Origin of the sequence: Mesorhizobium delmotii, from assembly GCF_900149755.1 — a bacterium.
GTDB lineage: Bacteria > Pseudomonadota > Alphaproteobacteria > Rhizobiales > Rhizobiaceae > Mesorhizobium > Mesorhizobium delmotii.
On record NZ_FUIG01000013.1, the window covers coordinates 33,836 to 140,119 of the forward strand.

Here is a 106,284-nt window from a genome sequence, read left to right on the forward strand (position 1 = left end):
GGGCCTTTCTCCCCGTCACTATACGGGGAGAAATGCCCGGCAGGGCAATGAGGGGCAGCGCCGACCCCAACAAGTTGGTCGTCTTCAACATCAGTGGAAGCCGAGGAGATTATCCTGGCCTCAGTTCCCCGGTCGCGGCCGTGGCAGTGGGATGCCGATCTCGGGCGTCGCCGCGAAGGCGTTGACCGAGGCCGGAAGCGCTGCCCCGCCGCTTGCGGATGCCCGCGCCGGCGCCGGCGCCGTCATGATAACGGGTGCAGCCGCGACCGCCACGCCGTCGCCATAATAGGTGACCGCCTCCGCCGAAGCCGGATCTGGCCCATCGAGCACGGCCTGGCATGCTGCGGGCAGGCTCGCCATGGTCATGACGTCGCGCGCTTTCGGCCTATCCGGGTTCTTGTTGGGACGCCACGGTTCCTCCGTGAACCACCATGCCAGCGATTGGTCGCAGCCGTCGCCGGGCGCCGTGTTTTCCTGCGCTTTGCAATTGGGCGAGCCGGGCTGGCAGCCGATGCGGATGTGGAAGTGATAGTCGTGGCCCCAGAACGGCCTGACCTTGCGCAGCCATGCGCGGTCGCCTTTCACCGTGTCGCAGAGCTTCTTCTTGATGCCGGGATTGACCAGGATGCGCTCGACTTCCGCGTAGCTTGCCGCGCGCTTCAGGAGCCGCATATGCGCCGGCACCCAGAGCGCATCTTTCACCAGGTGGGTTTTTTCGTTGACAAGCAAGGTGGCGCTCATGTTTTCGCGCTGCTCGAGCGAAAGCTTGCGGTCGGGCATCGGCGTCAGCCAGATGTCAGCGTCGAGGCCGATCTGGTGCGAGGCATGGCCGCTCAGCATCGGGCCGCCGCGCGGCTGCGAAATGTCGCCGACCAACAGGCCGGGCCAGCCGTCGGCCGCGGCGTCGCGCGACAGTTTCTCGATCAGCGCGATCATTGTCGGATGGCCCCAGCGGCGGTTGCGCGAAGGCCGCATCACCTCCCATTTCGGGCCGTCCAGGGGAATGGCGACGCCGCCGGCAAAGCAGCCCTTGGAATAAAAGCCGATCGATTGCGGCGCAGCCACGGCCGGCAGCTTTTTGGCGCCGAACAGGTTTTTCGCCAGCTCTTCGGCCGCTGCAGGTCGCGCTGCAAGCCCTGCTATGGCGAGAATGGCGAGCGCTGCTAATGCATGTCGCCCAAAAGTGCGCAGCGGTTTTGGGACAACGACATGCATAAACAGAGAGCTAAAGCGCGTTGCGACGCGCTTTAGCAGCAGCGTTCTACCGGGCAATGATCGCTTCAACGTTTTCATGAGGCAGAACCCCTCTGCGATTTAGTCGAATCATATCACGCCCGGCGCGCGGTTTCGATCACGACCGCTTCATCGGGCTGCGCGCCTCGCCGTCGCGCCAGTTGCCCTCAGCCCACATATGGTCGAAGGCCACCCGGTAGTCGGGAAAGCGGAAGCGATAGCCGGCAGCCTTGATCGCCGTGTTGGCGACACGCTTGTTCTCGCCATAGAAGGACCGCGCCATCGGCGAAAGCTGGGCGGTCTCGAACGGAATTTCGGGTGGCGGTGTGACGCCCATCAGCCCCGCGGCATAGGCGACGACGTCCTGCGGCGGCGCCGGCAGGTCGTCGGTGACGTTGAAGATGCCGCCGCGATTGTCCTTGAGCAGATGCCAGAGCGCCTCCGCAATGTCGTCGCAATGGATGCGGTTGAACACCTGGCCCGGCTTGACCAGCCGCCGCGCGGTGCCGTTTTCCAGACTGACCAGAGCATTGCGGCCCGGCCCGTAAATGCCGGAAAGCCGCAGGATCGCCACCGGCCGGCTGATGTCCCGACCCAGTTTCAGCCAGTCCTGCTCGGCGGCGACACGCAGCATCGAGCGCTTCGACAGCGGCCGGCATTCGGCGGTCTCGTTGACCCAGCCGCCGCCGTGGTCGCCATAGACGCCGACGGTGGAGAGATAGGCGATCCATTCGAGCGCCGGCATCTCCGCCGCGATTGTCCCGCGCGCCGCATTCAGCACTGGATCGCCGGCCTCATCCGGCGCCACCGAGACGACGAGATGGGTTGTTTTTTTGAGCGCGTCGCTGATTTCGGGCGTCAGCGCGCCGTCGAAAAGCAGTGGCTGGATTCCGGCCTGCCGCAGCGCTTCGAATTTCTCCGACGCGCGTGTCGTGCCAAGGATCGTGCCGGCATCCCTGTTGGCGCGGGCAAATGCCTTGCCCGAATAGCCGGCGCCGAAAATGAAGATCTGCTTCTGGCTCATGCATGCGCCTCGATTTGATTTGCCAGCGCCAGGCGCCATTCGCGTCGCACGGCCTCGTCGCCTTCTGCTTTCAGTGCAGAGCTCGCACATTTGGCAAATTCGGTCTCTGGCACAAGCCGCGACAGCGCCCATACCGCCGCGCCGCGCACCAGAGGCGAGGCATCGCTGAGCAGCGCGCACACGGCGTTGCCGAGCGAGGGTTCGCCGGAATTGCCGGCGGCGATCAGCACATTGCGGATAAACCGATCGCGACCGATGCGCTTGATCGGCGAACCAGTGAAGAACGACCGGAAAGCAGCGTCATCGAGCGCTAAGAGATCGGCGAGCGGCGGTTCGCGCAAGTCCGCGCGGGCGACGAGCTTTGCCTCGGATGCCGTCTGGGCAAACTTGTTCCACGGGCAGGCGGCGAGGCAGTCGTCGCAGCCATAGATGCGGTTGCCGATTTTTTCCCGGAACTCATGCGGGATCGGGCCCTTGTTCTCGATGGTGAGATAGGAGATGCAGCGTCGCGCATCGAGCCGGTAGGGAGCCGGAAAGGCGTCGGTCGGACAAACGTCGAGACAGGCGCGGCACGAGCCGCAATGGTCGTCCTCGGGCGTATCGGGCGAAAGCTCGGCCGTCGTGAAGATGGTGCCGAGGAACAGCCAGGAGCCATGCTCGCGGCTGACCAGATTGGTGTGCTTGCCTTGCCAGCCGAGGCCGGCGGCTTCTGCCAGCGGCTTTTCCATCACCGGGGCGGTATCGACGAACACTTTTACGTCGCCACCGGCGCGGGCTACGATCTTGCCGGCGATCTCTTTCAGCCGGCCTTTCATCACGTCGTGATAATCACGGTTCAGCGCATAGACGGAGATTGCGCCGCGCTCGCGCTTCACTAGGACCGCGCGCGGGTCGTGGTCGGGGCCATAGTTCATGGCGAGCACAATGATGGAGCGAACTTCGGGCCAAAGTGCCGTGGGCTCGCCGCGGCGCTCGAGCGTCTCGGCGATCCAGCCCATCGAACCGTGAAAGCCGTCGGCGACGAATTCGGCCAGCCTGGCCGGCGCCTGCGGGATGGCATGTGGCGTGGTGACGGCAACGGCATCGAAACCGGCGCGCCGAGCCTCGCGGTCGATCAGCGCGCGCAGGTTTTGCGCTCTAGAAATCGAGGTCCGCATAATGTGACACCGGCGAAAGGCCGCGCACCCGGTCGGACAATAGCGGCCGGAATGATGGCCGTGATTTCACCCGTGCATACCATTCGCGCGCGGCAGCATGTTCACGCCAGTCGATCTCGCCGAGATAGTCGAGCACGGACAGCGCAGCCGCAGCCGCGAGGTCGGCATAGGTGACCTTGTTGCCGGCCAGCCAATGGCGTGTGCCGGCCAGCCAGTTGGTGTATTTCATGTGCTGGCGGATATTGGCGCGCGCTGCACGGATCGCCGCCGAATCAGGCGAACCGCCGCCCGCCGTTTCCGGCATGACCGGCTTCAGCACGCGCTCGCGCACCAGATGCCGCGTCACCTCGCCATCAGCCTTGCTGAGATACCAGTCGGTCAGCCGGCGGATTTCGGCGCGCCCCATCGGGTCCTCGGCGAACAGCCGCTTGTCGCGCTTGAGCACGCCGCGCGTCTCGTCGAGATATTCGGCGATGACCATGGCGCCGACGATCGGCACGTCGCCCTCGGCAAGCAGGATCGGCAGCGTGCCGGCCGGGTTCAGCGCCAGGAACTCCTTGCGCCGCATCCACGGCTTTTCCTCGATCAGCGCCAGCTCCTCGCCATACTCGCCGAAAGCGAGGCGAACGAAGCGGCAGGTGGCGAACATTGGGTGGTGGAAAAGCGTCAGCATGGTCCCGCGATAATAGAGCGCACTGGCAAATCGCCGGCTGCGCCGGTAAGTCTTGGCCGCCCCGATTCAGAGGCTGCCCGGTTCAAAGGGCCGCCCCGATTCAGAGGACCGTCAGGGTGCTGCGACCTATAGGAGGAGTTCCGCGCCATGACAAGCAAGCCGTTCTTCAAAGCCCTCACTCGAACGCCGAGGTTGCCATGGAAAGCCAGACCATCGTCGAAGCGCTGCTGCTCGGGATGATAGAGGGCATGACCGAGTTCATTCCGGTCTCGTCGACTGGCCATATCCTGCTTGCCGGCCATTTTCTCGGCTTCCATTCGACCGGCAAGGCCTTCGAGATCCTGATCCAGCTTGGCGCCATACTGGCTATCCTCAGCGTCTATTTCCATCGTCTGTGGCAGATGCTGGTCGATCTGCCGCGTGATCGGGTGACGCGGCATTTCGTCCTCGGCATCCTCGTCGCCTTCCTGCCGGCCGCCGTCATCGGCGCACTGGGGCATGGCTTCATCAAGACGGTGCTGTTTGAATCGCCGAGGCTGATCTGCGTCATGCTGATCATCGGCGGCGTCGTCCTGCTGTGGGTGGATCGCTTCAAGCCGAAGCCGCTCTACCATGACGTCGAGCGGTTTCCGCTCCGGCTCTATCTGCAGATCGGACTGTTCCAGTGCCTTTCGCTGATCCCCGGCACATCGCGCTCCGGCTCGACGATCGTCGGTGCGCTACTTCTGGGCGTCGACAAACGGGCGGCTGCGGAATTCTCCTTCTTCCTCGCCATGCCGACGATGGTCGGCGCCTTCGCCTTCGACCTGTTCAAGAACCGCAATGTGCTGACCAGCGCTGATCTGCCCATAATCGCCGCCGGTTTCATCGCGGCCTTCGTCGCGGCGCTTATCGTCGTGCGATTCCTACTCAACTACGTCTCGCGCCACGGCTATTCGCTGTTCGGCTGGTGGCGGCTGGTCATCGGCACCGTCGGCCTGGCGGCGCTGTTCGTCTGGGGGTAAGGCGGCACAGTTAGTTTATCGCCATTCGGCCGTCGCTGATTGGGCTCCTTAAGCCACTTCCGCAACAAACTAGCCCCCGAGACGGGTCCGTCACGCCGAGATCGCCACCGACGTCTTCAAGCAGATCACGGAACCTGTCGAGAATGGCGATCATGGAGGGCGATAGCTTTCTCCGATCACTTGGAGCTGCAATTTCTATCGACGGCCGCGCTAGGGGCGGGCCTCCAGCACCATGTTGAACGGCGTCTCCGTGGCGCGACGGAATCGCTTGAAGCCGCCGCCGGTCACCACCTTGCGTAGCCTCGCCTCGCCGGCCTGGGCGCCAAGCCCGAGCCCGACTTCCTGCGACAGGGACGCGGGCGTGCACACGAACGTGGAAGCGGCATAGTAAACGCGTCCGACGGGATTGAGGTTCGCCGCTAGATGATCATGCGCGAACGGCTCGACGATCATCCACGTGCCATCCGGCTTGAGCGACCCGTGGACATGGCTGGCGGCGCCCGCCGGGTCGCCCATGTCGTGAAGGCAATCGAAAAAAGCGACGAGGTCATAGGTGCCGGGATAGGTCTTGGCGGCCGCCACCTCGAAGCGCGTGTTGGCGCCGACACCGGCTTCCTCGGCGGCCTTGCGGGCGCGCTCGATCGAAGGGGCGTGATAATCGAAGCCGACGAAGCGCGAATTTGGGAAAGCACGTGCCATGAGCACCGTCGATGCGCCATGACCGCATCCGACATCCGCGACCTCCACGCCGCGTTCGAGTTTCTCGACTACGCCCTCCAGGGCCGGCAGCCAGGAGTCGATCAGATTGGCATTATAGCCTGGACGGAAGAACCGCTCCGTACCGCGAAACAGACACGCGCTATGATCGTGCCATGCAACGCCCTTACCGGACTGGAATGCCTGCCTCACCTTTTCTTCGTCGAGCCACAGCGCGGATAGGACCTCGAATGCGCCAGCCATGAAGGCCGGGCTATCTTCATCGGCGAACACCAGCTCCTGCTCGGCGTTGAGATAGAACTCGTCCTTAGCTTCATCGTAGTCGACGTAGCCTGCCGCCGCCTGCCCGGAAAGCCATTCCCTTACAAGGCGTTCCTGGGTGCCGGTGCGTGTCGAAAGTTCGGTGGCCGTCATCTTGCCGCCTTCGCGCAATGCCTTGAACAGGCCGAGTCTGTCTCCCAGCAAGACCCCCGCGCCCGTAGCGATCGCACCGAGATCGCCGACCATTTTCCCCAAGAATGCGTCCAACTTTTCCTGACTCGCTTCAGACATCGGAATCTCCCTTTGGGCTCTCTCCAACCGCGTTCGGCGACGCCCGATCCTGGTTCAGATCGGCTCCGGCAGCGGCCAAGCTGCCATAAAGGCTGGTGAAGTTTACTTGAGCGTGAGGGCGGCGGATAATGCCGAATTATCATCGCGACGATGCAGACGAGACATCGGCGAGGGGGCGTTTCATGGAGATGCACGAAATCCGCTATTTTCTGGCGGCCAGCGAGACTCTCAACTTTCATCGCGCGGCGGACCTCGTTCACGTCGGCCAGCCTGCGCTGACGCGGGCCATACAGAAGCTGGAGGCGGAACTTGGCGGCCATCTTTTCCACCGCGAGAAAACCCGCGTCCGGCTCACCGATTTTGGCTGTCTGATGCGGACCCATCTGGACGAAGTTTTCCGGCGTTCGGAGACTGCGAAGAGCACGGCCAGGAGTTTTCTCTCTCTGGAAACCGCGTCGCTGACGCTCGGGGTGATGTGCACCATAGGCCCGCTGCGCTTCATCGGTTTCCTCAATGCCTTTCGAGAGCGCTATCCAGGCATAGAAGTGACAGTGATCGAGGGCCCGGCAAGCCATCTCACCGATCTTCTGATGGAGGGCAAGCTTGACGTCGCGCTGCTGGCCAGGCCCGAACCATTCGGCCATGGTCTGAAGGCGGATCCTGTTTACCGGGAGCGCTTCGGGCTCGCCTTCTCGACCGGCCATCCTTTTGAGATGCGCAATACGCTTCATCTTACCGACGTCCGCGGCGAAGCCTATCTTGAGCGCATCAATTGCGAATATGGCGATCACATAGACGGGCTATGCCGGAATATCGGCTTCGATATCCGCAGCGCCTTCCGCAGCGAGCGCGAGGATTGGATTCTGGCGATGATCGCTGCGGGCATGGGTGTCTGCTTCATCGCGGAGTACTCGGCCAGCCATCCCGGTGTCTGTCACAGGCCCGTCGTCGACCCTGAAATCATACGCGAGGTGTCACTCGTTTCAGTGGCCGACCGCTTGCCCTCACCTGTTGTCTCGGCTTTTGCCAAGGCGGTGAAGGAGCACGACTGGCAAACGGCCCAATAGGTGCCCCGGTCGGCACCGTCGGCCTGGCAGCGCTGTTCGTCTGGGGGGACGGCGCACTTAATTCCGCCCGTAAAAAACATTCTCGACATGTACCGGCCAGCGCCACGGCAGCACCGCGACCATGTCGAAGCGCACCGACAATCTGCCATAGTCGGATTGGCGCGACAGCCAGAGATCGGCGGCGCTTTCGATGCGGCGCTCCGATTCGTAAGCGATAGCCTCCATGGCTTCCATCAGTGTGCGGCGCGCCTTCACCTCGACGATCAGCACCAGGTCGCCGCGCCGCGCGATCAGGTCGATCTCGCCGAACCGCGTGCGGTGGCGGCGCGCCAGGATCCGGTAGCCCTTCACCATCAGCGCCGCAGCCGCCAGCCACTCGCTGCGGTGGCCGCGCCGATAGGCCCGCTGGCGGCTGGCGACCGGGCGTTCAGCCATCGCCGTGTTTCCCGGTGTCGCCCTCTTTCCCGGTGTCCCGGTTCTTCCCAGTATCCTTGAGTTCAAGCAGCCGCCGGTAAAGCGCCTGTTTCTGTCCGCCGGTCATCTTGGCGGCTTCCGCCGCCGCCTTGGAGGCCGGCATCTCAGCGGAAAGCGAAAGCAGCAGCCGGTCGATGTCGGCTGGTTCGTCGGCGGTTGCTTCCGACGGGCCGACGCAGATGACGATCTCGCCCTTCGGCGTGTCGGCGGCCGCGTAATGATCGGCGAGCGACTGCAAGGTGCCGGTCCGCATTTCCTCGAAGGTCTTGGTCAGCTCGCGGCCGATCGCGGCCTTGCGGGCTCCCCCCAGCGCCTCGACCATGGCACTGAGCGTCTCGGCCAGCCGTCGCGGCGATTCGAAGAATATCAGCGTCGCCGGCACCGCTTTCAGCGCTTCCAGCCGCGCCAGCCGCTGTCCAGTTTTCACCGGCAGGAAGCCGGCAAACAGAAAGGCGTCGGAGGGCAGGCCGGACGCCGTCAGCGCGGCCAGCGGCGCCGACGGGCCGGGGATCGGCACGACACGAATGCCCTGGTCAAGCGCCTCGCCGACCAATCGGTAGCCGGGATCGGAGATCAGCGGCGTGCCGGCGTCCGAGATCAGCGCCACGCTCTGCCCGGCCAGCAAGGCTGCGATCAGTTTTGGGCCGGCCTCGGCGGCATTGTGCTCGTGATAGGCAGTGGTGCGGCGGCGGATGCCGTAGCGGTCGAGCAGCACGCGGCTGACACGCGTGTCCTCGCAGGCAACGATATCGGCGGCGGCGAGCGTTTCAAGCGCGCGTAATGTGATATCGGCGAGATTGCCGATCGGCGTCGCCACCAGATAGAGCGCCGGCGCGAGCGGCCGGGCTGGTATTTCGGTCTGGCCGATCACATAGCTGCGTCTTGCCAACTCGCCGGTCACCGGTGTCCCCCGTCAGGCTCTGACACTTTGAATGCATTCGGCCCTGTTTGGCACGGCTCACGCTCGGTTGCAAAACCCGTGCCGAAGTGAAGCGCTCGCCATGCCTTCGCCACAGTACGGAACGAAACCATGCCCGGCGGATTTACCCCCTGATCTCGGGAGGAGCAGGATGGACAGTCTCAAGATACAGGACGTTTTCGAACCCTACTATGCAGGGCGCAAGCGCTTTGCCGCGCGAAAGGACAAGGGTCAGCCTGCCAAAACCGGCGCCGGTTTGGCCAAAAAGCCGCGAAAGCGTCGTCCTTCAAAGGCAACCGACCTGGAAATCAAGCCCTCGACCGGCACCGGCAGCACGATGGAGCACTGACCAGACGATGCCCAATCGCTTCGACATTTTCATCACCCGCCTTGAAACGAAAAGCTCCCGCAACGGAGCGCCGTCACATCCCAGCGATCAAAATCGTGCCCGCCGCGACAAGGGCGACGCCAAGCCGGCTCGCTCCGGTGAGGCGGACACCGAGAAAGACCACGCCAAGGGCCGCCACAAACACGACGCCTAATTCCTCGGCCCAGAGGGCGCGCTGTCCCCTTCCCCATCAAAGGGTCTGCACTCCTGCTCCGCCCCTTAATGACGAAGGCATGGTGCTCTACCGCGCCAAATCCGCCACCACCGCATCGAGCACGATCATGCCGGCCGGCGTGGCGCGCAGGCGGGCATTGCCGATCGGCGCCACCAAGCCCTCGCCCTGCAGCACCGACAGCCGCGCCGTCGACAGGCTGCGGCCGGAAAACGCCTCGTAGCGGGAGAGGTCTATGCCTTCGGCCAGCCTCAGGCCCATCAGCAGGAACTCGTCGGCCTCTTCCGAGCGCGTCAGGATCTCGCCGCCGGTGACGCCATGGCCCTTGGCCTCGACCAGATTGGCCCAGGTTTCCGGCATTCTTTCGGCGATCGTCACCACGCGGCGACCGTTTTCGATGAAGCGGCCATGCGCGCCGGGACCGACGCCGACATATTCGCCATAGCGCCAATAGGTGAGATTGTGCCGGCTTTCCGCACCTGATCTGGCGTGGTTGGAAATCTCGTAGGCCGGAAGTCCATGGGCGGCGGTGATCTGCTGCGTCAGCGCGTAGAGATCGGCGGCATGGTCATTGTCGGGAATGACGAATTTCCTGGCCGCATGCAGCGCGTGGAACGGCGTGCCTTCCTCGATGGTCAGCTGGTAGAGCGACAGATGGTCGGCGGCGTGGTCGATCGCCTGTTCCAGCTCCGCCTGCCACGCTTCCGGCGTCTGGCCGGGCCGTGCGTAGATCAGGTCGAAGGACAGCCGCGGAAAGATCTCACGCGCCAGGCCGATCGCATGTAGCGCTTCATCGACATTGTGCAAGCGGCCGAGGAAGCGCAGATCCTTGTCGTTCAGCGCCTGCACGCCAAGCGACACGCGGTTAACGCCCGCCGCCCGGTAGCCGCGAAAGCGCTCGGCCTCGACCGAGGAGGGATTGGCTTCCAGCGTCACCTCGATGCCGGCGGGCACCGTCCAGTTCTTCGCCACCGCGTCCAGCACCGTCGCCACGGTTTCCGGCTTCATCAGCGATGGCGTGCCGCCGCCGAGAAAAATGCTGGTCACCTCGCGCGGTCCGGTGCGGTTGCGCATTGTCGCAAGCTCGGTCTCGAAGGCGCGCGCAAAACGCTCCTGGTCGACCGGCTGGTGGCGGACATGGCTGTTGAAGTCGCAATAGGGGCACTTGGCCGCGCAGAACGGCCAGTGGACGTAGACGCCGAAGCCGGGGCTGCGGTCGAGCAGCATGGTCATTTCACGCCCGATCGTGCCAAATCCAGTCTGGCTTGCGCGAATTTCTGGAAGGCGCGGGCGCGGTGTGACAATGCCGTCGGCTGGCCGGGCTTCCAGCCATGTTTTTCCTCTGCGGTCATCTCGCCGAAGGTCTTTTCGAAACCGTCCGGCACGAACACCGGGTCGTAACCGAAGCCGAGTTCGCCGCGCGGCGGCCACACCAGCGCGCCATCGACCTCGCCTCGAAAATATTCGGCTGCACCGTCGGGAAAGGCCAGGCAGATGACGGCGACGAAGCGGCCCTTGCGCTGCGCAGGCGCGACCGCGCCGACTTCCTGCAACGCCACTTCCGCTCGCTGCATCGCCATGCCGAAGTCGCGGGACCCGTCCGGCGCCTCGGCCCAATTGGCCGTATAGACGCCGGGCGCTCCGCCCAGCGCATCGACACACAGGCCGGAATCGTCCGATAATGCCGGCAGGCCCGTCGCCTTGGCGGCGGCAAGAGCCTTGATATAGGCGTTCTCCTCGAAGGTGGTGCCAGTCTCGTCCGGCTCCGGCAGGCCGTATTCCTTGGCCGACTTCGCTTCTATGCCGAATGGCGCCATCAGATCGGCGAATTCGCGCAATTTGCCGGCATTATGGCTGGCAACGACAATTCTGTGCCCATCAAGCGAATGCATCAGAGGCCCCAGATTCTTGGTTCGGCGAATTCGATCGAATTGCCAGAAGGGTCGCGAATATAGATCGAGCGGCCGCCTTGCGGCCATTCGAACTCGCTTTCGATGGCAATCTTCTTTGCTTCCAGATGCGCTCTCCAGAGCGCGATCTCATCCGCGTTTGCCGCAAAGCAGAGATGGCCGTCGCCGACAGTGCCGTGCGGCGGCACCCTCAGCCTGGCATCGGGCGCCGGCGGCACCTTGGTCGCCTCGGCGTTGAAGATGAGCAGCACGCCGTCCCCGCAACGGAAGAAAAGATGCCTGCCGTCGACCTTGCCCAGCAGATCGAGCCCGAGCACATCGGTGTAGAAGGTTTCCGCAGCAGCGAGGTCTGTGACGTATAGTGCTGACTCAAGGATAGCGGAGGGTTGCATCAGGCACCCCCCTCTGGCCTTCCGGCCATCTCCCCCGCAAGGGGGGAGATTGGCAGCTTCTGCGTCGTCGCGCACCCTTCGAGGTTGGAGATTGGCGAAGGCCGAAATGACATCCCATCTCCCCCCTTGAGGGGGAGATGGCCGGCAGGCCAGAGGGGGGCGGACAAGCTCGGCATTTTCAGGACTACGCCACGGCCATCTGCTGCAGGCTGACCAGTCGCTGGATGCCCTTCTTGGCCAGTTCCATCAGCGCCGTGAACTGCTCTTCCGAGAAAGGCTCGCCCTCGGCCGTGCCTTGGATCTCGACGATGCCGCCCTTGCCGGTCATGACGAAGTTGGCGTCGGTGCCGGCCGAGGAGTCTTCGAGATAGTCGAGGTCGATGACCGGCTGGCCGTCATGGATGCCGCAGGAGATAGCCGCGACATGGTCCTTCAGCACCTTGGCGACGCTGGCCATCTGCCGGGTTTCCATCCAGCGCAGGCAGTCATGGAGTGCCACCCAGCCGCCAGTGATCGAGGCTGTGCGCGTGCCGCCATCGGCCTGGATCACGTCGCAGTCGACGGTGATCTGCTGCTCGCCGAGCGCCTGCAGGTCGACCACGGCGCGCAGCGAACGGCCGATCAGCCGCTGGATTTCGAGTGTGCGGCCGCCTTGCTTGCCGGCCGAAGCTTCGCGGCGCATGCGCTCGCCGGTCGAGCGCGGCAGCATTCCGTATTCCGCTGTCACCCAGCCCTTTCCAGAATTGCGCATCCAGCCCGGCACTTTTTCCTCGAGGCTGGCCGTGCACAGCACATGGGTGTCGCCGAACTTCACCAGGCACGAACCTTCCGCGTGCTTGGAGACGCCGCGCTCGAAGGAGATGGCGCGCATTTCGTCGAATTGGCGTTTAGAAGGGCGCATTCAGGCTTTTTTCCTATCTTTTTCGGAATCGTGGCCGGCTTGTAGCCGCATGGGGCGCAGGGCGCAAAGGAAAATGGCCGGTTGCGCGGGTGTGGCCGAAGTCTATATCTTTGGGCCGGAGGTATTTGGCTCGAATGACCAAGGCAGTCGATCCCGGTTCGCAGTCGGCGGCAGTGCTCCAGTCGCCCGCACTCCAGTCGCTCGACATGCGCTCGCGCGACATCTTTCGGCGCATTGTCGATTCTTATCTGAAGGACGGCGAGCCGGTCGGCTCACGCAGCCTGTCGCGTATCCTGCCGTCGTCGCTGTCGCCCGCCACCATCCGCAACGTGATGAGCGATCTCGAGCATCTTGGCCTGATTTATGCGCCGCATATCTCGGCCGGCCGATTGCCGACCCAGGCCGGCCTGCGCTTCTTCGTCGATGCTTTTATGGAGCTTGGCGACCTCTCCGACGAGGAGCGCCGCACCATCGAGGCGCAGGTACGCGCCTCCGGCTCGGGCGCGACGCTGGAGCATCTGCTCACCGAAGCCAGCCAGATGCTGTCCGGCATGTCGCGCGGCGCCGGCCTCGTGCTTGCCGCCAAGAACGAGGTGCCGCTAAAGCACATCGAGTTCATCCAGCTCGAGCCGAACAAGGCGCTGGCCGTGCTGGTGTCGCAGAACGGCGACGTCGAAAATCGTGTCGTCGACCTGCCCGCCGGCATCACCGTCTCGCAATTGCATGAAGCCTCGAACTTCCTCAATGCCCATATCCGTGGCCGCACGCTGGCCGAGGCGCGGATCGAGATCGCCCGCATCAAGGAAGAGACCAAGGCCGCCCTCGACACGCTGTCGCAGGATCTGGTCGAGAAGGGCCTTGCGGTCTGGGCAGGCGCCGAGAGCGGCCTGCCGGCGCGTCTCATCGTGCGCGGCCGAGCCAACCTGCTGGAAAATGTCACCGCGCAGGCCGACATCGAGCTGTTGCGGCATTTGTTCGAGGATCTGGAGACGCAGGACGGGCTGATCCAGCTTCTCGACCTTGCCGAGGAAGGCTCCGGTGTGCGCATCTTCATCGGCTCGGAAAACAAGCTGTTTTCGCTGTCCGGCTCGTCGCTGGTCGTGGCGCCCTATCGCGACAAGGACGCCCGCGTCATCGGCGCGCTCGGCGTCATCGGCCCGACCCGGCTGAACTATGCCCGCATCGTGCCGATGGTCGACTATACCGCGCAGCTTATTTCCCGCATGCTGCGATAATGTATGTCGCCCAAAAGCCTGCCCTCGGTTGAGCAGCGGTTTGGGATAACGACATGCATAAAAACAAGAAAGCAAAGCGCGTCGCAGGAACCCTTCCAACCGCGACGCGCTTTGGGTGGACCTCAAGGAGAAAAAAATGGCGCTGGAATCATTCAAAGCTCAGATCAGCCTGTTGCTCGAGCAGATGATCAACCAGCCTGAGGATCAGCATGAAGTGCAGGAGCAGCTGCGCGAAAAGCTGAGGGAAATGCGCGCCATGGGCCTGCCGCTGCCGGCCGATCTCGTCGCGCTGGAAAAGCGCCTCGACGACGATTTCTACGCGGCCGGAAATTGAGGCGACGACCAAAACGGTCGATTTGCTTCAACTCTCCGTGTGCTGAACCACTCAAAGCGGAACTTGATCGGCGGGTTCGTTCGGCCGGCGGCGCTGGTGCAATCGAATTCGTCCCTCAGGGAGTACACGCCTGCCCGCCTTTGTGCGACAAGGCTCAGTCTTAAAAGGTCGATTCCGATTTCGGGGTCATGCGCTAAGGCCGAAACCATGACCCTCACCGGATTCCTCGCTTATAGCGCGGCCCTCGGCATCGCCGCCGCCATTCCTGGCCCGGGGCTTACCGCGCTTATTGCGCGTGCGCTCGGGTCCGGCTTTCGCTCGGCGCTCGCAATGTCCTTCGGGCTGATGCTCGGCGATCTCACCTATCTCACCGCCGTGGTGCTCGGCCTCGCTCTCGTCGCGCAGACCTTCGGCATGGCCTTCCTGGCGATCAAATGGCTGGGCGTCGCCTATCTCGCTTTCCTTGGCTGGCGCTTCTGGACGAGCGGCATCACGCCCGAAACCGTGCAGGCGAAGAAAGGCAGGGGCGGGCTGGTGTCGAGCTTTATTGCCGGCCTCGCCGTTACGCTCGGCAATCCAAAGACAATGATCTTCTATCTCGCCATCACGCCGACCATCGTCGATCTGAAGACGATCACACTCGCCGACTACGGCATCCTCGTGGCGCTCACGCTCGTCGTGCTCCTGGTGGTGCTGGTGCCCTATCTGGCGCTGGCGGCCAAAGCGCGCGGGTTCCTGAAGTCGCCGCGCGCGCTGAGGGCGCTGAACCGCACCGCCGCCGGTTTCATGGCCGGCGCGGCGGCTGCGATCGCCGCCCGGCAATAGGCCACTTTTGGCCTCGGCTGAAATGCTTTTCCGGGCGACGGTGTTTTCAGCATGCGACCCACTCGGATATTTTCAAACGGCAGACTATCTTGCGCGGCCGAAGGCTTTATCCTGCCTGGTCGAGACTTAGCTGCCTGACTCTTGCCCGTCTGACTCTTGCCCGCCTAACTCTTGGGAGCGAAACCAATGAACAAGCCCGCCACCACCGCGCATGCGCCGGGCCGCGGCCGCATCTACAATTCGATCACCGAGACGATCGGCGACACGCCGCTGGTGCGGCTCGACAAGTTCGCCAATGAAAAAGGCGTCGTTGCCAATCTGCTGGCCAAGCTCGAATTCTTCAACCCGATCGGCTCGGTCAAGGATCGCATCGGCGTCTCGATGATCGAGGCGCTGGAGGCATCGGGCAGGATTGCACCCGGCAGGACCACGCTGATCGAGCCGACCTCGGGCAACACCGGCATCGCGCTCGCCTTCGCCGCCGCCGCCAAGGGCTACAAACTGATCCTGACCATGCCGGAAACCATGTCGGTCGAGCGCCGCAAGATGCTGGCGCTGCTCGGCGCCGAACTGGTGCTGACCGAGGGGCCGAAAGGCATGAAGGGCGCCATCGCCAAGGCCGACGAACTGGCTGCGACGCTTCCCGATGCCATCATTCCGCAGCAATTCGAAAACCCGGCCAATCCGGAAATCCACCGCCGCACCACGGCCGAGGAAATCTGGAACGACACCCAAGGCGAAGTCGACATCTTCGTCGCCGGCATCGGCACCGGCGGCACCATCACCGGCGTCGGCCAGGTGCTGAAGCAGCGCAAGCCCTCCGTGCATGTCGTCGCCGTCGAGCCGGAAGCCTCGCCGGTGCTGTCGGGCGGTCAACCCGGCCCGCACAAGATCCAGGGCATTGGCGCCGGCTTTGCGCCGAAGATCCTCGACACGACGATCTATGACGAGATCGTCAAGGTCTCTAACGAGGATTCGGTCGCCAATGCGCGGCTCGTCGCCCGCCTCGAAGGCGTGCCGGTCGGCATCTCCTCGGGCGCTGCGCTGCAGGCGGCGATCGTCGTCGGCTCGCGGCCGGAGAACAAGGGCAAGAACCTGGTGGTCGTCATCCCATCCTTCGCCGAGCGCTATCTGTCGACGATCCTGTTCGAAGGGCTGGGGGCTTAGGTACACTTCGTCATCCCAGGGTCTCCGCGACGTCGCTACGCTCCTGCTCCGCCCTCGAAGGTAGGTGGGCTTAAGCCAATCTCGAGGGTTTGCGCTAGTCCACCTAAGGGGCGGCATGCTCCACCCGTGCACCGAGGACCCAGATGGCAGCGCTGGACCGCTGAAAAAACACCTGTGGCGGCCGTCGCTCACTTGAGTGGAGCGGTGCTTCCGGCTCAAATCGCCGCTGACCTGCAGGCCGACGGAGAATTTGATGTACAGGCTTTATACGCGCCCCAACACCGGCGGCTTTGTGGTCGAGGCGGCGCTCGCTTTGGCGGGCGTGCCTTTCGACCAGATCGACGTTCCGAAGTCGGCCTCGCTCGATCAGGCCTTTCTCGACATCAGCCCCTTGAACCAGGTCCCGGTCCTGATCTTGCCGGACGGAAATTCGATGACTGAGTCGGCGGCGATCTGCATCCTGCTCGCCGAACGTCACCCGGAAGCAGCTCTGGCGCCGGCGGTGAGTTCGCCCGCCCGCGCCGACTTCCTGCGATGGATGACGTTCATGTCATCGGTCATCTATTCGGCTGACCTGCGGTTCTTCTACGCTCATCGCTACACGGCCGATCCCGGCGGCGTGGAAGCCGTCAAGCAGGCGGCGATCTCGGAAATGGATCGCGGCTTGGCCATTCTCGATGCTGCCCTCGAGGGCCGCGACTGGCTGGTCGGCGACCGGCTCTCGCTGGCCGACATCTATCTCGTCATGCTGGTGGCCTGGCATCCCGAGATTGAAAAGGTCCCCAGCGCCTGGGAGAATATCGAACGCCTGTGGGCCATGTTGCGCGAGCATCAGGTGATGAGGAAGCTGAACGCCTCCCACGCCATGTGGCCGGCCTGAACGGATCGCCAGTCTCAGGCTTTTTCCACGCGGCCGAGTCCCGCCCGCCGTTCCTGCAGGAACCGGCGCACGGCCGGATCGCGTTCGAGGCCGATCGCCCGGTTATAGGCCTCGGCCGCTTCCCGGGTTTTGCCGAGCCTGGCCAGGAGGCCCGCGCGGGCGGCCCAATAAGGCTGATAATCATGCAGCCGTTTGTCGTCGCCAAGCCCATCAAGTGCGCTCAATCCCGCCGCGGCGCCGTCGGCCTCGGCGATGGCCACCGCGCGGTTGATCGATACCACCGGCGAGCCGGCAATCACCGACAGCGCATCATAGAGCTGTTTGATCGCGGCCCAGTCGGTCCGGCCGGTCAGCCGCCTTGTCGTATGGGCGGATTGCACGGCTGCCTCGAGCTGATAGCGGCCGACGACGCCCTTGGCCGCGGCGTGCTTCAGCAATGTCTCCGCTTCGTCAATCAAGGCCCCGTCCCACAGCGCAAGCTCCTGCTCGGCCAAAGGCACATAGTCTCCGGCGGCGTTGCGCCGCGCCGCACGCCGTGCCTCGGCAAACAGCATCAGCGCCAGCAGGCCAAGCGCTTCCGGCTCATCCGGCATTAGCGAGGCTACCAGCCGGCCGAGCCAGATGCCTTCGGTCGCGAGATTGCGGCGGCGGGTTTCGGTGCCGGCCGGGTCGGACCAGCCTTCGGCAAACGCGGCGTAGATCGCTTCCAGCACCGCATCCAGCCGCTCGCCGAGCTCGGTTCTTTCGGGCACCCGGAACGGAATGCCGGTCTCGCGGATGCGGCTTTTGGCGCGCACCAGGCGCTGGCCCATCGTTGCCGGTGACACCAGGAAGGCCGAGGCGATCGTCGCTGCGTCGACGCCCAGAATGGCCTGCAGGATCAGCGGCGCGCGCACGCCGGCCTCGATCGCCGGATGGGCACAGGCAAACATCAGCCGCAGCCGCTCATCGGGCAGGTCTTCATCGATCATACGGGTCTCCTCGGCGATCAGCCTGAGATGGTCGCGGCTCGCCTCGCTGGTCAGTCGCCGCCGGATCGCGTCGACGCGGCGTCGGCGCGCCACCGCCAGCAGCCAGGCTTCCGGCTTCTGCGGCACGCCGGTTTGCGGCCAGCGCTCCAGCGCCGCCGCAAAGGCGTCAGCCAGCGCGTCCTCGGCGCCGGCCACGTCGCGCGTGCGGGCGGCGAGGAAGGCGATGAGCTTGCCGTAGCTTTGCCGGGCGGCCGCTTCCGCTGCCGCCCGGGCGACCTCCGGGTCATTCGTCATCACATGGTTTGTTCCCAGATCGGCCGCACCTCGACCGTGCCGGTGCTGGCAGCTGGGCATCGCGCCGCCCAGGCAATCGCCGCGTCGGCGTCCTCAGCCTCGATCATGTAGAAACCGGCGAGCTGCTCCTTGGTATCGGCATAGGGACCGTCGAGCACGTTGGTCTTGCCGTTGGCCATCCGCACCGAGGTCGCGGCCTGGGTCGGCTTCAGCCGGTCGCCGGCCAACCAGGAGCCGGACTTCTTCAACGCCTCGGTATAGGCGCCATAGGCTGCGCTGATCTCGTAGGTCTTCTCCGTCGGCGCGGCCGCCATCGCGGCTTCGTTCACGTAGATCAAAAGCATGTATCGCATGGTCTTCTCCATTTTCGAAGGCCGCATCGTTGCAAGCCGAACGTATGTCGCGCGGCCTCGCGCGATTTCGACAGGCTCTGCGAAAATCTTTCGGCTCCGATCGCACATCGCGCAAGCGGCCATGCGTTGCGGCAACACTCAGCCGTTCGTCTAATGGATATTATTGCGGGTTGGCATTTCCCACCCGCTGACTAAACTCGCCTCGGCTCGTGCTGGAGGGGGCGGTACTGCCGCTGATATTTCAGGGAGGAAATCATGATGCTCAATTTCAGAACGAAGTTTGTTGCTGCCGGCGCGCTGGCGCTGTCGCTAGGCCTTGGCGCGGTGCCGGCCAAGGCGCAGGAGTTCATCAACGTGCTGACCGGCGGGACCTCGGGTGTCTACTACCCGCTCGGCGTCGCGCTGTCGGAAATCTACGGCAAGGGCATCGAAGGCGCCCGCACCCAGGTGCAGGCGACGAAAGCTTCGGTCGAGAACCTCAACCTGCTGCAGCAGGGCAAGGGCGAGATCGCCTTCGCGCTCGGCGATGCCGTCAAACTGGCCGCCGAGGGCAACACCGAGGCCGGCTATCCGGGCAAGCTTGACAAGCTGCGCGGCATCGCCGCGATCTATCCCAACTACATCCAGATCGTTGCCAGCAAGGAGTCCGGCATCAAGACACTCGCCGACCTCAAGGGCAAGAGCCTGTCGGTCGGCGCGCCGGCCTCCGGCACCGAGCTCAATGCCCGCGCCATCTTCGCCGCCGCCGGGCTGAAATACGAAGACCTCGGACGGGTCGAGTATCTGCCCTTCGCCGAATCGGTCGAGCTGATCAAAAACCGCCAGCTCGACGCCACGCTGCAATCGGCCGGCCTCGGCGTCGCCTCGATCCGCGACCTCGCCACCTCGGTGCCGATCAACGTCGTTGCCGTACCGGCCCAGGACGTCGCCAAGATCGGCTCGCCCTATCTTTCGGTGACCATTCCCAAGGGCACCTACGAGGGCCAAACCGAGGATGTCGCGACCGCCGCCGTCGGCAATTTCCTCATCACCCATGCCGACGTCTCTGACGAGACTGCCTATCAGATGACCAAGCTGCTGTTCGAAAATCTCGACCAGCTCGCTGCTGCCCACGCCGCCGCCAAGGCGATCGACATGGCCAAGGCGCTCGACGGCATGCCGGTGCCGCTGCATCCCGGCGCCGAACGGTATTACAAGGAAAAGGGGCTGGTGAAGTAGGGCCGCTCCCTCCCCCCTTGAGGGGAGGGTGGACAGCCGCCGAAGGCGGATGGACGGGTGGGGTCGTTGCAGCAGTGCGCGGCCTGAACCGACCCCACCCGCCTCCCTTCGCTCGGCACCCTCCCCTCGAGGGGAGGGGCGCCCGCCAGGAACCCCGCCAATGACCGAAACCCCGACCGTTCTCTCCCCAACCGCCGAAGCCCCGGTCGAAGGCCTGCCGCCGGGTTTCGGCGAAGGCATCGCCGGCAAGGCCGCCTTTCTCATCGCCATCGCCTTCTCCGTCTTCCAGATCTACATCGCCGCCTATGGCAACTTGCCTAGCCAGGTGGTGCGCGCCATGCATGTCGGCTTCTTGCTGCTGCTCGGCTTTGGCCTGATCGCCAATCTGCGCGCCACAAGCACACCGGCGAAAGCAGCGTTCTGGACGCTCGGCGTGCTCGGCTTCGCCACCGGCCTCTACAATTGGGTGTTCTATGCCGATCTCATCCGGCGCTCCGGCTTCCCCACCACGCCTGACCTGATCGTCGGCACGGTGCTGGTCGTGCTGGTTTTCGAGGCTGCGCGGCGGCTGATGGGGCTGCCGCTTGCCCTGATCGCCTTGATCTTTCTCGCTTACGCTTTCTTCGGCAATCATCTGCCGCCGCCCTTCATCCATCGCGGCTATGATTTCGCCCAGCTCATCGACACCTTCGCCTTTGGCACCGAAGGCATATACGGCACGCCGGTCTACGTCTCGGCCGCCTATATCTTCATCTTCGTCGTCTTCGCCGCCTTTCTCGAACGCGCCGGTATGATCGCACTGTTCAACGATTTCGCCCTTGGCCTGGTCGGCACGTGGCGCGGCGGCCCGGCCCAGGTCTGCGTTCTGTCCTCGGCGCTGATGGGTACCATTTCCGGCTCCGGCGTCGCCAATGTGGTGGCCAGCGGCCAGTTCACCATCCCGCTGATGAAGCGCTTCGGTTTCCGTTCGGCTTTCGCCGGCGCCGTCGAGGCGACCTCTTCGATGGGCGGCCAGATCATGCCGCCGGTGATGGGCGCGGTCGCCTTCATCATGGCTGAGACACTGAACATTCCCTATGCCGAGGTGGTCAAGGCGGCGATAATCCCGGCGCTGCTCTATTTTGGCGCCTGCTTCTGGCAGGTCTACTTGGAGGCCGGCAAGGCCGGCCTGCAGGGCATGGCCAAGGCGGACCTGCCCAATCCGTGGGACGCGGTGAGAAGACATTGGCCGCTGGTGCTGCCGCTGGCCGCACTTATCTATCTGCTGTTTGCCGGCTATACGCCGATCTTCGCCGGCACCATGGGGCTGGCGCTGACCATCGTGCTCATCCTCGGCACGCCGCTGGCGGCGCTGATCGGGCCGCTTGCGTTCCGCATCGTCTTCTGGCTGGCGCTCGGGCTTGCCGCCGCCTCTTTCATGAGGTTCGGCGTCAATATCCTCAGCTTTGTGATCGCTGGGCTAATTGTCGCCTGCGTCACATTCAGGGGCGGACGCGAGACGCTGCAGATATGCATAGACTCGCTTGCCGAGGGAGCAAAGAACGCGCTGCCGGTCGGCATCGCCTGCGCCATCGTCGGCATCGTCATCGGCACTTTGACGCTCACCGGCATCGCCTCCACCTTCATCGGCTGGATCATCTCCATCGGCGAGAACAATCTGTTCCTGTCGCTGGTACTGACCATGCTGACCTGCCTGGTGCTCGGCATGGGCATCCCGACGATCCCCAATTACATCATCACCTCGTCGCTGGCCGGGCCGGCATTGCTGTCGCTTGGCGTGCCGCTGGTGGTCAGCCATATGTTCGTCTTCTATTTCGGCATCATGGCCGACCTCACACCGCCGGTGGCGCTGGCCGCTTTCGCCGCCGCGCCGATGGCCAAGGAGAGCGGCCTCAAGATCGGCATCCAGGCCACCAAGCTTGCCGTCGCCGGCTTCGTCGTGCCGTTCATGGCGGTCTACACCCCGGCGCTGATGTTGCAGGACCCCGGGCCGATCGCCGCCCAGTTCGGCTATCCGGTCGAGGTCGCCTATGTCGTCGCCAAGGCCTGTATGGGCATTGCCATGTGGGGCGCTGCCGCCGTCGGGTTCCTCGCCCGGCGCATGGCCTGGTGGGAACGTCTCGTCGCCTTCGCCGCCGGCGTGCTGCTGGTTGCGGCACTGCCGCTCACCGACGAAGCCGGCTGGGCGCTCTCTTTCATCTGGATCGGCTGGCACTGCTGGCGTGCGCGGCAGGCGTCGAGTACGGCATGAGCCTCTGTATCCTCGCCGCCGGCAAGACGGTGACGCTCACTGTGGCCGCCTTCACGCTCGCCTGGACGCATTCGGTGGAAAAGACGCATTGGCAGGAAGACTGGAAGGTGATGCCGTCCGGCTTGCTGATCGCCGAGGCACGGATCAAGGGCTCGGGCGCCGGCATGGAACCGCCGGAAGGCTCGGTGCTGCGGGACGGCTGGTGGATCTATAAACCCAAGATGGCGCCGCAGCGGCGCCTTGTGCTCGCGGCCTCTGGCACGACGGGTGAAGGCTGGACCCTGTGCACGGTTCAGGGCTGCCGCGAACTCGCCAAGGCGGCAGGCGATGCGACCGTGCTGGAGCCCTGCGAAGGTTCGAGCCAGCCGCGATAACGGACGATGATTCCAGTGAAGCGATGTGAAATCTCGACATGGAAGCGAAACCGGCCGTCTTCCACGGTTTCGTAGGATGTCGAGCGCGGGCACAGCCACGGCGGCAGCGGCAGACCCCAAATGCTCCAGTGACGCAGGGTGAGCGTCAGCCGTCCATCTTCTGCGACCAGCGCCATCGCGAAGGTCAACGGGCCGAAGCGTTCGCACAGCAGCCGCTGCGACCGGTCCCGGCCAGCGCACTGTCGGCTTGAAAAACCGTGCGTGCCGAATGTCCGGGTCCAGGTTTCGCCATCCTCGCCGGTTTCAAACCGGACACGGATGGGAATATCGGCGCACGGCTTCGGAAACCCGACAAGCCAGGCGGTTAGCCGGCCAAGGATATTACCTCCGCGCTCGACGCGCGCCCGTCCTTCCGCTGTCGTCGTGCCATCATGCATGGCGCGGATCTCGTCCGGCAGGCTTAGCCAGGCGTCGCCGAGCAAGGCGGCATAAAGCGGTGTGTCCAAATCAACGGGTTCGTTTCTGAAACCTGTGTAGATCGTCTTGCTGGCAAACAGCGCTTCATAATCCTCAAGCTCCAAATCGTGCACGGCAGCCCGCGCGCCGGGCGGCGCCTCATGTCCATGCAGCGCCTTGCCGACAAGCGCCTCGACCGCCATCGACGGGATCAGCGGCCCGTCATTGCCCTCCGCCAGCAGGTGCCACGATCGTGTGACCGCCACGCCCGTCTGGTCCGATCCCGCCACCTCGACGAATATGCCGCCGCGGTGCTCGCCCCAGCGCAGCCGGTTCGTGGCCAACTGCATGAGCGGGGCCAGCGGCGAAAGCGAGCGGACTGTTCGCGCGCGCACCAGCCAGGCAAGCCCGATCAAGGCGCGGTGAAGCACTTCGGGGCGCGGCCCGGCTCCCATCCAGATGGTTTTCGCTTCCGGCCAAAGCTCTGACAGCGCGCGCAGGCCTGGAACGTCGACCAGCGAGAACAGCGTATTTCTCAGTGGCAGGCGGCCCGGCGGTGCGATCGTGTAGCGCGTCTGTTCGGTGAACGGATGGCCTAGCGCTGAACGACCGTTCCGCACGAGCTTGACTGGCTGGCCGGCATAGCCGGATATGGCGCGGATCACATTTTCACCGACACCGGCAAAGGGCGACGGCGCGATGCCGCCGCGGATGCTGTCGACTCGCGCCATGTCCAGAGACAGCCGACGCACCGCCGCCGCCGTCAGCACCGGAAAACTGGACACCCCGGACAGCACGAAAAGACCAGCCGTTCGCGCCGCCTCGTTGAACGCAGACACGCCGGCAACGAAATCCGAGCCGTCGGCAAGATCGAGATAATTCACCCCCTGGTCGATGCAGGCCTCGATCAGGCGATATCGGCTCTCCCCATAGGCCTGGAACGGGCCGCTGGCATCGATCAGTATATCGGGCCGCAGCGGTGAAAGTTGCTCGACGATATCGCCGTCGCGATCGAACAGCGCCGGAACAATCCCGGCGACGGCACGATCGCGGTTCTTGCAGTAGGCATCGGCCCTGGCCAGCGAGCGCCCGGCGACGATCAGGGTCAGGCGCGGCTCGTTCTCAAGCAATTCGACGATCCGGCCGCCAAAGCTGCCATAGCCGCCGACGATGAGGATCTTCATCGCGGCTCCCCCAAAAAGCTAAGGGTCCCGCTATATCGGGCAAAGCGAAAACCTGCTGGAGCTCGGCGCCTAGCCAATCAGCCGCCCCTCCAACTCGGCGGAAGGGATCTCGCAACTCGCTTTCCTGCCGAACAGCGCGTAACGGTTCTCGGCAATGCGATCGTAGAGCCAGTTGCGGAGCGGGCGCGGCAGCAGGAGCAACGACTTCGCCGCCCGCCACCGCCAGCCCCGTTCGGCCATGGCGGCAACGAACCTGTCCAGGCGGGTGAAGGCGGCGCCGTCGATGAGGGCCAGATTGGTCTCGTAGCTGTCCGTCCGCAGTCCGTATTTCGAAACAGTGCGTCACCGAGCGGTGACTGCGCCGTGGCGAAGCGGAAGCGGCTTATGCGGTCGAGCCCCACCACCATGCGCACAAAGCCCGAGCACAGCACGCAAACGCCGTCGAACACGATCAACGGCTGGCTTGCATCGAAGGCGGGTTTTTCAGGAGGATTGTCTGGCTGGGCGGTCACGCGAGTCCCGGCTGCTTGGTGTCAAACGACACTAAGCTTGCCGGCTGCGAGATCAAAGTCCCTAGAATCTCAGAACCTTGGTGTTGTCGCACGCCGCCTGTCGGCGAGCGCACGACGTTCCACGCGATAGGTCGTCGCACGGTGATCGGCGGCCGGCCTGCAGATCCGGCTGTCGTGACGGCTTTCCATGGTCGTCATCAGTGTGCGCTGATGCCGAGCGTATGGCTGCGGCGTGCGCAAGCGGGGCCAGGGCCGCGCATGTAATAGCGCTCCGGCCGGTAGGTCGGCGCGACAAATTCGCGGATGGCGGCAGCGTAGCCGATGAGGTGCGTCAAGAAGCTCATTTTACCTGTCCCTGTCCCGATTTCGGATGTCCCTTCCGAATTGCGGAGATCATAGCGTCTAGGCGTGAATAGTCGGTGAACACGATGTTAATATCTGGTCGAAAAGGCCTTGGTTCGTGGCCGCAATGCGGCTGATTCGGGGTCTTTCCATGCAGTTCGTCGACATTTCGGTCGATGTGACTTTTGCATCACATATGTTTCGTTTGGATGTCGCTCGGACGCGTTTCTGTTTCAGCCTTGGCCAGCGCCGCGAAATTTCCTTGCTTGCTTGGGGAAAGTCAGGAACCCGTCCGAACGCCGGACGTTGACGCCCAGAGCCGGGACCCCCACCCGGCCCAGCAGGCTGCGGCTTCCGAGCGAAACCGCCGCCGGAACCCAAACCAGCAAGAACAATGGAAAGGCAAAAGCCATGGGTTTCTTTTCGAAAGACATCAAGACGCTGGACGACCTCTTCGTCCACACGCTGCGCGACATCTACTACGCCGAAAAACAGATCGAGAAGTCGCTGCCGAAGATGATCGACAAGGCGACCGACCCGCAGCTGAAAGCCGGCCTTGAAAAGCACCTCGGCCAGACCAAGGGCCATATCGAGCGCGTCGAGAAGGTGTTCGAACTGCATGGCGTGAAGGCCAAGACGGTCAACTGTCCGGCCATCGACGGCATTCTCGAGGAAGCCGATGAAGTCAGCGGCGACATCGATGACAAGGACGTTCTCGACGCCGCCCTGATCGCATCCGCGCAGGCGGTCGAGCACTATGAAATAACCCGTTACGGCACGTTGATCGCCTGGGCCAAGCAGCTTGGCCGCACCGACTGCGCCAATGTCCTGGCCAACAATATCAAGGAAGAGCAGGCGACCGACCGCAAGCTTACCGAGATTGCGGAAGCCAAGGTCAACCTTCAGGCCGCCGAATAGCAGTCTCGATCCAGGCAATGCCGGGCAACCCGGCTTGCCTCGCTTTTTCGCGGGGCCGGAACTGAAACTGTTTCTATCCGTTCAAGGCCTCGTGACGGCGTCGCCAAGCCGAAGCCGTCACAGCAAATCGGCGCCACACCAAACCGGCATAGGATCGCGTGCGATGGCCAGCCTTGAGCAGTATCACGCCAAACGCGATTTCAAGAAGACCGCCGAGCCGGCCGGCAAGGTCGTTCGCAACAGGAAAGGTGAGGCCGGCGGCATCTTTGTCGTCCACAAGCACGCCGCGACACGACTGCATTACGACCTTCGCCTGGAGCATGGCGGCGTGCTGTGGAGCTGGGCGATAACCCGGGGTCCGAGCCTCGATCCGCATGAAAAGCGGTTCGCCGTGCATGTCGAGGACCACCCGATCGACTACGCGTCCTTCGAAGGCACCATTCCCAAGGGCGAATATGGCGGCGGCTCGGTCATCGTCTGGGACGAAGGCAAATGGCAACCGGAGACCGATCCGGCCCACGCGATGAAAAAGGGCCATATCAGCTTCGAATTGCACGGCCACAAGCTGAACGGTCTCTGGCATCTGGTGCGGCTGAAGCCGCGTCCGGGCAAAACGCGCGACAATTGGCTGCTGATCAAATCCGACGATGCCGCCGCGCGGCCAGGTGAGGACATCTTGCAGGAGGCGCCCGAGTCGGTGAAGTCGGGCCTGACGATCGAGGAGGTTGGCGAAGGCAAGACCGCCGATGGCAAGAAGCCAAGGGTCTGGCATTCGAGCAAACGATCCACCAGCAAGGCGAAGGCCAAGGCGGCAAAGCAGCTCGAGTTCATCGAACCATGCCTCGCCACACTGCAGAGGGATGCCCCTCCCGGCAAGGAATGGCTGCATGAGGTGAAATTCGACGGCTACCGCATGCAGGCGCAACTTGCCGGCACAAAGGTGCGGCTGTTGACCCGCACCGGCCTCGACTGGACGGGCAAATTCGGCGGCGCGATTGTTGCAGAACTCGGGCGTCTGAAATGTACCGACGCCATCATCGACGGCGAGATCGTCGTGCTGGCGGACAGCGGCGTCTCGTCTTTCGCGCTGCTCCAGGCTGACCTGTCGGCCGGCCGCACGGATCGTTTTCTCTATTACGTCTTCGACCTGATCCGTCTCGACGGCCAAGACCTGCGCAAAGAGCCGCTGGTCGAGCGCAAGCAGGCTTTGCAGGACTTGCTTGGCAAACAGCCAGACAATTCGGGCAGTCCGCTTCAGCGACCATTTTGCCGAACCGGGCAAGGTCATGCTGGAGCACGCCTGCCGCATGGGGTTGGAAGGCATCGTCTCCAAGCGCGCCGACGCGCCCTATCGCAGCGGCCGCGGCTTGTCCTGGGTGAAGTCGAAATGCACGCTGCGCCAGGAGTTCGTCATCGGCGGCTACCTGCCGTCGGAGAAGACCGGGCGCGGATTGCGCTCCTTGCTGGTCGGCTACCATGAGGGCGGCAAGCTGCACTATGCCGGCCGTGTCGGCACCGGTTTTTCGATGCAGAGTACCAACGACCTGAAGAAAAAGTTGGATGCGCGAAGGGCGGAGACCTCGTCCTTCGATACAGCCGTACCGAAAGGCAAGGGGTCGGGCAAACGAGTGGTTTGGGTGAAGCCCGAACTTGTCGGCGAAGTGGAGTTCCGCACCTGGACGTCCGACAGTATAATACGCCACGCCTCGTTCCAGGGATTGCGCGAGGACAAACCGGCGGAGGAAGTCGTGCAGGAAAAGCCGAGGGCACCCGCTGGCAGGGCCGACACCAAGGCAAAGCCTGCTGGGGGCAAGGGCGAGATATCCGCCTCTGTCAAATCCACGGGGGCGGCAAACACCATCGTAAAACTTTCTCATCCGGACAAGCTTCTGTGGCCGCAGGAGAAAGTATCGAAGCAGGGCCTGCTCGATCACTACGCTTTGGTCTGGCCGCGCATGCAACAGTTTGTCGTCAATCGGCCGCTCAGCCTGGTGCGCGCGCCGGACGGCGTCGGCGGCCAACGCTTCTTCCAGAAACATGCGTCGGCCGGCATGCATGACAAGATTGCCAGGATGAAGGATCCGACGGACGGCGAGGAGATACTGTTCATCCGCGATTTCGACGGTGTCGCTGCCTTGGTCCAACTCGGCGTGGTCGAGATCCATATCTGGGGCTGCACCATCGACGAACTGGACAAGCCGGACCAGATCATCTTCGATCTCGATCCAGACGAAGGTGTCGACGTGAAAGCGGTGCGCGCGGCGGCGCTCGAAATTGGCGGCCGGCTCGATGAGCTGTCCTTGCCGAATTTCGTCAAGACGTCGGGCGGCAAGGGCTACCATGTCGTCGTGCCGCTGAAACCGTCGGCGGATTGGGATGAGGTGAAGGACTTCGCCCATGATTTCGCCCGCGTCCTCGATCAGGCCGCCCCTGATCGGTATACAGCGACGCTGTCGAAGAAGGCGCGCACCGGCAAGATCTTCGTCGACTATCTGCGCAATGGCCGCGGCTCGACCACGGTGGCACCCTATTCGTCGCGCGCCAAGAAAGGCGCTACGGTCTCGATGCCGGCGACGTGGGCGGAGATCGAGGCCGGGTTGGCGCCGAACGCCTTTCCGATCGGCGACAAGACGACGCTGAAGCAGTTGGCGAAAGCCGATCCCTGGGCGGATTTTTTCAAGCAGGGCAAGCCGCTCAAGCGCGGCTGATCAGTTTTTCAGCCGAGAAACGCCCTCTCGAACGCCTGCTTGCCCGTCGGCGAAAAGATCACCGCGCGGCTGTCTTTCTCGCGCCGCGCCCATTTTTCCAGAAGGATCTTGTCGAGAATGGCCGCACCCAGCGTGCCGGCAAGATGCGAACGCCGCACGCTCCAGTCGAGGCAGGCCCGGCACACCGGCCGCCGCGCCTTGCCCTCGACGTCGATGCCGATCGCGGCGAAATGCGAGGCAGCTGACGGCCCAAGCCGGATCTCCTTGTTGTCGCGCAGGAGCACTTGTCGAGCGACAAGACGATCCAGCATCGCCACCGCCTGTTCGCCGGCAAGGTGGTCGTAGCAGACCCGCGCCACACGCATCGCCGCGTCACGCGGACCCGGCCGCACCCGCTGCGGCCCGACCGCAGCGGCGACGCCCGTGATGGCCTCGATCATGCCAGCTACCTGCGGCCCGGCGAGGCCGTAGTAGCGATGCCGCCCCTGGCTTGCCAGCGTCAGCAGCCCACCCTCCATCAGTTTCGACAGATGCGAGCTGGCGGTCGGCAGCGACACGCCGGCCTCGAGCGCCAGTTCGCTCGCTGTCAGCGCCGTGCCACCCATCAGCGCGGTCAGCATGTTTGCCCGCGCCGGATCGCCGACCAGGCTGGCGATGCGGGCTATGTCTGGTCCTTCACGCATAGTTCGTCCTTCATCGAAGCATTGTCGTCAGATAACCACTATCCTCCGCTGAGATCAAGGAGACGACGATGACCACAAGAACCGTTCCCCACACCGTGCTTGTCAGCCGCTTCGGCCGTCGGCCGTTTCCGTTCATCATCTTACACCAGTTGCATCTGTGGCTCCTGGCGCGGTGGTACGACCGCCATCTGCAGCGCCTCGACCTCGCCGAGATTGACGAGCATCTTTTGCGCGATCTTGGCCTGACGCCAGAAGACGTTCGCCGCGAATGCGCGAAGTCCTTCTGGCAAGCGTGACCAGCGTGGAAATTGCCTAGCACACTAGAACCACAGAATGTTTCGACACCGCTCGAACTGTCGGCGCAAGAAACCATACTCAGCAAGGAGACAAAAGATGACCATCACCTGCTTTATCCGCTACGAGATCGACCCGTTCGGCAAGGCGGCGTTCGAGGAGTATGCCCGCAATTGGGGCCAGGCAATCCCGCGCTGCGGCGCCGATCTGATCGGCTATTTTGCGCCGCATGAAGGCTCGGCCACCACCGCCTATGCCGCTTACAACATCGACAGCCTCGCCGCTTACGAAGCCTACCGTGCCAGGCTCGCCGCCGACCCGGCCGGCAAGGCGAATTACGAATTCGCGCTGCGTGAAAAATTTATCCTCAAGGAAGATCGCATGTTCCTGAAGCTCGCATCCGGGCCGCATTCCTCTCTGGTGAAACTATGATCGCCGTCATCTTCGAGGTCGAGCCGGCGGCGGGCAAGCGCGACGCCTATCTCGGCCTTGCCGCCGACCTGCGCCCGCTGCTCGACGGCATAGACGGTTTTCTGTCGATCGAGCGCTTTCAGAGCCTCACCGACCCGAACCGCATCCTGTCGCTGTCGTTCTGGCGCGACGAGGAGGCGGTGAAGGCCTGGCGCAACACGAAGGAACATAGGCGGGCTCAGAAGGCCGGCCGTGGCGGCATCTTTGCCGGCTACCGTCTGCGTATCGCCCACGTCGTGCGCGACTATGGCCTGACCGAACGTGCAGAGGCGCCTGAGGACAGCCGGGCGCTGCATGGGTAGGGCTTTCTAAGCATTCCCTATCAGCACGCCCGCCGCGAACACCAATCCGCCGCCCAGCACCACCTGAAAGGCGGCGCGCCAGAACGGCGTCTGCATATAACGGTTCTGCACAAAGGCGATCGCCCATAGTTCGAAGAACACCACCACCACCGCGAGAATTGTCGCGGTCCAGAAATACGGAATTAGGTAGGGCAAGGCGTGACCGAGACCGCCCAGCGCGGTCATGACGCCCGTGGTGATGCCGCGTTTTACCGGCGAGCCGCGGCCCGACAGCTTGCCGTCGTCGGAAGCCACCTCGGTGAAGCCCATCGAGATGCCGGCGCCGATCGAGGCGGCAAGCCCGACCAAGAAGGTCTGGAATGTGTCATGCGTGGCAAACGCGGCGGCGAAGATCGGCGCCAGGGTCGACACCGATCCGTCCATCAGCCCGGCCAGGCCCGGCTGCACATAGGTCAGGATGAACTGGCGTTGCTCGGCCGCTTCTTCCTCGTCCTTCACCGCGCCCGGCACATGCTTTTGCTCCAGCCGCTGCGCCAGCGTCTCGTGGCCCTGTTCGGCCACCGCCAGATCGTCGAGCAGCTTTCGTGTCGAGGCGTCGCTGGTGCATTTCGCCGCCGCGACGTAGAACAGGTACGCCTGCCGCTCCATCGCCTCGGCTTGGCTGCGTACATGCTCGATGCCGAGCGGCCTGACCAGCCAGTCGGGCTTGCGATCGTAATAGCCCCTCACATGCTCGCGCCGGATCAGCGGAATGCGCTCGCCGAAACGCTCGCGGTGAAGTTCGATCAGCGAGTCGCGATGGCCGTCCTCCTCCTCGGCCATCTCCTCGAACACTTTGGCCGAATGCGGAAAGCTATCCGCCAGCCCGTCGGCATAGGCACGATAGATACGCCCGTCGTCTTCCTCGGAAGAAATGGCGAGCGCCAGGATCTCTTGCTCCGAGAGCGACTCGAAAGGACGGCGGCCAAAACCGAAAACACGGGAAAGCATGAGAAATTCACCCTAGTTTAGAATAATTCTAAACTAGGGTTTGGCGCGCCATTGGTCAATCGCGCCCGTCTGCCGAACGTCCAAAATTAGGAGCTCCGGGAACCTTCTCTGCCCCTTAATTATTGGCGAATGTTCACCTATATAGGTGAACCTAAGCCAAGAAAAAGGAATCCGTAGATGCCGGCAAAACAGTCCACGCATGCATTCGACCCGAAACCCGTTCTCGACCTGATCGCCGGTATCGAGGCCGATTTGCAGCGCCTCAAAGGCCTGGTCGAGCAGCAGGTCGAAAAATTCGATCCGGCCAACCCGCACAACAAGGCCCCCGACGGCAAGCTGACCGAGGAGGGCGTCGAGTGTTGCTACCGCATGTTCGACGAGGGCAAGTCGCGCTATTCGGTTGCCCAGCAGATGAAGATATCCTTCGCCGCCGCCACCCATCGCTTCAACACCTGGCGCAAGATGGGCGGCGCCAAACGGAAAAGGACGCTTTTGGGGTAAGAAGCGGCCGGGCGAAGATCTCCTGACTTCGTCACCCTAGGGCGGAGCGAACGCGAAGCGGAGCGCAGACCTAGGATAACGAAGTTAGGGAGGCTTCGGCCAAACGTCGGGGCGCTGATGAAGGCACCACGCTCTTTTCGCAATCCACGAATTGTAACGGTCACATTTTTCCAGTGGTGCGCGGCCTAATTTTCCGTGCACCATGGGCGATCTCACTTCTGCAGGACCTCGCCATGACCACCCTTCCCGGCATCGCCGACATCCGCGCCGCAGCAGCGCGATTGTCCGGCCTGATCGTCGAAACGCCGCTGATCGAATCGCCTGAGCTGAACAAGCGCTTCGGCGCCAGGATCCTGTTCAAGCCGGAGACGCTGCAGCGTACCGGCTCGTTCAAGTTCCGCGGCGCCTACAGCAAGCTGTCGTCGCTGGGCGATGAGGAGCGCAGCCGTGGCGTCGTAGCCTTCTCGTCGGGCAATCACGCGCAAGGCGTCGCCGCCTCGGCGGCGATGTTTGGCGTCAATGCGGTCATCGCCATGCCCACCGATGCGCCGGCGATGAAGGTCGGCAATGTCAGGAAAATGGGCGCGGAAGTGGTGCCGTTCGACCGTTTCCGCGATGACCGCATGACGGTGGTTCGCCCGTACGTCGAACGCGGCATGGTCCTGGTCCCACCTTTCGACGATCCGGCCATCATCGCCGGCCAGGGCACGATCGGCCTCGAACTGATGGCGCAAGCGAAAGCGCTCGGCGTGAGCCTCGACGCGGTCGTCATTCCCTGCGGCGGCGGCGGCTTGAGCAGCGGCATCTCGATTGCGGTCAAGGATGCCTCGCCGGGCACGGCCGTCTGGGCGGTGGAACCCGAACATTTCGACGACACCTGTCGTTCACTGGCCAGAGGTGCCCGGGTTTCGATCGAACCCGGCCACACTTCGATCTGCGACGCGCTCCTCACCGCCGAGCCGGGCGCGATCACCTTCGAGATCAACCGCAGGAATCTCGCCGGCGGCATTGCCGTCTCCGACAAGGCCGCGGCACAGGCTATGCGTGACGCCATGGCCCATCTCAAGCTGGTGGTCGAGCCCGGCGGCAGCGTCGGGCTGGCCGCACTGTCATCAGGCGAGATCGAGCTATCAGGCAAATGCATTGCCGTGGTGCTGTCCGGCGGCAATGTCGATTTCGGCACCTACGCTGAGATCATGGCGGCGGCTTAGGTGGCGACCGAACCAGCACCATTCAAAAAGGCTGACATGGAGTGAAACTGTTCTTCAGCCGCAATCCCAATCCTCGCCTCGCGGTCGCGGTGGCACGTTATCTCGACGCAAAGGTCGAGTTTAAATTCGCCTCCCCCTTCGCTCCGGGGCAGGCTGAGCGATTTCGCCCACTGAATCCAAATCTTTCATTGCCCATACTTGTAGGCTCGGGAAAAAGCCTCTGGGAGACCGATGCCATAGCCTGCCGGCTGTCACGCGACGCGCATTCGGATCTCTGGCGCACCGGCGATGACGAACCCGAGATGATCCGATGGCTCAGTTGGGGGAAAGAGAACTTCGCAAGAGCTTGCGACATCGTGCATTTCGAACGCGGGACCAAACAGCGGTATGGGCTCGGCCCGATCGATCAGGGCCGGGTTGAGGAGGGGTTGAGAGACTTCCGCACGGCCGCTGCAACACTTGAGGCCGAGCTTTCCGAGCGAGAATGGCTGGTTGAAAATTCGGTTTCCTATGCCGACTTTCGAATGGCGACGTTTCTGCCCTTCAACGATGTCGCCAGATTGCCGCTCGCTGATTATCCTTCTGTTAGCCGCTGGTATCGTCAGTTTGATGAAATTGACGCCTGGCGCGATCCTTTCCAAGGACTGGAAGCGCCTGAATTGCCGCCGGTCCCGGGAAGCCCGCATGAACCTCGATCCGAATGATCATGCCTATCGGCACAACCCGACGCGCTATCAAAGCGAGGTCTTTCACGACCTGTCCGCCATGGCGAGAGTCCCCCCTTTTTCTGTTGATCAAAACGGGAAAACAACGCTAACTGGCTCCCGCGAGGGACCATGCTGACAGTTGATGAAGTGCGAGCAATCCCGTTGTTTTCGGGTTTGCCGCCGGCCGAACTGGAGCGGCTGGCGCGGACAGCGGCCGACCTCCATCTCAGCCCTGGAGAGTTCGCAGTTCACGAGGGCGGAGAGGCAGCGCTGTTTGCGGTTCTCGCCGGCAGGATCGAAGTCGTAAAAACCTTCGACGGCGTCGAGCGGACGCTCGGCTGGCGGCTGCCGGGAACGATATTCGGTGAGGTGCCGATTGCCCTAGGCTCGGGTTTTCCGGGCGGGTACCGCGCCACTGAGCCGTCCCGCGTGATGCGGATCGAGGTTCAGCAGTACTACTCCATCGCCGCGGTTTCAAAGGACGTCGCCCAGAAGGTCAGCGCGCTTGCCCGCGAGCGGATGGGCGGGCTGCAGAGCGTCACTGCCGAGCCGCAGAAGCCGCGCGTGACATTGGTCGGCCATCGCTGGGACACGGCGTGCGGTGATCTGCGCCGGTTTCTGGCCCGCAACCAGATCTCATTCACCTGGCTGTTGCCCGACACCTCAGATGCCGAGGCTTTCTGGTCTGCCATGGGCAAGCCGGCTCTCGATGGTCCCGTTGCCCGGCTGGCGGACGGAGAGATCATGGAAAGTCCCGCCGTGCGCGATCTTGCCATGCGCCTCAGGCTGCAGACGCGCCCGCGCGGCGCCGAATACGATGTCGCGATCATTGGCGGCGGACCGGCCGGCCTTGCCGCGGCGGTCTACGGCGCATCCGAGGGGCTGCGCACCATCGTCGTCGAGCGCGAGGCGCCCGGCGGACAGGCGGGGACATCGTCGCGGATCGAAAACTATCTCGGCTTTCCCAGCGGAATCTCCGGCGACGAACTGGCCAGCCGCGCGCTGCAGCAGGCGAGGCGGCTGGGCGCCGAAATCCTGGTCACCCGCTCCGTCGCCGGCATCGATCCGGCGACGCACCAGCTGTTTCTCGACGGTACCGATGCCGTGCGGGCGCGCAGCCTCATTCTTGCGACAGGCGTGACATGGCGTCGTCTCGCCATCGACGGGTTCGACCGGCTTATTGGCAAGGGCGTCTATTATGGAGCCGCGCGCAGCGAGGTAAGCACCACCCATGGACTGGACGTCTTCCTGATCGGCGCCGGCAACTCGGCCGGCCAGGCAGCGCTGCATTTTTCGGGCCATGCGCGCAGCGTGACACTGCTCGTGCGCGGCCCGGCGCTTGCAGACAGCATGTCTCACTACCTGATCGAGCAGCTCAGGGCGAAATCGAACGTAAAAGTCCAGCTTCGGTCCGAAGTCCAGGCTGTGCACGGCGAGACTCACCTGACGGCGATCGACATTCTTGACAAGGCCGGCAATGAGGTGAGCCGGCACGATTGCGGCGGGCTCTTCGTTTTCATTGGCGCCAACGCAGAGACCGAGTGGTTGCCGGCCGACGTCGTGCGCGATGCCCGCGGATACGTGCTGACCGGGGACGATGTGAAGAAGGCCGGGGGCTGGTCGCACGACCGCGACCCCTATCTGCTCGAAACCAGTGCGCCCGGCGTCTTTGCCTGCGGCGACGTACGCTTGAGTCCTGTCAAGCGGGTTGCGTCAGCGGTCGGAGAGGGCAGCATGGCGATCGCGTTCGTTCACCAGTATCTGGCGAATGAAGGAAAGGCCCACCGCAGCCGAAGCTAGACAGGGCCGGCAACGTCCGCTCATGCTCGGTGCTCGGCTCCGCCGACCACTTCAAACGGCATGGTCCCACGCGTCGGCCATTGATGGCAGCCGGCCTGACTGAGTTTTGATCCTAGTCCAGCGTTCGGCGGAACCGCACCAGTGCGACGCCTGCAAACAGCGCTACGAACATGACGAGCCAGCCGATTTCCGTCGCGACCGCCGGCAGTTCGGCGCCCTTCAGCATCACCGCGCGGATGATGCGCAGGAAATGCGTCAACGGCAGGATCTCGCCGAAAGCCTGGGCCCAGCCTGGCATGCCGCGATAGGGGAACATGAAACCGGACAGCATGATCGACGGCAGGAAGAAGAAGAAGGTGAGTTGCAGCGCCTGCATCTGCGTGCGCGCCATCGTCGAAATGGTATAGCCGAGCAGCACCAGCGCCAGCACGAAGATCAGGACCGCCGTCAGCAGCAGCGGCATCGACCCGGTGAACGGAATGGCAAACAGCAGTTTCGCCGCCGCGAGCACCACCACCACTTGCACCGCGCCGACCACCAGATAGGGCAGCACCTTGCCCATCATGATCTCGAGCGGACTGGACGGCATCGCCAGAAGGTTTTCCATCGTGCCGCGCTCGGTCTCGCGCGTTAGCGCGATCGAGGTCATCATCACCATCGTCATCTGCAGGATGACGCCGAGCAGGCCGGGCACGATGTTGTATTGCGAGATGCCTTCCGGATTGTAGCGCCGGTGCACCACCACTTCGAGCTGGCCCCGGGCAGCTTCGGCGGCCGTCTCCTGCATGCCGCGTGCCCGGAGCAGCGCCTGGTTGGCGACAGTGCCGAGCGTCGAGATGGCGCCGCTGGCGACGGCGGGGTCGGTCGCGTCCGCTTCGATCAGGATCTGCGGCTGGTAGCCGCGCTCGACCCGCCGGGCAAAATCCGCGGGGATGGTGACGACGAAGGCGACATCGCCGCGCGCCATCAGGAATTCCGCCTCGGCGGCACTTTGCACGACACGGTCGAACCTGTAATAGCCGGTGGTTTGCAGCGCCGAAACCATGGCCCGCGTGTAAGGATCGCTGCTCATAGCCACCAGGGCTGCCGGCAGGCTCTTCGGATCGTTGTTGATGGCATAGCCGAACAGCACCAGCTGCATCAGCGGCACGCCCAGCATCATGGCGAAGGTGATGCGGTCGCGCCGCATCTGGATGAACTCCTTGATCAGCAGCGCGCCGAGCCTGGCGAAGGAAAAGACGCTGTCTATCCCGTTTTTCATCCCATATTGTCCTTCGAACCGGACATGAACTGGATGAACACATCCTCCAGGCTGGTCTCGCCCGGCGTCACCGTCACGCCCCTGTGCTCCTTCTCGACGTCGGCGAGTGCTGCCTGAAGCGCTTTCTTGTCGGAGCCGACGACATGCAGCGTCGCGCCGAACGGCGCCACCTGGTCGACGCCGCGGCGGCCGCTGAGTGCGGCAGCAAGCTGGTCAAGCTGCGGGCCTTGCACGACGAAGGTCGTCAGCCCAGCATTCCTCACCACCTCGTCGACCGTGCCGGAGGCCAGCATCTTGCCGTACGAGATGTAGCTGATGCGGTGGCAGCGCTCGGCCTCGTCCATGTAGTGGGTGGAGACCAGCACGGTCAGCCCGCCGCTGGCCAGGCGATGGATCTCGTCCCAGAATTCACGCCTGGCTTTCGGATCGACCCCCGCCGTCGGCTCGTCGAGCAGCAGCAATTTCGGCTGATGCATGATGCAGGCGGCCAGTGCCAGCCGCTGCTTCCAGCCACCGGACAGCGTACCGGCCAGCTGGTCCTTGCGCGAGGTGAGGCCGAGATCCTCCAGCGTCCTGCCGACATGCTCGTTAAGCGGCTTCAACCCATAGAGCCGCGCCACGAATTCGAGATTCTCGGCTATGGTCAGATCCTCATAGAACGAGAATTTCTGCGTCATGTAGCCGACTTCGCGCTTGATCCTCAGGCTGTCGGTGCGGATGTCGAAGCCGAGCACCGTGCCTTCGCCCTCGTCCGGCGTCAGCAGGCCGCACATGATGCGGATGGTCGTCGTCTTGCCCGAGCCGTTCGGGCCGAGGAAGCCGACGATCTCGCCCTCGGCCACTGTCATCGTCACATGGTCGACGACGGTCTTGTCACCAAAACGCTTGACCAGGCCATGGACATCGATGGCGTTCATTTGCCGACATCCGCCAGATCGACATCGACGATCTGCCCCGGTTGCAGCGCGCCGGCATCGCCCTCCGGCCGCGCCTCGACCAGATAGACCAGCTTCTGCCGGGTCTCGAGCGAGTAGATCACCGGCGGCGTGAATTCCGGGTCCGGCGACACGTAGCTGACGCGCGCCTTCACGTCAGGCCCGCAGCCGTCGCAATGGACGTTAAGCAGCGTTCCGACCTTTATCGACGAGAACGCACTTTCCGGAACATAGACGCTGAGCTTCACGGCGCCGTCCGGCAGCATCGAAATGACAGGTGCGGTCGGGCCGGCGGTGTCGCCCGGGTTGCGGATCACGTCGTTGACGCGGCCGGGCGACGGCGCCGCCAGCACACGCTTCGACAGCCGCCATCGCGCTTGCTCCAGCGTCGATTGCGCTTGGCTGACCTGATTCTCGGCGGCCTTGATCGTTTCGGGCCGTGCCGGCAGGCCGCCGACGGCGAGATTGGCCTCCGCCTGGCCGAGCTGCGCGTTGGCTGTCTCCAGCGTGGCCGAGGCGGTGTCAAAATCGGCCTGGGTGCCGGTGCCGCGTTTGAACAGATCACTGGCGCGGGTGTATCTGCGTTTGGCGTCGGCGGCCTGCGCCTTGGCCATGTCGACCTGCGCCTTGAGCACCTCAATCTCTTCCGCCCGTTTGCCGACCTGCAGGTCGGCAAGTTGCGCCTGGGCCTGGGCAAGGGCCGCCTCGGCTTGTGCGACGGCTATTTTTGCGTCGGCGCTTTCCAGCGTCACCACAGGCGTACCGAGCGCGACGCGGTCGCCGCGCCTTACCGAAATCGTCTCTACCTGCGCCACCTCGATCGGCGCGAGCAGCACATAGTCGCCTTCGACATAGCCGACGGCGAGCGGCGGCGCCGGTGCGCAGGCACTGAAAAGCAGGGCGGCGAGCGGCAAAGAGCAGAGGAAACTCATGACCTACGATCCTTCCGGGCGGCCAATATCGCCGCAAGATTATCCGTCACCGCCGCCGCAATCTTGGTGGCCTCGGCATCGCCGATCCCTCGCCAGCCCATGCGGCGCATCACCGCTTCGCGGCCGATGCGGAAATAGACGACCTGGCCGATCAGCGTGAACACGGTGAGTCGGGTAGCCTCGCTTTCGGCCGGCTCGCCAGTTGCCTGCTCCCAGATCAGGCAGAGCCGGCGATGCGTCGGCTCGAACACGCCGTCATAGATGCGGTCGAGTGCCGCCGTAGGATGCGAAAGTTCACGCAGGACGAACTGCACGATTTCACCGGCTTCCGGCCTAGCCACGATGAAGGCCACCATCCGCTCCAATGCGGTGAAGAGTTGTGCCCGCGCCGCTTCAGGGTCGTTTGGCGCCTGCAGATCGCCGATCGCCTGGCCGGCAATGGCCTGGATGGTGTCGACGATATAATCGGCCGCTGCCGCGCGAAGTCCTTCCTTGCCGCCGAAATGATAGGCGATCGAGCCGATATTGGCCCTGGCCTCAGCCGCGATCTCGCGCGTCGAGGTGCCGTCGAAACCCTGCCGTCCGAACAGCGTCAGCGCCGCGCGGACAAGTGCTGCGCGCGTCATGTCGGCGGGAGATGCCTCGCGGCGCGGAATTTTGGCGTTTGTTAGCTTGCTCATGCCAAGTATTTAATCAATCGAATGATTAAAGTCAATCCCGCCTATCTCCATCTTGCCATCTCCAGCCGCACGCGCTTTAGTGCGAAGCCATGGTCAAGGAAATCGAGCGCAAGTTCCTGGTCTCCGGCGCGCAGTGGCGGGATCTGGTCGAGGCGGACATCCGCATTCGCCAGTTCTATCTCGCCGCCGCGCCCGACCGCTCGGTCCGCGTGCGCATCAGCGATGGCGCCTCGGCAAAGCTGACGCTCAAATTCGGCAGCAAGGCCCGCGAACGTGACGAATTCGAGTATCCGATCCCTCTGGCGGAGGCGGAAGAGATGCTGGCCTTCGCCATCGGACGTGTCATCGAGAAGACACGCCACCATGTTAGGCATCGCGGCCATCTCTATGAAATCGATGTCTTCGGCGGGACGCTTAGCGGTCTGGTGGTCGCCGAGCTTGAGACGCCCGAGGACGTGCAGGACGAAATGCTGCCAGATTGGCTCGGCCGCGAAGTCACCGGCGAGCAGAGGTTCTACAACGCGTCGCTCGCCATCGAGGGGGTTCCGGAGATCGCCGCATGAGCTATCGCATCGATCCGCGCCTGCCGTTAACCGGCGAGGTCAGGCGCATCCTCGCCGAGGAGATCGGCAAGGCGCTCGTCCATCTGGACGCGGCGCGTGACAGGCCGGAGCAGGCGCTGCACAAATGCCGCAGGCGGCTGAAGAAGATACGTGCCTTGCTGCGCCTGGTCCGCCCCGGAGACGAGACATTTTGCAGTACCGAGAACCAATGCTACCGAGAGGTGGCTGCCCTGCTTGCCGAACCGCGCGAGGCGACCGCGCTGGTTGAAACCATCGACCGGCTGGCAAAAAACTTTCCCGAGCAAAGCGCTGGCGGCGGTCTCGATGCCGTTCGCGACACGCTGGTGGCGCGCCAGCACGAATTGCATGGTGGAACTGGCCTCGGCGCCGCGATAGCTGCCGCGACTGCCGCTTGCGAGGACGGCATCAGCCGCATCGATACGTTAGCCTTGCCCGACCAGCCCGAACAGGCCGCCGATGTGCTTGCCGAAGGCGCCCGCATCAGTCTGCGTCGCGCCAGAAAGGCGCTGGACAAGGCAGGCTCCCGCGGTGATGCCGACGATTTCCACGATCTGCGCAAGGCGGCGAAGACTCACGGCATGCATCTGTCGCTGCTTGGAAGGCTGTGGCCGACGCCGATCAAGGCCCGGCGCAAGGCGGTCGACGAACTCGGCGAAAAGCTGGGCGAACTGCATGATGTATTCGTCCTGCGCAACCTTCTCGATGCCGGCGAGCGGCCGCTCGGCTCTCCTCAGGAAACGCGGCTCCTGAGCAAGCTGTTGAAGCGCTCGGAGAAAAGCCTGAAAAAGACCTGTCTCGCGGCGGCAGGCGATCTGTTCGGCGATGGGCCCAGGCGCTCGACAAAAAAGCTCGCGCGCAAGGCGCGCGCCGACCCGGCCGCCGCGCCGCACGAAGACGCCAGCGCGCCCGGCGCCGCCGGCTGACGCGGTGCTTGCGTCGGAATCCGTCCCGAGATCGTTGACAAATGAGGAGGAGGTTTAGACCTCTCCCGGGGGGCTTTTTCCAGTTGCGCCCGCGCACAGCGGTTTGGGGCACGCATAAAAGCCAAGGAGGCGGCGGGATCATCGGCAGGACTGTCGGCGGTCGCCGTCGCTTCCATGCGCTGAATGGTTGGAAGCGAAACCCCGGCGCGCTCGGCGAGCGTCTTCTGATCGATGCCGGCCAGCGCCTTTGCGGCGCGCATCTGCGCGGCAGTGATCATCGGCTAAAGAGCCCTCGTCTGAGTTTTGCATTCCCATTTATAATACCATTATTATGATGGTTCAGCCATCACAATGCACATGTCAGGCATGTGCGCGCACCAAAACCGCTTGTGTCCTGCAGAGCTCGCGCGTTACGCGTCGTCTGGCGGAAATAGCCACGGCGGTCTTCAATTTTCAGCAATCGAAATTCAAAGGGATTAAGCAGTTGAGAGTTTTCAAGGCTTTTGATGAGATCGACGTTCTTGGTGTCGACGATTTTTCCTGCTGGCAGGTTGCGGGCATGAGCTCGTCAACACGCTGATTTGACCGCGCGCTGACCGACACAGCGTCGTTCTGACCAGCCGGTTCAGCCGCCGTCGGTCTGCCCGCGCCATCGCTGTAGCGCCCATGCAGCCAGCCAGCACAGCATCGCCCAGGCGAAGCCGGCGCACCAGCCGGCCAGCACGTCGGATGGCCAATGAACGCCGAGATAGACGCGGCTGATGCCGACCAGCAGGGTGGTCAGCACCGCCAGTGCCAGCACATAGACCTTGGTCGTTCGCCCAGGCAGGAAGCGCGACGCCATGCTGCCCAGCGTCAAATATGTCACCGCCGACAGCATCGCGTGGCCGCTCGGAAACGAAAGCGATGCCACGTCGGCGAGATGCGAGACCAGATCGGGGCGCGGCCGGTCGATTCCGAGCTTCAGCGTGCTCGACAGGGCCTGCCCGCCCGCCACTGCTACGAAAACGAGAAACGCTGGTCCCGGCCTGTGGATCAGCAGCAGATAGACGATCACCGCCGCCGTCATCAGCACGAGCACGCTGGCGCTGCCGAGGCTGGTGATGTCGCGCATCGCCCCTTCCAGCCATGGCGGTCCGATCGGATTGTCGGGCTGGCCGGCTTCACGGAAGGCGAGCAGGATTTCCGTGTCGAAGGCGTGCGGCGTAGTGTCTCGCGCCACCTCCATCAGTTCCTCAAACCCCCACAGTCCGCCGGCGATGACCAGTCCGGCCAGCAGCACCGGGAATTCGATCCAGTTGAGCAGCTTGCTTGTGGTATTCTTCATCGGCCCATTCGTCCTACAGCGCCGCGTCCTTTTGGACGCGCAAAAGGACGCTGTAGCACTTTGATTGGCGCATGATCCCCAGCGAAATCGATTCCGATTTTCGGGGTCATGCGTAATTACAGTTTTTGCAGATAGGGCCCGAGCGTGATCAGTGCCACCGCTGCGATAGCGAGCACGATGCCGGTCGCCTGCAACGCATTGACGCGCTCGCCGAAGAACACCAGTGCCACTACGTTCACCGACACCAGCTGGATCACCGCCGACAGGCTGAACGACACCGACATGCCGAATTCACGGATCAGCCTCAGCATGATCAGATTGCCCGCCGAATAGAGCGCCAGAGTCAGAACGATCTTGCCGAGGCTGGGCGCCAGTCCCCATTGCTTGGCCGCCGTCGCCGCCAGCAGGAAGATCACAGTCGAAATGCCGAGCTGCCCCAGTCCCCAGAAACTCACTTTTTTGTCCCTCTCGACGCGGTGCCTCCGCGCCTGCCGCAGGTCTTGTTTCCGAAGCGTCGGTCGCGGTCAAGCCGGGGCTGATCATGGACACGAAATCGGGGCTGGAAATGGCCGGCAACGTCATCAAACTGTGATCTGCCGGCGATAGGCGGTCAGTCAAGCATTCTCTCCAGCCATCCCAAAGAAGCCAGAGGTAAGCCCCCATGACTGAACATCGCTCCCCCGACGCCCATTTCCGCACCAGCCTGCTTGAGGAAAACGATGGGCCAGGTGCCAATCCCACCGACAACCAGACGATGGGCGAGATCATCGCCGCGCGTTTCTCGCGCCGTGGTTTCCTGCAGGGATCGCTCGCGGCAACCGCCATCGCTGCAACCGTCAGCCCGCTGGCGCTGATCCTCGCCGACGATGCCCGCGCCAACGGCGGCTCGGCCTTCACCTTCGACGAGGTCGAGGCGGGCGTCGACGACAAGCATCATGTCGCCGCCGGCTATGACGCCGATGTGCTGTTGCGCTGGGGCGATCCGCTGTTTGCCGATTCGCCGGAATTCGATCCGACAAAACAGTCGGCGCAGGCCCAGGAAAGACAGTTTGGCTACAACAACGACTATGTCGGCTACATCCCGCTCGACGGCTCGGCCGAGCATGGCCTGCTGGTGGTCAACCACGAATACACCAACCCGCATCTGATGTTTCCGGGCCTCGTCACTATCGTCGAGGGCGAGGCCAAGCAGGCGCCGCTGAGCAAGGAACAGGTCGACGTCGAGATGGCCGCCCATGGCGGCACCATCGTCGAGATCCGCAAGGTATCAGGCAAATGGCAAGTAGTGCGCGACGGCAAGCTCAATCGCCGCATCACCTCGAACACCGAGATGGCACTGTCCGGCCCCGTCGCCGGCCACGACCGCGTCAAGACCAGTGCCGATCCGACCGGCACGAAGGCCATCGGCACCGTCAACAATTGTGCCGGCGGCGTCACGCCCTGGGGCACCTACGTCATGGCCGAGGAAAACATCCACGGCTATTTCTCCGGCGAATTGCCGGCCGATCACGCCGAAGCCGCCAACTACAAGCGCCTGGGCATTCCCGAAGGCGCCTATGAATGGGCTGCGCATTATGACCGCTTCGACATCGGCAAGGAGCCGAACGAGCCCAACCGCTTCGGCTGGATCGTTGAGGTCGACGTCAACGATCCGACCTCGGTGCCGAAGAAGCGCACTGCCATGGGCCGCTTCAAGCATGAGGGCGCTGAATCGATCGTCGCCAAGGATGGCCGTGTCGTCTTTTATCTCGGCGACGACGAGCGCTTCGACTATGTCTACAAATTCGTCACCGCCGGCAAGTTCAACGCCGAGGATCGCGCCGCCAACATGGATCTTCTCGACGACGGCACGCTCTACGTCGCCAAATTCGCCGAGGACGGGTCGATCGAATGGCTGCCCATCGTCTTCGGCCAGGGCCCGCTGACGGCGGAGAACGGCTTTGCCAGCCAGGCCGACGTGCTGATCGAGACGCGCCGTGCCGCCGATCTGCTCGGCGCCACCAAGATGGATCGCCCCGAGGATATCCAGCCCAATCCGACGACCGGCAAAGTCTACGTCATGCTGACCAACAATTCGAAGCGCAAGACGGATCAGGTCGATGCCGCCAACCCGCGCGCCGAAAACGCCTTCGGCCACATCATCGAGATCGTCGAGGACGGTGGCGATTTCACTGCTGCCAAGGGCAAGTGGGAAGTGCTGCTGAAATGCGGCGATCCCTCGGTGGCCGAAGTCGGCGCCACCTTCTCGACCGCAACCACCGCCAATGGCTGGTTCGGCATGCCGGACAATTGCGCCATCGATTCGGCCGGCCGGCTCTGGGTCTCGACCGATGGACAGGGCCCGAAGGCCACCGGCCGTACCGACGGCCTGTGGGCGGTCGACACCGAGGGCGAGGCGCGGGCGACATCAAAGCTGTTCTTCCGCGTGCCGATCGGTGCTGAACTGTGTGGCCCGCTATTCACGCCCGACGACCAGACCGCCTTCGTCGCGGTCCAGCATCCGGCCGATGGCGGCGAAGACTGGGAGCCTTTTGGCCGACCCTCTTACTATGAGGACCTGTCGACCCGCTGGCCCGACTTCAAGCCCGATATGCCAGTGCGGCCATCGGTCGTCGCCATCACCAAGCAGGGCGGTGGCAAAATCGCGGTCTAGCTCATCTCACTCCAGGTCCACGCCGGTAAATCGTGGAGGAGGGGTTTTGGCTCGACCGAAGCCCCTCCTTTTTTATCCCGCGCCGGTCAGGTCCGCAGCCGGTAGCCAGTCCTGAAGATCCACGCGACGATCGCTATGCAGATAAACAGGAAAACGACGGTCATGCCGAGGCTGATGCCGATCGAGACGTCGGACTTGCCGTAGAAGCTCCAGCGAAAGCCGCTGACCAGATAGAGGACGGGGTTGAACAGCGTCACTGTGCGCCAGATGCCGGGCAGCATGTCAATCGAATAGAAGCTGCCGCCAAGGAAGGTCAGCGGCGTGATGATCAGCAGCGGCACCAGCTGCAGCTGCTCGAAGCTTCTCGCCCAGATGCCGATGATGAAACCGAACAGGCTGAAGGTCACCGCCGTCAGCACCAGGAAGGCAAGCATCCAGAACGGATGCTCGATGGTCAGCGGCACGAACAGCGCTGCGGTCGCCAGGATGATCAGGCCGAGGATGATCGACTTGGTCGCCGCACCCCCGACATAGGCAATGATGATCTCCAGATAGGACACCGGCGCCGACAGCAATTCGTAGATCGAGCCGACAAATTTCGGGAAATAGATGGCGAAAGAGGCGTTGGAGATCGACTGCGTCAGCAGCGACAGCATGATCAGCCCCGGCACGATGAAGGCGCCGTAGCTGATGCCGTCGATCTCGGTGATGCGCGAGCCGATGGCCGACCCGAAGACGACGAAATAGAGCGATGTCGAGATGACCGGCGAAACAATGCTCTGCAGCACGGTCCGAAAGGCGCGCGCCATCTCCATCTTGTAGATCGCCCAGACGGCTCGCAGGTTCATGCGTCCCTCCTCACCAGATTGACGAAGATCTCCTCGAGCGAGCTGTTTTGCGTGTCGATATCGCGGAACTGGATGCCGGCCGTCTCAAGGTCGCGGAGCAGCGAGGCGACGCCCGGCCGTTCGCTCTGGTTGTCATAGGTGTAAGTCAGTTGATTGCCGTCCGGCGAAAGCTCCAGCGCATAGCGCGAAAACGTCTCGGGTATGGTGACAAGCGGACTGCGCAATTCCAGCAACAGCCGTTTGCGGCCGAGCGTGCGCATCAGTTCGGCCTTGTCCTCGACCAGCACGATCTCGCCGCGATTGATAACGCCGACGCGGTCGGCCATCGCCTCGGCCTCCTCGATATAGTGCGTCGTCAGGATGATGGTGACGCCATCCTCGCGCAGCCGGCGCACCATCGCCCACATGTCCTGGCGCAGCTCGACGTCGACGCCGGCTGTCGGCTCGTCGAGGAACAGCACCCGTGGTTCGTGCGACAGCGCCTTGGCGATCATCAGCCGCCGCTTCATGCCGCCGGACAGGGTGATCGCCTTGGCGTCCTTCTTGTCCCACAACGACAGGTCACGCAGTACTTTCTCGACGAAGGCGTGGTCGGCCGGCTTGCCGAACAGGCCGCGGCTGTAGTTGACCGTCGCCCATACGCTCTCGAACGCGTCGATGGTCAGTTCCTGCGGCACCAGCCCGATCAGGCTGCGCGCGGTGCGATAATTCCGGCTGATATCGTTGCCGTCCACGGTGACCGTGCCCGACGAGCGGTTGACGATACCGCAGACAATCGAGATCAGCGTCGTCTTGCCGGCGCCGTTCGGCCCGAGCAGCGCAAAGATCTCGCCGCGCTCGATATCGAGGTTGATCTCCTTCAGCGCCTTGAAACCGGTGGCGTAGGTCTTGGTGACCCCGGAAATGGAAATGATGGATGGCATGGCTGAAAAACGGCTGCTTGAAAGGAGGTCTGTTGATTTTAGTCCGCTGAATGTCGGTGCGCGCCGCCGGAAGTCAATGGCACTCCTGACAGTTCTGGACATCGGTATGTGAAGACGCATCCACCGCTGCCGCGGTCCTGCGGCGTTCCGCCTCGCGTGACGCCACGCCGCTTTGACCGGTCGGCGCATCCGGCCTATCTTCTGCGACATAAGCAGCAGCCGGAGCCCACGATGGACCCGCTCATCCTTTCGCGCATCCAGTTCGGCGCGAACATCTCGTTCCATATCCTGTTTCCGGCTATCACCATTGCGCTTGGCTGGGTGCTGCTGTTCTTCAAGCTTCGCTACAACGCCACAGGCGATTCCGCCTGGATGCGCGCCTATTTCACCTGGGTGAAGGTGTTCGCGCTGTCCTTTGCCATGGGCGTGGTTTCGGGCGTCACCATGAGCTTCCAGTTCGGCACCAACTGGCCGGGTTACATGGAGACCGTCGGCAACATCGCCGGCCCGCTGCTCGCCTATGAGATCCTCACCGCCTTCTTCCTCGAGGCGGCATTCCTCGGCATCATGCTGTTCGGCTTCCGCCGCGTCTCCAATCGCATCCACACGCTGGCAACCGTGCTGGTGGCCGGCGGCACCACCCTGTCCGCCTTCTGGATCATCGCGCTCAATTCATGGATGCAGACGCCGGTCGGCTTCGAGATGCGCAACGGCGTCGCGCATGCTACCGACTGGTGGGCGATCGTCTTCAATCCGTCCATGCCCTACCGGCTCGTCCACATGCTGATTGCCTCCGGCCTGACGGTCTCGTTCCTGATCGCCGGCCTGTCGGCGCTGCGCTATCTCTATGGCGACCGCTCGGAATCAATGTGGAAGGCATTGCGCACCGGTGTCTTCACCGCGGCGATCCTGATCCCCATCCAGATCTTCGCCGGCGACCAGCATGGGCTCAACACGCTGGAGCATCAGCCGCAGAAGATCGCCGCCATGGAGGCCAACTGGAACACCGGCCCCAATGTGCCGCTGGTCCTTTTCGCGCTTCCCGACGAGGCGGCAAGGGAGAACAAATTCGAAGTCACCATCCCCGACGGCGCCAGCCTCATCCTCAGGCACAGCACCAGTGGCGTCGTGCCGGGGCTGAACGACTATGCCGGCAACCACCCGCCGGTGTTCCCGGTGTTCTGGGCTTTCCGCATCATGGTCGGCACCGGCGTCTTGATGCTCGTCGTCTCCTGGTCGGCCGCCTTTTTCCTCAAGCGCCGCCACAGCCTGCCGAAACCGCTGGCGCTGGTGATGGTGCCGATGGCGCTGTCCGGCTGGCTGGCGACGCTGGCCGGCTGGTACACTACCGAGATCGGGCGCCAGCCCTGGCTGGTCACCGGCGTGCTCAGGACTGTCGATGCCGTCGGCCCGGTCGCCGGCAGCCAGGTCGCGCTGTCGCTTGCGGTCTATCTCCTCCTCTATGCGCTGCTTCTGACCGCCTATCTCGGCGTGCTGGTCTATCTGGCGCTGAAGGCGGCGAAGGATGGCGACACCTCGCCGCTGCCGGGCGTTCTCGACGCGCCGCTGTCGCAGCCGGCGGCGAAATAGGAGGATGGTGATGACCCTCGACTGGCCGACATTGCTCCCCCTCATCTTCGCCGGCCTGATGGGGCTTGCCATCCTGATCTACGTTATCCTCGACGGCTTCGATCTCGGCATCGGCATCCTGTTCGCGGCCGCCGAGGACGCCGAGCAGGACACGATGATCGCGGCAATAGGCCCGTTCTGGGACGCCAACGAGACCTGGCTGGTGCTGGCCGTCGGCCTGCTGCTGGTCGCCTTCCCGCTGGCGCACGGCACCATCCTCACCGCGCTCTACATTCCGGTCTTCCTGCTCCTTGTCGGCTTGATCCTGCGCGGCGTTGCCTTCGATTTCCGTGCCAAGGTGCCGGCCGGACGGAAGCATCGCTGGAACCGCATCTTCTTCCTGGGCTCGGTCATCGCCTCGCTGGCGCAGGGCTACATGCTGGGGATCTATGTGCTCGGCCTGGATGTCGGCCTCGGCGGCATGGTCTTCGGCGCGCTGGTGGCGCTCTGCCTTGCCGCCGCCTATGCGGCGATGGGCGCGGCCTGGGTCATCTACAAGACGGAAGGCGAATTGCAGAAGAAGGCGGTGCTCTGGCTGCGCCGGGCGCTGGTGCTGACCGCGCTCGGCATGGTCGCCGTCTCGCTGGCCACGCCGCTCGCCAGTCCGCGCATCTTCGACAAATGGTTCGTCTGGCCCGCCATGCTCTATTTGTCGCCGCTGCCGATCCTGTCGGCGGTACTGTTCGCGTGGCTGTGGCGGCAGACCTTCCATCTGCCTAAGACGGACGACCGCCATGCGCTGACGCCGTTCTTGACGCTGGCCGCCATCTTCACTCTGGGCTTTGCCGGGCTCGCCTGGTCGTTCTATCCCTTCGTCGTGCCCGACAGGCTGACCATCTGGCAGGCGGCGTCCGCGCCGGAAAGCCTCGCCATCATCCTGGCCGGCACGGTGGTCGTGCTGCCGATCATCATTTTCTATTCGTTTTATGCCTACCGCGTGTTTGGCGGCAAGGCGACGGATCTGACCTACGACTGACAGGCAACCGCCGCACTGCACAATATTTAGGCAGCCTGCTGGTCGGGCGGCATTGGATCGTGAAGACGGCCTTCCCGATCCTACTGGGAAAGCCTGATTCGCGCTGATTTTGATGGTTTGGCATGTCTGTTGCTTTGCCCTGACGACCAATCGGTTTTGTTCAGTCAAAGGGAAAAATAATGAACCGTCGCAATGTATGCATGCTGGCCTTCGCCGCCGTGGCTGGAATTGCCATGGCTCCGTTCCCGCAGGCGCGGGCTGACGCCTTGAGCGACATCGGCGCGCGGGGCACCATCCGCATCGCCGTCCCACAGGATTTCCCACCCTTCGGCAGTGTCGGCGCCGACATGACGCCGCAAGGCTACGACATCGATATCGCCAATCTGATTGGCGAAAAGCTCGGCGCCAAGGTCGAGATCGTCCCGGTCACCAGCGCCAACCGCATTCCCTATCTTCAGACCAACAAGGTCGACCTGGTCATTTCCAGCCTCGGTAAGAATCCCGATCGCGAGAAGGTCATCGACTTTTCCGAAGCCTACGCTCCCTTCTACAATGGCGTGTTCGCTCCGGCGGACGTCGCGGTCGCGAAGGCGGAAGACCTCGCCGGCAAGACCGTCGGCGTCACCCGCGGCGCGATCGAAGACCTCGAACTGACCAAAGTCGTGCCCGCGAGCGTCGAGATCAAGCGCTACGAGGACAACAACGGCACTATTTCCGCTTTCCTTTCGGGCCAGGTCGAGGTGATCGCAACCGGGAATGTCGTCGCCGCCGCCATCCTCGAAAAGAACCCGCCCAAGCGGCCCGAGCTCAAGTTCCTGATCAAGAACTCGCCCTGCTACATCGGCATGAACAAGGAGCAGCCGGCATTGATGGCCAAGATCAACGGCATCATCGCCGCTGCCAGGTCCGACGGCGCCCTCAACGCGATTTCGCAAAAATGGCTGAAGGTGGACCTGCCGGCTGACCTGTGATCGCCGCCCGCCGCGTGTGGCTGAGGTCAGATAGCAAGCCATGACCTATCATTTCGATTTCGGCTGGCTGATCGATTCTCTGCCGGTGCTGCTCAAGGGCATCCGGATTACCGTGCAGCTCATCCTGATCGGTGCGGTGTTCGGCGTGGCATTGGGCATTGCCTGCGCCTGGGTGCGGGCGCTGGGGCCGAAATGGCTAAAACCCGTCGTCGCGACCTATGTCGAGCTGATCCGCAACACGCCCTTTCTGATCCAGCTGTTCTTCATCTTCTTCGGCCTGCCGTCGCTTGGCATCAGGATGTCGGAACTGACCGCCGCCAACCTCGCCATGATCGTTAACCTCGGCGCCTACAGCTGCGAGATCATCCGCGCCGGCATTCAGGCCACGCCACGTGGCCAGTTCGAGGCCGGCGCGAGTCTCGCCATGACCCCGTTCCAGGCCTTCTGGTATGTGGTTCTGGTCCCGGCGCTGCAGCGCATCTGGCCTGCGCTGTCGTCGCAGATCGTCATCGTCATGCTAGGTTCGGCCGTCGTTTCGCAGATCGCGGCCGAGGATCTGACCTTCGCCGCCAACTTTATCCAGTCGCGTAATTTCAGGGCCTTCGAAACCTACATCGTCTCCACCTTGATCTACCTGGCCCTCGCCATCCTGCTGCGCCAGCTGCTGGCCGGCCTGGGCTGGATGCTGTTCCCAAGGAAGGCGTCGCGATGAGACATGCGCCATGATCGAGTTCAGCTTCTGGGACATCCTGCGTAACCTGCTTTTGGCCGCCCGCTGGACCGTTGTGCTCTCGCTGGTCTCCTTCATCGGCGGCGGCATCGTCGGTGCGGCCCTGCTTTTCCTGCGCATCGGCGGCCGGCATTGGCTGCGGCTTGCGTCACGCGGCTACATCCAGCTGTTCCAGGGCACACCGCTCTTGATGCAGCTCTTTCTCGCCTTCTTCGGCCTTGGCCTGTTCGGCATCGACGTTCCCGCCTGGCTTGCCGCTTGTGTCGCGCTCATCCTGTGGACCGCCGCCTTCCTCGCTGAAATCTGGCGCGGCTGCGTCGAGAGCATCGCCAAGGGTCAATGGGAGGCGTCCGCCAGCCTGGGCATGGGGTACCTGCAGCAGATGCGCTACGTCATCCTGCCGCAGGCGCTGAAAGTGGCAGTGCCGCCGACCGTCGGCTTCTCGGTGCAGGTGGTGAAAGGCACCGCGCTCACCTCGATCATCGGCTTCGTCGAATTGTCGAAGGCCGGTTCGATCGTCACCAACGCCACCTTCCAGCCGTTCACCGTCTATGGCCTGGTCGCGCTCATCTACTTTGCTTTGTGCTGGCCGCTGTCGAAATCCAGCCAGCTCCTGGAAAGGAAGCTCAATGTCGCTCATCGCAATCACTGAGGTGAAGAAGCGCTTCGGCGACAACGAGGTGCTGAAGGGGATTTCCATCGACGTCGCGCCGGGCGAGGTCGTCGCCATCATCGGCAAGAGCGGTTCGGGCAAGTCGACGCTGCTGCGCTGCATCAACGGGCTGGAGACCATCGATGAAGGCTCGATCGTCGTCGCCGGCGCCCAGTTCCTGCCCGACGAGGTTCATCTCAAGGCGTTGCGCCTGAAAGTCGGCATGATTTTTCAGCAATTCAACCTGTTCCCGCATCTCACGGCCGGCGGCAATGTTATGCTGTCGCAGATGGTGGTGAAGAAGACGCCGAAAAAAGCCGCCGAGGCGGTCGCGCGAAAAATGCTCGACCGCGTCGGTCTCGCCCACAAGTTCGATGCCTTGCCGGACGAATTGTCCGGCGGCCAGCAGCAGCGCGTGGCGATCGCCCGGGCGCTAGCCATGCAGCCCATCGCGCTGCTATGCGACGAGATCACCTCGGCGCTCGACCCCGAACTCGTTGCCGAGGTGCTGGCCGTCGTCAAGGAATTGGCCGCGGAAGGCATGACGCTGGTGATGGTCACCCACGAGATGCGCTTCGCCCGCGACGTCTGCTCGCGCGTCGTCTTCATGCATCAGGGCCGCGTCCACGAGATCGGCGCCCCCGAGGAGGTCTTCGCCAACCCCAGGACGCCGGAGCTCAGGCAGTTTCTGGGCGTGCAATAAGGTATATTGATATTCAGGTGATGCCGGCCTGCAAACGGCGGCTTCCTGCGCTTCCGGTACTCGCGTACCCGAAAGTACGCTCCGTTCCGGTTCTCGGAATCCACCATTTTCGGCTCGGCCTAACCTGAATCTCAACACACCTTACGCCGACGTGCGTCCACTTGGACGCACAAAGTACACCCTGGCAAAGATCAGCTCTTGTTGGCGGCCAGCACCAGCACCGGCTTGTCGCTGTAAAGGTCCGGGAATAGCGTCTTCAAATTCTCGACCTTGGGCAGGTCGTTGTAGACGATGTACGGATAGGTCGGGTTTAGCGTCAAAAAGTCCTGGTGATAGTCCTCGGCCGGATAGAATTTTTTCCCGGTCTCCAGCGTGGTCACGATCGGCTCTGGAAACACCTTGGCCTTGTCGAGCTGGGCGATGTAGCTCTCGGCGATCTTCTTCTGGGCATCATTTTCGGCAAAGATCGTCGAACGGTATTGCGGGCCGCGGTCCGGACCCTGATAGTTCAGCTGCGTCGGGTTGTGCGCGACCGAGAAATACACCTGCAGCAACTGGCCGTAGCTCACCTCTGTCGGCTCGTAGGTGATCTCGACGGCTTCGGCGTGCCCGGTCCGGCCGGTGCCGACCGTCTCGTAGACGGCAGTGTCCTTGTCGCCGCCGGCGTAGCCGGAGACGGCGCTGGTCACGCCCTTGACGTGCTGGAACACGCCTTGCACGCCCCAGAAGCAGCCACCGGCGAAGACCGCCTTCGCGGTGCCGGCGGCGGGTTTCTCGTCCATCGCCGGCGGCGGGATCACCACCGCCTCCTCGGCCGAGCTTGCCGGCGTCTGCCACAAGGCGGCGCCGGCCGCCGCGAGCATCAGCGCCGCAAGCGCGCCCCTGGCGAAGCTCGTCGAGCGCCTCGCAACGGGTTCTCGAATACCAGTCATGTCTGATCTCCCTTGATGGTGTTGTGACTATAGAACATTTGGGCCCGCCGGCGTCTCACATTGCCGTGCGTACTTTCGCGCCGTGCGTATTTGGAATGGTGCACCGGCGCGGGATTGAAACCCCGCGCCGGTGCCGCGAGGGCTTGCCGGACCTACTTGGCCATGCCCATGGCGTCGCAGGCCTTGGTTGCCTCATCCTTCTTCATCGCGTCGGTCTCCATGGCTGCTTTGTCTATGCACTCCTTCATCTTTTCGGCGGCCATCGGATCGGCCGGCTTCATCGCGTCGGTGGCCATCGGATCGGCGGGCTTCATGGCATCCGTGGCCATCGGCTTCATCGCATCTTCGGCGCGGGCAATGCCGCCGGCGAAAAGCGCCGTCGAGCAAAGCGCGAAGGCGAGCGCCGGCAGCGTCAGTCGGGTAAAGTTGGTCATGGTGGTCTCCTCTGGGTGGCGCGCTGATGCGGCCGGCATGTGCGGCGCCGCTCATGCGGCGTTGCGCAGATCTTTGGATTCTAGTTCGTCGCGGCGGCCAGGATCGGTCCGCCATCCGGCACTTGCACCAGCACCGCGGTGCTTAGCCCGCTCGGCGGTGCCGGCAGCGGCAGCGCGATGGCCTCGCCGGTCCAGGCGCCAAGCCTGGAGAGGGAATGCACGACGTTGGCATGCGGCAGCGTGCGTCCGGTGTTTTCGCCGCGCGCCACCGGCACTTCGATGACGCCCTGCCGGTAGCGCACCAGCCAGATATCGGCCTTGCCGCCCGGCACCGGGCCGGCGCCGATGGCGATCTTGCCGCCGTCGAGCGACAGCGAGGGTCCTTTCGCGCGGCCGCTGCTCGAAATCAGCTGCTCGATCTCGCCGGGCCGGGCGCCGACCGCATCGGAATTGCCATTGACCACCACTTGCGGCGTGAACGGACCCGAACGGCCGAGCGACGGCTCGTAGCGGACCTGGCGCTGGGTGAATTCCTCCCTGCCGAAAGTGTCCTTCCAGCCGAGATAGTCCCAGTAGGTGACGTTGAAGGAGAGCGCCAGCACATCAGGCCGGTCCTTGACCTTGATGAGATTGGCGTTGGCCGGTGGGCAGGATGAGCAGCCCTGGCTGGTGAACAGCTCCACCACGGTGAGCGGCTGGCCGGCGGCGCCGGTTGCTGAAAACAGAACAGCGGCGAGCCCTACAAGGACCGCGCCTGCGCTTGATTGCGTCGCGCTCCCGCTGCGTTTGGCTTGTGATCCAGTCATCGGCTGTCCTCCGCTGCGACGGGCGTGAAGCGCCGTCATGTTCACACTTCGGCGCCGCAGTGCGGTTCGTTACAGCCATCACCGCTTCGTGATCGTTTACCTTCGTTTGCTGCCGGCGCGACGCCGCGAATAACGGCGTCTTCGGCCGCCTGCGCTCAGCCCTGGCGCCGCGTTTCCATGTAGTGCCATAGGCCGGCCGCGACGGCACCGGCCGCAATACAAACGGCGATCCAGATCCCGGTGTTGCCGCCCACACTGCCGAACGCGGCGCCGAGCACCACCCCACCGAGAATGCCCCAAACCAGCTTGCTCGCCATTGGCTTGTCCTTTCGTGAGTTCGGAAGGAGCCTTGCATAGCTGTGTGGTCATTTCGACACCGGACGGAGACCGGAAAATGGCCGGCACCGATGGATGCCGCTTCGGCTTTCGCCAGCCACTAATGCTGGAACACAGGCGGGGTGAGCGCAAACCTGACGCGATTGCACTGGCGCCGCGCCCGGCCGCTTGCCCGGGCAAGCTGCCCCTGCTAAAGCCGCCCCATCATGACCACGCCGATCAAGAACATCCGCAATTTCTCCATCGTCGCCCATATCGACCATGGCAAATCCACGCTTGCCGACCGGCTGATCCAGCTGACCGGCGGGCTGGAGCTGCGCGACATGAAGGAGCAGGTGCTGGACTCGATGGATATCGAGCGTGAGCGCGGCATCACCATCAAGGCGCAGACGGTGCGGCTGAAATACCGCGCCAACAATGGCGAGGACTATATCCTCAACCTGATCGATACGCCCGGCCATGTCGACTTCGCCTACGAAGTGTCGCGGTCGCTCGCCGCCTGCGAAGGCTCGCTGCTGGTCGTCGATGCCTCTCAAGGCGTCGAGGCGCAGACGCTGGCCAATGTCTACCAGGCCATCGACAACAACCACGAGATCGTCGTGGTGCTGAACAAGGTCGACCTGCCGGCCGCCGAGCCCGAGCGCATCCGCGAGCAGGTCGAGGAGGTGATCGGCATCGATGCCTCCAACGCCGTGCTGATCTCGGCCAAGACCGGGCTCGGCATTCCAGACGTGCTGGAGGCGATCGTCAACGATTTGCCGCCGCCGCGCGAGGGCGACATCACAGCACCGCTGAAGGCGATGCTGGTCGACAGCTGGTACGACGCCTATCTCGGCGTCATCGTGCTGGTCCGCATCATCGACGGCGTGCTGAAGAAGGGCCAGACCATCCGCATGATGGGCACCGGCGCCAAGTACCTTGTCGAGCGCACCGGCGTCTTCACGCCGGCCCGCATCAATGTCGACGAGCTCGGCCCCGGCGAATTCGGCTTCTTCACCGGCTCGATCAAGGAAGTCGCCGATACCCGCGTCGGCGACACCATCACCGAGGACAAGCGCCAGACGGCCCAGGCCCTGCCCGGCTTCAAGCCGGCGCAGCCGGTGGTGTTCTGCGGCCTGTTCCCGGTCGACGCCGCCGATTTCGAGGATCTTCGCGCCGCGGTCGGCAAACTGCGCCTCAACGATGCTTCCTTCTCCTTCGAAATGGAAACCAGCGCGGCCCTCGGCTTCGGCTATCGCTGCGGCTTCCTTGGCCTTTTGCACCTCGAAATCATCCAGGAGCGGCTGGAGCGCGAGTTCAACCTCAACCTCATCGCCACTGCGCCCTCGGTCGTCTACCGGCTGCTGTTGAACGACGGCACGACGAAGGAATTGCACAACCCGGCCGACATGCCCGACGTGGTCAAAATCCAGGCGATCGAAGAGCCGTGGATTCGCGCCACCATCCTGACGCCCGACGAGTATCTCGGCGGCATCCTAAAACTCTGCCAGGACCGGCGCGGCATCCAGGCCGATCTGTCCTATGTCGGCAAGCGCGCCATGCTGACCTACGATCTGCCGCTCAACGAGGTTGTCTTCGACTTCTACGACCGGCTGAAGTCGATCTCCAAGGGCTACGCCTCCTTCGACTATCATTTGACCGATTATCGCGAGGGCGACCTGGTCAAAATGTCGATCCTGGTCAATGAGGAGCCGGTCGACGCGCTGTCGATGCTGGTCCACCGCACGGCGGCGGAAAAGCGCGGCCGGCTGATGTGCGAGAAGCTGAAGGAACTGATCCCGCACCATCTGTTCAAGATCCCGATCCAGGCGGCCATCGGCGGCAAGGTCATCGCCCGCGAAACCATCTCGGCGCTGCGCAAGGACGTCACAGCCAAATGCTACGGCGGCGACGTCTCACGCAAGCGCAAGCTGCTCGACAAGCAGAAAGAGGGCAAGAAGCGGATGCGCCAGTTCGGCAAGGTCGATATCCCGCAGGAGGCGTTTATCCAGGCGCTGAAGATGGGAGATTGAGGGGGCAGCGCCCGCAATCGCGAAGGATGAGGGCCGGAGGCCACGAAAACCAACGATTGGAGAACGCCCTTTCCTGAAGTATCCTTGGGCTTGGAAGGGGGATCTCAATGCGTTCCGCCAACCCTGCCATCTCCGATATCGTCGCCGCGATTGGCCTGGCGATCGGTGGCGCCTTTGGGCTTGCCGGCACCTTCGTGGCGAGCGCCGAGCTGCGCGAAACACTCTGGACGATCGACGGCGTCGCACTCGTGGTGGCAGCCGCCCTGTTGACGATGAAGTACCAGCGGCAAGGCAACGACTGCGTGGCGGCCGGATTTTTGACCTTCGTCGCAGGCGAGGGTCTGCTGCTCGCCGGTAATGCGGCGGGGCTTGAGGCCAGCGTTCCCTCCTATGTCGGCGGTATCTCGCTTTGGGCGGCAGCGCTGGTCATGGTCAGCACACCGAAAACCTTCGACCTGTGGGTACGGCTCACGGCTGTCGTGGCCGCTTTGCTGTTCGTCGTGTCGGCGGGCATGATCCTCTGGGGCGTGCCCTTGCTGCCGACCTCGTCGCCCTTGCCCGCTGCCGGATATCCGTTTCTGGTCCTCACGTTCATCGGCTGGATCTGGACCCTGCTGAAGCCCGGCCGATGAGTGGCCCATGCCTTCGCCCGTCGAAATCCGCAACAGCCCCACCGGAAAAATCTTTCCCGCGCTCGGGCCGCTCCTGATCGCTGCGATCTTCGGCTTCTTCGCGCTGAAGGGGCTTGCGTCAGGCGCCCCGGGCCAAGGGCTGTTCCTGGTGGTGGTGCTGGCGCTTGGCTGCCTGGGGCTTGGTCTGTTCCTGGCGCGCGGCGCGTTCGACACCGGCGTCCAGGTGGTGCTCGACGCCAGTGGCTTTCGCGACCGGCGCGGTGGCGACGTGCTGGTGCCCTGGGAGAAGGTGCGCAGCGCGCACCTCACCTCCGGCGAAGGCGCGGCGATGATCAGCTTCGAACTGACCGAGCCGCCTCCCGATGCGATCAGATATGCGCCGGCCAACGCGCTCGGCCGCTTGCTGCCCTTCGGCAAAAACATCGTCCATATGGAGATATCCTCGCTCGACATCACCGGCGCCGACATGATCGCGGCGATCCGGCGGCTCGCGCCGCATGTGGCGGTGTTGAGGTAGGCGCTCCCCCTTCTCCCCCTTTGTTTGGACTGGGGACATCGCGAACAGGTGTGCGAGGACATCGCGAACAGTTTTGCGCGTTGTGCGCGAGGGGGTTCGGGGTGCCGTTCAAGGACAGAAGCGCGATGTTCCCAGTCCAAACAAAGGGGGAGAAGGAAAGGTCGCGCCTTCCCGGGGGGAATCATCATGTTGTCTTACGCTTTCGCGCGGCGCATCGCCGTTACGCTCTGTCTTGTCACGCTGTTCGCGCCGGCGGCCCGTGCAGGCGACGTCACGTTCGAGATCAGGAACAGCCATCCCAACGCCATGCGCGTCGAGCTCTACACTCAGGACCGCGACTATGTCTGGCCGGGCAACAATCAGGACTATTATCTCAACGACGGCGAGACCAAGTCGATCCCGCTGTCCTGTGATGACGGCGAATCGATCTGCTACGGCGCCTGGGTCGACGGCGACGAGGGCACCTATTGGGGCGTCGGCCCCGGCAACACCGAAAAATGCGACGATTGCTGCTACACCTGCAGCGGTGGCGAGATCGAGGAGATTGATTTGGTGCCGTGAGCGGTCGAGGGGGAGATGGCCGGCAGGCCAGAGGAGGTTGTGTCGCGTGGAGCGCCATCCTCCCCATCGGTGACAGGGAAGGTCGCGTCAGACGTACCGACCCCCTCTGTCGCCTTCGGCGACATCTCCCCCTCAAGGGCCCCTCAAGGGGGGAGATTAGGCGCCGTGGCCCAGCGCTCGCGGCTTTATCCGCCGTTCCGTATCGGCTAATGGCGGGGAGCAAAATCTCCCGGACCCGCCAATGACCGCCAAACCCTCCCCCCTGTTCCTCGGCATCGACACCGGCGGCACTTACACCGACGCCGTGCTGTGGTCGGAAGCCGGCGGCCCTCCAGAGGGACCCAATAAAGGCAAAGTGCTGGCCAAGGCCAAGGCGCTGACCACTCGTCACGATCTGGCGGTCGGCATATCGGGCGCGGTCGACGCGGTGCTGCAAAAAGCCGGCACCGATCCTGCAGCGATAAAACTGGTGTCGATGTCGACGACGCTCGCCACCAACGCACTGGTCGAAGGCCAGGGCGGCCGCGTGGCGCTGGTGATGATCGGCTTTTCCGAAGGCGATCTGGCCCGCGACGGGCTGAGGGCGGCGCTCGGCACCGACCCTGTGGTGTTCTGTCCCGGCGGCCATGATGTCCACGGCAACGCGGCAAAACTCGACCTGTCCGAGCTGGAGGCCGCGCTGCCGGAATTGGGCGCTTCGGTGTCCGGCTTTGCCGTCTGTGCCTATTTCGCCACCCGCAACCCGGCGCATGAACTCGCCGCGCGCGACCTCATCCGCGAAAAGACCGGCCTGCCGGTCACCGCCAGCCACGAGCTGTCGGCCAAGCTTGGCGGCCCGCGCCGGGCGCTGACGACCCTGCTCAACGCCCGGCTGATCTCGATGATCGACCGGCTGGTCGCGGCGACCGAAGGTTTTCTCGCCGCCCGTGGCATCGCAGCCCCCTTGATGGTGGTGCGCGGCGACGGCGCTCTGGTCTCGGCCGCCTTTGCCCGCCAGCGGCCGATCGAGACGATTCTTTCAGGGCCGGCCGCCAGCCTGGTCGGCGCCCGCCACATGACCGGGCTCGACGATGCTGTCGTCTCCGACATCGGCGGCACCACCACCGATGTCGCCGTGCTCGACGGGGGCCGTCCCAGGCTCGACCCGGAAGGCGCCACCGTCGGCGGCTTCCGCACCATGGTCGAGGCGGTCGCCATGCGTACTTTTGGGCTCGGCGGCGATTCCGAAGTGACGCTGGAGGACGGCGCGCTCAACCCAAGAATCCTGCTCGGGCCGCGTCGCCTGGTGCCGCTGGCGCTGGCCGGCATGATGCATGGCGAGGCCATCACATCAGAGCTCGAACGTCAGCTGCGGGCGCCCAACCCCGGCCGCTTGGATGGCCGCCTGGCGGTCAGGACCGGCGTGCCGGAGCGGCTGGCGGCCGGCCTGACCGCTCCGGAAGCGAAGCTCTACGAGGCGATTGGCAGCGTGCCGCTCGCACTCGACAGGCTGCTCACCTCGAACGCCCAGAACGCCACCTTGAACCGGCTGGTGTCGCGCGGCCTGGTGCATATTTTAGGTTTTACGCCCTCGGATGCTGCCCATGTCTTGGGCAAGCAGGCCAACTGGGATGCGGCGACGGCCCGGCTCGGCGCCGAACTGTTCACGCGCAAGCGCGACGGCCGCGGCCAGTTCATCGCCGCGACGCCGGAGGCGATCTCGCAGCGGGTGCTGCTGACGCTGACGCGCTGGTCGGCTGAATACATCCTTGAAACCGCCTTCGCCGAGGATGGGCTGGATGGTGCCGCCACCGTGGCGCACGCGCTGGTGCAGCGCGCCGTCGATTCTCATCCCGGCATCGCCCGCCTCAGCGTCGCGCTCGACCGCCCGGTCATCGGCCTCGGCGCCTCGGCGCCGCTGCACTATGCCGGCCTGGCCGAACTGGTCGGCAATGACTGCGTCGTGCCGGAGGATACCGACGTCGCCAACGCGCTTGGCGCCGTCGTTGGCCAGGTCCGCGTCTCGGCCGAGGCCCTCGTCAGCCAGCCCAAGGAAGGGCTGTTCCGCGTTTCGTCCGGGGAGACAGTCCGCGATTTTCTCGACGAGGCTGCGGCGATCGCGGCGGCCGAGGCCGATGTGCGCGCGCTTGCCGCCGGACGGGCCAGGGAAGCCGGCACCGACAGCGCCGAGATCGAGGTCGCCACCGAATTCCGCGTCTCCACCGTCGAAGCCCAGCGCATGTTCATCGAGGCGCATGTCGTGGCGGTGGCGTCGGGAAGGCCAAGGATTGCGGTGTGATGTCAGATGGAGGATTTGGGCGCGGTTGCAAGTCGCTCGAAAACCGCGTTTACCCGTATGCGGCTGCCATTGGGATCGACGATCTGCATGACCAAAATCAGCCGCTTTTGATGAAGCTTGAAGGCGGCCGCCAAGCCTCTGGCCTTGGCGCCTGCCGAAGTTGACCCCGGCCAAGTGCCTTTTCCGATCAACGCAGCTTCTCCATTGATCGTTTCTGCTTTCAGATCGGCGGTCCACCCATTACTTGCAGCGACCTGCAGGCCGGGATTGCCGCTGCGGATGACGACCGTGCAATCGCTGCATTGGCCGCCGGTCGAGTAAACCTGCTGCCAGGTGCCGATGAATTCGGCATCAGCAGCCGCGGCAGGACCAGCGCTCGCGAATGCAAGAGAGAATAGAGCAAAAGCAAGCCAGGCAAATCTCAACATCGGCCAACTCCAAAACGTCTTCTTCATTTGACAGGCAATGTATAAGGCCGGGTTTACTGGAATGAGAAAATTGGCCCGATATGCGATTGCACATAGCCGCTTATGCGCCGCGACGTCGTTTCGCTCCTGCTTCGCCTGGGATGACGAAGTGGACCAAAATACCCACCTTCACCCTAAGCTGAATTGACCGTGCTACCCTGACATGCCAAAGGCCCGGCCAAAGCCTTCATCTTGGAGACACCCTGATGACCGATCGCGTCGAAATCGCCGGATTGCGGATTGCCCGCGAGCTTTATGATTTCGTCGTGAACGAGGCGCTGCGGGGCACCGGCATTGCAGCCGACGCCTTCTGGACCGGCCTCTCGACCATCGTTCACGAGCTTTCGCCGAAGAACCGGGCGCTGCTGGAAAAGCGCGACGCGCTGCAGGACCAGATCGACCGCTGGTATCGCGACAATGGCGCGCCCAGCGATATGGAAGCCTACAAGGGATTCCTGAAGGAGATCGGTTATCTCGTGCCTGAGGGGCCGGCCTTCTCAGTGACGACCGAAAATGTCGACCCGGAGATCTCGGTGGTTGCCGGGCCGCAGCTGGTGGTGCCGGTGATGAACGCGCGCTACGCGCTGAACGCCGCCAATGCCCGCTGGGGCTCGCTCTATGACGCGCTCTACGGCACCGACGCCATTCCCGAGACCGGCGGCGCCGAGAAGGGCGGCAGATTCAATCCCGTGCGCGGCGCCAAGGTCATTGCCTGGGCGAAGGATTTTCTCGACGAGTCGGTGCCGGTCACCTCGGGCAAATGGGCAGGGGTGAACGGGCTTTCGGTTGCCAACGGCATGTTGCGGCTGGGCGAGGGCGCCGGCGCCACCACGCTTGCCGACCCCAGACAGTTTGCCGGCTATCGCGGCGACGCCGACAATCCCGAAGCCGTCCTGCTCACCAAGAATGGCCTGCATATCGAGATCGTCATCGACCGCAGCAACCAGATCGGCAAGACCGATCCAGCCGGCATCGCTGATGTCATCTTGGAATCGGCGCTGACCACCATCCAGGACTGCGAGGATTCGGTCGCGGCGGTCGATGCGCAGGACAAGGTCGTGGTCTACCGCAACTGGCTCGGCCTGATGAAGGGCGACCTTGCCGAGGAGATCACCAAGGGCGGCAGGACGTTTACACGAAAACTCAATCCCGACCGATTGTACACGGCGCCCGATGGCGGCGCGCTGACGCTGCCAGGCCGCTCGCTGATGCTGATCCGCAACGTCGGTCACCTCATGACCAATCCGGCGATAACGGACCGCGACGGCAACGAGGTGCCGGAAGGTATCATGGACGCAGCGATGACGGCGCTGATCGCGCTGCACGATGTTGGGCCGAATGGACGACGCGCCAATTCCCGCGCCGGCTCGATGTACGTCGTAAAACCCAAGATGCACGGGCCGGAGGAAGTCGCTTTCGCCGTCGAGATCTTTGACCGCGTCGAAGCGCTGCTCGGCATGGCGAAAAGTACCATCAAGATGGGCATCATGGACGAGGAGCGGCGCACCACCGTCAACCTCAAAGAGGCGATCCGCGCCGCCAAAGACCGCGTCGTCTTCATCAACACCGGTTTCCTTGACCGCACCGGCGACGAGATCCACACCTCGATGGAAGCCGGCCCGATGATCCGCAAGGGCGACATGAAGCAGGCCGCCTGGATTGCCGCCTATGAGGCCTGGAACGTCGACACCGGGCTGGAATGCGGACTGGCCGGCCACGCCCAGATCGGCAAGGGCATGTGGGCGATGCCCGATCTGATGGCGGCGATGCTGGCGGAGAAGATCGCCCACCCCAAGGCCGGCGCCAACACCGCCTGGGTGCCGTCGCCGACGGCGGCGACGTTGCACGCCACCCACTATCACAAGGTCAATGTCCAGGCTGTGCAGGCGGCGCTGAAGAGCCGGCCGAAGGCAAAGCTCGACGACATCCTGTCGGTGCCGGTTGCGGTGCGGCCGAATTGGTCGCCGGAGGAGGTCCAGAAGGAACTCGACAACAACTCGCAAGGCATTCTGGGCTATGTCGTGCGCTGGATCGACCAGGGCGTCGGCTGCTCGAAAGTGCCTGACATCAATGACATCGGCCTGATGGAGGACCGCGCCACGCTGCGCATCTCCTCGCAGCATATCGCCAACTGGCTGCGCCATGGCGTGTGCACCTCAGACAAGGTGATGGAGACGATGAAGCGCATGGCTGGCGTCGTCGACCGCCAGAACGCAGGCGACCCGCTTTACCGGCCGATGGCGCCCGACTTCGACAAATCGATCGCCTTCCTCGCCGCCTGCGACCTCGTCTTCAAGGGCCGCGTCCAGCCCAACGGCTACACCGAACCGGTGCTGCATGCGCGGCGGCTGGAACTGAAGGCGAAGGAAAGGGCTGGATAGCAAGCCCGCGTTGCAAAGGCGCTGGCCCTCACTCCCGGGCGTTCCCAGGGGTAGAAAAATTTTGCGCCTGTCCGTGCTCAGGCCGCAGGCGCGCGTTGCAGCCCGTTCTGGAGCATCTGGGGGAGGAATGCCGGATGCAGAACTTCACATGAATCACCCGACAGATATTAGACATCGCTAAAACGTCGTTGTCCCGGTGCATGCGATCTGCTAGATTTTAATCACCGACAAACGGCTTTGGGAGGCCGTGCGTCCGACTTCATGCACAAGATCAACTCAAAACCGGAGAACGGCCATGAAACGGCTTCTGACGGTCGCTGCCCTTGTGGCGGCGGGCAGTTTGATTGCGATACAGGCCGCAGCCGCCGACGACGCTGCGATGATCAAGAGCGCTGAATCCGCCGCACCCCCCGCTGTAGCAAGCGGCGCTGCGATCCACGCTATGGATGAGAAGGGTGCAATGCGCACACTGCGCGAAGGCACAAACGGCTTCTGGTGCATGCCGGACAACCCGGCCACACCTGGCCCGGATCCAATGTGTGGCGATGCCAATTCGATGGAATGGGCAATGGCGTGGATCGAAAAAAAGAACCGCCCAAGGGCAAGGTCGGCTTCATGTATATGTTGGCCGGCGGCACCGACGGCAGCAACACCGATCCTTATGCGACGAAGCCCGAGCCCGGCAACAATTGGGTGGAGACCGGACCGCACGTGATGATCGTCAATGCAACGGATATGATGCAGGGCTATCCGATGGACCCCAAGCCTGACACGTCCAGGCCATATGTGATGTGGGCCGGCACGCCCTACGCACATCTCATGATCCCGGTGAAGTAGCTGCTGCGAAAATGGATGGCGACAGCGATCAGGCTGCGTAGCACCAGGCTGTCGAAATGCTCGCCGGCCCGGCCGCTCCCGGCCCGCAGGCGGCATTGGGGCGATCGCCGCCGGCGACGATGAGGCCCGAGGTCAAGCTTTCCGGCGCCCGGCCGGTGCACTCTACGCCGCCTGCGCCATTCGCTCCGAGCTCATGCGGTAGGAAATCGCCTCGGCCAGATGGATGCGGCCGACCGTCTCGCTCGCCTCGAGATCGGCCAGCGTCCGCGCCACTTTCAGCACCCGATGATAGGCCCGTGCGGAAAAGCCGAGTTTTTCGCTGGCGTCCCTGAGCAGCGACAGGCCTGATGCATCCGGCATCGCGATCTCCTCGATGACCGAGGGCGAGCAATGCGCGTTGGTGGTGGCGGAGGTCGCGCCGAGCCGTTCGAAACGCTCGCGCTGGATCGTCCGGGCGCGTGCCACGCGCAATGCCACCGCGGCACTTTTCTCCGCCCGGTCCGGCCGGATCAGATCGCTGGCCGAGACCGCCGGCACCTCGATCCGGAGATCGATGCGGTCGAGCAGCGGGCCGGAAATGCGCGCCTGGTAGTCGGTGCGGCAACGGTCGCCGCGCAGGCAGCGATAGCCCGGCTCGCCGGCCATGCCGCAGCGGCACGGATTCATCGCCGCGACCAGCTGGATGCGCGCCGGATAGGTGACGCGATGGTTGGCGCGGGCGATCATGCAATCGCCGGTCTCCAGCGGCTGGCGCAGCGCATCGAGCGCCTGCGGCGAGAATTCGGGAAACTCGTCGAGGAACAGCACGCCGTGATGGGCAAGCGAGGCCTCGCCCGGCCGCACGCGCAGGCCGCCGCCGACCATCGCCGCCATCGAGGCCGAATGGTGCGGCGCTCGGAACGGCCGCCGGTCGGTCAGTTTTCCCTCGCCGAGTTCGCCTGCCACTGATGCGATCATCGAGACTTCGAGCAATTCCCTCGGCGCCAGCGGCGGCAGGATCGACGGCAGCCGCTGCGCCAGCATCGATTTTCCCGATCCCGGCGGTCCGACCATCAGCAGATTGTGGCCGCCGGCTGCCGCCACTTCCAGTGCTCGCTTGGCGGTCTCCTGGCCCTTGATGTCGGCGAGATCCGGCAGGTCGCGCGCCGAGGCATGGATGCCGGCTTCCGGCCGCGACAGCACCTGCGTGCCGCGAAAATGATTGGCGATGGCGATCAGGCTGCGTGGCGCCAGGATGTCGAAATCCTTGCCGGCCCACGCCGCTTCCGGGCCGCAGGCGAAAGGACAGATCAGGCCCTTGCCTTCGGCATTGGCGCCGATCGCCGCCGGCAGCGCGCCGGCCACCGCGGCGATGGTGCCGTCGAGCGACAGCTCGCCAAGCACGACATAGCCGGACAGCATGTCGCCTGGAATGGCGCCCAATGCCGCCATCAGGCCGAGCGCGATCGGCAAATCGTAATGGCTGCCTTCCTTGGGCAGGTCAGCCGGCGCCAAATTGACCGTGACCTTTTTCGACGGCATCGACAGGCCCGACGCGTGCAGGGCCGCCTGGACCCGCTCGCGGCTTTCGGCCACCGCCTTGTCGCCGAGGCCGACGATGTGCATGTTGACCTTGCCGGGCGCGATCATCACCTGGACGTCGACCGGTACGGCCTCGATGCCCTGGAAAGCGACCGTACGGACCCGCGCAACCATTTTTTCACCCCCGGATGCAGACTTGCCCAAGCCTCTGCGATCATGCCGCGAACGGCTTTGCCGCAGACAACCACAGATTTACGGCTGAGGCAAGAACATTACGGGAACAATTGGACGCTACAATCTGATGGCGTCGCGGCGCTAACGGGTCGGAAAAACACTGTTCCGCAAAGCGTGCGCTTACTTGCGTTTGTCCTCGACCGCCTCCCAGAACAGGCTCGCAATATCGGCGCCACCAAAACGCTGCACCTCGCGCACGCCGGTCGGCGACGTCACGTTGATCTCGGTCATGTAGTCGCCGATCACGTCGATGCCGACGAGGATAAAGCCGCGCTCTTTCAGCGACGGGCCGATGCGGGCGCAGATCTCGCGTTCGCGCTCCGTCAATTCGGTTTTTTCGGCGCGGCCGCCGACATGCATGTTGGAGCGTGAATCAGTCTCGGCCGGCACCCGGTTGATGGCGCCGACCGGCTCACCGTCGATCAGGATGATGCGCTTGTCGCCGGCGCGCACCTCCTTGAGATAGCGCTGCACGATGTAAGGCTCGCGGAACAACTGCCCGAACATCTCGAGCAGCGAGGCAAGGTTGCGGTCGGCCTCGTGCAGGTGGAAGATGCCGGCGCCGCCATTGCCGTAGAGCGGCTTGACGATGATGTCGCCGAACTCCTTGCGGAAGGCGGCGACCTCCAGCGGGTCCTTGGTGATCAGCGTTTCCGGCATCAGGTCGGGGAATTCGGTGACGAAGATCTTTTCCGGGCTGTTGCGCACCCAGGCCGGGTCGTTGACCACCAGCGTCTTGGGATGGATACGCTCGAGGATATGCGTGGAGGTGATGTAGTTCATGTCGAACGGGGGATCCTGCCTGAGCAGGATGACGTCCATCTCCGACAGGTCGGTGCGGACTTCTTCGCCGAGCGAATAGTGATTGCCCTTCTCATCGCGGACCTGCATTGCCTCGATGCGGGCAAACACCTTGCCGCCGCGCAGCAACAGTCGATCGGGCGTATAATGGAAGAGCTGATGGCCGCGCCGCTGCGCTTCCAGCGACAGCGCGAAAGACGTGTCGCCGGCAATCGAGACGGTGGAGATGTGGTCCATCTGGACGGCGATTTTCAAAGGCATGGCGGATCTCCGGCGGATCGTATGGGCTGCTTGCTTGCCTGTACAACCTCGCCGGTCATCTGCCAATCGCGACATTTTGAGGATTGCCTGCTGCAAGCGGGCGTCTGTCGGTCAGTTGCAGGCAAAGCGAGGCTGTGCGTGCGCTCGATGCCTTCGTGGGTTGGCCGCGCTGCGAGGACGCATAGTGGGGCGTGATCGACTTTTTGTCTGACATAAGCCTCGGGAATCGGTTTTTCTCCCTTGCTCCCCCGACCGGGCTGGGTAGGATGCGCGCCGACTGAGCCTACAGCGCCGCGCGTCCTTTTGGACGCTCAAAGGACGCCGTAGCACTTTGATTTTGCGCATGATCCTTTCCGAAAATCGAAACTGATTTTCGGGCCATGCGCAGGGAGAAAAAGATGATGCCATCGGCGCGCTTTGCCGACCTTGAAGGTGCTTCGGTGCTGATTACCGGCGGCGGCTCCGGCATCGGTGCGGCGCTGACGGAGGGCTTTGCCCACCAGGGAGCAAAGGTCGCCTTCATCGACATCGCCGACGGCCCGAGCCTGGCGCTGGCCGACCGCATCGAGAAGGATCTCGGCCGCCGGCCCCTTTATCTCAAGACGGACATACGCGACATCGAGGCGCTGCGGGCTTCAGCCGCCAAGGCGGCCGAAGCCCATGGCGACGTCACCGTGCTGGTCAACAATGCAGCAGTTGACGATCGCCACGCGGTGGAAGATGTCACCGTGGAGTTCTGGGACAACAACCAAGCGGTTAATCTGCGTCCGCATTTCTTCTCCGCACAGGCGGTGGCGCCGGGCATGAAGCGCGCCGGCGGCGGCTCGATCATCAACTTCACGTCGACATCGTTTCTGATCAACCACCCCGATATGCCGGCCTATACCGCGGCCAAGGCCGGCATCGTCGGCCTGACCAAGGGGCTTGCCGGCAAACTCGGCGCCGACGGCATTCGCGTCAACGCGATCGCACCCGGCTGGGTGATCACTGAGCGGCAGAAGGAGCTCTGGGTTAGCGAACAGGCGCTCGCCGCCCATATTGCCAAGCAATGCATCAAGCAAGTGATGCAGCCGGAAGACATTGTCGGCACGGTGCTGTTCCTGGCGTCGGATGCTTCGCGCATGCTGACCGCGCAGATGCTGATCGTCGATGGGGGCTTCCTGTGAACTCAGCGAGCAGCGTGCCTTCTGTGGCCGCCGTCGACTGGGGCACGACCCGTCTCAGGGTCTGGCTGGTCGATGAGGCCGGAAACGTGCTTGCCGAGCGCCGCGGCGACGACGGGCTGATCACCGCGCAAGCCGCCGGGTTTTCGACCATCCTCGAAGGACATCTGGCGGCGATGGGCGCGCCGGAAGCGATGCCCGTCATCGTCTGCGGCATGGCCGGATCGCGCCAGGGCTGGCTGGAGGCGCCCTATGTCACCGTGCCGGCGCCGATCGGTGCCATCCTTGCCGGCGCTGCGCGCGTCCCCGGCCAGCGCCGCGACATCCGCATCGTGCCGGGCCTGGCCCAGCGCCAGGCCGACGCGCCTGACGTCATGCGCGGCGAGGAAACGCAGCTTGCCGGCGCCGGTTTGCCGGCAAAAGGCCGCCATCTCGTCTGCATGCCCGGCACCCATTCGAAATGGGTGCTGGTCGAGGACAGCGCCGTTACCGGTTTCGGGACATGGCCGACCGGCGAGCTGTTTTCGGTGCTGGCGGCGCATTCGATCCTGCGCCATTCGCTGGGCGAGCAGCCACAGCCGGTTGCATCAGGCAATCCTTTTTTTCAGCGCTGGTGCGAGCAAGCGCTGGCCGAGGGCGGCGATGTCACGTCGAGGCTGTTCTCGATCCGCGCTGCCGGCCTGCTGCAGGACCTGAAGCCCGGCGATGCCGCTGCTTGCCTGTCCGGCCTGCTGATCGGCGGCGAGATCGCCTCGGCCAGCCGCCGTTATGGCAAAGGCGGGTCGGTCGTGCTGGTCGCTTCCGGCGCGCTCAGCACGCTCTATACTGAGGCGCTCGGTCTTGCTGGACTTGCGGTGAGAGCCGTCGATGCCGACGAGGCGGTGCGTGCCGGCCTGATCGAGGCGGCGCGCAAAAATGGCATGATTGCTGGAAGCGGAGTTGCCGCATGACCGAGACCGCACCGTTTCCGAAGCTCGAGCGCGGGCTTGTCGCCATCCTGCGCGGCCTCAAGCCGGACGAGGCGGTGGCCATTGGCCGGGCGATCTTCGAGGCCGGCATCGAAGCGATCGAAGTGCCGCTCAATTCGCCGGACCCGTTTACCTCGATCGCCAGGATTGTTGACGCGCTGCCGGCGACGGCACTGGTCGGCGCCGGGACAGTGCTGACCGCAGCCGATGTCGATGGATTGCACAAGGCCGGCGGGCGGCTGCTGGTCAGCCCCAACATCGATGCCGAGGTCATGGGCCGGGCGATGCATTACGGCATGGTGACGATGCCCGGCGTGTTCACGCCGACCGAGGCCTTCCAGGCCATCCGGCTCGGTGCCTCGGCGCTGAAATTCTTCCCGGCCAGCGTGCTTGGCGCGGCCGGCATCGCGGCGATGCGCGCCGTTTTGCCGGCTGAGACGCTGGTCGGCGCGGTCGGTGGCGTTTCGGAAAAGGACTTTGCCGGCTACAAGGCGTCAGGTGTCAGCGTCTTCGGCCTTGGCTCCAGCCTTTTCAAGCCAGGCATGAGCGTCGATGAGGTGGCAACGCGGGCCCAGGCCGCAGTCGCAGCCTGGGATGCGGCGCTTGGAGCGGCAGGATGAGCGAAGCCATCGTCTCGGTTTTTTCCGACCATGTCTGCCAGCTCGGCGAAGGCCCGAGCTACGACCCCACCACCGATACGCTCTACTGGTTCGACATCGTCAACGGCCAGCTTCTGGAAAAGCGCCTTTCCGGCGGTACGGTCAAAATCCAAGAGCTTGGCCAGATGGCCAGCGCGATCGCCTTCATCGACGACAAAAGACAATTGATCGCCACCGAAACCGGCCTGCATGTCCGCGACGTGGCGACCGGCAAGATGACACTGCATACGACGATCGAGGCCGACAATCCGACGACGCGCTCGAACGATTCGCGCGTCCACCCCTGCGGCGCCTTCTGGGTCGGGACGATGGGCAAAGGCGAGGAAAAGGCCATAGGCTCGATCTACTGGTTCTACAAGGGAGAGCTGCGCCGGCTCTTTTCGGATATCACCGTGTCGAACTCGATCTGCTTTTCCGAAGATGGAACCGTTGCCCATTACACCGATACCAGCACCGGCCTGTTGATGCGCGTCGGTTGCGATCCAGCGACCGGCCTGCCGGTCGGCGAACCGAAGATCTTCGTCGATCACCGCAAGGCCAAGGGCTATATCGACGGTTCGGTGCTCGATCGCGACGGTGTTCTTTGGAACGCCTGCTGGGGCGGCAGCGTCATCGAAGCATACGGGCCTGACGGCAAGCTCATCCGATCGGTCGCGATGCCGGCGACGCAGCCCTCCTGCCCCGCCTTTGTCGGCAGGGATGCCGACCGGCTGGCGGTCACCTCTGCCTGGTCGGGCAAGGATGAGAAACAGCGCCTGCTGGATCCGCAAGCCGGCATGACGTTTCTGCTCGATATTCCGGTCAACGGCCGCTTCGAGCCGCGCGTGCTGATCGCCTAGACCATGATCCCGAACCTTCGGTCCGGAAAAGATCACGGTCAACATGAAGATAGCGCCGCACTGTCGTGCAGGCGTCCAGCTGACGTCGGTTTTCCGCGAAAGCCGAATGCGTCCGCCGTGCGATGGTAGGCAATCGCGCTGCCAGGACCCGTTCATCCCCGGGATCGTGCATCTCATGTCAAGCCGCAGGCCGAAGCTGATCCTTGTCTACGAGCCGGAAAAGGCCTGCTTCGACCGGCTGGTCGCCGATGGCCACGTGCCGGCGCGCGCCGCCGAAATCGCCTCCTATCTGGCGCAGTCGACCGACATCGCCCCTGAGTTCGACGCGCTGGCGGCAGCCTGCCAGACGCGCGGCCTGTCCTTCGTGCCGGTGGAACTCGACGATGCCGCAAGCGTGCTTGCCGTTGAGGGCCCGGACACGACGCTGGTGTGGACGCTGACCGACGGCATCGCCTATTTCCGAGGCGGTACGGCGCCGGCTCTGGCAAGACTGAACGGCCTGAAGGCACTCGGCGCCGATGATGCGCTGTTTGCACTCTGCCAGGACAAATTCCGCTCCGGCGCCGTGCTCGGCGCACTCGGCCTGCCGGTGCCGCAATCCGGTTTGGCCCGCGACGGTCATTGGCTGGTCGAGCCACCGGCTTCGCCAGCCGGCTGGTTCGTAAAGCCGAACCGGCTCGGCGCCAAGATCGGCATCTGGCCGGATTCACGCTGTAACGATCTCGGCCATGCGCTGGAGCTTAGCCGGCGCGTTTTCGCCGCCTATCGCGACGATGTCGTCGTGCAGCCCTATGTCGCCGGGCGCAATGCGCGCGCGAGCTTTCTCGGCCTGAAGCCGGACACCGGGGTCGAGGCGCTCGGCATCGCCTTTGTCGATGCGGGCGGTGATTTCCAGACCATGGCGGACAGCCTGGCGCTTTACGGCGACACCGGCGAGGCTGCCAAGGCGGCGGGAACATATGCCGAGCCGGTGCTGCTGCCGGTCGCCGCCAGCCAGCCGCGAGCCGATGCAAGGATCCGACGGATCGCCGAAAGCATGATGACCGGACTTGGCCTGCGGGATGTGTTTTCCATCGATTTCCGGGTCGAGGCCGACGACAGCGTCCATCTCATCGAGTTCGAGGTCTGCCCCGGCCTGCCCTGCTTCGATTTCCGCGCCTATTGCCGTACGCAGTGGGAGATGGGCCTCGCCGATGCGATGGCCGAGACCGCTGCGAGTCGTTTTGGTCGATTGGCCGCGTCTTGAGCAGAAATCCTGCGTGAAGCTGCCCGGAACCCTGCAGCCAAGTCCGCCAGTGGACTTCGGAAGATGGCAAGATCGAAGTCGGTGTCTGGGAATGTTCGCAGGGCCGGTTCACCGCGCGCCGAGACACGAATTCCGAGATTTGCCACATCGTCTCCGGCCGCGTGACGCTGCACGGTCCCGACGGCGCGGCCAAAGATGTCGGGCCCGGCGAATTGCTTGTCCTGCCTCTTGGCTGGGAGGGCGAATGGACCATCCACGAGAAAACGCGCAAGCTTTACATCCTGCATCCGGTCTGATCGCCGCGGGCACGTTCGCGACGGTTCCAAATGACTCTGCACGCTACGGCGGTGGCCGCTGAACTAAACCCCTTCGACCAGCACGATCTCGCCGTCGGCCACCTTCTGGCGGATCGCGACGGCGCGCTGGTATTCGGGCGAGTGATAGCAATCCTGCGCCGCAGCCAATGACGGAAACTCGATGATCACATTGCGGTCGCGACCTGGGCCCTCGGCCTTTTCATGTGCACCGCCACGTGCCAGGAATTTTACATCGAAAAGGTCGAAGGCAAGCTTGGCGGCGGCAACATAGTCCTTGTAGCCTTCGGCATCGCGCACATCGACGCGGGCGATCCAGTATCCCTTTGGCATGCTTCTTCTCCTGGTTTTTGGCCGTGCACGGACCGATTTCGAAAATCGCTCCGGCGAGATGGCTGGGGGCGTTTTCGAGAACCGGAGTGGAGCGTACTTAAAGTATATGAGCACCGGAAGCGGAGAAAACGCCGTCAGACGGCCGCCGGAGTAGAGTTTCGGAATTGGTCCTAGGCCGAGCGCATTTCGTCAAGAATTGCTTCCGCGACCGCCCGTCTGTCGGCGGCGCCGACGATCGGCCGGCCGACGACGAGATGGCTGGAGCCGTTGCGGATCGCTTGCGCCGGCGTGACCACGCGTTTCTGGTCGCCATGGTCGCTGCCCTTGGGCCGTATCCCCGGCGTGACGACGGCCATGTCGGGCCCGACGATCCGGCGCACCGCTTCCGCTTCCTCGGCCGAGCAGACGATGCCCCCCATGCCGGCATGCAGCGCCTGTTCGGAGCGCCTCAGCACCAGCGTGTGCGGGTCATGCTCATAGCCGGCGTCGATCACGTCCTGCTCGTCCATCGAGGTCAGCACGGTGACGCCGAGCAGGCAGAGATCGCTGCCCCTGGCGGCCTCGACCGCTGCCTTCATCGTCTTCGGATAGGCGTGCAGCGTCAGCATGGTCATGCCCATTCTGGCAATGGCCTCGACACCCTTGGCCACCGTGTTGTCGATGTCGAGCAGCTTCATGTCGAGGAAGATCCTGGTGCCGCCGCTGGCGAGCTCGCGGGCGAAGTCGAGGCCGCCGGCGAATGCGAGCTGATAGCCGATCTTATAGAAGGAGATGACCCCGTCGAGCTCGCGCACCGCCTTCTCGGCGTCCTTCAGCGTCGGCAGGTCGAGGCCGACGATCAGCCTGTCTTGCATGGTGCTGTCGCGTTGCTGGATCACGCCTCGATCCGCGTCGACAGCATGCGCGAGGTTTCGATCAGCGTGCGGCATAGGTGCTCCATCGATCTGTGCAGTTTCTCGTCCCTGAAATTTCCGTCCTCGTCGAAGGCGTTGCCGCCCTCCGGCACCGAGCATTCCGGCGTCACCACCTCCATCTTGCAGCGCACCAGCACGGCGCGCAGATGGTTGATGCAGCGTACCCCGGCGAAATGTCCTTTGGAAGACGAACAAAGGCCGGCGGGCTTGCCGGCGAACGGCCTGAACGACCGCCCGCCATCCATGCGCACCCGGCTCACCCAATCGATGGTGTTCTTGAGCAGCGGCGGGATCGAGCCGTTATATTCGGGCGTCGCGATCAGCAGCCCATCATGCGCAGCGATCTGCCGGGCAAACTTGATGGCGTTTTCAGGAATGCCTTTCTCCTTTTCCAGGTCCTCGTCGAGGATCGGCAGCGGATACTCGACAAGCGAGATGCGGGTCACCTCGGCACCCTGCAGGGCGAGTTCCCTCTGCGCCACATCGGCGGTCCTGCCGCTGTAGGCGCCAGTGCGAATCGAACCTGCGACGACGAGAATTTTCGAGATCACTGCCATTGGCCACACTTGTCCCCGGACAGGTACAGCCAAGGAACGGTCAAATCAACGCACCGGCCCAAAAATCGAAAAGCGATCTTTGAGGCACTTGAGTGAAGGGTGTGTTGAGATTCAGGTCAGGCCGAGCCGGAGTCGAAGACGGGCGCGAAGCGACCAAACAGGTGGGTTCCGAGAACCGGAGCGGAGCGTACTTGAAGTACGTGAGCACCGGAAGCGCAGGAAGCTGCCATTTGGAGGCCGGCCTCACCTGAATATCGGCACACCCTAATGCGCCCCGCGCCGGTAGATCCACAGCTGCGTTGGCGGGATGTTGCGGATGACGAAATGGAAGTGCTCGACCGTGTAGTCGCCGCGGCCGGGCGGGATCGGCGACAGCGGGCCGTAGGTCAGCTGCACGATCGGGCGGCCTGTCGGGATGCGGTCGAGAAGGCTTTCGACATAGGCGATGCGCTGGGCGACCGGGAAATTGAGCAATGGCACGCCGGAGATGACCGAATCGAAGGTCAGACCGCTCTTGTCGCCGAGTGTCGCATCGAGATTGAAGGCGTCGCCCTCGATGACGTTGACGCCGGGATAGAGCTGGCGCAGATGGCGCACGAAATCGGGGGAGTATTCGACTGCGTAGAGATTTTCAGGCTTTACGCCCTGGGCGAGGATGGCTCGGGTGATGACGCCGGTGCCGGGCCCGACTTCGAGCACCGGCAGGCCCGACTTCGGGTTGACGACGGAGGCCATCTTGCGGGCCGTGGTGGAACTGGTCGGCACGATCGAACCGACCGCCTTCGGCTTGTCGATCCAGCCCTTGAAGAACTTCAGTTCGTCGTCGAACTTTTCCGCCAGCGCCTTTCGCAGTCCGGGACCATGTGCCATGCAAGTTCTCCTGAACGCTCCCCCCGAGAGGCTACTTAGCAGCTACGGGGTCCAAGGCAAGGCGGATGCCGGTATAAGATGTTGATGACGCTAGGGAAGCCTCGCCTTGATTGCACGCTACACCGGATTGGCGAGAATAGGCATCAGCGCTCGCCGAAGGCTTCGAAAAAGTCCTTCATGCGGGCGAAAAAGCCGCTCGACTGCGGCGAATTATCCTTCGAGGAAAGCTGCTCGAACTCCTCCAGCAACTCGCGCTGGCGGCGGGAAAGGTTTTGCGGCGTCTCGACCGCGGTCTGGATATAGAGATCGCCGACATTGTGCTGGCGCAGCACCGGCATGCCCTTGCCCTTTAGGCGGAACTGGCGGCCGTTCTGGGTGCCTTCCGGCACTTTCACTTTCGTCTGGGTGCCGTCCAGCGTCGCCACCTCGAAGGAGCCGCCAAGTGCTGCCGTCGTCATCGAGATCGGCACCTTGCAGTAGAGATCGGCGCCGTCGCGCTGGAAGAATTCGTGCGGCTTGACCGCGAGGAAAATATAGAGGTCGCCCGACGGGCCGCCGCGCAGGCCGGCCTCGCCCTCATTGGCAAGGCGGATGCGGGTGCCGTCCTCGATGCCGGCCGGGATATTGACCGACAGCGAGCGCTCCTCGGTGACGCGGCCCTGGCCGGCACATTTCGGGCACGGCTCCTTGATGGTCTGGCCACGCCCCTGGCATTGCGGGCAGGTGCGCTCGATCGAAAAGAACCCTTGCGTGGCGCGCACCTTGCCGTGGCCGTTGCACATCGAGCAGGTGACGGGCTGGGTGCCGGGCTTGGCGCCGCTGCCGGAGCATTCCGTGCAGGAGATCGAGGCCGGCACGTGAATCTGTGCGGTCTTGCCGGTAAACGCCTCCTCAAGCGTGATTTCCATATTGTAGCGCAGGTCGGCGCCGCGCTCGCGGCCACCTGAGGAGCGGCGCTGGCGCCCGCCCATCATGTCGCCGAAAATATCCTCGAAGATGTCGGCGAAGCCGCCGGCGCCGAAGCCGTGTGCTCCGCCGTTCATGCCGCCCTGTTCAAAGGCGGCGTGGCCGAAACGGTCGTAGGCCGCACGTTTCTGCGGGTCCTTCAGCGTCTCGTAGGCTTCGTTGATTTCCTTGAATTTGTGCTCGCAGGCATGATCGCCGGGATTGCGATCGGGATGGAACTGCATGGCGAGCTTGCGGAAAGCGCTCTTGAGCTCCTTCTCGTCGGCCCCCTTTTGCACGCCCAACGTTTCGTAGAAATCAGCTTTCATCTTTTCCTGCAGTCCGGATATTCAACGTCTTGAAGCCTTGTTGCGTCGTTTGCCGGCACGCTGTTCCGATTTAGGTGCGATGGAGCCGGGATGCCAGTGTTGACACGGGCTTGCTCGCACTTTTTCGATCAGGCCCGCACTTTTTCGGCCATAGTTGCAAAAAAGCCCGGCTTTGCGCCGGGCTTTACTACAGCGCCGCGCGTCCTGTTGGACGCGCAAAGGACGCTGTAGCACTTTGATTTTTGCGCATGATCCTCCCCGAAATCGATTCCGATTTCGGGGTCATGCGCCTAAACCTGCCGTCAGGCCGCTCAGGCCGACTTCTTCTTGTCGTCGTCCTCGTTGATTTCCTCGAAATCGGCATCGACCACGTCGCTGTCCTTGGCGGCATCCGCCTTGGCGTCAGCCTCCGCGGCTTCCTTCTGCGAAGCCTCGTACATGGCCTGGCCGAGCTTCATCGAAGTTTCTGCGAGCGCCTGGGTCTTGGCTTCGATCTCGGCCGTGTCGTCGCCTTCGGCCGCGGTCTTCAGCGCCGCGATCGCATCGGCGATCGCCGTGCGGTCGGCCTCGGAAACCTTCTCGCCATATTCCTTCAGCGACTTCTCCGAGGAATGCACCAGCGCTTCGGCCTGGTTGCGGGCCTCGACCAGCGCGCGCCGCTTCTTGTCGGCCTCGGCATTGGCTTCGGCGTCCTTCACCATCTTCTCGATGTCGGCGTCCGAAAGGCCGCCAGACGCCTGGATGCGGATCTGGTGCTCCTTGCCGGTGCCCTTGTCCTTGGCCGAGACGTTGACGATGCCGTTGGCGTCGATGTCGAAAGTGACCTCGATCTGCGGCACGCCACGCGGCGCCGGCGGAATGCCGACCAGGTCGAACTGGCCGAGCGCCTTGTTGTCGGCGGCCATTTCACGCTCGCCCTGGAAGACGCGGATGGTCACGGCCGACTGTGAATCCTCGGCCGTCGAGAACACCTGGCTCTTCTTGGTCGGGATCGTCGTGTTGCGCTCGATCAGCCGCGTGAACACACCACCCAGCGTCTCGATGCCGAGCGACAGCGGCGTCACGTCGAGCAGCAGCACGTCCTTGACGTCGCCCTGCAGCACGCCGGCCTGGATGGCGGCGCCCAACGCGACGACCTCGTCCGGATTGACGCCCTTGTGCGGCTCCTTGCCGAAGAACTGCTTCACGATCTCCTGGATCTTGGGCATGCGGGTCATGCCGCCGACCAGGACGACCTCGTCGATTTCGCCGGCTTTCAGACCGGCATCCTTGAGCGCCGCCTTGCAGGGATCGATCGTGCGCTGGACGAGATCCTCGACCAGGCTCTCGAACTTCGCCCGCGTCAGCTTCAGCGTCAGGTGCTTGGGACCGGTGGCATCGGCGGTGATGAAGGGCAGGTTGATCTCGGTCTGCGTCGTCGACGACAGCTCGATCTTGGCCTTTTCGGCCGCTTCCTTGAGGCGCTGAAGGGCGAGCTTGTCGCTGCGCAGGTCGATGCCCTGTTCCTTCTTGAACTCGGCCGCCAGATATTCGACCAGACGCATGTCGAAATCCTCGCCGCCGAGGAAGGTGTCACCATTGGTCGACTTCACCTCGAAGACGCCGTCGCCGATTTCGAGCACTGAAATGTCGAAGGTGCCGCCGCCAAGGTCATAGACGGCAATGGTCTTGCCTTCCTTCTTGTCGAGGCCATAGGCAAGCGCGGCCGCGGTCGGCTCGTTGATGATGCGCAGCACTTCAAGTCCGGCGATCTTGCCGGCATCCTTGGTCGCCTGGCGCTGGGCGTCGTTGAAATAGGCTGGAACGGTGATGACCGCCTTCTCGACCTTCTCGCCGAGATAGGCTTCCGCCGTTTCCTTCATCTTCTGCAGGATCATCGCCGAGATCTGGCTGGGTGACTGCTTCTTGCCGCCGGCCTCGACCCAGGCGTCGCCATTGTCGCCCTTGACGATCTTGTAGGGGACAAGCTTCTTGTCCTTTTCCGTCACCGGATCGTCATAGCGGCGGCCGATCAGGCGCTTGACCGCGAAGATGGTATTTTCAGGATTGGTGACTGCCTGGCGCTTGGCCGGCTGGCCGACGAGGCGCTCGCCATCGCTGTTTATGGCGACGATGGAAGGGGTCGTGCGCGCGCCTTCCGCATTCTCGATCACCTTCGATTCCTTGCCATCCATGATGGCGACACAAGAGTTGGTAGTCCCCAGATCGATACCGATTACTTTTGCCATTTTTCTAATCTCTCCGCTAAGCAGGCTCTCAGGACCCGTACAGGCGTTCCGGCGAAAGCCCCTGTTCACAAGAAATTCCGCTTCGGCCACCGGCATTCCGGCGTCGAACGGCTTGGCGCGTATATAAGAACAGGCTGCGCGGCGCGCAAGCATTCTGCGCAAGGCATCCAACATCCTTTTCTCCGGCCATGGCTCCCCTGAACCTTTCCGCGTCCGTTCGCGACTGACACCAAGGTGCGCCGCATGGTGCGGCCCTGGAAAGGAAAGCCCCATGACTGGAAATCCAGAGCCTCCGCGGTCTCCGGGAACTCAGCGCGACCACCATTTGTGGGATGGAGCCGATATGCCAGGCCTTCCGCTGATTCCGTTGACCCTGCGTAAGTGCCGGCATATCGTGACTACGAGGAAAGCAGACAATTCGATCAGGGAAAAACGTGCCGGAGCGCCGCGTCTTGCCCTGATTTGCGCGGAAATGCCGGATGTTTCTCCCGTAGCCCACGGGGGGAACTCCATGTCTGGCGACCACGGCGCGTTCATGCGCACTCGTGCTGGCCGTTCGCGTTGTGCGATGCAACAAACCAGTGGCTTTCTGGCGCTGGCGCTCGCCACCACCCTGTGGCTTGGCGGTGCCGCCCAGGCGCAGCAAACGCAGATCATCTATCCAGGCTCGATGGCGGTGACCGGATTTTCCGGCACCGTCATTCCCAATTTCGAAGAAGGCCTGCCGCCCGGCGTCGACCCTCTCGACGAAACTTTCATCGACACGACGCGCGCAACCTTGCGCGTCTTAGACGTTTCAAGGCTGGGCGGGCCGGCCTCCGGCCAGCTCGTCTTCACCCCGCCGCCCTTCGAAGTGACGGCCGGGCAGATCGGCCTGGTGTTCGCCATCACCTATGACGACGGTGTCCGCGACGGCGCTCCCTCAGGCATTCCGAACCTCTATGCCGGCGCCACCTCGTTGCACGGCATCCGCATCGTCACTTCAGACGAAGATGCGGACGGTCGTCCCGAGCGGCAGCGTCGCGGTGCTGCCGGCGCCACCTTCATGGACGGCCAATTCGGCACCGAGAACGGTGGCGGACCGGGCACGATCTGGAAGATCGACGGCATCACCGGCCAGGTGAGCAAATTCGCCGACATCGACACCAACAGGGGTCCCGGCATCGGCGACGTCACCTTCGACAATATCCACCGCCAGCTCTTCGCCAGCGACCTCGACACCGGTCTCATCCACCGCATCGACGCCAACGGCGCCCTGATCGACAGGTTCGACCACGGCGTTGCCGGGCGCCCGGCGCACGGGCTGGCCCCGCTTGCCGACGATGGGACGGGGATGGACATCGAAGACGCTGCGTTCGACAGCGAAGACCCGGACAGCTGGGGCTACACGCAGGACGAGCGCCGCGTCTGGTCCGTCGCCTATCATGGCGGCCGGCTCTATTATTCGGTCGGTGAAAAGGCCGAGATCTGGTCGGTGGGCGTTGCCCGCGACGGCAGCTTTGCCGGCGACCCGCGCTGGGAGCTGACGGTCAAGGCCGGCAAGGACCACGCCGTCACCGACATCGCTTTCGATATCAGCGGCTTCATGTACCTGGCCCAGCGCGGCCCGGTGGAAAGCCGCCACGACTACAGCCGGTTCGCCAATTCCGTCAAGGGAGAGGTCATCCGCTATTGGCGCGAAAACCCGGACGATCCGGCGACGGAATCAATCTGGGTGGAAATGCCGCAGGACTATGCGGTCGGCTTCCCCCAGGGCAACCGGCGGTCGGCCGGCGGCCTCGACCTGCAATATGGCTATGACGCCGACGGCAACCTCGACGCGAACGTCTGCACCGACACGCTGGTCAAGACCGGCGACAAATTGCGTGATAACCCTGGGCTTGCCGAACAGCTTGGCGGGCCGCTGGCCGTGCACGGCGTGCAGATCACGCCGATGGCGCTGGTCAAGCCGGCCAACGTGCCACCTTTCGGCTCGTGGTTCGTCGACTTCGACGGTTATTTCGAGGACCCCGAGGTTGAAGGTCATGTCGGCGACGTCGAGGTCTGGCACCCCTGCGAAGGCCGTGCCGGCTACTACGAGCAGATACCGGGCGGCGGTTACCTGCCACCTTTCTATCCGCGTGATTTTCCGCGGCCCGGCGGCGTGCCTCCTTGCCTCGACCTTGAGGATGTCAGGTATTTCTGCGCGCCCTCCGGTCTCAAGGCCGAACTCTATCTCCGCGACCCTGCCGGCTTTGGCGGCGATTCGATCAAGGCAATGTCCAGGACTTCAGGCGTCGGCGTGACTTCACCCCAATCGCATGCTCCCGGCGCGCCTTACACGATCGGCATCACCGGCCATTATCCTGGCGACACGGTCGATGTCGGGCTCTGCTTCTACAGGCGGTCCGACCGCGACAAGGGCGGCTACTTCCCTTGCTGCAAGATGACCGTGCCGCTCAGAACCCCAGCCGTCAGCTGCGAACGTTGAGGAGGGGAAGATGAGCAATTCAGCATTTTCCCCGCGTGCGACGATCATGAAACCGCTGTCACTCGCCGGGCGCGGCGCGCGCTGGCTGATGGCGGCCGGGATCGCGGTCGCCATGCTGGCCCCGGCGCAAGGCTTCGCCCAGGACCTTGTTCCGGCCCAGACCAGCCAGGCCGACCTCGACAAGCCCGCCGACCCCGGTCCGCTCGTAACCGCCAGTCCGGATTTCGGGCTCGACCTGGACAATCCGCGCATCGTCAATCCGCGGCCCGGCCGGGTTGTGCCTTTCCTTACCAAGAAAGGCAGGCAACGAGGCTGCGACTTTGTCGTATATTCGCTGAGCTTTGGCCTGCGCGGCAATCCGCAAGCTTTTGCCAGCCCGAGCCTCGCGGCCGCGCTGGAAAAGGTCAAGATCGACTTCAAGGACCAGCTTCCGAATGGCCTGCGGATCGTCGGCGTGCATGTGTCCGACGACGGCTCGGATGCGTCAGGCGGACCGCTGCCCGGGGCCTCGATCAGCACGTCGGCAAATCCCAACGACACGGCTGATGTTTCCGATTTCCGGATCTCAGCCTCCGATCTCGACGGCGTCGGCGCTCCGAACGAGCGCGTCATCACCTTGCAGATCACCGCCAGGATCGACCATGCGGCGTTTGCCTCGCCGGCGATCGTCGACAATCAGGGCATGATCAAGCTGACGGTCGGACCCGGCACCGGGACCATCATCCCGTCGCAGGATCCGGCCAAGCCGGACGACGGCAATTTCCTCACCGGCGAAAAAACCTCGATCAAGATCGACTTGGCCAAATGCAGCCCGCCGCCTCCACCTCCCGGCGACCGGGAATGCTTCAAGGTGGAACGCGGCACGGTCGATTGCGTACCCGGCGGCGGCGCCTTCATCTACCACATGCCGGTCGGCGCCGAGATGGGCGGCAAATGGGTGCAGCTTTCGACGACGACACCAGGCATCACTATCATCCCCGACACGCAATTGGCGCCGGCGGGCGGCGGTGTGCTCGACTGGAAGATCGTCGGTGCCTCACCTGGCGACGTCATCCACCTCATCGTCACCGGAATCGAAACCTATGCCGGCCCGGAAGAGGGCTGGGGCCTGTGCTGCACGCAGACAATCGAAATCGTCATTCCGCGCGACCAGAGATGTCCGCCCAAGGACAGGGAGCCGGATCTGAAAGTCGAAAAACGCGCCGACGTTCCGCATTGCACGATGGGTGGCGACTGCGACTTCACCATCAGGGTCACCAATGTCGGCGCCGGGCCGTATCACGGCAAGATCGTTATCGACGAAGTAACGCTGCCGGCCGGCTCCACTCTCGATTCAGGACCGAATGCGCCCTGGGCCTGTGCGCCGGCGGCCACCCCGATGATATGCACCCATCCAGTGACCACGCTCAACCCGGGTGCCTCCGTCGACCTCAAGCTCGGCTTCAAGCCGGCCGGAGGTTGGAAGGGCCGCATCTTGCGCAACTGCGCCGCCTATAATTATGGGGCCAGCGGCAAGCCGCTGTTCGGCAGCCAGCAAAACGACCGCGGCTGCGCCTCGATCCCGATCTGCCGGCGTGGCGACCGTGACCGCGACTGCCGGCCGCCGGTGGAAAAGAAGCTCGATCTGATCCTGAAGAAGCGTGCCCGCACCCCGGTCTGCACGGCCGATCGTGTCTGCACCTTCGTGATCGACATCATCAACAACGGCAGCGTCCTCTATGACGGGCCGCTGACGGTCACCGACACCTATCCGGGCGGCGCGCCGGCATCGTCGAGCTTCGGGCCGACCCCGCCTTGGACATGCGGACCGAACGGTCCCGGCCAGTTCCGCTGCGACAATGCCGGCATCGTGCTCTCGCCGGGCGCCTCGACGCCGATTTTCGTCAAGGCGGTGATGCCGCCCGGCTACCGTCCGGACACCGTCGAGAACTGCGCCGAGGTGAAAGCCATCCCCGGTGAGAACGACCTCACCAACAACCGGGGCTGCGCCAAGCAACGCATCGGTGATGGCGGCAAGCCGGCCATTCGCATCACCAAGCTGTGCAGCGGCTCGCTGGCCGGTGCTGTCGCCGTCACCTGCCGCATCACCGTCATCAGCACCGGCACCACTGCCCCAACTGGTCCGGTGCGGGTCAACGATGCCGCCGCGCTGGTGGCCGGAGGCGCGCCCGTCCCGATCCAGACCATCACCCCTGACGGCGCGGAATGGACGTGCGGACCGGTTCCGGCCAATGCGTTGTCGTGCCAGATTCCCGGCGCCGTCATGACGCCCGGAACCAGCCGCCACTTCGATGTGACGGTTGCAGCAAATGGCGTGTTCGAGAACTGCGCACGCGGCTTCTACGGCCCGGCGCCAGGAGACGACATTGTCTATCCGATCGGCAGGGCCTGCGCCAAGGGTGGCGGTGCCTCGACCATCCGTGTCGAGAAGGCTGGTGATGCCGAGTGCCGGATCGGCCGGCGATGCTCATTCGAGATCACCATCGCGAACGATGGCCAAAACGCCTTCTCCGGTCCGGTTCGCATCGGTGATGCGATCGGCGTCGAAGGCCTTGGCCGGCTGGAAGGCGTTGCGATCACCTTGATCGACCCGCCCTTCGGCTGCGCGCCGGAACCGGCGACCTTGCCGGCATCCTGCATCGCCAATCTGACGCTCGGCGCCGGGGAAAGCCACGTTCACCGTGTGACCGTGATCATTCCCGACGACGGCCGCCTGGCCAATCTGCAGGGCACCGTCAGCGGCCAGAACTGCGTCGGCGTGCTGTCGCCCCACACGCCGGTGCGAGGTGCGGGCGAAGTGCTCTCCCGCGACCTGACCAACGTGCAGGGCGATCGCGGCAAGGCCTATGCCTGCCATCCCTTCACCATCAAGAATGAGGTGCAGAAGGAGTGCTCGGCAGATCTCGTCATGAACGACGCCGGCCGGTGCGTCTGCCCGGAAGGCACCACTTTCCGCAACGGCCAGTGCTCGTCGGGTGGCGGCACGGTTATCATACCGAAGCCGAAGGAGCGCTGCGTGCTGCTCAAGGGCCAGATCCGGACCTCCGACGGGCGTTGCGTCTGCCCGAGCGGAACCGAGCTGGAGAACCGCAGGTGCGTGTCGACCGACGAGCCGCCAGCACGCCTGTGCAAGCTGCTGCCCGGTCAGATCCGCACCAAGAGCGGCGATTGCGTCTGCCCGAGACGGACGGAACTGAGGGGTAGGGCCTGCGTGCCGATCGTCAAGAAGCCGACCGTTGAACAGTGCACCACCCGCGGCCAGATTCACAACAAGCGCGGCGCCTGTGTCTGCCCGCGCGGGACCGAGGTGATCAGAGGCGCATGCCGCCGGGCGCAGGTGGAGTGTGCGCCTGGCTCACGGCTGATCAATGGCCGGTGCCAGCCGATCATCAAGCGGCGCTGTCCGGTCGGGACAGTCGGACAGTATCCGGACTGCAACCCTATCCGCAGGGCGCCGACGCTGCAGATCAATCCGAACCTGTTGCTGAACCCGAACATCTTGCAGCAGCCGAGGCGCAGGCCGCGGGCTCTCCAGTAGGGATCCGGCGCGTAACAAGCCGTAATCTTCGACCGCAACACCAAAACCCCGCCGGAGCAATCCGGCGGGGTTTTGGTGTTGGTCGGACGTGTTTCAGCCGCCATGTGAACCTAATCGCTGCAGTCGGCGACAAACTCCCTGAAGGAACATTTCAGGGAGAGAGAAGATGTCTTCAACCAAACATGTTTTGCGCAATACGGCGGCGACCGTTACCCTGATCGCAGCCGCGCTCGCCACCACGCCGGCCTTCGCCAAGCAGGCGAACATCAAGTCAATGTCATTCAACACCGAGAGCGCCAACACGACGATCCATGTCGGCTCGAGCGACAAGCAAAAATGGGACACGCTTAAGAGCGGCAACGTCCAGTTCTGGGGCCACATGAAGCTCAACACACGGTGGCCAGGTTATGTGCAGGATGTCGGCGTGGCGCTCGGCGTTTGTGGACCGGGCCAGTGCGGCGCGTTTCCGCCGATCTGGAGCACGTCACCTGTCAGCCGCGACTACGATCATCAGGAAAATTTCTACTTCGATCCCTCCATAATACCGCTGTCGTCGGACACCGGTATCGCCGTCGTGCCTTACGGCGACCAGATCATTGCCAGGTGCAACCAGCACCTCCAGCCCGATGGGCCGACAAAGTCTTACTCGTTCACGCACAGCTTCCATGCGAGCTTCTCGGCACTGACCGACACGGCGCTCGACATGGACAATGCGGTCAGCGAGGCCCAGGGCGGCAGCTGGCCCCATCCGCTGTACGACTCGCACTATGCCGAGCATGGATCGTTCGACGTCCAGGTTGTCTGCGACCCCGTCATCAAGCCGCCGGTTCAGGACGTCGCCAATGATTTCGGCGAATTCGACGTGGACAATGTCAAGCTGTTCCTGACCACCTACCAGTCGAACCAGACCGGCTCGACGCCCGGTACGGTCTGCCCGTCATTGAAGGTCACGAGCCGGGCGCAGGCCAACCAGGCCGGGCCTGTGTCGATGCGCATCTGGCGCCAGAAGAACGACGGGCCGATCACCTCCGAGGTGCAGCAGGCGTGGGCGTCATACGACGCTACCAAGAATGGCTATTTCGCCACCTATGAGAAATGGGAGGATGTCGGCGCCACCGCCTACTTCCAATACAAGACCGAGATCATCGGCAACGGTCCGTTCGAACCATTTGACGGCTGGAAGGACATCACCGTCCATTGCACCGGCGCGGGCGGGGGCGGCTTCACCGACGCACCTCAGGACAACCCCGAAAACCCGCCGGCGCATTCGGACTGGCAGGGAGAAGTCACTGTCTCGGACAGCGCTGGCTTCAAAAAATTCTGCCCGCGCAAGGGCCAGGTGGCGTTCGAGGTCGAACGCGATGCGCCGGGTGCGTTTCACTACCGCATCAGCTGCTCGAACGGCGCATTCTTCACCGGCACGACGGCCGCCTTCAACGATGGCGGTGTGTTCAAGGCGAGTGCCGCACACGAGCTCAGCATCGTCAGAACCCGCTCGATCCAGTGCACCCTGCAGGAGATCAAGCAGAACGGTTCGATCGCCACCGTCGACAACAGCAGCGAGGATTTTACCTGCATCAAGCGCAATTTTGATCCGCATGCCGATGGTCTGGCGGTCGATACGCGACCCAATCCCGGCAAACCGCAACTTCCGCCGATCGTCATCGATGCCGGCCGCACATGCCTGCCGAGCCAGAGGCTGATCCGTGGCAAATGCGTCGACAGGCCGCTCGTGGCTGCCTGCCGCAGCACCGAAAAGCGTATCAACGGCAAGTGCGTTGGGGTCAGCATCCACTGCCTGCCCGGTTACCATGAGGTCGGCCTGAAATGCGTGCCCAATGCAGTGATCGCCGACAGGTGCAAGCGCAACGAACAGCGCATCGACGGGAGATGCGTGCGCAAGCCCCCCATCATTATCGACTGCAAGCGCGGCTATCATCTGGTGGGCAAGGCATGCGTTAAGAACCCGCTGATCATCACCGCCTGCCGGGCAACCGAAAAACTGGTGCGTGGACACTGCGGGCCCAAGCAACCTGTGAAAAAACCCAATCTGCAAAAAGTGAAGTAAAGGCAGCGGCAAGGTCTTACTGCCACGACCGGCCAGGCCGCGGCATCCGGTGAACTGAAATCGCGACGCTTGAACAGGGAGAGAGGTGGCCGACGCTGCCTCTCTCCTTTGTGCAACAACCCATCTTTGTGCAACAACCCATCGGCGCCGGATTCCTGTCGACAAGCGGCGCTGAGACAATTAGAGCGACGTGCGTCCACTTGGACGCACAAAGTACGCTTTAAGGCTTTGAATCTTCGCTTCGTGTTTCCGAAAATCGATTCCGATTTTCGGGCCGATGCGGTAGGCGAAGGCGGGCCAAGAACGGGAAGCGAACATGGCTCACAAGACCCTGATCGCGCCATCTGTGCTGGCGTCGGATTTTTCGAAGCTCGGCGACGAGGTCGAGGCGGTAGCGGCGGCCGGCGCCGACTGGATCCATCTCGACGTCATGGACGGGCATTTCGTGCCCAACATCACCTTCGGTCCGCCGGTGATCAAGGCGATCCGCAACCGCACCAAGGCCTTCTTCGACTGCCATCTGATGATCGCGCCGGCCGATCCCTATCTGGAGGCCTTCGCCGAAGCCGGCTGCGACGGCATGACGGTGCATGCCGAGGCCGGGCCGCATCTCGACCGTTCGCTGCAGACGATCAGGGACCTCGGCAAGAAGGCCGGCGTGTCGCTCAACCCGGCGACGCCGGAAACGGCGATCGAATATGTGCTCGACCGGCTCGATCTGATCCTTATCATGACCGTCAATCCGGGTTTTGGCGGCCAGGCCTTCATTCCGGGGCTCGTCGACAAGGTGAAGCGGGTGAAAGCGCTGATCGGCAATCGGCCGATCCGGATCGAGATCGACGGCGGCATCTCGCCGCAAACAGCACCTTTGGTCACCGCCGCCGGCGCCAGCGTGCTGGTCGCCGGTGCAGCCATCTTCAAGGGCGGCAGCGTCGAAGCCTATCGGGCGAACATCGAGGCGATCAGGACAGCGGCCGACCGGGCTGCCGGCTGACGCTGCCGGCGTCGTTACCAGAACGCGCCGTCTCTTCAGCCGGTCAGGAATTCGTTGGCCGACGCCGGTGCGCTTGTGCTCGTGACATGCGGTCCCCCAGCCAAAAATGTCTTTGTCCATTTTTGGCAATTTTGTTGGTATATCAGAAACTACATCCATATTCTTTGTCTCACCCTCTTGCCTCTCTGGACCTTCCCGCAGGCTCCTCTTCGACGGTCGGATCGATGAACCGCAGCCCTTTCTTCGCTGACCTGCTGAACACCATCGCCGATCGCGGCCGGATGATGCTGAACCTCGTTCGCGGTGACGAGCCGGTTTCAGCCGACAGCCTGGCGCGTCTGTGCGCCCGTCTGCTTTCCAGTCAGGGCGAGGCATCGGGCGTCGCCTATGCAAGGGAAATCCTGGAGCGCTGGCGCACCCTCGGCGCCGACGGAAGGCTGGCTTTCCTGCATGTGCTGCGCGATCGTTTCGGCACTGATCATGCCAAGCTTGCCGCCGCGGTGGATGCCTATCGCGCCGAGCCTGACGATCGCTCGGCACTTGCCCTGCACGCCGCCGCCGAGCCGGCCAGGCAGGAGCTCCTGCGCCGCCTGAACCTGGCGCCCGGCGGCATCGAGACGCTGGTGCGCATGCGCGAGGATCTGCTTACCCGGCTGCCCACATCGCCCGATCTCGCCATCGTCGATGCCGATTTCACGCACCTCCTGTCGTCATGGTTCAACCGCGGCTTCCTGGTGCTGCGGCGGATCGACTGGTCGACGCCGGCCAACATCCTGGAAAAGATCATCCGCTACGAGGCGGTGCACGCCATCCACACCTGGGACGATCTGCGCCGCCGGATCGAACCCGACGACCGGCTCTGCTATGCGTTCTTTCATCCGCAACTCGGCGACGAGCCGCTGATCTTCGTCGAGGTCGCGCTCACCCGGGCGATGCCGACGACGATCGCCGAGCTGCTTGCCGACGAGCGGCCGCTGGTGCAGCCACGGCAGGCCACGACGGCGGTATTCTATTCCATCTCCAACTGCCAGGAGGGCTTGCGCGGCATCTCGTTCGGCAATTTCCTGATCAAGCAGGTGGTCGAGGACCTGCGCCGCGACCTTCCCGGCTTGACCGATTTCGTCACGCTGTCCCCGGTGCCGGGCTTTGCCCGCTGGCTGGCCGAGCAGGCTGAAACCATCCCCTCCGCCGCCGAAGTGTTAGACCTCGTCGCCGACGAGGGCTGGCATGCGAACGCTGCCGCGCGCGACCGCGCGGGCCAGGCCCTGCTTCCTCTTGCGGCACAGTATTTCCTCGAAGCCCGCACCGCTTCCGGCAAGGTGATCGATCCGGTCGCCCGGTTCCATCTCGGCAATGGCGCGCGGCTGGAGCGCATCGACCTTTTCGGCGACCTGTCGCCCCGCGCCCTGCGTCAGGCGCATGGCCTGATGGTCAATTATCGCTACAAGCTCGACGACATCGAGAAGAACCACGAGCTGTTCGCCGCCAGGAACGATGTGGCGGCCGCGCCCGCCGTGCGCCGCCTGCTCCCGAACCGGCGAGACCGGGCCGCGCCGCGGCTTCCGGCGCAAGCTCAGGGGATTGAGGACAAGAGGGACATATGAGCAACCCACCCGCTTCAGGCTGCGGGCCGAACGGCTGATACCTTAGGCGCCCTTTGCGACACCGGCCTCGAAAACCCTGTCGCCTTCTATCCAGACGCCCTTGACGTCCAATTCGTCCGACAGCGCAACGATATCGGCGGCGGTGCCGTTGGCGAACCGCCCGAGCCGGTGTGATTGGCCGATCGCCTGCGCCGGATAAAGCGAAGCCATGCGCAGCGCCTCCGACAGGTACAGTCCAACGACACGGTGGACGAAGCGCACGGCGGAGATCATGTCGAGGTCGGCGCCCGCCAGCGTCCCGTCGGCAAGCCGCAGGCTGCCCTCCTTGCGGTAGACGGTGCGGCCGTTCAGCGTGAACGACGTCATGTCGGTGCCGATCGTCGCCATGGCGTCGGTGACCAGGAAAATTTTTGCCGGGCCCTGCTTGGCGCGCAAAGCGATGGCCATGGTGGCTGGATCGACATGGATGCCGTCGGCGATGATGCCGGCAAACAATGTGCCTGTATCGATGGCAGCACCCGCCAACCCCGGCTCGCGGTTGCCGATCTGGCTCATGGCGTTGAACAGATGGGTGACCATTGTTGCGCCGGCATCGGCGAACGCGCGCGCCTTGGCATAGCCGGTGTCGGAATGGCCGAGGCTGACGACGATGCCGGCCTCGACGAGCCCCGAAACGCGCACGGTGTCGACGGATTCCGGCGCGATCGTGGTCAGCAGCACCGGCAGGGTTTTTCGCGTCGCAATCAGCATCGCCTGGTCGGAATCCAGCATCGGTCGGATCAGCGCTGGGTCATGCGCGCCCTTGCGGGCGATCGACAGATGCGGGCCTTCGAGATGCAGGCCCAAAAAGCCAGGCACCTTTTGCCTTGCGGCCTCCGCTCCGGCGGCAACCGCCGCTGCGGTGATGGCAGGCGTGTCGGTGATCAGCGTCGGCAACAGCGCGGTTGTACCGAACGGCGCGTGCGCCCGACAGATAGTTTCGATAGAGGCGACGTCGGGATGGTCGTTGAGCATAACGCCGCCGCCGCCATTGACCTGCAGGTCGATGAAGCCCGGCGCAAGCATGCCGCCGCCGGTTTCGATACGCTCGACGCCGGACGGAACGGCTCCGGTGGCAACGATGGCCTCGACGAGACCGTCTCGCACGACAAGGGCGGCGTCGTCGTGCCAGTCGTCGCCGTCAAAAATCCGGGCGCCAGTCAGGGCAAAACGGTCGCTCATATGGTTTCCGTCACCTTGCGAAGATTGGGCGGCGTGTCCGGATCGAGACCGCGATGACGGGCAAAGGCCTCGACGAAGCCATAGAAGGACACGATCAGCGCCAGCGGGTCGGTCAACGGATGGCCGGTGGCGACATGCGGCAGGTGCTGAGCGCTTTTCGCCTGGTCCGAAGTCACGAAGACGGCCGCACCCTTGGCCGCCAGGCTGTCGGCGGCCTCTGCGATCGATGGCTCGGAAGCATCGCGGGCGGCGAGCGCCAGCACCGGAAAATCCGGCCCGACCAGCGCCAGCGGGCCATGCATCACTTCGGCAGCACTATAGGCCTCGGCATGCATGGCGCAGGTTTCCTTGAATTTCAGCGCCGCTTCATTGGCGATCGCAGCGGACGGACCGCGACCGAGGATGAACAGCGATTTCGGCGTCTCCAACGCACCGGCCAGCGCCATCCAGTCGCAGGCGATCGCCTTGCGAAAATGCTCCGGCATGCGGGCAAGTGCTGCCAGAAGCTTATCGTCGCCGGTGCTATGCGCCATCAAGGCGAGGCCGGCGACGGCGGAATTGACGAAGGTCTTGGTCGCCGCAACGCTGCGTTCCGGGCCGGCGAGGATGTCGATCGCATAATCGGAGGCGCGCGCCAGCGGCGAATCGGTGGTGTTGGTGATGGCGACGGTCAGGGCACCGCCGGCTCTCGCGGCTTGCGCCATGGCGACGATGTCCGGGCTCTTGCCCGATTGCGAGATCGCCAGGCAGGCCGAGCCGGCCAGCTTGAGCTTGGCGCCGTAGATCGAAGCGATCGACGGGCCGATCGAGGCGACGGCGAGGCCGGCGGTCAGCTCGACGGCATATTTCATGAAGGTGGCGGCATGGTCGGAGGAGCCGCGCGCCACGGTGACGATGAAATGCGGATCGCGCTCGCGAATGCCGCGCCCGGCCTCGGTCAGCACCGCCGCCGAACCGTCGAGCAGGCGGGCAGTGGCTTCCGGGATCTCCTCGATCTCGCGCCGCATATGGGTGATCGTCGCGCTCATGGCCGGCCCTCTTCGCCCGGCCCGCTCAGCCGGAGTTCGGCGACGAAATCATAGGCGTCGCCCCTGTAGATCGAGCGGGTGAATTCGATCACCTTGCCGCTCGCCAGATAGGAAATACGCTCGATGTGCAGGCCGGCAATACCTGGCGGCACTTCGAGCAGCCGCGCGTCGTCGCCACCGAGATTAGCTGCGGAAATGCGCTGCACCGCCCGTACCGGCCGGAGGCCGGTGGTTTCCAGTGCAGCGTAGAGCGAGGACCCAATTCCTGCCGGGTCGGGCAGCACGCTGGCAGACAGTGCCGCGCGCTCGATCGCCAGCGGCGTATCGTTGGCAATGCGCAGGCGCGCCACCCGCGCCACCAGTTCGTTCGATGACAGGCCGAGCACCATCATCTCGTCCGGCGAGGGCGCATAGAGGCCGCGGTCGAGCCAGGCCGAACGCACCGCCATGCCGCGCCGCGCCATATCCTCGGTGAAAGACGTCAGCCGCGACAGCGACTGCTCGACGCGCTCCATCCGCGGTGCAACGAAGGTACCGGAGCCGTGGCGCTGGACGAGGATGCCGCCCTTGACCAGATCCTGGACCGCCTTGCGTACGGTGACGCGCGAAATGTCGGCCTTGCTGGCAATGTCGCGCTCGGACGGCAGCGCATCGCCCGGCCCGATCAGGCCGCGATTGACCGCGTCCTCGATGCTCTTCCTGAGCTGCAGATAGAGCGGCGCGCCGCTTTGCGACGACTGTTTCAGCGTGGCGAAAATCTGATCGGCGGCTTCGCTCATCGCGCCGCCTCCGTCGCACTCGAGAAAACACGGACCGCCATCTGCACCGCGCCGCCAAGCGCATCGTCGAGCGGCGGCTTCAGCAGCGCCCGATAACGCGCCGACAGGCGTGGTGCATAGAGCGGCGCCAGCCCGCCAAGCAGGCACAGCGGATCGTCGTCGCCGAGATCGAGCACGCCGAGTGCTGCCTCGACGTCGGCGACCGCCTTGTCGAGGATCCACTTTGCGACGACATCGCCCTTTTCGGCATGCTCGAAGACCTTCGGCGCGAAGCCGCCGAAATCGCCGGGCTTGGCGTTGGTGGTGAACTCGACCAAATCCTCGGGATTGTCGCGGAAGATGGCGAGCATGGCCTGCGTCAGCGGTGATCCCTGGCGAATGCCGTCATAGGCAAGCAGCGTCTGCTCGAGCAGGTCGCGGCCGATGCGGGCGCCGCTGCCCTGGTCGCCGACCTGGAATCCCCAGCCGCCGATGGCGCGCGACTTGCCATGTCTGCGCGCCATATAGGCGGTGCCGGTGCCGAGAATGGCCATGGCGCCGTCACCGGAGCCGACCGCGCCTTCCAGCGCGATCTCGGCGTCGGTCTCGACACGGCTGACGCTGAACGGCAGGATTGCTTCGAGCTGCTGCCTGTAGGTGCCGACATTGGCGCCGGCGAGGCCGAGGATGGCCGGGGTCTGCGGGATCAGTTCGGGGTCTTGTCCGGCGGCGACAAAGGCCTGCCGCGCCGCGTCGACGATGTTGGCCCTGGCGCCGGTTAGATCGGTGCGGATGTTGGCGGCGCCGCTCTTGGCGCGGCCAATGACGGTGCCCTCCACTGTTGCAAGGGCCGCCCTGCAGCTGGTGCCGCCGCCATCGATGCCAAGCACGAATTTCACACGATTTCTCCTCCGGGCGGATAATACCAATAAAATACCAATAGCCAAGGATTAATTTCCGTTTCAAAAAGATTAAGGCGTAGCCGATTGAAAAACCGCCGTATTTTGCCTGAACGGCGATTTCAGGGCAGGGAAGTCGCTAATGCGTGTGGACAAGTGGTATTTTTTTGGTATTGTTTTCTGGATTGGAGGGAAAGCGGATGGCCGAAACGCGCACCGAAGCGCTTCACCAGAATGCCGAGGGGCTGGACATCCAGGCTCCGGACGCAATCCTTTCCTCTTTGGCCAGCGCGCAGATCGAGGCCGCCAAGGCGGTGCGCGGCGCCATTCCCGCCATCGCCAAAGCAGCCGAGATCATCGCCAGCCGGCTGAACAGCGGCGGCAAGCTCGCTTACGCGGCAGCCGGCAGCTCGGGCCTGATGGCGCTGGCCGATGCGCTGGAACTGCCGGGTACCTTCGGCATTCAGCGCGACCGTATCGCCATCCTGATCGCCGGCGGCGACGATGCCTTCAAGACACTGGCCGGCGGGCCGGAGGACGACACCGAAGAAGCCTCGGCGGCGGTTGCCGCTGCCGGCATCGGCGAGGGCGACTGCCTGATCGCGGTCTCGGCCAGCGGCTCGACGCCCTATGCGGTCACGGCGATCGAGGACGCCCAGCGCCGGGGTGCGGCAACCATCGCCATCGCCAATAACAAGGATGCGCCGCTGCTTCGGCTGGCCGACATCGCCATACTGCTCGAAACGCCGCCGGAGCTGATCGCCGGCTCGACGCGCATGGGCGCCGGCACCGCCCAGAAGATCGCGCTCAACATGCTGTCGACGCTGGCCGCCATCCATCTTGGCCATGTCCATGACGGCTATATGGTCAATCTTATGGCCGACAACATCAAGCTGCGCGACCGCGCCGCCCGCATCGTCGCCGCGATCAGCGGGCGCGACAGGGACGCTGCGGCGCGCCTGCTCGAGAAGAGCTGCGGCGCCGTCAAGACCGCCATTCTGCTCGCCGCCGGCGCCGCCAGCGCCGATGCGGCCGAGAAGATACTGGAAGGGACCGGCCAGAAGCTGCGCCCGGCCCTTTCCGCGATTGAGGGGAGCATGAGGCAGAAAGCCTCTGTTCTCAAAACCGAACCTGAAAAAGGTCAACAGGGAGACTGAGCATGACAACGAAACTACTGACGGCACTTCTTCTCGGCACCAGCATTCTCGGCTCAGCCGGAATGGCCTATGCCCAGGACGTAACGCTCAACATCGAAAGCTGGCGCGGCGACGACCTTGCCATCTGGAAGGACAAGCTGATCCCGGCTTTTGAAGCCAAGAACCCCGGCATCAGGGTGGTGTTCGCGCCGTCGGCGCCGACCGAATATGACGCCGCACTCGGCGCCAAGCTCGCCGCCGGCTCGGCCGGCGACCTGATCACCTGCCGCCCGTTCGACAAGTCGCTGGAACTTTTCAAGAAGGGCAACCTCGCCGATCTGTCGGCGCTGCCGGGCATGGAGAATTTTTCCGACGTCGCCAAGGCCGCCTGGCAGACCGACGACGGCAAGGCGACCTTCTGCGTGCCGATGGCTTCGGTCATCCACGGCTTCATTTACAACAAGGACGCCTTCGACCAGCTCGGCATCAAGGTGCCGACCACCAATGAGGAGTTCTACGCCGCGCTCGACAAGATCAAGGCCGACGGCACCTACATCCCGATGGCGATGGGCACCAAGGACCTCTGGGAAGCCGCGACCATGGGCTACCAGAACATCGGCCCGAACTACTGGAAGGGCGAGGAAGGCCGCACCGCGCTGATCAAGGGCGAGCAAAAACTGACCGACCCGCAGTGGGTCGCGCCCTTTGCCGAACTCGCCAAATGGAAGCCCTATCTCGGCGACGGCTTTGAGGCACAGACCTATCCGGACAGCCAGAACCTGTTCACGCTTGGCCGCGCCGCCATCTACCCTGCCGGCTCGTGGGAGATCGCGCTGTTCAACACCCAAGCCCAGTTCAAGATGGGCGCATTCCCGCCGCCGGTGCAGAAGGCCGGCGACACCTGCTATATCTCCGACCACACCGACATCGGCATGGGCCTCAATGCGGCGTCCAAGAACGCCGACGCGGCCAAGACCTTCCTGTCCTGGGTCGCCTCGCCGGATTTTGCCACCATCTACGCCAATGCGCTGCCGGGCTTCTTCAGCCTGAACAACACGCCGGTGAAGATGGAAGACCCGCTGGCCCAGGAATTCGTCTCCTGGCGCGACAAGTGCAAGTCGACGATCCGCTCGACTTACCAGATCCTGGGCCGCGGTACGCCGAACCTCGAAAACGAGACATGGGTTGAATCGGCTAACGTCATCAACGGCACCGATACGCCGGAAGCTGCCGCAAAGAAACTGCAGGACGGCCTCGACAGCTGGTATAAGCCGGCGAAGTAAGAGTGCGGCGAAGCGCTATCTCCCCCCTCGAGGGGGAGATGTCGCCGAAGGCGACAGGGGTGAAAGCAGGCTGCGACCTGATAGTTGCTGGAAAGCACGATCGAAACCGCGATGGCGCACTGCCTTGGCCGACCCCACCCGCCTCGCTTCGCGAGGCACACTCCCCTCGAGGGGGAGGGAGGCGCCGCGCCCTTTGGCGGCAATTGCAAGAACCTGATCGGCGGGGACCGAACGCATGGCCGCAGCACCGAAACGACCGTTCCGCTGGCACATCGGCGTCTTTCTGGCGCCGGCAGTGCTGGTCTATACGGCGATCATGATCCTGCCGCTGGCCGGCACGCTGCAGCTCTCCTTGTTCCGCAACATCGACCAGTCCCAAGTCTTCGTGGGACTGGCAAACTTCCGCACGCTGTTCGGCGATCCTAACTGGTCCGTGGGCTTCTGGAACGCTCTGCGGAACAATGTCTGGTTCTTCATAATCCACATGCTGGTGCAGAACCCGATCGGCGTCCTGCTGGCCGCACTTCTGTCCAGCCCGAGGCTGAGATTCTCCGCCTTCTACCGTACGGCGATCTTCGTGCCGACGATCCTGTCCTTCGTCATCGTCGGCTTCGCCTGGAAGCTGATCCTGTCGCCGCTATGGGGCGTGGCGCCGAACCTGATGGATCTCGTCGGCCTCAAAAGCCTGTTCACGCCGTGGCTAGGCAAGGAGCAATTTGCGCTGACCACGCTCAGCCTGATCTCGGTGTGGCAGTTCGTCGGCATCCCGATGATGCTGATCTATGCGGCACTGCTGTCTATCCCCGACGAGGTGATCGAGGCGGCCGAATGCGACGGCATCACCGGCATGTCGCAATTCTGGAAGATCAAACTGCCGCTGATCCTGCCGTCGATCGGCATCATCTCGATCCTGACCTTCGTCGGCAATTTCAACGCCTTCGACCTGATCTACACCGCGCAAGGCGCGCTGGCCGGCCCGAATTATTCGACCGATATCCTCGGCACTTTCCTCTACCGCGCCTTCTTCGGTTTCCAGCTGCAAATCGGCGATCCCAACATGGGCGCGGCGATCGCCACGATGATGTTCCTGATCATCCTTGGCGGCGTCTGCGTCTACCTCTTCCTCGTCCAGACGCGCCTGCGTCGCTATCAGTTTTGAGGCGTAAGATGAGCACGGCAACCCATTCCCTGCCCCGCACCATCGGCGCCCATGCGGTGCTGTTGACCTACACAGTGATCGCGCTGTTTCCGGTGATCATCGTCATCATGAATTCGTTTAAATCCCGCGCGGGCATCTTCGGTGCGCCGCTGGCGCCGCCGACCCCGAAAACCTTCGACCTGATCGGCTACACCACTGTCATCGGGCAGGGCGACTTCATCCACTATTTCCAGAACAGCCTTGTCGTCACCGTCGCCTCGCTGTTCTTCGTGCTGCTGTTCGGTGCGATGGCGGCGTTCGCGCTGTCGGAATACCGGTTCCGCGGCAATTCCATGATGGGGCTTTACCTGGCGCTCGGCATCATGATCCCGATCCGCCTCGCCACCGTCGCCATCCTGCAGCTGATGGTGACGAGCGGGCTGGTCAATACGCTGACGGCGCTGATCCTGGTCTACACTGCGCAAGGCCTGCCGCTTGCCGTCTTCATCCTGTCGGAATTCATGAAACAGGTGTCGGACGATCTGAAGAATGCCGGGCGCATCGACGGTCTTTCCGAATACACCATCTTCTTCCGGCTGGTGCTGCCGCTGGTAAGGCCATCGATGGCGACTGTCGCCGTCTTCACCATGATCCCGATCTGGAACGACCTGTGGTTTCCGCTGATCCTGGCGCCGTCGGAGGAAACCAAGACGGTGACGCTCGGCGCCCAGCTGTTCCTCGGCCAGTTCGTCACCAACTGGAACGCGATTCTGGCCGCGCTGTCGCTGGCGATCATGCCGGTGCTGATCCTCTACGTCATCTTCTCGCGGCAGCTGATCCGCGGCATTACTTCCGGAGCCGTCAAATGAGTGATGGTCGAGAGATTATCGTACAGGCCCTTGTCGAGACAGCGAGCCGCTATGGATTTCGAGGCGTTCGCGCCACGAATTTCTACCGCGAATGGCCGGAGACCATCTGCTTGCTAAACCTTCAGAAGTCTTCCTGGGGGCCGCAGTTCTATATGAACGCCGCAGTCTGGTTTACGCGGCTTGGGAAGGAACGCCGGCCGAAAGAATACAACTGTCACATTCGTTGGCGCGTCAATCCCCAGATGGAAGACGAGCAGTCGAAGGCGTTCACCCTGGCGCTCAATCTTGAGCATCCCTTGCCTGACGATCAGAGGCTTTCACTGATTAAGGACGGAGTCGATGGCTATGGCTTCCGACTTTTATCCCGCAGTGACAGCGAGGCAGCGGCTTTGCGGGTCGCAGATGAATGCGAGCCACAAGTGATGGTGGCACTTGTGGCCCGCAAGCAAGAAAAGGCAGATCGAGATGGCTGAACCTCTTCGCGTAGTCGTTGCCGGGCTCGGCAATATGGGCCGCAGCCATGCGCTGGCCTATCACACCAATCCGGGCTTCGAGATCGCCGCGCTGGTCAACCGCTCGGATGTGCCGCTGCCGGCCGGGCTTTCCGGCTATAGCATCAGGCGCTCCTTCGACGAGGCGCTGCGCGACGAAAAACCTGATGTCGCCTGCATCGCCACCTATTCCGACAGCCATGCCGACTATGCGGTCAAGGCGTTCGAGGCCGGCTGCCATGTCTTTGTCGAAAAGCCGCTGGCGACGACGGTGGCGGACGCCAAACGCGTGGTCGCGGCGGCCAAGGCCAACGGCAGAAAACTGGTGATCGGCTACATCCTGCGCCATCACCCGTCCTGGATCAGGCTGATCGCCGAGGCGCGAAAACTGGGCGGCCCCTACGTGTTCCGCATGAACCTCAACCAGCAATCCTCAGGCCATAGCTGGGAGACGCACAAGCAGTTGATGCAGACGACATCGCCGATCGTCGATTGCGGCGTGCATTATCTCGACGTGATGCTGCAGATCACCGACGCGAGGCCGGTCGAGGTGCGCGGCATGGGGCTGAGGCTGACCGACGAGATCGCGCCCACGATGTACAATTACGGGCACCTGCAGGTGCTGTTCGACGACGGTTCGGTCGGCTGGTACGAGGCCGGCTGGGGGCCGATGATCTCGGAGACGGCCTTTTTTGTGAAGGACGTGATCTCGCCCAATGGCTGCGTGTCGATCGTCATGAAGGAGGGCGTCAAATCCGACGACATCGACACCCACACCAAGACCTCGACCATCCGCCTGCACAATGCGGCGACCGGCGCAGACGGCAAGTTCGCCAAGCCGGATGAGATGCTGTCGATGGAGGGCGAACCCGGCCATCAGGATCTCTGTGACCGCGAACAGGCTTTTCTGCTCAAGGCGATCCGCGAGGATCTGGATCTGACCCGCCATATGGACGACGCGGTGAAGTCGCTCGCCGTCTGCCTTGCCGCCGACGAGAGCGTGCGCAGCGGCGCCCCAATCAGACTCTAGACCAGTCAAACTCTAGAACAGGAACGAAGCCGTGGGCTCGCTGAACATCGAAAATGTGAAGAAGGCCTTTGGGCCGGTCGAGGTGCTGAAGGGCATCAACCTCGAAGTGACCGATGGCGAATTCGTCGTCTTCGTCGGCCCCTCCGGCTGCGGAAAATCGACGCTGCTCAGGGTCATCGCCGGGCTGGAGGATTCGACGTCGGGGCGTGTGGTGATCGACGGCGCGGATGTCTCCGCAACCCCGCCGGCCAAACGCGGCATCGCCATGGTGTTCCAGACCTATGCGCTCTACCCGCATCTGACGGTGAAGAACAATATGGGCCTCGGCCTCAAGCAGGCGGGCACGCCGGCGGCCGAGATCGACCGCCGCATCGGCATCGCCTCCTCGATGCTGTCGCTGGAGCCCTATCTCGCAAGGCGGCCGGCCGAGCTTTCCGGCGGCCAGCGCCAGCGCGTCGCCATCGGCCGCGCCGTGGTGCGTGAACCCAAGCTTTTCCTGTTCGACGAGCCTTTGTCCAACCTCGATGCCGCACTGCGCGTCAACACCAGGCTGGAGATTGCGCAACTGCATCGCCGGCTGAAGGCGACGATGATCTACGTCACTCACGACCAGGTCGAGGCGATGACGCTGGCCGACAAGATCGTCGTGCTCAACGCGGGAAAGATCGAACAGATCGGTGGGCCGATGGAACTCTACAATTCGCCGGCGAATGAATTCGTCGCCGGCTTCATCGGCTCGCCGAAGATGAATTTCGTCGACGGCGCCAGGCTTGGCGAAACGGCCAGGACCATCGGCGTCCGTCCCGAGCACCTGACCGTCGATGCGAAATCCGGCGCCTGGAAGGGTACGGTCGTCCATGCCGAGCATCTCGGCGCAGACACCAACCTTTATCTCGACTGCGAGAAGGCCGGGCTGATCACCGTGCGCATTTTTGGCGTCTACAACGCAGAGCCCGGCGCTACGCTCTACGCGACGCCGGATCCGGCAAGGACGTATCGGTTTGGAGCGGATGGGAAGGTGCTGAAGTAGCGCCTCCCTTTTTCCTTCTCCCCTTGTGGGAGAAGGTGGATCGGCGCGCAGCGCCGAGACGGAAGAGGGGTGTTGGACGGAGTGCCGTCTGTGCCAGCTGGAGCACCCCTCATCCGACCGCTTCGCGGCCACCTTCTCCCACAAGGGGAGAAGGCCGACGCCGCTACTCGTCCGCCTTGAACGTCTGCTTCTGCATGCCCAGCCCTTCGATGCCGAGCTCGACGACGTCGCCGGGCTTCAGGAACACCGGCGGCTTCATGCCGAGGCCGACGCCGGGCGGTGTGCCGGTCGAGATGATGTCGCCAGGATGCAGCGACATGAACTGGCTGAGATAGGAAACCAGGTAGGCGACGCCATAGACCATGGTCTTGGTCGAGCCGTTCTGCATCGTCTTGCCGTTGACCTTCAGCCACATCGGGATGTTCTGCGGGTCCTTGACCTCGTCCTTGGTCACCAGCCACGGGCCGATCGGCCCGAACGTGTCGCAGCTCTTGCCCTTGGTCCACTGGCCCTGGCGCTCGGCCTGGAAGGCGCGCTCGGAAACGTCGTGCGCGACGCAATAGCCGGCGACATAGTCCAGCGCCTCGGCCTCGGTGACGTATTTGGCTTTTCTGCCGATGACCACGCCAAGCTCGACTTCCCAGTCGGTCTTGACCGATCCGCGCGGGATCAGCACATCGTCGTCAGGCCCGACGATGGCCGAGCTTGCCTTCATGAAAATGATCGGCTCCGGCGGCACGATGGCGCCGGTCTCGGCGGCATGGTCGGAATAGTTGAGGCCGATGCAGATGAATTTGCCGGTGCCGGCGACGCAGGCGCCGATGCGCGGCTTGCCGGAAACCGCCGGCAACGATTGCGGATCGAGCTTCGACAATGTCTCAAGCGATGCCGGGTCGAGCGCCTTGCCGGCAATGTCGGTGACATGGGCGGAGAGGTCTCGGATTGTCCCATCCGCATCGAGCAGGCCGGGGCGCTCGCTCCCCGCCTCGCCATAGCGCAGCAATTTCATGCGATTTTTCTCCCAGTTGCGACCAGAGGCCGTTTGCAAATTCGCTCCGCTGAGGCGAATGGCGTGGTTTCGAGAAACCGGAGCGGAGCGTACTTAAAGTACGAGAGCCTGGGCAAGCGCAGAAAACCGCGTCAGCGCCCGACGGAGCAGAGTTTTCAAATGGCCTCTTAGATCGACCAGCCACCGTCGATATTATAAGCCTGTCCCGACGTATAGGTGGCGCCGGCCAGATAGACGGCGAGATCGGCGATTTCCTCGGGCGTGCCGAGGCGGCCCATCGGCTGGCGGGCGATGAAGGCGGCGCGGGCTGCCTCGTAGTCGCCCTGCGCATGCATGCGGTCCTCCAGCGACGGGCTTTCGACCGTGCCGGGGCAGATGGCATTGCAGCGTATGCCCTTGCCGACATAGTCGGCGGCGACCGATTTGGTCAGGCCGATGACGGCAGCCTTGGTCAGTCCATAGACGAAGCGGTTCGGCACGCCCTTGGTCGAACCGGCCAGCGACGCCATGTTGATGATCGAGCCATCGCCGCGCTCCAGCATGCCGGGCAGCACGGCGCGGATGGTGCGGATCATCGAGCGAACGTTGAGATCATAGGCAAAGTCGAGGTCGGCGTCCTTCATCTCGAGGATCGAGCCCGAATGGACGAAGCCGGCGCAGTTGAACAGCACATCGACGACGCCGATCTCGGCAAAGGCGGTTTCAACCGCGTCGTCGTTCAGCACGTCGAGCTTGCGGGTCTTGATGCCAGCCGTCTTGCCGAGTTCGGCGAGCATCACCTCGTTGATGTCGGTGGCGTGGACGATAGCGCCTGCCTTGGCGAAAGCCAGCGCGCTCGCCCGGCCGATGCCTTGCGCCGCCGCCGTGACGACAACGATCTTGCCTGCCAGATCCGCCATGCTTTTCTCCTCTGTGGCCGCCCGGTTTTTACCGGCACGCGGCCAAGGCGCAATGTGCCAGATAGGCACAATCATGCCGCCTGTATCGCTGTTTGCTTGGGCAAATGTTTTTTCTCGGTAAAGAACATCTTTTGGCCCGTCAAGCCCGAACGCTTCTCGTCCGACGCAGCGCGCAAGGCGACCGCTCAGTCGCCGTAGGGCACCCAGACGTTCTTGACCTCGACGGCACGGCGCAGGAAGGCATCGCCGGCGGCCTCGGTCGACGCCCAGTCGAGGCTGCGGCCGTTGCCGGTCCAGACGCGCTTGAGATTGCCGACAGAGTCGGCTTCGGCCTTGGCGCAGGTCTCGGCATCGGCGAACAGCCAGAGCCCGTCGACATCGTCGTGCTTGGCCAGCACGCCGGCGAGCTCGGCGCTGCGGCCGGTGACGATGTTGATGGCGCCGGCCGGGACGTCGGAATATTCGATGACCTGGTAGAGATCGGTGGCAAGCAGCGGATATTTTTCCGACGGCACCGCGACGACGGTGTTGCCCATGGCGAGCGCCGGCGCCACCAGCGAGATCAGGCCGAGCAAAGGCGCATTGTCGGATGCCACTATGCCGATGACGCCGACCGGCTCGTGCAGCGCCAAGGTGACGGCGCGGGCCGGCGGCTGGTGGACACGGCCCTCGAACTTGTCGGCCAGGCCGGCATAGAGGAACAGCCGCTCGATCGACATCTCGACCTCTTCGCGCGCCGCCTTGGCGGTGGCGCCGGTAAGCTCCGTGAGACGCGCCGCAAATTCGCCCGCGCGGCCGGACAGGTTCTCGGCCAGATAGTAGAGCACCTGGCTGTGGTTGTAGGCGGTCGCTTCCGGCCAGGCTTTGCAGGCACGTGCAGCAGCGACGGCGTCACGGATATCCTTGCGGCTGCCGAGACCGACCTCGCCGGCAAGCTTGCCCTTGGCGGTGGCGACGGCAAGCGAATAATTGCCGTCCGGCCTGACCTGCTTGCCGCCGATGAACAGTTTTGCCGTGCGATCGATAGTGTCGCCTTCGACCTGCTCGATAGGTTGGGCCGTAGCCGCTGCCGGCTTGACGACAGGGCCGAGCGGCAGTTTGGCCGAGAGATATTCGAACATGCCCTCGCGCCCGCCTTCGCGGCCAAAACCGCTTTCGCGGTAGCCGCCGAAGCCGCAGGCGGCGTCGAACATATTGGTGCCGTTGACCCAGACGACACCGGCCTTCAGTTGCGGCGCGACGTGCAGCGCGAGGTTGATGTTCTCGCTCCACACCGAAGCGGCCAGGCCGTAGCGCGTGTTGTTGGCGAGCTCGATCGCTTCCTCGGTGTTGCGGAAGGTCATGGTCGCCAGCACTGGGCCGAACACCTCCTCCTGCGCCAGGATGTTGGCCGGCGAAACGCCTGTTGCCAGCGTCGGCAGGTGATAATAGCCGGAAGCCGGCAGCGCCACATCCGGCTGCCAGCAGACGGCGCCCTGCTTTGCGCCTGCGGCGACCAGACCCCTGACGCGATCGAGCTGGGTCAGGTCGACCAGCGGGCCGATGTCGGTGTTCTTGTCGAGCGGGCTGCCGACGCGCAAACGGCCCATCCGTGTCTTGACCTTGGCGATGAAGGCATCTGCGATGCCTTCCTGCACCAAAAGGCGCGAGCCGGCGCAGCAGACCTGGCCCTGGTTGAACCAGATGCCGTCGACCAGTCCCTCGACGGCGCTGTCGAGATCGGCGTCCTCGAAGACGACGAAGGCCGACTTGCCGCCGAGCTCCAACGACAGTTTCTTGCCCGAGCCGGCGGTGGCTTTGCGGATGATCTTGCCGACCTCGGACGAGCCGGTGAAGGCGATCTTCTGGACGCCGGGATGATTGACGATGGCCGCGCCCGCCTCCGGCCCGCCCTGGACGATGTTGACGACACCCTTCGGCACGCCGGATCGTTCGCAGATCTCGGCGAACAGGATGGCGGTAAGCGGCGTGAATTCGGCCGGCTTGAGCACCACGGTACAGCCGGCGGCGAGCGCCGGCGCGATCTTCCAGGCCAGCATCAAAAGCGGGAAGTTCCACGGGATGATCTGGCCGACGACGCCGACACCCTTATGGCCGGGGAAATCCCTGTCCAGCGCCTGCGCCCAGCCGGCATGATGGATGAAATGGCGGATGGCCAGCGGCACGTCGATGTCGCGGCTTTCGCGGATCGGCTTGCCGTTGTCGATCGATTCCAGCACCGCAAACAGCCGCTGGTGGCGCTGCATGGCGCGGCCGATGGCGTAGAGCACTTTGGCTCGGCTGTAGCCGGTGGATGCGGCCCATTTCGGCAGCGCTTTGGCGGCGGCCGAAACCGCCGCGTCGATATCGACAGCGCCGGCATCCGAGACCTTGGCCAGCAATTTTCCCGAAGACGGGTCGCTGGTATCAAAAGTCTTGCCGCCGCCGGCTGCTTTCCAGTCGCCGCCGATGAACAGCGCTTTGGAAAAATCGCGCGCAGCAAGCCAGGCATCGGCCTCATTGCGGGCCTCCGGCGCCGGGCCGTATTCCATGGCGTGATAGCGTTCGAGAATGTTCATGGAGCGCTCCCGATAGTCGTCTTGGTGGGCGTTCCGTGGCGCCCCCCTCTGTCCTGCCGGACATCTCCCCCACGAGGGGGGAGATTGGCCTTCATCTTTGATTTCGCCAACGGCCAACCTCGAAAAAAGAGGCGCCGTCGGCGAAACAGCCGATCTCCCCCCAAGTGGGGGAGATGTCCGGCAGGACAGAGGGGGACGCCGCGGAACTCGACTTTCAAGACCTTCACCCGCTTCACGCCATCGCGTGGCGATGATTGGCCGAATAGTGACCGGTCAGATGATGTTCGAGCTGGCGCTCGATGTCGGTCAAAAGGCTGGACGCGCCGAAGCGGAACAGGTCCGGCTCCAGCCACCGCCGGCCAAGCTCTTCCTTCATCAGCACCAGCCAATCGAGCGACGCCTTCGCGGTCGAAATGCCGCCGGCCGGCTTGAAGCCGATGAGGTAGCCGGTCTCCTCGAAATAGGCGCGGATGGCGCGCACCATGGCAAGCCCGACCGGCAGCGTCGCGTTGACGCTTTCCTTGCCGGTCGAGGTTTTTATGAAATCGGCGCCGGCCATCATCGCCACCATCGACGCCAGCATGACGTTGCGCAGCGTGGCGAGGTCGCCGGTGCCGAGGATGACCTTGAGGTGCGCCTCGCCGCAGGCGGCCCGCATCGAGACGATCTCGTTATAAAGTTCCTGCCATTTCGCTGCGAATACCAGGCCACGCGGAATGACGACGTCGATCTCGTCGGCGCCGTCGCTCACCGACGCTTCGATCTCCTGCAGACGTGTGGAAAGCGGGGTGAGGCCATGCGGGAAAGCGGTGGATACGGCGGCGACATGGATGCCGCTGCCGCGCAGCGCATCGACGGCCGTGGCGACGAAGGGGTGATAGACGCAGACCGCCGCCGGGCGGATCTTTTCACCAGTGATGCCGAGGCCTTCGACGATGTCGCGGCGGAACGGATTGACCGCCTTGGCGCAGAGCCGGCGCACGCGCTCGTCGGTGTCGTTCGAGTTCAGCGTGGTCAGGTCCATGCAGGCGACGGCGCGCAGCAGCCAGGCGGCCTGGTTGTCGGCCTTGATCGAGCGCCGCTTGGTCAGGCTGGCGACACGCCGTTCCAGCGCCGAGCGGTTGACGCTGCGCATCGATTCCATGAAGCCGAGATCCAGCTTCATGCCGGGATTGCGGGCAATGCCGTGCGCTTGCGGCGTCGGCGCGTTGGCGGCGGTGCGCGCCGGCAGCGGCGTGATCTTGGAAGGTCCCAATCTGTCGGCACTAAGATCGGCTTCGCGGATTGTGCTGCTCATCTCCTGCCCCTTTGTTCAGCGACGTCCACCGAGAATAGCCCGTGAAGCAGCGCTTCACGAGTCCTTCAGGCGGTCATAGCGGAAAAAGCCTGCTGTGACATCAGCCGAAGAGCGCGGCTCTGGGGATTAGTCTAGCCACAGGCCACCATGCCTTCGTCATCCCAGGGCGGAGCAGGAGCGAAGCGACGTCGCGGAGACCCTGGATCCATGCCGTTACCTCAGAGCGTCACGACGGGTGCAGAACCTTTGATGGCGGCGGGACAGCGCCCCCCTCTGTCCTGCCGGACATATCCCCCAC

Annotated in this window: 100 protein-coding genes and 4 pseudogenes; 56 read left to right on the forward strand and 48 right to left on the reverse strand. The window is 63.8% G+C overall.

Annotation, left to right across the window (positions count from 1 at the left end; genetic code table 11):
* Positions 1-120 precede the first annotated feature (120 nt).
* The 4 genes from mepA to BQ8482_RS01580 form a co-directional block, all read right to left on the reverse strand.
* Positions 121-1,215: a penicillin-insensitive murein endopeptidase gene (gene mepA, locus BQ8482_RS01565; RefSeq protein ID WP_123145984.1), complete on the reverse strand. Its 1,095-nt coding sequence runs from the start codon at positions 1,213-1,215 to the stop codon at positions 121-123.
* A 136-nt stretch (positions 1,216-1,351) separates the two neighbouring features.
* A complete protein-coding gene (locus tag BQ8482_RS01570) occupies positions 1,352-2,257 on the reverse strand; it encodes an SDR family oxidoreductase (RefSeq protein ID WP_123145985.1) in 906 nt (301 codons plus the stop codon).
* Positions 2,254-3,414, reverse strand: coding sequence for a tRNA epoxyqueuosine(34) reductase QueG (gene queG, locus BQ8482_RS01575; RefSeq protein WP_123145986.1), 1,161 nt, complete (start codon positions 3,412-3,414; stop codon positions 2,254-2,256). The genes BQ8482_RS01570 and queG overlap by 4 nt, the downstream gene beginning before the upstream one ends.
* Positions 3,395-4,087: a glutathione S-transferase family protein gene (locus BQ8482_RS01580; RefSeq protein WP_123145987.1), complete on the reverse strand. Its 693-nt coding sequence runs from the start codon at positions 4,085-4,087 to the stop codon at positions 3,395-3,397. Before BQ8482_RS01580 ends, queG begins: the two co-directional genes overlap by 20 nt.
* 197 nt (positions 4,088-4,284) lie before the next feature.
* On the opposite strand from BQ8482_RS01580, the gene BQ8482_RS01585 reads away from it, so the two are divergent.
* Positions 4,285-5,091 carry an undecaprenyl-diphosphate phosphatase gene (locus tag BQ8482_RS01585; RefSeq protein ID WP_123145988.1) on the forward strand — a complete coding sequence of 269 codons (807 nt, stop codon included), beginning with the start codon at positions 4,285-4,287 and terminating at the stop codon, positions 5,089-5,091.
* Positions 5,092-5,301: 210 nt separating this feature from the next.
* Here the strand turns inward: BQ8482_RS01585 and BQ8482_RS01590 are convergent, their stop codons facing one another.
* Positions 5,302-6,360, reverse strand: coding sequence for a class I SAM-dependent methyltransferase (locus BQ8482_RS01590; RefSeq protein WP_123145989.1), 1,059 nt, complete (start codon positions 6,358-6,360; stop codon positions 5,302-5,304).
* A gap of 128 nt (positions 6,361-6,488) precedes the next feature.
* Between BQ8482_RS01590 and BQ8482_RS01595 the strand changes: the two genes are divergently transcribed.
* Positions 6,489-7,427, forward strand: a complete 939-nt coding sequence (locus BQ8482_RS01595; RefSeq protein ID WP_244602592.1) for a LysR family transcriptional regulator — start codon at positions 6,489-6,491, stop codon at positions 7,425-7,427.
* A gap of 57 nt (positions 7,428-7,484) precedes the next feature.
* On the opposite strand, the gene BQ8482_RS01600 is transcribed toward BQ8482_RS01595, so the two are convergent.
* Both BQ8482_RS01600 and rsmI read right to left on the reverse strand, forming a co-directional pair.
* A complete protein-coding gene (locus BQ8482_RS01600; protein WP_123145990.1) occupies positions 7,485-7,862 on the reverse strand; it encodes a YraN family protein in 378 nt (125 codons plus the stop codon).
* A complete protein-coding gene (gene rsmI / locus BQ8482_RS01605; protein ID WP_123145991.1) occupies positions 7,855-8,802 on the reverse strand; it encodes a 16S rRNA (cytidine(1402)-2'-O)-methyltransferase in 948 nt (315 codons plus the stop codon). The genes BQ8482_RS01600 and rsmI overlap by 8 nt, the downstream gene beginning before the upstream one ends.
* Before the next feature lie 169 nt (positions 8,803-8,971).
* On the opposite strand from rsmI, the gene BQ8482_RS01610 reads away from it, so the two are divergent.
* Together BQ8482_RS01610 and BQ8482_RS01615 are read left to right on the forward strand one after the other, a co-directional pair.
* A complete protein-coding gene (locus BQ8482_RS01610; protein WP_123145992.1) occupies positions 8,972-9,169 on the forward strand; it encodes a hypothetical protein in 198 nt (65 codons plus the stop codon).
* 7 nt (positions 9,170-9,176) lie between these two features.
* Positions 9,177-9,362 (forward strand): hypothetical protein, encoded by a 186-nt coding sequence (locus tag BQ8482_RS01615; protein ID WP_123145993.1) that lies wholly within the window; start codon positions 9,177-9,179, stop codon positions 9,360-9,362.
* 87 nt (positions 9,363-9,449) lie between these two features.
* Here BQ8482_RS01615 and hemW read toward each other — a convergent pair whose 3' ends face one another.
* From hemW to rph, 4 genes are all read right to left on the reverse strand, one after another.
* A complete protein-coding gene (hemW, locus tag BQ8482_RS01620) occupies positions 9,450-10,613 on the reverse strand; it encodes a radical SAM family heme chaperone HemW (protein ID WP_123145994.1) in 1,164 nt (387 codons plus the stop codon).
* Positions 10,610-11,272, reverse strand: a complete 663-nt coding sequence (gene rdgB / locus BQ8482_RS01625) for an RdgB/HAM1 family non-canonical purine NTP pyrophosphatase (protein ID WP_123145995.1) — start codon at positions 11,270-11,272, stop codon at positions 10,610-10,612. Before rdgB ends, hemW begins: the two co-directional genes overlap by 4 nt.
* Positions 11,272-11,682 carry a VOC family protein gene (locus tag BQ8482_RS01630; protein ID WP_123145996.1) on the reverse strand — a complete coding sequence of 137 codons (411 nt, stop codon included), beginning with the start codon at positions 11,680-11,682 and terminating at the stop codon, positions 11,272-11,274. Before BQ8482_RS01630 ends, rdgB begins: the two co-directional genes overlap by 1 nt.
* A 184-nt stretch (positions 11,683-11,866) precedes the next feature.
* Positions 11,867-12,583, reverse strand: coding sequence for a ribonuclease PH (gene rph, locus BQ8482_RS01640; protein WP_123145998.1), 717 nt, complete (start codon positions 12,581-12,583; stop codon positions 11,867-11,869).
* Between the two features lie 134 nt (positions 12,584-12,717).
* Here rph and hrcA point away from each other — a divergent pair, with 134 nt between their 5' ends.
* The 5 genes from hrcA to BQ8482_RS01665 all read left to right on the forward strand — a co-directional run bounded on the left by hrcA (position 12,718) and on the right by BQ8482_RS01665 (position 17,024).
* Positions 12,718-13,818, forward strand: coding sequence for a heat-inducible transcriptional repressor HrcA (hrcA, locus tag BQ8482_RS01645; RefSeq protein WP_123145999.1), 1,101 nt, complete (start codon positions 12,718-12,720; stop codon positions 13,816-13,818).
* A 136-nt stretch (positions 13,819-13,954) separates the two neighbouring features.
* Positions 13,955-14,152 carry a hypothetical protein gene (locus BQ8482_RS01650; protein WP_029347942.1) on the forward strand — a complete coding sequence of 66 codons (198 nt, stop codon included), beginning with the start codon at positions 13,955-13,957 and terminating at the stop codon, positions 14,150-14,152.
* Between the two features lie 207 nt (positions 14,153-14,359).
* Positions 14,360-14,977 carry a LysE family translocator gene (locus tag BQ8482_RS01655; protein ID WP_123146000.1) on the forward strand — a complete coding sequence of 206 codons (618 nt, stop codon included), beginning with the start codon at positions 14,360-14,362 and terminating at the stop codon, positions 14,975-14,977.
* A 186-nt stretch (positions 14,978-15,163) separates the two neighbouring features.
* Positions 15,164-16,144 carry a cysteine synthase A gene (cysK, locus tag BQ8482_RS01660; protein WP_095495917.1) on the forward strand — a complete coding sequence of 327 codons (981 nt, stop codon included), beginning with the start codon at positions 15,164-15,166 and terminating at the stop codon, positions 16,142-16,144.
* A gap of 253 nt (positions 16,145-16,397) precedes the next feature.
* Positions 16,398-17,024 (forward strand): glutathione S-transferase family protein, encoded by a 627-nt coding sequence (locus tag BQ8482_RS01665; RefSeq protein ID WP_123146001.1) that lies wholly within the window; start codon positions 16,398-16,400, stop codon positions 17,022-17,024.
* Between the two features lie 14 nt (positions 17,025-17,038).
* Here BQ8482_RS01665 and BQ8482_RS01670 read toward each other — a convergent pair whose 3' ends face one another.
* Positions 17,039-18,289, reverse strand: coding sequence for an RNA polymerase sigma factor (locus BQ8482_RS01670; RefSeq protein WP_123146002.1), 1,251 nt, complete (start codon positions 18,287-18,289; stop codon positions 17,039-17,041).
* On the reverse strand, positions 18,289-18,642 hold the full coding sequence (locus tag BQ8482_RS01675) for a YciI family protein (RefSeq protein ID WP_027155901.1): 354 nt from the start codon (positions 18,640-18,642) through the stop codon (positions 18,289-18,291). The genes BQ8482_RS01670 and BQ8482_RS01675 overlap by 1 nt, the downstream gene beginning before the upstream one ends.
* A gap of 258 nt (positions 18,643-18,900) precedes the next feature.
* Here BQ8482_RS01675 and BQ8482_RS01680 point away from each other — a divergent pair, with 258 nt between their 5' ends.
* The 3 genes from BQ8482_RS01680 to BQ8482_RS01690 all read left to right on the forward strand — a co-directional run bounded on the left by BQ8482_RS01680 (position 18,901) and on the right by BQ8482_RS01690 (position 22,485).
* Positions 18,901-19,860, forward strand: coding sequence for a TAXI family TRAP transporter solute-binding subunit (locus BQ8482_RS01680; RefSeq protein WP_123147307.1), 960 nt, complete (start codon positions 18,901-18,903; stop codon positions 19,858-19,860).
* Positions 19,861-20,020: 160 nt separating this feature from the next.
* The gene (locus BQ8482_RS01685; protein ID WP_123146003.1) at positions 20,021-22,111 is read left to right on the forward strand and encodes a TRAP transporter permease; all 2,091 of its coding nucleotides are present in this window, start codon (positions 20,021-20,023) and stop codon (positions 22,109-22,111) included.
* Positions 22,108-22,485: a DUF1850 domain-containing protein gene (locus tag BQ8482_RS01690; protein WP_123146004.1), complete on the forward strand. Its 378-nt coding sequence runs from the start codon at positions 22,108-22,110 to the stop codon at positions 22,483-22,485. The genes BQ8482_RS01685 and BQ8482_RS01690 overlap by 4 nt, the downstream gene beginning before the upstream one ends.
* On the opposite strand, the gene BQ8482_RS01695 is transcribed toward BQ8482_RS01690, so the two are convergent.
* The 3 genes and pseudogenes from BQ8482_RS01695 to BQ8482_RS01705 form a co-directional block, all read right to left on the reverse strand.
* Entirely contained in the window at positions 22,404-24,125 is a 1,722-nt protein-coding gene (locus BQ8482_RS01695; protein ID WP_123146005.1) for a saccharopine dehydrogenase family protein, read from the reverse strand. The genes BQ8482_RS01690 and BQ8482_RS01695 overlap by 82 nt on opposite strands.
* A 69-nt stretch (positions 24,126-24,194) precedes the next feature.
* Positions 24,195-24,532 (reverse strand): annotated as a pseudogene (locus BQ8482_RS38910) (thiol-disulfide oxidoreductase DCC family protein).
* A gap of 302 nt (positions 24,533-24,834) precedes the next feature.
* Entirely contained in the window at positions 24,835-24,981 is a 147-nt protein-coding gene (locus BQ8482_RS01705; protein WP_123146006.1) for a hypothetical protein, read from the reverse strand.
* A 409-nt stretch (positions 24,982-25,390) separates the two neighbouring features.
* Here BQ8482_RS01705 and BQ8482_RS01715 point away from each other — a divergent pair, with 409 nt between their 5' ends.
* Positions 25,391-25,897: a YciE/YciF ferroxidase family protein gene (locus BQ8482_RS01715; RefSeq protein WP_027154740.1), complete on the forward strand. Its 507-nt coding sequence runs from the start codon at positions 25,391-25,393 to the stop codon at positions 25,895-25,897.
* Between the two features lie 163 nt (positions 25,898-26,060).
* A pseudogene (gene ligD, locus BQ8482_RS01720) lies at positions 26,061-28,605 on the forward strand (DNA ligase D).
* 8 nt (positions 28,606-28,613) lie between these two features.
* Here the strand turns inward: ligD and BQ8482_RS01725 are convergent.
* Entirely contained in the window at positions 28,614-29,288 is a 675-nt protein-coding gene (locus BQ8482_RS01725) for an ArsR/SmtB family transcription factor (RefSeq protein WP_123146008.1), read from the reverse strand.
* Between the two features lie 68 nt (positions 29,289-29,356).
* On the opposite strand from BQ8482_RS01725, the gene BQ8482_RS01730 reads away from it, so the two are divergent.
* The 3 genes from BQ8482_RS01730 (at position 29,357) to BQ8482_RS01740 (ending at position 30,355) form a co-directional block, all read left to right on the forward strand.
* Complete coding sequence (locus BQ8482_RS01730) at positions 29,357-29,584, forward strand: DUF1127 domain-containing protein (RefSeq protein WP_123146009.1); 228 nt, start codon at positions 29,357-29,359, stop codon at positions 29,582-29,584.
* A 97-nt stretch (positions 29,585-29,681) separates the two neighbouring features.
* Complete coding sequence (locus BQ8482_RS01735) at positions 29,682-30,014, forward strand: NIPSNAP family protein (RefSeq protein ID WP_123146010.1); 333 nt, start codon at positions 29,682-29,684, stop codon at positions 30,012-30,014.
* On the forward strand, positions 30,011-30,355 hold the full coding sequence (locus BQ8482_RS01740; RefSeq protein WP_123146011.1) for an antibiotic biosynthesis monooxygenase family protein: 345 nt from the start codon (positions 30,011-30,013) through the stop codon (positions 30,353-30,355). Before BQ8482_RS01735 ends, BQ8482_RS01740 begins: the two co-directional genes overlap by 4 nt.
* 6 nt (positions 30,356-30,361) lie before the next feature.
* Here the strand turns inward: BQ8482_RS01740 and mbfA are convergent, their stop codons facing one another.
* Positions 30,362-31,345 carry an iron exporter MbfA gene (gene mbfA, locus BQ8482_RS01745; RefSeq protein WP_123146012.1) on the reverse strand — a complete coding sequence of 328 codons (984 nt, stop codon included), beginning with the start codon at positions 31,343-31,345 and terminating at the stop codon, positions 30,362-30,364.
* A gap of 177 nt (positions 31,346-31,522) precedes the next feature.
* Here mbfA and BQ8482_RS01750 point away from each other — a divergent pair, with 177 nt between their 5' ends.
* The 4 genes from BQ8482_RS01750 (at position 31,523) to BQ8482_RS01765 (ending at position 35,564) form a co-directional block, all read left to right on the forward strand.
* Entirely contained in the window at positions 31,523-31,846 is a 324-nt protein-coding gene (locus BQ8482_RS01750; protein ID WP_123146013.1) for a hypothetical protein, read from the forward strand.
* Between the two features lie 233 nt (positions 31,847-32,079).
* Positions 32,080-33,057, forward strand: a complete 978-nt coding sequence (locus tag BQ8482_RS01755) for a threonine/serine dehydratase family protein (RefSeq protein ID WP_123147308.1) — start codon at positions 32,080-32,082, stop codon at positions 33,055-33,057.
* Positions 33,058-33,098: 41 nt separating this feature from the next.
* Complete coding sequence (locus BQ8482_RS01760) at positions 33,099-33,761, forward strand: glutathione S-transferase family protein (RefSeq protein ID WP_123146014.1); 663 nt, start codon at positions 33,099-33,101, stop codon at positions 33,759-33,761.
* 132 nt (positions 33,762-33,893) lie between these two features.
* Positions 33,894-35,564 carry an FAD-dependent oxidoreductase gene (locus BQ8482_RS01765; protein WP_123146015.1) on the forward strand — a complete coding sequence of 557 codons (1,671 nt, stop codon included), beginning with the start codon at positions 33,894-33,896 and terminating at the stop codon, positions 35,562-35,564.
* Positions 35,565-35,676: 112 nt separating this feature from the next.
* Here BQ8482_RS01765 and BQ8482_RS01770 read toward each other — a convergent pair whose 3' ends face one another.
* From BQ8482_RS01770 to BQ8482_RS01785, 4 genes are read right to left on the reverse strand one after another with little or no spacing between them, the layout of a single operon-like run.
* Complete coding sequence (locus BQ8482_RS01770; RefSeq protein WP_123147309.1) at positions 35,677-36,813, reverse strand: ABC transporter permease; 1,137 nt, start codon at positions 36,811-36,813, stop codon at positions 35,677-35,679.
* An 8-nt stretch (positions 36,814-36,821) separates the two neighbouring features.
* Complete coding sequence (locus BQ8482_RS01775) at positions 36,822-37,742, reverse strand: ABC transporter ATP-binding protein (protein WP_123146016.1); 921 nt, start codon at positions 37,740-37,742, stop codon at positions 36,822-36,824.
* Entirely contained in the window at positions 37,739-38,692 is a 954-nt protein-coding gene (locus BQ8482_RS01780) for an HlyD family secretion protein (RefSeq protein ID WP_123146017.1), read from the reverse strand. Before BQ8482_RS01780 ends, BQ8482_RS01775 begins: the two co-directional genes overlap by 4 nt.
* Entirely contained in the window at positions 38,689-39,372 is a 684-nt protein-coding gene (locus tag BQ8482_RS01785) for a CerR family C-terminal domain-containing protein (protein WP_123146018.1), read from the reverse strand. The genes BQ8482_RS01780 and BQ8482_RS01785 overlap by 4 nt, the downstream gene beginning before the upstream one ends.
* Positions 39,373-39,461: 89 nt before the next feature.
* Between BQ8482_RS01785 and BQ8482_RS01790 the strand changes: the two genes are divergently transcribed.
* The gene (locus BQ8482_RS01790; RefSeq protein ID WP_123146019.1) at positions 39,462-39,935 is read left to right on the forward strand and encodes a CYTH domain-containing protein; all 474 of its coding nucleotides are present in this window, start codon (positions 39,462-39,464) and stop codon (positions 39,933-39,935) included.
* Positions 39,932-40,879, forward strand: a complete 948-nt coding sequence (locus tag BQ8482_RS01795) for a CHAD domain-containing protein (RefSeq protein ID WP_123146020.1) — start codon at positions 39,932-39,934, stop codon at positions 40,877-40,879. The genes BQ8482_RS01790 and BQ8482_RS01795 overlap by 4 nt, the downstream gene beginning before the upstream one ends.
* A gap of 164 nt (positions 40,880-41,043) precedes the next feature.
* Here the strand turns inward: BQ8482_RS01795 and BQ8482_RS38920 are convergent.
* From BQ8482_RS38920 to BQ8482_RS01815, 3 genes and pseudogenes are all read right to left on the reverse strand, one after another.
* Positions 41,044-41,157 (reverse strand): annotated as a pseudogene (locus BQ8482_RS38920) (helix-turn-helix domain-containing protein); the annotation flags it as partial.
* A gap of 347 nt (positions 41,158-41,504) precedes the next feature.
* Complete coding sequence (locus tag BQ8482_RS01810; RefSeq protein WP_123146022.1) at positions 41,505-42,206, reverse strand: phosphatase PAP2 family protein; 702 nt, start codon at positions 42,204-42,206, stop codon at positions 41,505-41,507.
* 116 nt (positions 42,207-42,322) lie between these two features.
* Positions 42,323-42,661: a hypothetical protein gene (locus tag BQ8482_RS01815; protein ID WP_123146023.1), complete on the reverse strand. Its 339-nt coding sequence runs from the start codon at positions 42,659-42,661 to the stop codon at positions 42,323-42,325.
* Positions 42,662-42,867: 206 nt separating this feature from the next.
* On the opposite strand from BQ8482_RS01815, the gene BQ8482_RS01820 reads away from it, so the two are divergent.
* Positions 42,868-44,859, forward strand: coding sequence for a PhoX family protein (locus BQ8482_RS01820; RefSeq protein WP_123146024.1), 1,992 nt, complete (start codon positions 42,868-42,870; stop codon positions 44,857-44,859).
* 86 nt (positions 44,860-44,945) lie between these two features.
* Here BQ8482_RS01820 and BQ8482_RS01825 read toward each other — a convergent pair whose 3' ends face one another.
* Both BQ8482_RS01825 and BQ8482_RS01830 read right to left on the reverse strand, forming a co-directional pair.
* The gene (locus BQ8482_RS01825) at positions 44,946-45,707 is read right to left on the reverse strand and encodes an ABC transporter permease (RefSeq protein WP_095495890.1); all 762 of its coding nucleotides are present in this window, start codon (positions 45,705-45,707) and stop codon (positions 44,946-44,948) included.
* Positions 45,704-46,630: an ABC transporter ATP-binding protein gene (locus BQ8482_RS01830; protein WP_123146025.1), complete on the reverse strand. Its 927-nt coding sequence runs from the start codon at positions 46,628-46,630 to the stop codon at positions 45,704-45,706. The genes BQ8482_RS01825 and BQ8482_RS01830 overlap by 4 nt, the downstream gene beginning before the upstream one ends.
* Here BQ8482_RS01830 and BQ8482_RS39980 point away from each other — a divergent pair.
* From BQ8482_RS39980 to BQ8482_RS01860, 7 genes are all read left to right on the forward strand, one after another.
* Entirely contained in the window at positions 46,617-46,742 is a 126-nt protein-coding gene (locus tag BQ8482_RS39980) for a hypothetical protein (protein WP_280178794.1), read from the forward strand. The genes BQ8482_RS01830 and BQ8482_RS39980 overlap by 14 nt on opposite strands.
* Before the next feature lie 119 nt (positions 46,743-46,861).
* Positions 46,862-48,220, forward strand: a complete 1,359-nt coding sequence (locus BQ8482_RS01835) for a cytochrome ubiquinol oxidase subunit I (protein WP_123147310.1) — start codon at positions 46,862-46,864, stop codon at positions 48,218-48,220.
* 10 nt (positions 48,221-48,230) lie between these two features.
* Positions 48,231-49,235, forward strand: coding sequence for a cytochrome d ubiquinol oxidase subunit II (locus BQ8482_RS01840; RefSeq protein WP_123147311.1), 1,005 nt, complete (start codon positions 48,231-48,233; stop codon positions 49,233-49,235).
* Between the two features lie 200 nt (positions 49,236-49,435).
* Entirely contained in the window at positions 49,436-50,206 is a 771-nt protein-coding gene (locus tag BQ8482_RS01845; protein WP_165848479.1) for a transporter substrate-binding domain-containing protein, read from the forward strand.
* A 40-nt stretch (positions 50,207-50,246) separates the two neighbouring features.
* A complete protein-coding gene (locus BQ8482_RS01850) occupies positions 50,247-50,918 on the forward strand; it encodes an amino acid ABC transporter permease (RefSeq protein WP_123146027.1) in 672 nt (223 codons plus the stop codon).
* Positions 50,919-50,928: 10 nt separating this feature from the next.
* Positions 50,929-51,588, forward strand: coding sequence for an amino acid ABC transporter permease (locus BQ8482_RS01855; RefSeq protein WP_123146028.1), 660 nt, complete (start codon positions 50,929-50,931; stop codon positions 51,586-51,588).
* Positions 51,566-52,291, forward strand: coding sequence for an amino acid ABC transporter ATP-binding protein (locus BQ8482_RS01860; protein WP_123146029.1), 726 nt, complete (start codon positions 51,566-51,568; stop codon positions 52,289-52,291). The genes BQ8482_RS01855 and BQ8482_RS01860 overlap by 23 nt, the downstream gene beginning before the upstream one ends.
* Before the next feature lie 191 nt (positions 52,292-52,482).
* On the opposite strand, the gene msrA is transcribed toward BQ8482_RS01860, so the two are convergent.
* From msrA to BQ8482_RS37950, 4 genes are all read right to left on the reverse strand, one after another.
* Positions 52,483-53,223: a peptide-methionine (S)-S-oxide reductase MsrA gene (gene msrA, locus BQ8482_RS01865; RefSeq protein ID WP_123146030.1), complete on the reverse strand. Its 741-nt coding sequence runs from the start codon at positions 53,221-53,223 to the stop codon at positions 52,483-52,485.
* Positions 53,224-53,375: 152 nt separating this feature from the next.
* Positions 53,376-53,657 carry a hypothetical protein gene (locus BQ8482_RS01870; RefSeq protein ID WP_123147312.1) on the reverse strand — a complete coding sequence of 94 codons (282 nt, stop codon included), beginning with the start codon at positions 53,655-53,657 and terminating at the stop codon, positions 53,376-53,378.
* A gap of 80 nt (positions 53,658-53,737) precedes the next feature.
* On the reverse strand, positions 53,738-54,463 hold the full coding sequence (locus BQ8482_RS01875) for a DUF1223 domain-containing protein (protein WP_123146031.1): 726 nt from the start codon (positions 54,461-54,463) through the stop codon (positions 53,738-53,740).
* A gap of 155 nt (positions 54,464-54,618) precedes the next feature.
* Entirely contained in the window at positions 54,619-54,780 is a 162-nt protein-coding gene (locus BQ8482_RS37950; RefSeq protein ID WP_165848393.1) for a hypothetical protein, read from the reverse strand.
* 225 nt (positions 54,781-55,005) lie between these two features.
* Between BQ8482_RS37950 and lepA the strand changes: the two genes are divergently transcribed.
* The 5 genes from lepA (at position 55,006) to BQ8482_RS01900 (ending at position 60,799) form a co-directional block, all read left to right on the forward strand.
* Positions 55,006-56,811: a translation elongation factor 4 gene (gene lepA, locus BQ8482_RS01880; RefSeq protein ID WP_123146032.1), complete on the forward strand. Its 1,806-nt coding sequence runs from the start codon at positions 55,006-55,008 to the stop codon at positions 56,809-56,811.
* Positions 56,812-56,918: 107 nt separating this feature from the next.
* Positions 56,919-57,443 (forward strand): hypothetical protein, encoded by a 525-nt coding sequence (locus BQ8482_RS01885; protein WP_123146033.1) that lies wholly within the window; start codon positions 56,919-56,921, stop codon positions 57,441-57,443.
* Positions 57,444-57,450: 7 nt separating this feature from the next.
* On the forward strand, positions 57,451-57,960 hold the full coding sequence (locus BQ8482_RS01890) for a hypothetical protein (RefSeq protein ID WP_123146034.1): 510 nt from the start codon (positions 57,451-57,453) through the stop codon (positions 57,958-57,960).
* A 189-nt stretch (positions 57,961-58,149) separates the two neighbouring features.
* Positions 58,150-58,521, forward strand: coding sequence for a hypothetical protein (locus BQ8482_RS01895; RefSeq protein ID WP_123147313.1), 372 nt, complete (start codon positions 58,150-58,152; stop codon positions 58,519-58,521).
* 241 nt (positions 58,522-58,762) lie between these two features.
* Positions 58,763-60,799, forward strand: a complete 2,037-nt coding sequence (locus tag BQ8482_RS01900; protein ID WP_123146035.1) for a hydantoinase/oxoprolinase family protein — start codon at positions 58,763-58,765, stop codon at positions 60,797-60,799.
* Positions 60,800-60,801: 2 nt separating this feature from the next.
* Here the strand turns inward: BQ8482_RS01900 and BQ8482_RS01905 are convergent, their stop codons facing one another.
* Positions 60,802-61,254, reverse strand: a complete 453-nt coding sequence (locus BQ8482_RS01905; RefSeq protein ID WP_123146036.1) for a cadherin repeat domain-containing protein — start codon at positions 61,252-61,254, stop codon at positions 60,802-60,804.
* A 218-nt stretch (positions 61,255-61,472) separates the two neighbouring features.
* Between BQ8482_RS01905 and BQ8482_RS01910 the strand changes: the two genes are divergently transcribed.
* A complete protein-coding gene (locus BQ8482_RS01910; protein WP_123146037.1) occupies positions 61,473-63,647 on the forward strand; it encodes a malate synthase G in 2,175 nt (724 codons plus the stop codon).
* 573 nt (positions 63,648-64,220) lie between these two features.
* Positions 64,221-64,484 (forward strand): hypothetical protein, encoded by a 264-nt coding sequence (locus tag BQ8482_RS38925; RefSeq protein ID WP_244602593.1) that lies wholly within the window; start codon positions 64,221-64,223, stop codon positions 64,482-64,484.
* Between the two features lie 162 nt (positions 64,485-64,646).
* Here the strand turns inward: BQ8482_RS38925 and BQ8482_RS01920 are convergent, their stop codons facing one another.
* Positions 64,647-66,179, reverse strand: coding sequence for a YifB family Mg chelatase-like AAA ATPase (locus BQ8482_RS01920; protein ID WP_123146038.1), 1,533 nt, complete (start codon positions 66,177-66,179; stop codon positions 64,647-64,649).
* Positions 66,180-66,359: 180 nt separating this feature from the next.
* A complete protein-coding gene (gshB, locus tag BQ8482_RS01925; RefSeq protein WP_123146039.1) occupies positions 66,360-67,301 on the reverse strand; it encodes a glutathione synthase in 942 nt (313 codons plus the stop codon).
* Positions 67,302-67,699: 398 nt separating this feature from the next.
* On the opposite strand from gshB, the gene BQ8482_RS01930 reads away from it, so the two are divergent.
* The 6 genes and pseudogenes from BQ8482_RS01930 to BQ8482_RS01955 form a co-directional block, all read left to right on the forward strand.
* A complete protein-coding gene (locus BQ8482_RS01930; RefSeq protein ID WP_123147314.1) occupies positions 67,700-68,467 on the forward strand; it encodes an SDR family NAD(P)-dependent oxidoreductase in 768 nt (255 codons plus the stop codon).
* Positions 68,464-69,414: a 2-dehydro-3-deoxygalactonokinase gene (locus BQ8482_RS01935; RefSeq protein ID WP_123146040.1), complete on the forward strand. Its 951-nt coding sequence runs from the start codon at positions 68,464-68,466 to the stop codon at positions 69,412-69,414. Before BQ8482_RS01930 ends, BQ8482_RS01935 begins: the two co-directional genes overlap by 4 nt.
* On the forward strand, positions 69,411-70,052 hold the full coding sequence (locus tag BQ8482_RS01940; RefSeq protein WP_123146041.1) for a 2-dehydro-3-deoxy-6-phosphogalactonate aldolase: 642 nt from the start codon (positions 69,411-69,413) through the stop codon (positions 70,050-70,052). Before BQ8482_RS01935 ends, BQ8482_RS01940 begins: the two co-directional genes overlap by 4 nt.
* Complete coding sequence (locus BQ8482_RS01945) at positions 70,049-70,930, forward strand: SMP-30/gluconolactonase/LRE family protein (RefSeq protein WP_123146042.1); 882 nt, start codon at positions 70,049-70,051, stop codon at positions 70,928-70,930. Before BQ8482_RS01940 ends, BQ8482_RS01945 begins: the two co-directional genes overlap by 4 nt.
* Before the next feature lie 175 nt (positions 70,931-71,105).
* The gene (locus BQ8482_RS01950; RefSeq protein WP_123147315.1) at positions 71,106-72,176 is read left to right on the forward strand and encodes a D-alanine--D-alanine ligase family protein; all 1,071 of its coding nucleotides are present in this window, start codon (positions 71,106-71,108) and stop codon (positions 72,174-72,176) included.
* Positions 72,177-72,244: 68 nt separating this feature from the next.
* Positions 72,245-72,472, forward strand: a pseudogene (locus tag BQ8482_RS01955) (cupin domain-containing protein); the annotation flags it as partial.
* 63 nt (positions 72,473-72,535) lie between these two features.
* On the opposite strand, the gene BQ8482_RS01960 reads toward BQ8482_RS01955, so the two are convergent.
* The 6 genes from BQ8482_RS01960 to dnaK all read right to left on the reverse strand — a co-directional run bounded on the left by BQ8482_RS01960 (position 72,536) and on the right by dnaK (position 78,666).
* A complete protein-coding gene (locus BQ8482_RS01960) occupies positions 72,536-72,823 on the reverse strand; it encodes a DUF1330 domain-containing protein (RefSeq protein ID WP_123146043.1) in 288 nt (95 codons plus the stop codon).
* Positions 72,824-72,993: 170 nt separating this feature from the next.
* Complete coding sequence (gene pyrF / locus BQ8482_RS01965) at positions 72,994-73,677, reverse strand: orotidine-5'-phosphate decarboxylase (RefSeq protein ID WP_123147316.1); 684 nt, start codon at positions 73,675-73,677, stop codon at positions 72,994-72,996.
* 20 nt (positions 73,678-73,697) lie between these two features.
* Positions 73,698-74,294, reverse strand: a complete 597-nt coding sequence (locus BQ8482_RS01970; RefSeq protein WP_123146044.1) for an NADPH-dependent FMN reductase — start codon at positions 74,292-74,294, stop codon at positions 73,698-73,700.
* A 264-nt stretch (positions 74,295-74,558) separates the two neighbouring features.
* On the reverse strand, positions 74,559-75,164 hold the full coding sequence (pmtA, locus tag BQ8482_RS01975; RefSeq protein WP_123146045.1) for a phospholipid N-methyltransferase PmtA: 606 nt from the start codon (positions 75,162-75,164) through the stop codon (positions 74,559-74,561).
* A gap of 143 nt (positions 75,165-75,307) precedes the next feature.
* The gene (gene dnaJ / locus BQ8482_RS01980) at positions 75,308-76,438 is read right to left on the reverse strand and encodes a molecular chaperone DnaJ (RefSeq protein ID WP_095491286.1); all 1,131 of its coding nucleotides are present in this window, start codon (positions 76,436-76,438) and stop codon (positions 75,308-75,310) included.
* A 311-nt stretch (positions 76,439-76,749) separates the two neighbouring features.
* The gene (gene dnaK, locus BQ8482_RS01985; RefSeq protein WP_123147317.1) at positions 76,750-78,666 is read right to left on the reverse strand and encodes a molecular chaperone DnaK; all 1,917 of its coding nucleotides are present in this window, start codon (positions 78,664-78,666) and stop codon (positions 76,750-76,752) included.
* A 568-nt stretch (positions 78,667-79,234) separates the two neighbouring features.
* Between dnaK and BQ8482_RS01990 the strand changes: the two genes are divergently transcribed.
* The 5 genes from BQ8482_RS01990 (at position 79,235) to BQ8482_RS02010 (ending at position 89,340) form a co-directional block, all read left to right on the forward strand.
* Positions 79,235-81,136, forward strand: a complete 1,902-nt coding sequence (locus tag BQ8482_RS01990) for a hypothetical protein (RefSeq protein WP_244602594.1) — start codon at positions 79,235-79,237, stop codon at positions 81,134-81,136.
* Between the two features lie 10 nt (positions 81,137-81,146).
* Positions 81,147-84,674, forward strand: a complete 3,528-nt coding sequence (locus BQ8482_RS01995; RefSeq protein WP_123146047.1) for a DUF7929 domain-containing protein — start codon at positions 81,147-81,149, stop codon at positions 84,672-84,674.
* A 166-nt stretch (positions 84,675-84,840) separates the two neighbouring features.
* Positions 84,841-86,742, forward strand: coding sequence for an EB domain-containing protein (locus tag BQ8482_RS02000; protein WP_123146048.1), 1,902 nt, complete (start codon positions 84,841-84,843; stop codon positions 86,740-86,742).
* 316 nt (positions 86,743-87,058) lie between these two features.
* Entirely contained in the window at positions 87,059-87,736 is a 678-nt protein-coding gene (gene rpe, locus BQ8482_RS02005; RefSeq protein ID WP_123146049.1) for a ribulose-phosphate 3-epimerase, read from the forward strand.
* A 224-nt stretch (positions 87,737-87,960) separates the two neighbouring features.
* Positions 87,961-89,340, forward strand: coding sequence for a malonyl-CoA decarboxylase (locus tag BQ8482_RS02010; RefSeq protein ID WP_244602595.1), 1,380 nt, complete (start codon positions 87,961-87,963; stop codon positions 89,338-89,340).
* A 42-nt stretch (positions 89,341-89,382) separates the two neighbouring features.
* On the opposite strand, the gene nagA is transcribed toward BQ8482_RS02010, so the two are convergent.
* Genes nagA through BQ8482_RS02030 form a run of 4 tightly spaced genes read right to left on the reverse strand, consistent with a single transcriptional unit; the run spans position 89,383 to position 93,246 of the window.
* Positions 89,383-90,561: an N-acetylglucosamine-6-phosphate deacetylase gene (gene nagA / locus BQ8482_RS02015; RefSeq protein ID WP_123146050.1), complete on the reverse strand. Its 1,179-nt coding sequence runs from the start codon at positions 90,559-90,561 to the stop codon at positions 89,383-89,385.
* On the reverse strand, positions 90,558-91,589 hold the full coding sequence (locus BQ8482_RS02020; RefSeq protein WP_123146051.1) for an SIS domain-containing protein: 1,032 nt from the start codon (positions 91,587-91,589) through the stop codon (positions 90,558-90,560). The genes nagA and BQ8482_RS02020 overlap by 4 nt, the downstream gene beginning before the upstream one ends.
* Positions 91,586-92,368 carry a GntR family transcriptional regulator gene (locus tag BQ8482_RS02025; RefSeq protein ID WP_123146052.1) on the reverse strand — a complete coding sequence of 261 codons (783 nt, stop codon included), beginning with the start codon at positions 92,366-92,368 and terminating at the stop codon, positions 91,586-91,588. Before BQ8482_RS02025 ends, BQ8482_RS02020 begins: the two co-directional genes overlap by 4 nt.
* Positions 92,365-93,246: a glucosamine kinase nucleotide-binding domain-containing protein gene (locus tag BQ8482_RS02030; RefSeq protein WP_123146053.1), complete on the reverse strand. Its 882-nt coding sequence runs from the start codon at positions 93,244-93,246 to the stop codon at positions 92,365-92,367. Before BQ8482_RS02030 ends, BQ8482_RS02025 begins: the two co-directional genes overlap by 4 nt.
* A 200-nt stretch (positions 93,247-93,446) precedes the next feature.
* Between BQ8482_RS02030 and BQ8482_RS02035 the strand changes: the two genes are divergently transcribed.
* The 7 genes from BQ8482_RS02035 (at position 93,447) to BQ8482_RS02065 (ending at position 100,223) form a co-directional block, all read left to right on the forward strand.
* Complete coding sequence (locus BQ8482_RS02035; protein ID WP_123146054.1) at positions 93,447-94,403, forward strand: N-acetylmuramic acid 6-phosphate etherase; 957 nt, start codon at positions 93,447-93,449, stop codon at positions 94,401-94,403.
* A 2-nt stretch (positions 94,404-94,405) separates the two neighbouring features.
* Positions 94,406-95,665, forward strand: coding sequence for an ABC transporter substrate-binding protein (locus BQ8482_RS02040; RefSeq protein WP_123146055.1), 1,260 nt, complete (start codon positions 94,406-94,408; stop codon positions 95,663-95,665).
* A 235-nt stretch (positions 95,666-95,900) separates the two neighbouring features.
* Complete coding sequence (locus BQ8482_RS02045) at positions 95,901-96,824, forward strand: carbohydrate ABC transporter permease (RefSeq protein ID WP_123146056.1); 924 nt, start codon at positions 95,901-95,903, stop codon at positions 96,822-96,824.
* A gap of 8 nt (positions 96,825-96,832) precedes the next feature.
* Entirely contained in the window at positions 96,833-97,672 is an 840-nt protein-coding gene (locus BQ8482_RS02050) for a carbohydrate ABC transporter permease (protein WP_123146057.1), read from the forward strand.
* Positions 97,669-98,145 carry a DUF4304 domain-containing protein gene (locus BQ8482_RS02055; protein ID WP_123146058.1) on the forward strand — a complete coding sequence of 159 codons (477 nt, stop codon included), beginning with the start codon at positions 97,669-97,671 and terminating at the stop codon, positions 98,143-98,145. Before BQ8482_RS02050 ends, BQ8482_RS02055 begins: the two co-directional genes overlap by 4 nt.
* Positions 98,138-99,193 carry a Gfo/Idh/MocA family protein gene (locus BQ8482_RS02060; protein ID WP_123146059.1) on the forward strand — a complete coding sequence of 352 codons (1,056 nt, stop codon included), beginning with the start codon at positions 98,138-98,140 and terminating at the stop codon, positions 99,191-99,193. The genes BQ8482_RS02055 and BQ8482_RS02060 overlap by 8 nt, the downstream gene beginning before the upstream one ends.
* A gap of 31 nt (positions 99,194-99,224) precedes the next feature.
* Positions 99,225-100,223, forward strand: coding sequence for an ABC transporter ATP-binding protein (locus tag BQ8482_RS02065; protein WP_123146060.1), 999 nt, complete (start codon positions 99,225-99,227; stop codon positions 100,221-100,223).
* 163 nt (positions 100,224-100,386) lie between these two features.
* On the opposite strand, the gene BQ8482_RS02070 is transcribed toward BQ8482_RS02065, so the two are convergent.
* The 4 genes from BQ8482_RS02070 to deoC form a co-directional block, all read right to left on the reverse strand.
* On the reverse strand, positions 100,387-101,232 hold the full coding sequence (locus tag BQ8482_RS02070) for a fumarylacetoacetate hydrolase family protein (RefSeq protein ID WP_123146061.1): 846 nt from the start codon (positions 101,230-101,232) through the stop codon (positions 100,387-100,389).
* Positions 101,233-101,399: 167 nt separating this feature from the next.
* On the reverse strand, positions 101,400-102,131 hold the full coding sequence (locus BQ8482_RS02075) for an SDR family oxidoreductase (protein WP_123147318.1): 732 nt from the start codon (positions 102,129-102,131) through the stop codon (positions 101,400-101,402).
* 185 nt (positions 102,132-102,316) lie between these two features.
* Positions 102,317-104,689 (reverse strand): aldehyde dehydrogenase family protein, encoded by a 2,373-nt coding sequence (locus BQ8482_RS02080; protein ID WP_123146062.1) that lies wholly within the window; start codon positions 104,687-104,689, stop codon positions 102,317-102,319.
* 232 nt (positions 104,690-104,921) lie between these two features.
* A complete protein-coding gene (deoC, locus tag BQ8482_RS02085; protein ID WP_123146063.1) occupies positions 104,922-105,986 on the reverse strand; it encodes a deoxyribose-phosphate aldolase in 1,065 nt (354 codons plus the stop codon).
* Positions 105,987-106,284 lie beyond the last annotated feature (298 nt).

What these genes read in the sequence shown, in the direction of transcription:
- mepA (WP_123145984.1), bottom strand. Translation starts at nt 1,215, where the DNA reads ATGCATGTCGTTGTCCCAAAACCGCTGCGCACTTTTGGGCGACATGCA.
- BQ8482_RS01570 (WP_123145985.1), bottom strand. Translation starts at nt 2,257, where the DNA reads ATGAGCCAGAAGCAGATCTTCATTTTCGGCGCCGGCTATTCGGGCAAG.
- queG (WP_123145986.1), bottom strand. Translation starts at nt 3,414, where the DNA reads ATGCGGACCTCGATTTCTAGAGCGCAAAACCTGCGCGCGCTGATCGAC.
- BQ8482_RS01580 (WP_123145987.1), bottom strand. Translation starts at nt 4,087, where the DNA reads ATGCTGACGCTTTTCCACCACCCAATGTTCGCCACCTGCCGCTTCGTT.
- BQ8482_RS01585 (WP_123145988.1), top strand. Translation starts at nt 4,285, where the DNA reads ATGGAAAGCCAGACCATCGTCGAAGCGCTGCTGCTCGGGATGATAGAG.
- BQ8482_RS01590 (WP_123145989.1), bottom strand. Translation starts at nt 6,360, where the DNA reads ATGTCTGAAGCGAGTCAGGAAAAGTTGGACGCATTCTTGGGGAAAATG.
- BQ8482_RS01595 (WP_244602592.1), top strand. Translation starts at nt 6,489, where the DNA reads ATGCCGAATTATCATCGCGACGATGCAGACGAGACATCGGCGAGGGGG.
- BQ8482_RS01600 (WP_123145990.1), bottom strand. Translation starts at nt 7,862, where the DNA reads ATGGCTGAACGCCCGGTCGCCAGCCGCCAGCGGGCCTATCGGCGCGGC.
- BQ8482_RS01610 (WP_123145992.1), top strand. Translation starts at nt 8,972, where the DNA reads ATGGACAGTCTCAAGATACAGGACGTTTTCGAACCCTACTATGCAGGG.
- BQ8482_RS01615 (WP_123145993.1), top strand. Translation starts at nt 9,177, where the DNA reads ATGCCCAATCGCTTCGACATTTTCATCACCCGCCTTGAAACGAAAAGC.
- hemW (WP_123145994.1), bottom strand. Translation starts at nt 10,613, where the DNA reads ATGACCATGCTGCTCGACCGCAGCCCCGGCTTCGGCGTCTACGTCCAC.
- rdgB (WP_123145995.1), bottom strand. Translation starts at nt 11,272, where the DNA reads ATGCATTCGCTTGATGGGCACAGAATTGTCGTTGCCAGCCATAATGCC.
- BQ8482_RS01630 (WP_123145996.1), bottom strand. Translation starts at nt 11,682, where the DNA reads ATGCAACCCTCCGCTATCCTTGAGTCAGCACTATACGTCACAGACCTC.
- rph (WP_123145998.1), bottom strand. Translation starts at nt 12,583, where the DNA reads ATGCGCCCTTCTAAACGCCAATTCGACGAAATGCGCGCCATCTCCTTC.
- hrcA (WP_123145999.1), top strand. Translation starts at nt 12,718, where the DNA reads ATGACCAAGGCAGTCGATCCCGGTTCGCAGTCGGCGGCAGTGCTCCAG.
- BQ8482_RS01650 (WP_029347942.1), top strand. Translation starts at nt 13,955, where the DNA reads ATGGCGCTGGAATCATTCAAAGCTCAGATCAGCCTGTTGCTCGAGCAG.
- BQ8482_RS01655 (WP_123146000.1), top strand. Translation starts at nt 14,360, where the DNA reads ATGACCCTCACCGGATTCCTCGCTTATAGCGCGGCCCTCGGCATCGCC.
- cysK (WP_095495917.1), top strand. Translation starts at nt 15,164, where the DNA reads ATGAACAAGCCCGCCACCACCGCGCATGCGCCGGGCCGCGGCCGCATC.
- BQ8482_RS01665 (WP_123146001.1), top strand. Translation starts at nt 16,398, where the DNA reads ATGTACAGGCTTTATACGCGCCCCAACACCGGCGGCTTTGTGGTCGAG.
- BQ8482_RS01670 (WP_123146002.1), bottom strand. Translation starts at nt 18,289, where the DNA reads ATGACGAATGACCCGGAGGTCGCCCGGGCGGCAGCGGAAGCGGCCGCC.
- BQ8482_RS01675 (WP_027155901.1), bottom strand. Translation starts at nt 18,642, where the DNA reads ATGCGATACATGCTTTTGATCTACGTGAACGAAGCCGCGATGGCGGCC.
- BQ8482_RS01680 (WP_123147307.1), top strand. Translation starts at nt 18,901, where the DNA reads ATGCTCAATTTCAGAACGAAGTTTGTTGCTGCCGGCGCGCTGGCGCTG.
- BQ8482_RS01685 (WP_123146003.1), top strand. Translation starts at nt 20,021, where the DNA reads ATGACCGAAACCCCGACCGTTCTCTCCCCAACCGCCGAAGCCCCGGTC.
- BQ8482_RS01690 (WP_123146004.1), top strand. Translation starts at nt 22,108, where the DNA reads ATGAGCCTCTGTATCCTCGCCGCCGGCAAGACGGTGACGCTCACTGTG.
- BQ8482_RS01695 (WP_123146005.1), bottom strand. Translation starts at nt 24,125, where the DNA reads ATGAAGATCCTCATCGTCGGCGGCTATGGCAGCTTTGGCGGCCGGATC.
- BQ8482_RS01705 (WP_123146006.1), bottom strand. Translation starts at nt 24,981, where the DNA reads ATGAGCTTCTTGACGCACCTCATCGGCTACGCTGCCGCCATCCGCGAA.
- BQ8482_RS01715 (WP_027154740.1), top strand. Translation starts at nt 25,391, where the DNA reads ATGGGTTTCTTTTCGAAAGACATCAAGACGCTGGACGACCTCTTCGTC.
- BQ8482_RS01725 (WP_123146008.1), bottom strand. Translation starts at nt 29,288, where the DNA reads ATGCGTGAAGGACCAGACATAGCCCGCATCGCCAGCCTGGTCGGCGAT.
- BQ8482_RS01730 (WP_123146009.1), top strand. Translation starts at nt 29,357, where the DNA reads ATGACCACAAGAACCGTTCCCCACACCGTGCTTGTCAGCCGCTTCGGC.
- BQ8482_RS01735 (WP_123146010.1), top strand. Translation starts at nt 29,682, where the DNA reads ATGACCATCACCTGCTTTATCCGCTACGAGATCGACCCGTTCGGCAAG.
- BQ8482_RS01740 (WP_123146011.1), top strand. Translation starts at nt 30,011, where the DNA reads ATGATCGCCGTCATCTTCGAGGTCGAGCCGGCGGCGGGCAAGCGCGAC.
- mbfA (WP_123146012.1), bottom strand. Translation starts at nt 31,345, where the DNA reads ATGCTTTCCCGTGTTTTCGGTTTTGGCCGCCGTCCTTTCGAGTCGCTC.
- BQ8482_RS01750 (WP_123146013.1), top strand. Translation starts at nt 31,523, where the DNA reads ATGCCGGCAAAACAGTCCACGCATGCATTCGACCCGAAACCCGTTCTC.
- BQ8482_RS01755 (WP_123147308.1), top strand. Translation starts at nt 32,080, where the DNA reads ATGACCACCCTTCCCGGCATCGCCGACATCCGCGCCGCAGCAGCGCGA.
- BQ8482_RS01765 (WP_123146015.1), top strand. Translation starts at nt 33,894, where the DNA reads ATGCTGACAGTTGATGAAGTGCGAGCAATCCCGTTGTTTTCGGGTTTG.
- BQ8482_RS01775 (WP_123146016.1), bottom strand. Translation starts at nt 37,742, where the DNA reads ATGAACGCCATCGATGTCCATGGCCTGGTCAAGCGTTTTGGTGACAAG.
- BQ8482_RS01780 (WP_123146017.1), bottom strand. Translation starts at nt 38,692, where the DNA reads ATGAGTTTCCTCTGCTCTTTGCCGCTCGCCGCCCTGCTTTTCAGTGCC.
- BQ8482_RS01785 (WP_123146018.1), bottom strand. Translation starts at nt 39,372, where the DNA reads ATGAGCAAGCTAACAAACGCCAAAATTCCGCGCCGCGAGGCATCTCCC.
- BQ8482_RS01790 (WP_123146019.1), top strand. Translation starts at nt 39,462, where the DNA reads ATGGTCAAGGAAATCGAGCGCAAGTTCCTGGTCTCCGGCGCGCAGTGG.
- BQ8482_RS01795 (WP_123146020.1), top strand. Translation starts at nt 39,932, where the DNA reads ATGAGCTATCGCATCGATCCGCGCCTGCCGTTAACCGGCGAGGTCAGG.
- BQ8482_RS01810 (WP_123146022.1), bottom strand. Translation starts at nt 42,206, where the DNA reads ATGAAGAATACCACAAGCAAGCTGCTCAACTGGATCGAATTCCCGGTG.
- BQ8482_RS01820 (WP_123146024.1), top strand. Translation starts at nt 42,868, where the DNA reads ATGACTGAACATCGCTCCCCCGACGCCCATTTCCGCACCAGCCTGCTT.
- BQ8482_RS01825 (WP_095495890.1), bottom strand. Translation starts at nt 45,707, where the DNA reads ATGAACCTGCGAGCCGTCTGGGCGATCTACAAGATGGAGATGGCGCGC.
- BQ8482_RS39980 (WP_280178794.1), top strand. Translation starts at nt 46,617, where the DNA reads ATGATGGATGGCATGGCTGAAAAACGGCTGCTTGAAAGGAGGTCTGTT.
- BQ8482_RS01830 (WP_123146025.1), bottom strand. Translation starts at nt 46,630, where the DNA reads ATGCCATCCATCATTTCCATTTCCGGGGTCACCAAGACCTACGCCACC.
- BQ8482_RS01835 (WP_123147310.1), top strand. Translation starts at nt 46,862, where the DNA reads ATGGACCCGCTCATCCTTTCGCGCATCCAGTTCGGCGCGAACATCTCG.
- BQ8482_RS01840 (WP_123147311.1), top strand. Translation starts at nt 48,231, where the DNA reads ATGACCCTCGACTGGCCGACATTGCTCCCCCTCATCTTCGCCGGCCTG.
- BQ8482_RS01845 (WP_165848479.1), top strand. Translation starts at nt 49,436, where the DNA reads ATGCTGGCCTTCGCCGCCGTGGCTGGAATTGCCATGGCTCCGTTCCCG.
- BQ8482_RS01850 (WP_123146027.1), top strand. Translation starts at nt 50,247, where the DNA reads ATGACCTATCATTTCGATTTCGGCTGGCTGATCGATTCTCTGCCGGTG.
- BQ8482_RS01855 (WP_123146028.1), top strand. Translation starts at nt 50,929, where the DNA reads ATGATCGAGTTCAGCTTCTGGGACATCCTGCGTAACCTGCTTTTGGCC.
- BQ8482_RS01860 (WP_123146029.1), top strand. Translation starts at nt 51,566, where the DNA reads ATGTCGCTCATCGCAATCACTGAGGTGAAGAAGCGCTTCGGCGACAAC.
- msrA (WP_123146030.1), bottom strand. Translation starts at nt 53,223, where the DNA reads ATGACTGGTATTCGAGAACCCGTTGCGAGGCGCTCGACGAGCTTCGCC.
- BQ8482_RS01870 (WP_123147312.1), bottom strand. Translation starts at nt 53,657, where the DNA reads ATGACCAACTTTACCCGACTGACGCTGCCGGCGCTCGCCTTCGCGCTT.
- BQ8482_RS01875 (WP_123146031.1), bottom strand. Translation starts at nt 54,463, where the DNA reads ATGACTGGATCACAAGCCAAACGCAGCGGGAGCGCGACGCAATCAAGC.
- BQ8482_RS37950 (WP_165848393.1), bottom strand. Translation starts at nt 54,780, where the DNA reads ATGGCGAGCAAGCTGGTTTGGGGCATTCTCGGTGGGGTGGTGCTCGGC.
- lepA (WP_123146032.1), top strand. Translation starts at nt 55,006, where the DNA reads ATGACCACGCCGATCAAGAACATCCGCAATTTCTCCATCGTCGCCCAT.
- BQ8482_RS01885 (WP_123146033.1), top strand. Translation starts at nt 56,919, where the DNA reads ATGCGTTCCGCCAACCCTGCCATCTCCGATATCGTCGCCGCGATTGGC.
- BQ8482_RS01890 (WP_123146034.1), top strand. Translation starts at nt 57,451, where the DNA reads ATGCCTTCGCCCGTCGAAATCCGCAACAGCCCCACCGGAAAAATCTTT.
- BQ8482_RS01900 (WP_123146035.1), top strand. Translation starts at nt 58,763, where the DNA reads ATGACCGCCAAACCCTCCCCCCTGTTCCTCGGCATCGACACCGGCGGC.
- BQ8482_RS01905 (WP_123146036.1), bottom strand. Translation starts at nt 61,254, where the DNA reads ATGAAGAAGACGTTTTGGAGTTGGCCGATGTTGAGATTTGCCTGGCTT.
- BQ8482_RS01910 (WP_123146037.1), top strand. Translation starts at nt 61,473, where the DNA reads ATGACCGATCGCGTCGAAATCGCCGGATTGCGGATTGCCCGCGAGCTT.
- BQ8482_RS01920 (WP_123146038.1), bottom strand. Translation starts at nt 66,179, where the DNA reads ATGGTTGCGCGGGTCCGTACGGTCGCTTTCCAGGGCATCGAGGCCGTA.
- gshB (WP_123146039.1), bottom strand. Translation starts at nt 67,301, where the DNA reads ATGCCTTTGAAAATCGCCGTCCAGATGGACCACATCTCCACCGTCTCG.
- BQ8482_RS01930 (WP_123147314.1), top strand. Translation starts at nt 67,700, where the DNA reads ATGATGCCATCGGCGCGCTTTGCCGACCTTGAAGGTGCTTCGGTGCTG.
- BQ8482_RS01940 (WP_123146041.1), top strand. Translation starts at nt 69,411, where the DNA reads ATGACCGAGACCGCACCGTTTCCGAAGCTCGAGCGCGGGCTTGTCGCC.
- BQ8482_RS01945 (WP_123146042.1), top strand. Translation starts at nt 70,049, where the DNA reads ATGAGCGAAGCCATCGTCTCGGTTTTTTCCGACCATGTCTGCCAGCTC.
- BQ8482_RS01950 (WP_123147315.1), top strand. Translation starts at nt 71,106, where the DNA reads ATGTCAAGCCGCAGGCCGAAGCTGATCCTTGTCTACGAGCCGGAAAAG.
- BQ8482_RS01960 (WP_123146043.1), bottom strand. Translation starts at nt 72,823, where the DNA reads ATGCCAAAGGGATACTGGATCGCCCGCGTCGATGTGCGCGATGCCGAA.
- pyrF (WP_123147316.1), bottom strand. Translation starts at nt 73,677, where the DNA reads ATGCAAGACAGGCTGATCGTCGGCCTCGACCTGCCGACGCTGAAGGAC.
- BQ8482_RS01970 (WP_123146044.1), bottom strand. Translation starts at nt 74,294, where the DNA reads ATGGCAGTGATCTCGAAAATTCTCGTCGTCGCAGGTTCGATTCGCACT.
- pmtA (WP_123146045.1), bottom strand. Translation starts at nt 75,164, where the DNA reads ATGGCACATGGTCCCGGACTGCGAAAGGCGCTGGCGGAAAAGTTCGAC.
- dnaJ (WP_095491286.1), bottom strand. Translation starts at nt 76,438, where the DNA reads ATGAAAGCTGATTTCTACGAAACGTTGGGCGTGCAAAAGGGGGCCGAC.
- dnaK (WP_123147317.1), bottom strand. Translation starts at nt 78,666, where the DNA reads ATGGCAAAAGTAATCGGTATCGATCTGGGGACTACCAACTCTTGTGTC.
- BQ8482_RS01990 (WP_244602594.1), top strand. Translation starts at nt 79,235, where the DNA reads ATGCAACAAACCAGTGGCTTTCTGGCGCTGGCGCTCGCCACCACCCTG.
- BQ8482_RS01995 (WP_123146047.1), top strand. Translation starts at nt 81,147, where the DNA reads ATGAGCAATTCAGCATTTTCCCCGCGTGCGACGATCATGAAACCGCTG.
- BQ8482_RS02000 (WP_123146048.1), top strand. Translation starts at nt 84,841, where the DNA reads ATGTCTTCAACCAAACATGTTTTGCGCAATACGGCGGCGACCGTTACC.
- rpe (WP_123146049.1), top strand. Translation starts at nt 87,059, where the DNA reads ATGGCTCACAAGACCCTGATCGCGCCATCTGTGCTGGCGTCGGATTTT.
- BQ8482_RS02010 (WP_244602595.1), top strand. Translation starts at nt 87,961, where the DNA reads ATGAACCGCAGCCCTTTCTTCGCTGACCTGCTGAACACCATCGCCGAT.
- nagA (WP_123146050.1), bottom strand. Translation starts at nt 90,561, where the DNA reads ATGAGCGACCGTTTTGCCCTGACTGGCGCCCGGATTTTTGACGGCGAC.
- BQ8482_RS02020 (WP_123146051.1), bottom strand. Translation starts at nt 91,589, where the DNA reads ATGAGCGCGACGATCACCCATATGCGGCGCGAGATCGAGGAGATCCCG.
- BQ8482_RS02025 (WP_123146052.1), bottom strand. Translation starts at nt 92,368, where the DNA reads ATGAGCGAAGCCGCCGATCAGATTTTCGCCACGCTGAAACAGTCGTCG.
- BQ8482_RS02035 (WP_123146054.1), top strand. Translation starts at nt 93,447, where the DNA reads ATGGCCGAAACGCGCACCGAAGCGCTTCACCAGAATGCCGAGGGGCTG.
- BQ8482_RS02040 (WP_123146055.1), top strand. Translation starts at nt 94,406, where the DNA reads ATGACAACGAAACTACTGACGGCACTTCTTCTCGGCACCAGCATTCTC.
- BQ8482_RS02045 (WP_123146056.1), top strand. Translation starts at nt 95,901, where the DNA reads ATGGCCGCAGCACCGAAACGACCGTTCCGCTGGCACATCGGCGTCTTT.
- BQ8482_RS02050 (WP_123146057.1), top strand. Translation starts at nt 96,833, where the DNA reads ATGAGCACGGCAACCCATTCCCTGCCCCGCACCATCGGCGCCCATGCG.
- BQ8482_RS02055 (WP_123146058.1), top strand. Translation starts at nt 97,669, where the DNA reads ATGAGTGATGGTCGAGAGATTATCGTACAGGCCCTTGTCGAGACAGCG.
- BQ8482_RS02060 (WP_123146059.1), top strand. Translation starts at nt 98,138, where the DNA reads ATGGCTGAACCTCTTCGCGTAGTCGTTGCCGGGCTCGGCAATATGGGC.
- BQ8482_RS02070 (WP_123146061.1), bottom strand. Translation starts at nt 101,232, where the DNA reads ATGAAATTGCTGCGCTATGGCGAGGCGGGGAGCGAGCGCCCCGGCCTG.
- BQ8482_RS02075 (WP_123147318.1), bottom strand. Translation starts at nt 102,131, where the DNA reads ATGGCGGATCTGGCAGGCAAGATCGTTGTCGTCACGGCGGCGGCGCAA.
- BQ8482_RS02080 (WP_123146062.1), bottom strand. Translation starts at nt 104,689, where the DNA reads ATGAACATTCTCGAACGCTATCACGCCATGGAATACGGCCCGGCGCCG.
- deoC (WP_123146063.1), bottom strand. Translation starts at nt 105,986, where the DNA reads ATGAGCAGCACAATCCGCGAAGCCGATCTTAGTGCCGACAGATTGGGA.